Annotated in this window: 112 protein-coding genes, 1 tRNA gene and 1 rRNA gene (2 of these 114 running past the window's edge); 47 read left to right on the forward strand and 67 right to left on the reverse strand. The window is 62.7% G+C overall.

Annotation, left to right across the window (positions count from 1 at the left end; all coding sequences use genetic code 11):
* The 8 genes from ACZ42Y_RS06680 to ACZ42Y_RS06715 all read left to right on the forward strand — a co-directional run.
* Positions 1-1,521: the final stretch of a molybdopterin-dependent oxidoreductase gene (locus ACZ42Y_RS06680; protein WP_464735325.1), read on the forward strand. It extends 2,274 nt beyond the left edge of the window; only the last 1,521 of its 3,795 coding nucleotides appear in the window; its start codon lies off the left edge, out of view; the stop codon is at positions 1,519-1,521.
* Positions 1,522-1,553: 32 nt separating this feature from the next.
* On the forward strand, positions 1,554-2,357 hold the full coding sequence (locus ACZ42Y_RS06685) for a 4Fe-4S dicluster domain-containing protein (protein WP_070807822.1): 804 nt from the start codon (positions 1,554-1,556) through the stop codon (positions 2,355-2,357).
* 54 nt (positions 2,358-2,411) lie between these two features.
* The gene (locus ACZ42Y_RS06690; protein WP_464735326.1) at positions 2,412-3,149 is read left to right on the forward strand and encodes a cytochrome b/b6 domain-containing protein; all 738 of its coding nucleotides are present in this window, start codon (positions 2,412-2,414) and stop codon (positions 3,147-3,149) included.
* An 88-nt stretch (positions 3,150-3,237) separates the two neighbouring features.
* The gene (locus ACZ42Y_RS06695) at positions 3,238-4,059 is read left to right on the forward strand and encodes a formate dehydrogenase accessory sulfurtransferase FdhD (RefSeq protein ID WP_464735327.1); all 822 of its coding nucleotides are present in this window, start codon (positions 3,238-3,240) and stop codon (positions 4,057-4,059) included.
* A gap of 129 nt (positions 4,060-4,188) precedes the next feature.
* A complete protein-coding gene (locus ACZ42Y_RS06700; RefSeq protein WP_464735328.1) occupies positions 4,189-5,121 on the forward strand; it encodes a formate dehydrogenase accessory protein FdhE in 933 nt (310 codons plus the stop codon).
* Positions 5,122-5,124: 3 nt separating this feature from the next.
* Positions 5,125-5,280: a hypothetical protein gene (locus ACZ42Y_RS06705; protein WP_201783087.1), complete on the forward strand. Its 156-nt coding sequence runs from the start codon at positions 5,125-5,127 to the stop codon at positions 5,278-5,280.
* Complete coding sequence (locus tag ACZ42Y_RS06710; RefSeq protein ID WP_464735329.1) at positions 5,277-5,855, forward strand: hypothetical protein; 579 nt, start codon at positions 5,277-5,279, stop codon at positions 5,853-5,855. Before ACZ42Y_RS06705 ends, ACZ42Y_RS06710 begins: the two co-directional genes overlap by 4 nt.
* Positions 5,856-5,899: 44 nt before the next feature.
* Positions 5,900-7,294, forward strand: a complete 1,395-nt coding sequence (locus tag ACZ42Y_RS06715) for an FAD-dependent oxidoreductase (RefSeq protein WP_201783086.1) — start codon at positions 5,900-5,902, stop codon at positions 7,292-7,294.
* On the opposite strand, the gene ACZ42Y_RS06720 is transcribed toward ACZ42Y_RS06715, so the two are convergent.
* Positions 7,253-8,128: a phosphatase PAP2 family protein gene (locus tag ACZ42Y_RS06720; RefSeq protein WP_058370708.1), complete on the reverse strand. Its 876-nt coding sequence runs from the start codon at positions 8,126-8,128 to the stop codon at positions 7,253-7,255. The genes ACZ42Y_RS06715 and ACZ42Y_RS06720 overlap by 42 nt on opposite strands.
* Before the next feature lie 118 nt (positions 8,129-8,246).
* The gene (locus ACZ42Y_RS06725; RefSeq protein ID WP_058370707.1) at positions 8,247-8,897 is read right to left on the reverse strand and encodes an acyl-CoA dehydrogenase family protein; all 651 of its coding nucleotides are present in this window, start codon (positions 8,895-8,897) and stop codon (positions 8,247-8,249) included.
* A gap of 218 nt (positions 8,898-9,115) precedes the next feature.
* On the opposite strand from ACZ42Y_RS06725, the gene ACZ42Y_RS06730 reads away from it, so the two are divergent.
* Together ACZ42Y_RS06730 and ACZ42Y_RS06735 are read left to right on the forward strand one after the other, a co-directional pair.
* Positions 9,116-9,748, forward strand: a complete 633-nt coding sequence (locus ACZ42Y_RS06730) for an IS607 family transposase (RefSeq protein WP_464735330.1) — start codon at positions 9,116-9,118, stop codon at positions 9,746-9,748.
* Between the two features lie 207 nt (positions 9,749-9,955).
* Positions 9,956-10,279, forward strand: coding sequence for a hypothetical protein (locus tag ACZ42Y_RS06735; protein ID WP_464735331.1), 324 nt, complete (start codon positions 9,956-9,958; stop codon positions 10,277-10,279).
* A gap of 31 nt (positions 10,280-10,310) precedes the next feature.
* Here ACZ42Y_RS06735 and ACZ42Y_RS06740 read toward each other — a convergent pair whose 3' ends face one another.
* Positions 10,311-10,691: a hypothetical protein gene (locus ACZ42Y_RS06740; RefSeq protein ID WP_464735332.1), complete on the reverse strand. Its 381-nt coding sequence runs from the start codon at positions 10,689-10,691 to the stop codon at positions 10,311-10,313.
* 132 nt (positions 10,692-10,823) lie between these two features.
* On the opposite strand from ACZ42Y_RS06740, the gene ACZ42Y_RS06745 reads away from it, so the two are divergent.
* Positions 10,824-11,810: an ATP-binding protein gene (locus tag ACZ42Y_RS06745; protein WP_464735333.1), complete on the forward strand. Its 987-nt coding sequence runs from the start codon at positions 10,824-10,826 to the stop codon at positions 11,808-11,810.
* Here ACZ42Y_RS06745 and ACZ42Y_RS06750 read toward each other — a convergent pair.
* A complete protein-coding gene (locus ACZ42Y_RS06750; protein WP_464735334.1) occupies positions 11,807-12,325 on the reverse strand; it encodes a hypothetical protein in 519 nt (172 codons plus the stop codon). The two genes, ACZ42Y_RS06745 and ACZ42Y_RS06750, sit on opposite strands and share 4 nt — an antisense overlap.
* Positions 12,318-13,139: a hypothetical protein gene (locus ACZ42Y_RS06755; RefSeq protein ID WP_464735335.1), complete on the reverse strand. Its 822-nt coding sequence runs from the start codon at positions 13,137-13,139 to the stop codon at positions 12,318-12,320. The genes ACZ42Y_RS06750 and ACZ42Y_RS06755 overlap by 8 nt, the downstream gene beginning before the upstream one ends.
* A gap of 62 nt (positions 13,140-13,201) precedes the next feature.
* Here ACZ42Y_RS06755 and ACZ42Y_RS06760 point away from each other — a divergent pair, with 62 nt between their 5' ends.
* Entirely contained in the window at positions 13,202-14,230 is a 1,029-nt protein-coding gene (locus ACZ42Y_RS06760) for an IS200/IS605 family accessory protein TnpB-related protein (RefSeq protein WP_464735336.1), read from the forward strand.
* A 187-nt stretch (positions 14,231-14,417) separates the two neighbouring features.
* Positions 14,418-16,016, forward strand: a complete 1,599-nt coding sequence (locus ACZ42Y_RS06765; protein WP_464735337.1) for a DUF4346 domain-containing protein — start codon at positions 14,418-14,420, stop codon at positions 16,014-16,016.
* On the opposite strand, the gene ACZ42Y_RS06770 is transcribed toward ACZ42Y_RS06765, so the two are convergent.
* The 7 genes from ACZ42Y_RS06770 to ACZ42Y_RS06800 form a co-directional block, all read right to left on the reverse strand.
* Positions 16,013-16,177: a hypothetical protein gene (locus ACZ42Y_RS06770; RefSeq protein ID WP_168371265.1), complete on the reverse strand. Its 165-nt coding sequence runs from the start codon at positions 16,175-16,177 to the stop codon at positions 16,013-16,015. The genes ACZ42Y_RS06765 and ACZ42Y_RS06770 overlap by 4 nt on opposite strands.
* A gap of 241 nt (positions 16,178-16,418) precedes the next feature.
* Complete coding sequence (locus ACZ42Y_RS06775) at positions 16,419-17,165, reverse strand: glycerophosphodiester phosphodiesterase (RefSeq protein ID WP_464735338.1); 747 nt, start codon at positions 17,163-17,165, stop codon at positions 16,419-16,421.
* A gap of 60 nt (positions 17,166-17,225) precedes the next feature.
* Complete coding sequence (locus tag ACZ42Y_RS06780) at positions 17,226-18,254, reverse strand: isocitrate/isopropylmalate dehydrogenase family protein (protein WP_464735339.1); 1,029 nt, start codon at positions 18,252-18,254, stop codon at positions 17,226-17,228.
* Between the two features lie 7 nt (positions 18,255-18,261).
* The gene (locus tag ACZ42Y_RS06785; protein ID WP_464735340.1) at positions 18,262-18,774 is read right to left on the reverse strand and encodes a LeuD/DmdB family oxidoreductase small subunit; all 513 of its coding nucleotides are present in this window, start codon (positions 18,772-18,774) and stop codon (positions 18,262-18,264) included.
* Positions 18,775-18,802: 28 nt separating this feature from the next.
* Positions 18,803-20,116, reverse strand: coding sequence for a 3-isopropylmalate dehydratase large subunit (locus ACZ42Y_RS06790; RefSeq protein WP_464735341.1), 1,314 nt, complete (start codon positions 20,114-20,116; stop codon positions 18,803-18,805).
* Between the two features lie 176 nt (positions 20,117-20,292).
* The gene (locus ACZ42Y_RS06795; protein WP_464735342.1) at positions 20,293-21,579 is read right to left on the reverse strand and encodes a homocitrate synthase/isopropylmalate synthase family protein; all 1,287 of its coding nucleotides are present in this window, start codon (positions 21,577-21,579) and stop codon (positions 20,293-20,295) included.
* Between the two features lie 500 nt (positions 21,580-22,079).
* Positions 22,080-23,987, reverse strand: coding sequence for a KamA family radical SAM protein (locus tag ACZ42Y_RS06800; protein WP_464735343.1), 1,908 nt, complete (start codon positions 23,985-23,987; stop codon positions 22,080-22,082).
* A gap of 205 nt (positions 23,988-24,192) precedes the next feature.
* Between ACZ42Y_RS06800 and ACZ42Y_RS06805 the strand changes: the two genes are divergently transcribed.
* Entirely contained in the window at positions 24,193-25,224 is a 1,032-nt protein-coding gene (locus ACZ42Y_RS06805) for an ABC transporter ATP-binding protein (protein WP_464735344.1), read from the forward strand.
* 68 nt (positions 25,225-25,292) lie between these two features.
* Entirely contained in the window at positions 25,293-26,105 is an 813-nt protein-coding gene (locus ACZ42Y_RS06810; protein WP_464735345.1) for a hypothetical protein, read from the forward strand.
* On the opposite strand, the gene ACZ42Y_RS06815 is transcribed toward ACZ42Y_RS06810, so the two are convergent.
* From ACZ42Y_RS06815 to ACZ42Y_RS06885, 15 genes are all read right to left on the reverse strand, one after another.
* Complete coding sequence (locus ACZ42Y_RS06815; RefSeq protein ID WP_464735346.1) at positions 26,102-26,860, reverse strand: phosphatase PAP2 family protein; 759 nt, start codon at positions 26,858-26,860, stop codon at positions 26,102-26,104. The two genes, ACZ42Y_RS06810 and ACZ42Y_RS06815, sit on opposite strands and share 4 nt — an antisense overlap.
* Positions 26,861-26,936: 76 nt before the next feature.
* Positions 26,937-28,010: a radical SAM protein gene (locus ACZ42Y_RS06820; RefSeq protein ID WP_464735347.1), complete on the reverse strand. Its 1,074-nt coding sequence runs from the start codon at positions 28,008-28,010 to the stop codon at positions 26,937-26,939.
* 57 nt (positions 28,011-28,067) lie between these two features.
* A complete protein-coding gene (locus ACZ42Y_RS06825) occupies positions 28,068-29,150 on the reverse strand; it encodes a pyridoxal-phosphate-dependent aminotransferase family protein (RefSeq protein WP_464735348.1) in 1,083 nt (360 codons plus the stop codon).
* Entirely contained in the window at positions 29,147-30,157 is a 1,011-nt protein-coding gene (locus ACZ42Y_RS06830; protein ID WP_201783085.1) for a D-2-hydroxyacid dehydrogenase, read from the reverse strand. The genes ACZ42Y_RS06825 and ACZ42Y_RS06830 overlap by 4 nt, the downstream gene beginning before the upstream one ends.
* A 68-nt stretch (positions 30,158-30,225) precedes the next feature.
* On the reverse strand, positions 30,226-30,909 hold the full coding sequence (locus tag ACZ42Y_RS06835; protein WP_464735349.1) for a DUF5591 domain-containing protein: 684 nt from the start codon (positions 30,907-30,909) through the stop codon (positions 30,226-30,228).
* Between the two features lie 59 nt (positions 30,910-30,968).
* Positions 30,969-31,310: a DUF190 domain-containing protein gene (locus ACZ42Y_RS06840; RefSeq protein WP_058370696.1), complete on the reverse strand. Its 342-nt coding sequence runs from the start codon at positions 31,308-31,310 to the stop codon at positions 30,969-30,971.
* Positions 31,282-31,680: a fluoride efflux transporter CrcB gene (gene crcB / locus ACZ42Y_RS06845; RefSeq protein ID WP_201783084.1), complete on the reverse strand. Its 399-nt coding sequence runs from the start codon at positions 31,678-31,680 to the stop codon at positions 31,282-31,284. The genes ACZ42Y_RS06840 and crcB overlap by 29 nt, the downstream gene beginning before the upstream one ends.
* A 485-nt stretch (positions 31,681-32,165) precedes the next feature.
* Positions 32,166-32,750, reverse strand: coding sequence for a hypothetical protein (locus ACZ42Y_RS06850; protein ID WP_058370694.1), 585 nt, complete (start codon positions 32,748-32,750; stop codon positions 32,166-32,168).
* A gap of 73 nt (positions 32,751-32,823) precedes the next feature.
* Entirely contained in the window at positions 32,824-33,891 is a 1,068-nt protein-coding gene (locus ACZ42Y_RS06855; RefSeq protein WP_464735350.1) for an ABC transporter ATP-binding protein, read from the reverse strand.
* Between the two features lie 16 nt (positions 33,892-33,907).
* Positions 33,908-34,903: an ABC transporter ATP-binding protein gene (locus ACZ42Y_RS06860; RefSeq protein ID WP_464735351.1), complete on the reverse strand. Its 996-nt coding sequence runs from the start codon at positions 34,901-34,903 to the stop codon at positions 33,908-33,910.
* A gap of 16 nt (positions 34,904-34,919) precedes the next feature.
* The gene (locus ACZ42Y_RS06865; protein WP_464735352.1) at positions 34,920-36,410 is read right to left on the reverse strand and encodes an ABC transporter permease; all 1,491 of its coding nucleotides are present in this window, start codon (positions 36,408-36,410) and stop codon (positions 34,920-34,922) included.
* A 32-nt stretch (positions 36,411-36,442) separates the two neighbouring features.
* Complete coding sequence (locus tag ACZ42Y_RS06870) at positions 36,443-37,534, reverse strand: ABC transporter permease (protein ID WP_464735353.1); 1,092 nt, start codon at positions 37,532-37,534, stop codon at positions 36,443-36,445.
* A 198-nt stretch (positions 37,535-37,732) separates the two neighbouring features.
* Positions 37,733-40,423 (reverse strand): peptide transporter, encoded by a 2,691-nt coding sequence (locus tag ACZ42Y_RS06875; protein ID WP_464735354.1) that lies wholly within the window; start codon positions 40,421-40,423, stop codon positions 37,733-37,735.
* Between the two features lie 241 nt (positions 40,424-40,664).
* A complete protein-coding gene (locus ACZ42Y_RS06880) occupies positions 40,665-41,093 on the reverse strand; it encodes an OB-fold nucleic acid binding domain-containing protein (protein ID WP_464735355.1) in 429 nt (142 codons plus the stop codon).
* A gap of 203 nt (positions 41,094-41,296) precedes the next feature.
* Positions 41,297-41,734, reverse strand: a complete 438-nt coding sequence (locus tag ACZ42Y_RS06885) for a cytidine deaminase (protein ID WP_464735356.1) — start codon at positions 41,732-41,734, stop codon at positions 41,297-41,299.
* Positions 41,735-41,825: 91 nt separating this feature from the next.
* On the opposite strand from ACZ42Y_RS06885, the gene gatB reads away from it, so the two are divergent.
* Positions 41,826-43,277 (forward strand): Asp-tRNA(Asn)/Glu-tRNA(Gln) amidotransferase subunit GatB, encoded by a 1,452-nt coding sequence (gene gatB / locus ACZ42Y_RS06890; RefSeq protein WP_464735357.1) that lies wholly within the window; start codon positions 41,826-41,828, stop codon positions 43,275-43,277.
* Here gatB and ACZ42Y_RS06895 read toward each other — a convergent pair.
* The 3 genes from ACZ42Y_RS06895 to ACZ42Y_RS06905 all read right to left on the reverse strand — a co-directional run bounded on the left by ACZ42Y_RS06895 (position 43,274) and on the right by ACZ42Y_RS06905 (position 45,620).
* The gene (locus ACZ42Y_RS06895) at positions 43,274-43,717 is read right to left on the reverse strand and encodes a hypothetical protein (RefSeq protein WP_464735358.1); all 444 of its coding nucleotides are present in this window, start codon (positions 43,715-43,717) and stop codon (positions 43,274-43,276) included. The two genes, gatB and ACZ42Y_RS06895, sit on opposite strands and share 4 nt — an antisense overlap.
* Before the next feature lie 170 nt (positions 43,718-43,887).
* The gene (gene gcvT / locus ACZ42Y_RS06900) at positions 43,888-45,027 is read right to left on the reverse strand and encodes a glycine cleavage system aminomethyltransferase GcvT (protein WP_464735359.1); all 1,140 of its coding nucleotides are present in this window, start codon (positions 45,025-45,027) and stop codon (positions 43,888-43,890) included.
* Between the two features lie 224 nt (positions 45,028-45,251).
* Entirely contained in the window at positions 45,252-45,620 is a 369-nt protein-coding gene (locus ACZ42Y_RS06905) for a hypothetical protein (protein ID WP_058370686.1), read from the reverse strand.
* Between the two features lie 149 nt (positions 45,621-45,769).
* Here ACZ42Y_RS06905 and ACZ42Y_RS06910 point away from each other — a divergent pair.
* Positions 45,770-45,845 (forward strand) — tRNA-Gln (locus ACZ42Y_RS06910).
* On the opposite strand, the gene ACZ42Y_RS06915 is transcribed toward ACZ42Y_RS06910, so the two are convergent.
* The 6 genes from ACZ42Y_RS06915 to ACZ42Y_RS06940 form a co-directional block, all read right to left on the reverse strand.
* Positions 45,840-46,604 (reverse strand): uroporphyrinogen-III synthase, encoded by a 765-nt coding sequence (locus ACZ42Y_RS06915; RefSeq protein ID WP_464735360.1) that lies wholly within the window; start codon positions 46,602-46,604, stop codon positions 45,840-45,842. The two genes, ACZ42Y_RS06910 and ACZ42Y_RS06915, sit on opposite strands and share 6 nt — an antisense overlap.
* Positions 46,589-47,338, reverse strand: a complete 750-nt coding sequence (gene cobA, locus ACZ42Y_RS06920) for a uroporphyrinogen-III C-methyltransferase (RefSeq protein ID WP_058370684.1) — start codon at positions 47,336-47,338, stop codon at positions 46,589-46,591. The genes ACZ42Y_RS06915 and cobA overlap by 16 nt, the downstream gene beginning before the upstream one ends.
* A gap of 30 nt (positions 47,339-47,368) precedes the next feature.
* Complete coding sequence (hemC, locus tag ACZ42Y_RS06925; RefSeq protein WP_058370683.1) at positions 47,369-48,277, reverse strand: hydroxymethylbilane synthase; 909 nt, start codon at positions 48,275-48,277, stop codon at positions 47,369-47,371.
* The gene (gene hemL, locus ACZ42Y_RS06930) at positions 48,274-49,560 is read right to left on the reverse strand and encodes a glutamate-1-semialdehyde 2,1-aminomutase (protein ID WP_058370682.1); all 1,287 of its coding nucleotides are present in this window, start codon (positions 49,558-49,560) and stop codon (positions 48,274-48,276) included. The genes hemC and hemL overlap by 4 nt, the downstream gene beginning before the upstream one ends.
* Positions 49,561-49,865: 305 nt before the next feature.
* Positions 49,866-50,027: a hypothetical protein gene (locus tag ACZ42Y_RS06935; protein ID WP_168371263.1), complete on the reverse strand. Its 162-nt coding sequence runs from the start codon at positions 50,025-50,027 to the stop codon at positions 49,866-49,868.
* A 51-nt stretch (positions 50,028-50,078) separates the two neighbouring features.
* The gene (locus ACZ42Y_RS06940) at positions 50,079-51,581 is read right to left on the reverse strand and encodes a phosphotransferase (RefSeq protein ID WP_168371262.1); all 1,503 of its coding nucleotides are present in this window, start codon (positions 51,579-51,581) and stop codon (positions 50,079-50,081) included.
* A 116-nt stretch (positions 51,582-51,697) separates the two neighbouring features.
* Here ACZ42Y_RS06940 and ACZ42Y_RS06945 point away from each other — a divergent pair, with 116 nt between their 5' ends.
* The gene (locus ACZ42Y_RS06945) at positions 51,698-52,744 is read left to right on the forward strand and encodes an arginase family protein (protein ID WP_464735361.1); all 1,047 of its coding nucleotides are present in this window, start codon (positions 51,698-51,700) and stop codon (positions 52,742-52,744) included.
* A gap of 20 nt (positions 52,745-52,764) precedes the next feature.
* Here the strand turns inward: ACZ42Y_RS06945 and ACZ42Y_RS06950 are convergent, their stop codons facing one another.
* The 3 genes from ACZ42Y_RS06950 to ACZ42Y_RS06960 all read right to left on the reverse strand — a co-directional run bounded on the left by ACZ42Y_RS06950 (position 52,765) and on the right by ACZ42Y_RS06960 (position 56,297).
* Complete coding sequence (locus ACZ42Y_RS06950; RefSeq protein WP_058371380.1) at positions 52,765-53,160, reverse strand: CBS domain-containing protein; 396 nt, start codon at positions 53,158-53,160, stop codon at positions 52,765-52,767.
* Between the two features lie 155 nt (positions 53,161-53,315).
* Positions 53,316-55,532 (reverse strand): elongation factor EF-2, encoded by a 2,217-nt coding sequence (locus ACZ42Y_RS06955; RefSeq protein WP_058370679.1) that lies wholly within the window; start codon positions 55,530-55,532, stop codon positions 53,316-53,318.
* 69 nt (positions 55,533-55,601) lie between these two features.
* Positions 55,602-56,297: an ERCC4 domain-containing protein gene (locus tag ACZ42Y_RS06960; protein WP_058370678.1), complete on the reverse strand. Its 696-nt coding sequence runs from the start codon at positions 56,295-56,297 to the stop codon at positions 55,602-55,604.
* A 208-nt stretch (positions 56,298-56,505) separates the two neighbouring features.
* On the opposite strand from ACZ42Y_RS06960, the gene ACZ42Y_RS06965 reads away from it, so the two are divergent.
* On the forward strand, positions 56,506-57,021 hold the full coding sequence (locus tag ACZ42Y_RS06965) for a hypothetical protein (RefSeq protein ID WP_058370677.1): 516 nt from the start codon (positions 56,506-56,508) through the stop codon (positions 57,019-57,021).
* 192 nt (positions 57,022-57,213) lie between these two features.
* Here the strand turns inward: ACZ42Y_RS06965 and ACZ42Y_RS06970 are convergent, their stop codons facing one another.
* The 4 genes from ACZ42Y_RS06970 to ACZ42Y_RS06985 all read right to left on the reverse strand — a co-directional run bounded on the left by ACZ42Y_RS06970 (position 57,214) and on the right by ACZ42Y_RS06985 (position 62,415).
* Complete coding sequence (locus ACZ42Y_RS06970) at positions 57,214-58,524, reverse strand: RsmB/NOP family class I SAM-dependent RNA methyltransferase (RefSeq protein ID WP_058370676.1); 1,311 nt, start codon at positions 58,522-58,524, stop codon at positions 57,214-57,216.
* A gap of 204 nt (positions 58,525-58,728) precedes the next feature.
* Positions 58,729-59,529 (reverse strand): ribonuclease HII, encoded by an 801-nt coding sequence (rnhB, locus tag ACZ42Y_RS06975; RefSeq protein WP_168371261.1) that lies wholly within the window; start codon positions 59,527-59,529, stop codon positions 58,729-58,731.
* Positions 59,487-60,344, reverse strand: coding sequence for a hypothetical protein (locus ACZ42Y_RS06980; protein ID WP_058370675.1), 858 nt, complete (start codon positions 60,342-60,344; stop codon positions 59,487-59,489). The genes rnhB and ACZ42Y_RS06980 overlap by 43 nt, the downstream gene beginning before the upstream one ends.
* A 154-nt stretch (positions 60,345-60,498) precedes the next feature.
* The gene (locus tag ACZ42Y_RS06985; protein ID WP_464735362.1) at positions 60,499-62,415 is read right to left on the reverse strand and encodes a chloride channel protein; all 1,917 of its coding nucleotides are present in this window, start codon (positions 62,413-62,415) and stop codon (positions 60,499-60,501) included.
* Positions 62,416-62,545: 130 nt separating this feature from the next.
* Between ACZ42Y_RS06985 and ACZ42Y_RS06990 the strand changes: the two genes are divergently transcribed.
* The 4 genes from ACZ42Y_RS06990 (at position 62,546) to ACZ42Y_RS07005 (ending at position 65,891) form a co-directional block, all read left to right on the forward strand.
* A complete protein-coding gene (locus ACZ42Y_RS06990) occupies positions 62,546-63,127 on the forward strand; it encodes a hypothetical protein (RefSeq protein WP_464735363.1) in 582 nt (193 codons plus the stop codon).
* A gap of 117 nt (positions 63,128-63,244) precedes the next feature.
* Complete coding sequence (locus ACZ42Y_RS06995) at positions 63,245-63,946, forward strand: MBL fold metallo-hydrolase (protein WP_464735364.1); 702 nt, start codon at positions 63,245-63,247, stop codon at positions 63,944-63,946.
* Positions 63,924-64,670: an ABC transporter ATP-binding protein gene (locus ACZ42Y_RS07000; RefSeq protein WP_464735365.1), complete on the forward strand. Its 747-nt coding sequence runs from the start codon at positions 63,924-63,926 to the stop codon at positions 64,668-64,670. The genes ACZ42Y_RS06995 and ACZ42Y_RS07000 overlap by 23 nt, the downstream gene beginning before the upstream one ends.
* Before the next feature lie 6 nt (positions 64,671-64,676).
* Entirely contained in the window at positions 64,677-65,891 is a 1,215-nt protein-coding gene (locus ACZ42Y_RS07005; RefSeq protein ID WP_464735366.1) for an ABC transporter permease, read from the forward strand.
* Between the two features lie 132 nt (positions 65,892-66,023).
* Here the strand turns inward: ACZ42Y_RS07005 and ACZ42Y_RS07010 are convergent, their stop codons facing one another.
* Entirely contained in the window at positions 66,024-66,872 is an 849-nt protein-coding gene (locus ACZ42Y_RS07010) for an FkbM family methyltransferase (RefSeq protein ID WP_464735367.1), read from the reverse strand.
* Positions 66,873-67,166: 294 nt separating this feature from the next.
* Here ACZ42Y_RS07010 and ACZ42Y_RS07015 point away from each other — a divergent pair, with 294 nt between their 5' ends.
* Positions 67,167-68,459, forward strand: coding sequence for a hypothetical protein (locus ACZ42Y_RS07015; RefSeq protein ID WP_464735368.1), 1,293 nt, complete (start codon positions 67,167-67,169; stop codon positions 68,457-68,459).
* A gap of 55 nt (positions 68,460-68,514) precedes the next feature.
* Here the strand turns inward: ACZ42Y_RS07015 and ACZ42Y_RS07020 are convergent, their stop codons facing one another.
* Complete coding sequence (locus tag ACZ42Y_RS07020) at positions 68,515-69,006, reverse strand: type II toxin-antitoxin system VapC family toxin (RefSeq protein ID WP_464735369.1); 492 nt, start codon at positions 69,004-69,006, stop codon at positions 68,515-68,517.
* A 23-nt stretch (positions 69,007-69,029) separates the two neighbouring features.
* A complete protein-coding gene (locus ACZ42Y_RS07025; RefSeq protein WP_464735370.1) occupies positions 69,030-69,251 on the reverse strand; it encodes a CopG family ribbon-helix-helix protein in 222 nt (73 codons plus the stop codon).
* A gap of 209 nt (positions 69,252-69,460) precedes the next feature.
* Between ACZ42Y_RS07025 and ACZ42Y_RS07030 the strand changes: the two genes are divergently transcribed.
* A complete protein-coding gene (locus tag ACZ42Y_RS07030) occupies positions 69,461-69,670 on the forward strand; it encodes a hypothetical protein (protein WP_168371260.1) in 210 nt (69 codons plus the stop codon).
* Here ACZ42Y_RS07030 and ACZ42Y_RS07035 read toward each other — a convergent pair.
* The 5 genes from ACZ42Y_RS07035 to ACZ42Y_RS07055 all read right to left on the reverse strand — a co-directional run bounded on the left by ACZ42Y_RS07035 (position 69,667) and on the right by ACZ42Y_RS07055 (position 75,988).
* Positions 69,667-70,635 (reverse strand): FAD-dependent thymidylate synthase, encoded by a 969-nt coding sequence (locus ACZ42Y_RS07035; RefSeq protein WP_464735371.1) that lies wholly within the window; start codon positions 70,633-70,635, stop codon positions 69,667-69,669. The two genes, ACZ42Y_RS07030 and ACZ42Y_RS07035, sit on opposite strands and share 4 nt — an antisense overlap.
* A gap of 147 nt (positions 70,636-70,782) precedes the next feature.
* Entirely contained in the window at positions 70,783-73,773 is a 2,991-nt protein-coding gene (locus tag ACZ42Y_RS07040; RefSeq protein ID WP_464735372.1) for an adenosylcobalamin-dependent ribonucleoside-diphosphate reductase, read from the reverse strand.
* A gap of 389 nt (positions 73,774-74,162) precedes the next feature.
* Positions 74,163-74,603: a hypothetical protein gene (locus ACZ42Y_RS07045; RefSeq protein ID WP_058370664.1), complete on the reverse strand. Its 441-nt coding sequence runs from the start codon at positions 74,601-74,603 to the stop codon at positions 74,163-74,165.
* Positions 74,604-74,660: 57 nt separating this feature from the next.
* The gene (locus ACZ42Y_RS07050) at positions 74,661-75,476 is read right to left on the reverse strand and encodes a KaiC domain-containing protein (RefSeq protein WP_058370663.1); all 816 of its coding nucleotides are present in this window, start codon (positions 75,474-75,476) and stop codon (positions 74,661-74,663) included.
* Between the two features lie 122 nt (positions 75,477-75,598).
* A complete protein-coding gene (locus ACZ42Y_RS07055) occupies positions 75,599-75,988 on the reverse strand; it encodes a 6-pyruvoyl trahydropterin synthase family protein (protein ID WP_058370662.1) in 390 nt (129 codons plus the stop codon).
* A gap of 122 nt (positions 75,989-76,110) precedes the next feature.
* Between ACZ42Y_RS07055 and ACZ42Y_RS07060 the strand changes: the two genes are divergently transcribed.
* Positions 76,111-76,602: a deoxyuridine 5'-triphosphate nucleotidohydrolase gene (locus ACZ42Y_RS07060; protein WP_058370661.1), complete on the forward strand. Its 492-nt coding sequence runs from the start codon at positions 76,111-76,113 to the stop codon at positions 76,600-76,602.
* Here the strand turns inward: ACZ42Y_RS07060 and ACZ42Y_RS07065 are convergent.
* Entirely contained in the window at positions 76,582-78,714 is a 2,133-nt protein-coding gene (locus tag ACZ42Y_RS07065; RefSeq protein WP_058370660.1) for a MutS-related protein, read from the reverse strand. The genes ACZ42Y_RS07060 and ACZ42Y_RS07065 overlap by 21 nt on opposite strands.
* A 128-nt stretch (positions 78,715-78,842) precedes the next feature.
* Between ACZ42Y_RS07065 and ACZ42Y_RS07070 the strand changes: the two genes are divergently transcribed.
* The 3 genes from ACZ42Y_RS07070 to gyaR are packed head-to-tail and all read left to right on the forward strand — an operon-like array spanning position 78,843 to position 81,320.
* Positions 78,843-79,379, forward strand: a complete 537-nt coding sequence (locus ACZ42Y_RS07070) for a hypothetical protein (RefSeq protein ID WP_058370659.1) — start codon at positions 78,843-78,845, stop codon at positions 79,377-79,379.
* On the forward strand, positions 79,340-80,278 hold the full coding sequence (locus ACZ42Y_RS07075; RefSeq protein ID WP_058370658.1) for a hypothetical protein: 939 nt from the start codon (positions 79,340-79,342) through the stop codon (positions 80,276-80,278). Before ACZ42Y_RS07070 ends, ACZ42Y_RS07075 begins: the two co-directional genes overlap by 40 nt.
* A 13-nt stretch (positions 80,279-80,291) precedes the next feature.
* The gene (gene gyaR, locus ACZ42Y_RS07080; protein WP_058370657.1) at positions 80,292-81,320 is read left to right on the forward strand and encodes a glyoxylate reductase; all 1,029 of its coding nucleotides are present in this window, start codon (positions 80,292-80,294) and stop codon (positions 81,318-81,320) included.
* Between the two features lie 6 nt (positions 81,321-81,326).
* Here the strand turns inward: gyaR and ACZ42Y_RS07085 are convergent, their stop codons facing one another.
* A complete protein-coding gene (locus ACZ42Y_RS07085; RefSeq protein ID WP_464735373.1) occupies positions 81,327-82,616 on the reverse strand; it encodes a Glu/Leu/Phe/Val family dehydrogenase in 1,290 nt (429 codons plus the stop codon).
* 95 nt (positions 82,617-82,711) lie between these two features.
* On the opposite strand from ACZ42Y_RS07085, the gene ACZ42Y_RS07090 reads away from it, so the two are divergent.
* Positions 82,712-83,170, forward strand: coding sequence for a hypothetical protein (locus tag ACZ42Y_RS07090; RefSeq protein ID WP_058370656.1), 459 nt, complete (start codon positions 82,712-82,714; stop codon positions 83,168-83,170).
* A gap of 7 nt (positions 83,171-83,177) precedes the next feature.
* Here the strand turns inward: ACZ42Y_RS07090 and ACZ42Y_RS07095 are convergent, their stop codons facing one another.
* From ACZ42Y_RS07095 to ppa, 5 genes are all read right to left on the reverse strand, one after another.
* On the reverse strand, positions 83,178-84,323 hold the full coding sequence (locus ACZ42Y_RS07095) for a tRNA guanosine transglycosylase family protein (protein ID WP_464735374.1): 1,146 nt from the start codon (positions 84,321-84,323) through the stop codon (positions 83,178-83,180).
* Positions 84,324-84,626: 303 nt separating this feature from the next.
* Positions 84,627-85,022 (reverse strand): hypothetical protein, encoded by a 396-nt coding sequence (locus tag ACZ42Y_RS07100; RefSeq protein ID WP_058370655.1) that lies wholly within the window; start codon positions 85,020-85,022, stop codon positions 84,627-84,629.
* 4 nt (positions 85,023-85,026) lie between these two features.
* Positions 85,027-85,815: a radical SAM protein gene (locus ACZ42Y_RS07105; protein WP_058370654.1), complete on the reverse strand. Its 789-nt coding sequence runs from the start codon at positions 85,813-85,815 to the stop codon at positions 85,027-85,029.
* A gap of 181 nt (positions 85,816-85,996) precedes the next feature.
* The gene (locus tag ACZ42Y_RS07110; RefSeq protein ID WP_083494484.1) at positions 85,997-87,103 is read right to left on the reverse strand and encodes an ARMT1-like domain-containing protein; all 1,107 of its coding nucleotides are present in this window, start codon (positions 87,101-87,103) and stop codon (positions 85,997-85,999) included.
* Positions 87,069-87,608: an inorganic diphosphatase gene (gene ppa / locus ACZ42Y_RS07115; RefSeq protein WP_058370652.1), complete on the reverse strand. Its 540-nt coding sequence runs from the start codon at positions 87,606-87,608 to the stop codon at positions 87,069-87,071. The genes ACZ42Y_RS07110 and ppa overlap by 35 nt, the downstream gene beginning before the upstream one ends.
* Positions 87,609-87,834: 226 nt before the next feature.
* On the opposite strand from ppa, the gene folE reads away from it, so the two are divergent.
* Complete coding sequence (gene folE, locus ACZ42Y_RS07120; protein WP_083494593.1) at positions 87,835-88,398, forward strand: GTP cyclohydrolase I FolE; 564 nt, start codon at positions 87,835-87,837, stop codon at positions 88,396-88,398.
* On the opposite strand, the gene ACZ42Y_RS07125 is transcribed toward folE, so the two are convergent.
* The gene (locus ACZ42Y_RS07125; RefSeq protein WP_058370651.1) at positions 88,379-88,834 is read right to left on the reverse strand and encodes a TrmH family RNA methyltransferase; all 456 of its coding nucleotides are present in this window, start codon (positions 88,832-88,834) and stop codon (positions 88,379-88,381) included. The two genes, folE and ACZ42Y_RS07125, sit on opposite strands and share 20 nt — an antisense overlap.
* On the opposite strand from ACZ42Y_RS07125, the gene ACZ42Y_RS07130 reads away from it, so the two are divergent.
* Positions 88,808-89,665 carry a hypothetical protein gene (locus ACZ42Y_RS07130; RefSeq protein WP_168371257.1) on the forward strand — a complete coding sequence of 286 codons (858 nt, stop codon included), beginning with the start codon at positions 88,808-88,810 and terminating at the stop codon, positions 89,663-89,665. The genes ACZ42Y_RS07125 and ACZ42Y_RS07130 overlap by 27 nt on opposite strands.
* Here the strand turns inward: ACZ42Y_RS07130 and ACZ42Y_RS07135 are convergent.
* Entirely contained in the window at positions 89,662-89,994 is a 333-nt protein-coding gene (locus tag ACZ42Y_RS07135) for a hypothetical protein (protein ID WP_058370649.1), read from the reverse strand. The two genes, ACZ42Y_RS07130 and ACZ42Y_RS07135, sit on opposite strands and share 4 nt — an antisense overlap.
* 225 nt (positions 89,995-90,219) lie before the next feature.
* Here ACZ42Y_RS07135 and ACZ42Y_RS07140 point away from each other — a divergent pair, with 225 nt between their 5' ends.
* A complete protein-coding gene (locus ACZ42Y_RS07140; RefSeq protein ID WP_058370648.1) occupies positions 90,220-90,474 on the forward strand; it encodes a hypothetical protein in 255 nt (84 codons plus the stop codon).
* Positions 90,458-91,243: a DUF2192 domain-containing protein gene (locus ACZ42Y_RS07145; protein ID WP_464735375.1), complete on the forward strand. Its 786-nt coding sequence runs from the start codon at positions 90,458-90,460 to the stop codon at positions 91,241-91,243. Before ACZ42Y_RS07140 ends, ACZ42Y_RS07145 begins: the two co-directional genes overlap by 17 nt.
* A 65-nt stretch (positions 91,244-91,308) precedes the next feature.
* On the opposite strand, the gene ACZ42Y_RS07150 is transcribed toward ACZ42Y_RS07145, so the two are convergent.
* Positions 91,309-92,661 carry an acetyl ornithine aminotransferase family protein gene (locus ACZ42Y_RS07150; RefSeq protein ID WP_058370646.1) on the reverse strand — a complete coding sequence of 451 codons (1,353 nt, stop codon included), beginning with the start codon at positions 92,659-92,661 and terminating at the stop codon, positions 91,309-91,311.
* Positions 92,662-92,750: 89 nt separating this feature from the next.
* On the opposite strand from ACZ42Y_RS07150, the gene ACZ42Y_RS07155 reads away from it, so the two are divergent.
* A complete protein-coding gene (locus ACZ42Y_RS07155; protein ID WP_058370645.1) occupies positions 92,751-93,071 on the forward strand; it encodes a 50S ribosomal protein L35ae in 321 nt (106 codons plus the stop codon).
* A gap of 783 nt (positions 93,072-93,854) precedes the next feature.
* Here the strand turns inward: ACZ42Y_RS07155 and ACZ42Y_RS07160 are convergent.
* From ACZ42Y_RS07160 to ACZ42Y_RS07175, 4 genes are all read right to left on the reverse strand, one after another.
* Complete coding sequence (locus tag ACZ42Y_RS07160; protein WP_058370644.1) at positions 93,855-94,301, reverse strand: NUDIX hydrolase; 447 nt, start codon at positions 94,299-94,301, stop codon at positions 93,855-93,857.
* An 88-nt stretch (positions 94,302-94,389) separates the two neighbouring features.
* Positions 94,390-95,160 (reverse strand): hypothetical protein, encoded by a 771-nt coding sequence (locus ACZ42Y_RS07165; protein ID WP_058370643.1) that lies wholly within the window; start codon positions 95,158-95,160, stop codon positions 94,390-94,392.
* Between the two features lie 102 nt (positions 95,161-95,262).
* Positions 95,263-96,219: a mevalonate kinase gene (mvk, locus tag ACZ42Y_RS07170; RefSeq protein ID WP_070807888.1), complete on the reverse strand. Its 957-nt coding sequence runs from the start codon at positions 96,217-96,219 to the stop codon at positions 95,263-95,265.
* Between the two features lie 182 nt (positions 96,220-96,401).
* Entirely contained in the window at positions 96,402-96,590 is a 189-nt protein-coding gene (locus ACZ42Y_RS07175) for a chromatin protein Cren7 (protein WP_058370641.1), read from the reverse strand.
* 310 nt (positions 96,591-96,900) lie between these two features.
* On the opposite strand from ACZ42Y_RS07175, the gene ACZ42Y_RS07180 reads away from it, so the two are divergent.
* Entirely contained in the window at positions 96,901-99,432 is a 2,532-nt protein-coding gene (locus ACZ42Y_RS07180) for a valine--tRNA ligase (RefSeq protein WP_058370640.1), read from the forward strand.
* 293 nt (positions 99,433-99,725) lie between these two features.
* The gene (locus tag ACZ42Y_RS07185; protein ID WP_058370639.1) at positions 99,726-100,337 is read left to right on the forward strand and encodes an HD domain-containing protein; all 612 of its coding nucleotides are present in this window, start codon (positions 99,726-99,728) and stop codon (positions 100,335-100,337) included.
* A gap of 683 nt (positions 100,338-101,020) precedes the next feature.
* Here ACZ42Y_RS07185 and ACZ42Y_RS07190 read toward each other — a convergent pair.
* Positions 101,021-101,668, reverse strand: coding sequence for a hypothetical protein (locus tag ACZ42Y_RS07190; protein WP_058370638.1), 648 nt, complete (start codon positions 101,666-101,668; stop codon positions 101,021-101,023).
* Between the two features lie 507 nt (positions 101,669-102,175).
* On the opposite strand from ACZ42Y_RS07190, the gene map reads away from it, so the two are divergent.
* The 9 genes from map (at position 102,176) to dnaG (ending at position 111,636) form a co-directional block, all read left to right on the forward strand.
* Entirely contained in the window at positions 102,176-103,081 is a 906-nt protein-coding gene (map, locus tag ACZ42Y_RS07195; protein ID WP_464735794.1) for a type II methionyl aminopeptidase, read from the forward strand.
* Between the two features lie 85 nt (positions 103,082-103,166).
* The gene (locus ACZ42Y_RS07200; RefSeq protein WP_070807819.1) at positions 103,167-104,315 is read left to right on the forward strand and encodes a DUF1512 domain-containing protein; all 1,149 of its coding nucleotides are present in this window, start codon (positions 103,167-103,169) and stop codon (positions 104,313-104,315) included.
* A gap of 26 nt (positions 104,316-104,341) precedes the next feature.
* Complete coding sequence (locus ACZ42Y_RS07205; RefSeq protein ID WP_464735376.1) at positions 104,342-104,644, forward strand: hypothetical protein; 303 nt, start codon at positions 104,342-104,344, stop codon at positions 104,642-104,644.
* Positions 104,645-104,697: 53 nt separating this feature from the next.
* Positions 104,698-104,817: ribosomal RNA gene (rrf, locus tag ACZ42Y_RS07210) — 5S ribosomal RNA — on the forward strand.
* Positions 104,818-104,986: 169 nt separating this feature from the next.
* Entirely contained in the window at positions 104,987-105,676 is a 690-nt protein-coding gene (locus ACZ42Y_RS07215) for a metal-dependent hydrolase (protein WP_058370634.1), read from the forward strand.
* A gap of 82 nt (positions 105,677-105,758) precedes the next feature.
* Positions 105,759-107,255: a phenylalanine--tRNA ligase subunit alpha gene (gene pheS, locus ACZ42Y_RS07220; protein ID WP_464735377.1), complete on the forward strand. Its 1,497-nt coding sequence runs from the start codon at positions 105,759-105,761 to the stop codon at positions 107,253-107,255.
* Positions 107,236-108,921, forward strand: a complete 1,686-nt coding sequence (gene pheT / locus ACZ42Y_RS07225) for a phenylalanine--tRNA ligase subunit beta (RefSeq protein WP_058370632.1) — start codon at positions 107,236-107,238, stop codon at positions 108,919-108,921. The genes pheS and pheT overlap by 20 nt, the downstream gene beginning before the upstream one ends.
* Before the next feature lie 178 nt (positions 108,922-109,099).
* Positions 109,100-110,188, forward strand: a complete 1,089-nt coding sequence (locus ACZ42Y_RS07230; protein ID WP_058370631.1) for a tyrosine--tRNA ligase — start codon at positions 109,100-109,102, stop codon at positions 110,186-110,188.
* A gap of 161 nt (positions 110,189-110,349) precedes the next feature.
* Positions 110,350-111,636: a DNA primase DnaG gene (dnaG, locus tag ACZ42Y_RS07235; protein ID WP_464735378.1), complete on the forward strand. Its 1,287-nt coding sequence runs from the start codon at positions 110,350-110,352 to the stop codon at positions 111,634-111,636.
* A gap of 103 nt (positions 111,637-111,739) precedes the next feature.
* Here the strand turns inward: dnaG and ACZ42Y_RS07240 are convergent, their stop codons facing one another.
* Positions 111,740-112,897 carry a site-2 protease family protein gene (locus ACZ42Y_RS07240; RefSeq protein WP_058370629.1) on the reverse strand — a complete coding sequence of 386 codons (1,158 nt, stop codon included), beginning with the start codon at positions 112,895-112,897 and terminating at the stop codon, positions 111,740-111,742.
* A 138-nt stretch (positions 112,898-113,035) separates the two neighbouring features.
* Here ACZ42Y_RS07240 and ACZ42Y_RS07245 point away from each other — a divergent pair, with 138 nt between their 5' ends.
* Positions 113,036-113,271, forward strand: the 5' end (the start) of a protein-coding gene (locus tag ACZ42Y_RS07245; RefSeq protein ID WP_058370628.1) for a nucleotidyltransferase domain-containing protein. The gene runs 496 nt beyond the window's last position; the window shows 236 of its 732 coding nt (coding positions 1-236); its start codon is at positions 113,036-113,038; its stop codon lies off the right edge, out of view.

Below are 113,271 nucleotides of genomic sequence, written 5' to 3' on the forward strand. Positions count from 1 at the left end.
CTCGTCTACAAGGAGATAGACGCGGCCGTCGACCTCTACTATGGCCAGTACGACTGGGCCCACAATAGGGTGCTGGCCGCGAGGAGGGTCTCGGCACCGCGGTCGCCCGGCCAGCCCGACGGGCTGCTGGACAGCGGCACCCTCACACACCCTGGAGCCAAGGCGCCGCTGAGGCTCTACAAGGACTGGGGATGGAGCTGGCCCAGAAACGTGAGGATACTCTACAACCTCTACACGCTAGAGAAGACCTTCGGCCGCAAAGACAGGTTCACCTTCGAGGCGGGCAGGTGGGCTGTAGGCCCCGAGCTGGACGGCAAGACGGTCGAGATACTGGGCGAGGCCGGCGACATAGTAGACGCCAAGACTGGTGAGATGAGACCAGCGTTCATACCCGGCCACAACTTCCTGATAGGAAAGTTCTACAAGCGGGCCTGGACATGCCTCAACGAGCGCTGCAGCCAGAAGACCACGGCCGACATATTCACCGGCGCAGCCGACCCGGAGGCTATGATACGCTACGGCAAGACCGTGGGCAGGATAGTGTTCTGGAAGCCCGGCGGCGGCTACGAGGTAAAGACCGTGGAGGAGCTTGGAATCAAGTGCCCGATGTGCGAGAGCTTCTACTACGACCCCGAGCTGGTGCTCGACTACGGCAAGGCGAACTTCTACAAGCCCTACTTCAAGGGATCCAAGACCGTCAACGGCAAGACCATAGTATACAAGGACTGGAAGGAGTGGCGCCGGGTGCACGACAAGTTCATCAACGAGTTCAAGTCCTGCGTCGACGGCAGCCCCGACAACTACAAGAAGTGCGTGAAGGAGCTAATATCCCGGTACGGCGAGTGGTACGCCACCCTAGGGCCCGACGGCAAGGTCTGGGCGTACAGCATCGACTACCCGTTCCACTTCGAGCCCGGCGAGAGCCCGAGCCTGGAGCTGGCGACGGAGTACCCGGCGCTGGCGTGGAGGAGGATAGAGAACCTCTTCTACATAGAGCCGCCGGAGCAGATGCCAGAGCTCTACAAGGCGATTACGGCTAGCTACGAGGAGCTGAAGAAGTACGCTCCCAGCGGGTCCGAGGTGGTAGTGGTTACCGAGAATAGGCTGGAGGAGCACTGGCACACCGGCATAATGTCCAGGAACGTCCCCTATCTCGCCGAGATGGTGCCGGAGCCCTTCGCGGAGATACCGGTCGAGCTGGCTGAGAAGCTCGGGATAAAGAGCGGCGATATTGTCGAGCTGGGCAACAACCGCAACAGGATATACGTGAGAGCCCTGGTGACCAACCGTATGCCGAAGCTGAGGATAGCGGGCAGGGAGGTCTACGTGGTAAACGTGCCGTGGCACTGGGGCTGGAGCGGCGCCCACAACAGCTTCGACGTAGCCAACACTATATCGATACTGCTGCTCGACATAGTGACAACCATGCAGGAGACCAAGGCGTTCCTGGCATGGGTGAGGAAGGCGAGCCCCGAGAAATACACCTACCAGTCGAAGCCCAGCGTGCAGCCCATACTCTAACCCTTCTTCCGCCCAACGGACCGGGAGGTGAGATGCCCGTGACGGAGTATGGGATAGTAGTCAACCTGGACACCTGCATAGGCTGCAGGGCATGCCAGGTAGCATGCAAGGTGTGGAACGGGCTCAAAGCCGAGGAGACCAGCTTCAACCCCCAGGGCTACACCAACCCGCCGGACCTCACCCCGAACACCTGGATGATAATGCAGTTCCTGGAGGGCGTCGAGGACGGGGAGCCCTTCTGGCTGTTCAAGAAGCACCAGTGCCTCCACTGCAGCGAGGCGCCCTGCGCCAAGGCGTGCCCGGTCAACGCCATCGAGGTCCACCCCGAGGGCGCCGTGGTGATACGCTCCGACAGGTGCATCGGCTGCCGCTACTGCATCGAGGCCTGCCCCTACAATGTGCCGCGCTACGACCCTAAGACGAACAAGGTGTACAAGTGCACGCTCTGCATAGACCGTATACAGAACGGGCTCCAGCCCGCCTGCGTCGAGGCCTGCCCTACCGACGCGCTCGAGTTCGGGCCGTGGAGGGAGCTTGTGGAGAAGTACCGTGCAGCAGGCTACGAGGTCTACGGCGACCACGTGAACGACTACGTGGGGCACACCCACTACCTCTACGTGACCAGGAAGTATAGGAGCCTCGGCGCCAAGCAGGGCAAGAAGTGGTACGAGGTATTGGGGCTCCCCGCCGACCCGAGAGGCCGCCTGCCAGGCGTGCAGCTAGGCCGCGAGGTCGGCGTCGGGCTGGCGGCGCTGGCCGCGCTAGGCGCGGTGGCGCACGCCGTCTACTGGCGGGCCAAGAGGATGGAGAAGCGCAGCGGCTCCAAGGGCGGGTAGCCAGGCTCACCCCTTTCTCCCATGACCCACCCACGCCCTGGGAGGTGGCTCCAGGTGGCGCGCGAGATTAGGCTCTTCAGCGAGCTGGAGATATGGACGCATAAGCATGTGGTACACTTCGCGGCGGCGCTGATACTCACGGGGCTAATAATATCGGCCGCCAAGCTGCCGAGCCCGCTGGACAGCTTCTTCGGCTGGCTAGCCTACGCGCTCGGCACACCGGCCTCCTACCTGGCTAAGGCGCTCGGCTACTCCCCGTTTGAGCAGGGCTACAGCGCCTACAGCCTAGGGGTGCAGGTGGCCAGGGTAATCCACAGGCTGGCAGGAGTAGGCATGGCGGCTATAGGCTTGGTATGGCTTCTCGGCGAGCTGCCGAGGATAAGGAAGTGGCAGATCTGGCCTGAGGGCGGGCTGGGCGAGGCAGTGAGGAACCTGGCAGTCTACTACCTCGGGAGGAGGAGCGTCAGGTTCGGCAAGTATAATCTAGGCCAGAAGCTGTGGATATGGAGCGTGTTCATAGGCTTCACAATACTCTTCGCCACGGGCATGGTAATGTGGTTCCGCAGCAGCTTCAGCCCGGAGACAGTGGCGCTGGCGCACACAATACACGTGTGGACAGCATGGCTCGGCATAGCAGGGCTCATAGTGCACATATACCTCGCCATAGGGATACCGGAGCACAGGCCCATGGTGAGGGCTATGTTCCGCACCGGCACCGCCCCCGAGGACTTCGTGAAGCACCACCACCCGCTATACTACGAGAAGGCCGCCAAAGAGGCCGAGGAGGCCTAGAGGCGCCCAACCAGCCCACACCCACACTCCTTTTTCCCCGTACCAGCGGTTATGCACGCCTTAACCCTGCCATGGAGGGCAAATAGGCATGGAGGAGCGTGTAGCCAGGGCCGTGGACGCTGCCCGTGAGTGCAGCCTGGCCACCACCATGGTCTCGGGGCTGCGCGTGGCAGCCGACTACGAGTACGTGGTTGAGCTGGACGGGAGGAGGCTAGGCTCGATATACACTAGCCCAAACTACCTCGCCGACGCCGTGGCGGGGCTAGCGCTGCGCGAGGAGCTGGCGGAGCTGGGAGACCACGTAGAGCTCCTATCCGTCACGGGCACCGGGGATATGAGCTTCCTCGTGAGGGCCCGGCTCGCTAGGGCGGCTGCCGCCGGGCTGCCCGAGGACCGCAGGGTCGAGTGGAGCCTGGTGGAGGAGGCCTACCGCGACCTGGTGCATATGGTGCCGAAGCACCGGTGCCCCTACGCGCTCCACTCGGTCGCCGTCTACGGGGTGGAGCGCGGCTCGGGCTCCGCGGAGAGGCTGCTGCTCGTAAGCGATGTCAGCAGGCACAGCGCCATGTTGAAGGCGGCGGGGATGCTGTCCAGGCTCGCCGCGGCCGGGAGGCTCAGGGGGCTAGCCCTGGTGGCCGTCTCGACCGGCAGGGTGTCGGGGGACGCGGTCAAGGCTCTCGCGAGGGCGGGGGTCCGGGTCATCGTGGCCAACCACCACCCCCTGCTCAGCGGGCTCGCGGCCGCGAGGAAGCATGGCGTCACGCTCGTGCTCCGCAGGCCGGATGGCCGGGGCCTGGCAGTCTACACGGCCCCGGAGAGGATCCAGGGGGCGCCACTCGTTATGCCCCTAGGCCGCCTGGGGCTGGAGCCCTATGCGGTGGAGGCTAGCCCCCTATCGCCCCTCTGCTAGCCCCGAGGGGCTCGCATGGGGTGTCCCCGTTGTTCCCGCTTGCTTTATTCACTGCCCAGTGTCTTCTTAGCCGCTTGGTGCTCCGCCCGCTGGAGCATCCCGCGTATCACTAGCTAGAGGCTGTGCGTGATGGTAGAGTCGGAGCATGGTCTTAGGCTCCTGAAGGATAGGCTTCCCGAGATAAGGGCGTGGCTCGACCGGCTGGCCCAGGAGGAGCCGGAGAATAGCCGTACCTACCGCATCCTCGAGGCCCTCTACGAGGCCCAGGCACGGGTAGAGGAGGAGGCGCTCCGCCGCCTCCGGGAAGCGGGCCTCGTGGAGGAGGTCCAGGCCGCGGCGCGGAGGATAGCCGTGGAGCGTAAGCCTCTCGTAGCCCTGCTCGGCGGGCTCCCCCGCCCGCTGATGGACGAGGCGTTCCTCCGCGACTCCATGCTGGCTATAATGGACGCCGTGGCCGGGGCCGGGTTCAGCCTGGAGGGCGCCGCCGCCTCGCTGCGGGACCCCGTGGAGAAGGCTGTGCTCAGCCTATCCCAGCTGGTCGAGGAGCTGCTCCAGGGGAGGGAGGATAGCATACACGCCTGGGCGGGCGCGGTCTCAGCCGACCGGGACCGGGTGCGCGCCCTCGCCCTCTGGCTCCTCCAGCCCCTCCTCAGCGCCCTCCGCCTGGCCGCCGGGCCCGCGCTCGACTGGGCCAGGGAGTACTGGCAGCAGGGCGTCTGCCCGGTCTGCGGCTCCGCCACCCGCGTCGGCTACATGAGGGGTGAGGGCCGCCGCCAGTACCTGATCTGCCAGGCCTGCGGCATGGAGTGGGTGTTCCCCAGGGCCCGCTGCCCCTACTGCGGCGCCGAGAGGCCCGGAGACGTGGTGTTCTACCGCCCGCTCCCCGACAAGCCCTGGCTCCGGCTCTACCGGTGCAGGCGCTGCGGCGGCTACTGGAAGGTGGTCGACGAGGAGGACGAGAAGGCTGTCAAGGCGGGGCTGCCCCCGAGGGAGCTATACAACGTCTACAGCTTCGCCCTGGACGAGATAGCCGAGGGAGCAGCGCTGGAGGAGAGGCGGTGAGGCATGAGCGAGGAGGAGGGCGGTTTCTACGAGGAGATGCCGGAGGACTTCTATGCAGCCGAGGAGCTGGAGCTGGGGAGGCTCTCCAAGTGCAGGGGCATGGGCAAGAAGAGGAAGAGGAAGACCGAGGACCGGGTGCTGGAGGAGGAGAGGAGTTGACCCGGCTCCCGGGCCTCCGGGAGGCGGTGGAGGCGGCGCCGCGGGGCGGCAGGGAGCTGCTGACTGTGCTCGAGGAGCTGGCGGGCAGGATGGCGCTCGCCGCCCGGAGGACGGCGCCCGGGAAGGCGGTGGAGGTCTACGCCATGCTGGCCCGGGCCGGCGGCCTCCCGGTCGCGGTCCGCGGCGGGCCCCCGCCGCTCAGCCCGGCCCAGTACGCGGACTTCGCGGCCGAGACCATAGCGAGGCTGGAGTCGAGCGGGTTCTACGAGGAGGCCAGGCCTCTCCGCAGCGCCCTCGCCGCCGGTAGGCTCCCGGTCTACGACCTGGCCCGCAGCTACCTCCTCGGCGATACGGGGTTCGTAGACCACGTCGCGGAGGAGGCGGGGGCGCCGGCGTGGCTTGTCCGCGTCCTCGCCGCCACACTGGCCGCCGGCGCCGCCAGGGCGGTGAGGCTGCTGCTCGAGGAGCGGGAGGCGCTGCCGGAGGCCAGGGGCGGGGCCTGCCCGGTCTGCGGGAGGCCCCTCGTGGAGGGCCGCTGCGGCTTCTGCGGCTACGGGGAGGGGCGCTCGCTATAAGGCTGGCCGGCCCCCGGGCCCTGGAGGCTCCTGGGAAGGCCGCCGTGGCTGTCCGAGTCGCCGTGGTGGGCGGCGGAGCCGCGGGGATGGCCGCGGCTAGCAGGGCTAAGAGGATGCTGGGCGACCGGGCCGAGGTGGTGGTTTTCGAGAAGGGGAGCTGGGTCAGCTTCGCGCTCTGCGGCACCCCCTACTACATCGGCTGCAGGGTCCGCAGGCTTGACGATCTCCTCTACTACCCGCCCGAGGAGTTCACCAGGCGCCGCGGGATAAGGGTGATGCTGAGGACGCTTGTGACGGAGCTGGAGCCGGGGGAGGGGAGGCTGCGGTACCGCAGCCTCTCGACCGGGGAGGAGGGCTGGTACGAGTACGACTACCTCGTCCTAGCCACCGGTGCCCGGCCCCGCGTGCTGGGCGAGTGGCTCCGGTACCGTAACGTCTACACCCTCCATAGCCTCGGCGACGCCGACAGGGTAAGGGCGGCCGCTGTCCGGGACGATGTGAGGAGGATCGTGGTCATAGGCGGCGGCTATACGGGCGTCGAGGCAGCCGAGAACCTCGCCGGGCTCGGGAGGAGGGTTACGATCATCCACCGGCGTGGCTGGCTGCTGAACAGGATGCTGGACGAGGATATGAAGGGGCTTGTGGAGGAGAGGGCCCGGGCGGCGGGGGTCGAGCTCGTCCTCGGGAGGAGGGTGGAGGGCCTGGAGGGCTCCGGGGACCTGGCTGTATCGGCTGTGCTCGACAACGGGGAGAGGGTCGGCGGAGACCTCTTCATAGTGGCCGGCGGCATCGAGCCCGCGGCGGATATCGCTGAGAAGGCTGGCATAAGGCTGGGCGAGACGGGGGCCGTGTGGACGGACGAGAGGATGAGGACCAGCGTTGACAACGTGTACGCTGTCGGCGACGTCGCTGAGACCAGGGACCTGGTGACCGGCGGGAGGGTCTGGTGGCCCTTCGCCCCCGCCGCGAACAAAATGGGGTACGTGGCCGGCACGAACATAGCCGGTGGGGACGCCCGGTTCCCCGGCGTGGTCCGGACCAGCGCTGTGGGGGCCTTCGGGTTCTACGTGGCGGCCACCGGGCTCGGCGAGGAGGAGGCCAGACGCCACGGCTTCAACCCGGTGGCCGCGAGGCTGAAGGCCAGGACTAGGGCCCACTACATGGGCGGCGAGGAGATAGTGCTCAAGGTCGTGGCCGACGCCGATACCGGGAGGCTGCTGGGCGCCCAGGCGGTCTCCGGCGACCCCAGCGGCTTCTGGAGGGTGAATGTGGTCGCCTCCCTCCTCTACAAGGGCGCCACAGTCTGGGACCTCTTCGGCGTAGATGTAGGCTACTGGCCCGGCCTCAACCCGGTCTGGGACCCGCTGACCGTGGCCGCGAGGCTGCTCTTCCGGCAGCTAGGAGCCGCGCCCCCGAAGCCGGAGGACAAGGGCGGCTAGAGGCCGGGAGGCCGCTACAAGGCCGGCGAAGAGGGCGAAACCGGCCACCCTCGCGGCCAGGCCCAGGCCGTCGAGCACGGCAGCCACCGCCATGGCCGCGAGCGAGGCCAGTAGGGAGAGGAGGCGGAGGCGGCGGCTTCCCGAGGACAGGGCCCCGGGGGCCCACCGGGCGCGCCCCAGGAGCAAGGCCGCGGCGGCGAGCCCCGCATCTATCCCGGCCAGCCTCGCCGCGGAGGCGTAGCCCGGGCTCCTAGAGAGCGCCAGGGCTGCCATGGGGAGGGAAGCGAGACCCAGCAGGGCCGCCGCGCGGAGCCGGCCGAGCCTCCTGGCCGCGGCGTGGGCGGCGAGGGCGGAGGCGAGGCCGAGGACGAGGCCGCCGGCCACGTCTCTGGGGTAGTGGACGTGGAGCACGAGCCTGGACAGCGACACCGCTCCGGCGTAGAGGGCGCCCGCCAGCGCTGCCACCGGGCTGCCCGCATGGAGGGCTACCAGGGTCCAGAAGGCGGAGGCTGTGGTGGCGTGGCCGCTGGGGAACCCGGGGCCGTGGGCCTCTGCGAGCCAGAGGCTCATGGGCGGCCTGGGCAGGTTCAAGTAGACCTTCAGGAACACCGCGGCGCTGGCTGCGAGGGCGAGGCCGGAGACTATCTCAACCCCTAGAAGGCCGTCCACCAGCGCGTAGACCAGCACCCCGAGGAGCATGTAGGCTGCCTCGCCTCCGGCCAGGGAGACGAGGCGGCACACGCCGACAAGGCGGGCCAGGCAGGCTAGGAGCGAGGCGAGGCCGCCGGCCGTCAGCAGGAGCCAGCCGAGCCTGGCCATCCTGTCTCCGCTCAACCCCTCACCGCCCTGGGGCGGCGGGCGAGGCTCCTCGCTATAATCTCTACTGGCCATCCTGTCTCCGCTCAACCCCTCACCGCCCTGGGGCGGCGGGCGAGGCTCCTCGCTATAATCTCTAGCTGTATATTCCCTGTGCCCTCGGCCGGCTCGAGGCCGTAGAGGTGGAGGAGCAGCTCGGGGCCCCGCTCCCGCTCCTCACCGCGTGGCCGCCCATAGTCCTGGCGAGCGTGTCCGCGGCCTCGAGCCCCGCCTCGACAGCTACGTACTTGGCTGCGCTGGTTAGGGCCCAGTCCGGCTCCCCCTCCCTCTCCAGGGCCTCCGCAGCCTTCTCCACAAGCGCCCCCGCCGCCTCTAGGAGGGCGTGGCTGCGGGCAATCCGGTGGCTCACGGCCTGGAACCTGTATACGCCCCGCTCCAGCGCCCACGATAGGGCCTTCTCGAGCGCCCTCCTGCCCAGGGAGACTGCGAGCGCTGCTACGAGGACCCTGCTCTCGGCGAGCGAGCGGAGGACGGCAAGGTAGGGCTCGCGGCCGGGGCCGGCGACAAGCCTCGCCTCCACGCCCTCGAGCCGGAGCCTCGCTATCCCGCTGCACCGGTAGGCCTCGATGTCGAGGGGCTCCGCTGCGAGGCCCCTGGAGCCGGGCTCGGCAAGGGCTAGAGCGTAGCCGTCCCCGCTCCGGGCCAGGACTAGTATAGCGGAGGCGTGGAGAGCATTGGTGGCGAACACCTTCTCCCCCGTCAGCCTGGCCCTCCCCCCTTCCAGCACCTCGGCCCTGGTCTCGACCCTGGCTGGGTCGGAGCCCCCCTGGGCTCGGTTAGGGTGGGGGATAGCAGCCCCTCCGGAGCCTCCACGCCTAGCCTATGGAGGATGCGCCTAGCGACGCAGCGGCCTACGAGGCTCATACCGGTGCAGGGGCAGTATAGTTTTTGATTGTTGTTGGAAAAGTTTATATTGGTTGATGTTTAAATGTTTATTGATGCTGTATGTCTGAGCGTTTGCTTCGTCCTAGAGAGGCTTGCAGGGTTCTTGGTGTTAGTTATACTACTCTTCGGCGATGGATTAGGGAGGGTAGGATTAGGGCTGTAAGGACTATTGGCGGTAAATATCGTATACCTGAGAGTGAGGTTAGGAGGATACTATCAGGGGTTATGGAGAAAGAGGCTAGGGCAGTAATATATGCTCGTGTAAGCTCTAGTGATCAGAGAAGTGATCTTGAGAGGCAGATACAATATCTCACACAATACTGCATGGCTAAGGGCTACAGGGTTGTTGATGTATTAAGCGATATTGCCAGCGGTTTAAATACTGGGCGTAGGGGATTAACTAAACTATTCAACTATATCGTGAATAAACAAGTAGATGTTGTTGTGATAACTTATAAGGATAGATTAACGAGATTCGGATACGAATACCTAGAATATTTCTTCAAACAATATGGTGTTAGGATAGAGGTTGTTTTCGGAGAAGAACCCAGAGATGCTTATCAAGAACTGGTGGAAGACCTAGTAGCAATCGTAACAAGCTTTGCAGGCAAACTCTACGGGCTGAGAAGCCATAAGAGAAAAAGACTTGTCGAAGGCTTCAAAAAACTAATAGAAGAGGTTGAAAAGAAGTGATCAGGGTTTCTAGAACAATTATTGTGAAAAGTATAAGGATTCCTAGGAGGTTGTTTAGGGTGCTGGTTGAAGTTGAGGGTATGTATCGTAACATGGTTGAACAACTAACTATGTATGCTGTTAGAAACAATATTAAGAGCTTTACAAAGCTTAAATCGCAGAGTGAGCGTGGTGTCGGAGGCTCAAAATGAGGCCCAGACCTCTAGTGTGGAGCCGCGTTGGCTGGTTGACGCGATCGAGGAGGTTGCGAAGAGGGTTGAGGAGAGGACTGACATAGGGGGCCCGGAGCTTGTCGACGCTTTCAACACAGAGGGCGGCACTGCTATCGTGAGGGTGCAGAGGGGGCTGAACTTTGTTACGGTCAGGGTTGAGCTTGCTGTGGGGGGCTGCGCGGCGATCCCGATCCTGGATGCGTACATAAACACGTTAAGCAACTGGGTGTCCATCGACACGTATGCGCCGCGCCTCAAGGATGTGATAGCGAAGGCTATAGAGTCAATAAAGAGCGTGCTCGGGGGTGGGCGGGGCTAGGGAGCCCCCTGGGCAGGGCCGTTTTTCCCGGCTACGAGCATGCTTCACACCTACACCTATCTTGGCTTCGGGGGCATAGGATGGCGTATCTATCATCCTCTGAGACCTCTACCACTATCCTGTACACTCCGGGCGTGAACCCCATGGACTTGGCTATCATGCGTGGCAGGTAGAGGAGCCCCATCCTGTCTAGCGAGACGGTGTACTGGGCCCACTCGGGCGGCGCCCTGGATATGGCTATCTTCACGCACCCCTCCCTCGTTACGGCTATGTACCCCTTGAGGCCGTGCCCCTTGGCGTCCTTCTTGCTGAGCCCGGTTAGTAGCAGGAATAGGTCCTTGGGTATATTTATCTTCACGGAGTCCCTCGATTTCCAGAGCCTGGCGGTTCCCTCTACCCGCACGCTCCTCACCGGCCTCTACAGAGTGTACCGAGCCGGTGTATAAGAATTTGCACTAGAGAGGCATGATGGGCGTGCATAAATAGGCATAGGTGTCAACGGGTATAGGGGCCCGCGGGGAGGGCGCGCGCAGGGGTGGCCCCGGTGGGGAAGGAGGACATCTACGTTGAGATAATAGACGAGCTGAGGGCCTCCAAGCCCGCGCTCATGCCAGCCCTGAGGAAGGTGATGGAGTACGTCAGGGACAAGTGCAACCTGAAGCCCTGCGAGTTCACCGCGCTGGACGTCTCGGTGCCCCCAGCCAAGCTGAGGGGGCTAGTGGAGAAGGGGATACTCACCAGGGCCAGCAAGTACTCCTACAGGGTGAAGGACCCTGAAGCCGTCTACAAGGCCATGGAGAGGCTTGACGTGCTCCCCAGGCCCCGGAGAAGGGGGCCAGCGTTCAACGTAACCATGGACATGTTCGACGGGATAGTCGGCTACGAGACCGTGAAAAGGGCGATAGTGATGGCCCTGAGAGCCAGGGCCCCCGTGCACGTCCTCCTAGTAGGCCCCCCGGGGATAGGCAAGACCGTGTTCCTCGACGGGGTGAGGGAGTACCTTGAGAGGACCGGCGAGTGCGTGGCCCACGTGGAGGGCGGTAAGGGGCTCACAACCAGCACCGGCCTGGTTGAGGTCCTGCTGCAGATGCCCCCGGACACCCCCTGCGTGCTGACGATAGACGAGCTCGACAAGATGAACAGGCAGGACATGGCCGCGCTCTACAGGCTCATGGTGACCGGCGAGGTGGTGGTGGCCAAGCACAGGATGTACGTCAGGGAGAAGAGGCTGGTGTGGGTCCTGGCAGCCACGAACAACGAGAAGCCCATCCCAGAGCCCATACTCTCAAGGTTCCTCAGGATACGCTTCAGGCCCCTCACGGAGGAGGAGTACAAGATAGTGGTGCCCGGGATACTTGTGAAGAGGGAGGGCATAGACCCCGAGCTAGCCAAGTACATAGCGGAGAAGCTAGCCCCAATCACAAGGGACCCGAGGGACGCGATAAGAGTGGCCAGGATGGCCTGGACCAAGGAGGACGTGGACTACCTGGTCTCCCTGATGACCCGCAGCCAGGGCCCCACCCAGCCCTAGCGCCCCCCGGCCAGGTAGGCCAGGCCAGCAGCCGCCGGGGCCCCGAGGAGGGCACCTGCCAGGGCTCCCCGGCCCTTCCCGACCGCGTAGCCCACAGCGGCCCCCACCGCGGCCCCCACGAACGGCGAGGCCAGCACCAGGAGGCTGTAGGCCTCAACGATGGCGTGTTTTATGTCGCTGTAGTAGATCACTCCCCGGCCCACGTCGAAGTAGCCGGCCAGGCCCGCCAGGGTGTACTCGCCGGGCTCGGGGAGATTCAGCTGGAACTCGACGTCCAGGGTGCCGGCGCTCTTGTACCAGATGAAGACATTGCCCTTGGGGATGTTGTGGGCTGTGTCACTCCACTTCACCTCGATGGAGTCCGCCGGGCCATCCCTGTACCATATGCCGACTGCCAGGTTAGGGTGGTTCCAGGCCTGGACGGCCGTCCCGGCTAGCCTCGCCCTGAACCAGAGCCCGGCCACTGCTCTCGAAGGCACCCTGAACACGTCCAGCCTGGCGGGCACGCTAGCCACCCACCCTATGCTCGCCGCCCCCGGAGCTAATTAACGATATGCCCCCGAGCATAAGGACCCCCATGCTCCAGAGGTTCTCGATGGAGGGCACCGGGCCGGGGGCAGCGGCCCTGGCCCCCATGTCCCCGTAGGCCACCGCTATGTTCCTGTCAATCGTGAGCAGCCTGACTATGAGTGGGGCGTGCCTGTGGCCCCTGCCGGGGCCCGTGGTGAAGTAGTCTATCCAGTAGTCGTAGGCCCTCAGCCTGGCCTCGTGGGCCTCCCCCACGCTCCTCCCGAGTAGCAGCTGCCTGGTGAACTCGTACTCAGCCCTGAACACGGCCATAGAGGCATCCGTGGAGCACGGCGGGTCGCCTATGTAGAACCAGAAGGGGTCCCTGCTCCCGGCGAAAGCCACGGCCCCGTGCCTCTCCACCATGTCCCTGCCGAGCATGGAGCCCACGCGGCAGGAGTTCAGGTGCCAAATCCTCCCGCGGGCGAGGTCGAGGTTCAGGTCGCGGCTGCAGTACCGGGGCAGCCCGGGGTCCCTCTCCACGAGGAAGGGGCGGCGGGAGTACACCGTGTAGATGCAGCGAAGCCCGTGGCCCACCCCGACCACAAGGGCCGGGTCGAAGTCCAGCACGGCCGACCTGGCGTTCTCCGGGGTCGCCCGGGGGCCCCACAGGAGCCTGACAGAGACCCTCCCGCCGGCCTCCGCTAAAATCCTCCTCAGGGTGCACGAGCCCCAGTCGAGATAGTTGCCCGTCGGCGCTATGGCGACTACAATACTATGAACTGAGAAATATGTATCCACAACTGCCAAGTCACTATGCATATACAGCATGCCAGGATGCAACTACAAGAGCTAAGAGCTTCCTGAAGCTTAGAGAGAAGGGATTGGCTAGGAGAGAATACCCAACGATTAGGAAGATTAGTATATGGTTAGACGACCACCTATGGAAACCTAATGGCTACACAGCTCTCAGAATAGCTACACATAAGGGATGGGTCACGATTGATTATGAGCCTCATAAACAGTATTGGAGATATGTTAATCGCGGTTGGAGATTGGCGGGTGAAGCAAAAATAAAGCTTGATAAAAGGAATAGGAGGATTAAAATATATTTTACGTTTGTAAAGGATGTTGAAAACTATGAGCCTAGGGGTTATATATCTGTTGATGTTAATGAGAACAATGTATCAATACTAGTTGACGGTGTAGCATATATATTTGAGACAAATATTAGCAAGACTGTTCTAGGATACTATTACCGTAGAAAAAGAATTCAGGAAAAATACGACAAGAAATACGGTGTTAGGTCTAGGATTAAAAGGAAGATCATAAGGAAGCTTAGAGAAAGGAGTAAAAAGAATGATGTTAGGTGGAAGATAGCAAACCTTATCGTTCGTGTAGCTTATGAGAGAGGGTATGGTATTGTATTAGAGAAGCTCGGTAAACGAGTAGCTAATAATATGGTTAAGAGGATAGGAGATAAACAGTTAAGACACAGAATATATCAGGCATCGCTTAGAGGCGTCCAGAAAGCTATTGCTGAGAAAGCTAGAGAGCACGGCTCACCTATAACTTATCAACCACCAAAAGGAACATCAACCACATGCCCAATACACCATGCAAAAATAATATACAGGAACGGTTCTAGGATTGGTAGATGCAGTATGGGAGGAGAACTATGGCATCGTGATATAGCCTCTATATGGAACCTCTACTTGAAAACCCTGAGAGGCGATGGGGGCAGTGCTCCAAGCCTCTCAGGGTATAAGATCTTGGATGGGAGCCCCGTGCCGTTGGGCTCGACAGCCACCCATGAGTTCACAGCCCTAACCCTAGGGAAAGGGCTGTGGACGAGGTGGAACTCCCTAGATGCAGACATAAACCCATATAAAATAATGGGAATGAGCATCTAGGGAGAAACGGTCCACGCCCTCCCTCATGACCCTCCTGGCCAGCACTGCCAGGCTGCCGCAGTCGCCCGCCAGGCCCAGAACATGTTCCATCGTGGGCAAATAGGTTCACCGAAGACCGTGTGTTGTCCCGGGGGTTTTCAAGGTGCCCCCTCCCCCGAGCTGTGCACCGGCAGAGAGGGGCCTGGACGTGGCGCCTAGAATAGCGGTGGTGACGGGTAGGAGGGCCAGGAGCTACCTGGAGGATATCGTGGGGGAGCTGAGGAGGAGGACCGGCTGGAGAATAGAGGTCGTAGAGGCGCCGGCCGAGGTTGCCGCCCTGATCCCCAGGGACGTCCTCGCCGCCACGCTGAGGAGGCTGAGGGGCCGGTACGACCTGGTCATTGTGCCGGGCACGCTGGAGTACAGCCTGGAGGGGCTGGGGAGAGAGGCCGGGGCCCCGGTGGTTAAGGGGCCCAGGGAGCCGGAGGCACTCCTGCTCCTCGCGGAGCTGGGCGAGGAGGGCCTCGAGAAGCTCGCTGAGCGGGGCGAGCTGGAGCCCTCACTCCTCCTGGACAAGTGGCTCGAGGAGCTGAGGAGGCGCCACCTCTCCGCCCCGGGGCTGGAGGCCTGCGGGGTCAGGGTCCCGGTCCGGCCGCCTCCCCTAGTGGTGGCGGCCGAGCTCTACATCCAGCCCCACACGGGCGGCGAGGAGGCCGCCGAGAAGGCGTGGGAGCTGCTGGGCCGCGGAGCCGACATACTCGTGGCCGGCTTCGGCAGCGACTGGGACCGCGGAGAGGCCCTCGAGGTGCTACGCGCCATAGCCGATAGGGTTGGGCCTGTGGCGCTCGACACCCCGGATAAGGGGCTGGCGGCGGAGGCCGCGGCGAGGGGGCTGAGCTGCCTAACCCTCAGCATCGGCTGGGGCGACCCCCTCCTGGAGAAGCTGCCGCGGGGGAGCAGGGCCGTTGTTATCCCCCTCCGGGAGGGGGCCCCGCCGCGGGACCCGGCGGAGAGGGCTGAGCTGCTCGCACGCCTCGTCGAGAAGGCCCGGGGGGCGGGCCTGGAGCCTATAGCGGACCCGCTGGTGGACCCGCCAGGCATGGGCTTCGCCTCCAGCGTGGCCGCCTACCTGGAGGCCTCGAGGAGGCTGCCCGGCACCCCTCTCATGGCGGGGATAGCCAACGTCTACGAGCTTGTCGACGCGGACACCCATGGCCAGATAGCGGTACTGGCAATGCTCTACGCTGAGGCAGGCGCCTCGGTGCTGCTGGTGACCGAGGAGAGCTGGAAGTCCAGGATGGCTGTGGCAGAGGCATCCATCGCCGCCACCATGGCGGGGGTGGCGTTGCTCAAGAGGAGGTGGCCCAAGGACCTCGGGGTGGACCTCCTCTACGCTAAGGAGAAGAAGCCGCGCGGCCGGCCCCCGAGGCTGCCCAGGAGGAGGAGGAAGAGGCTGGACGCGGCGAGCATAGCCGGGTGGCAGGGCTTCCGGGTGGACAGGGCCGGCAGCCACCTCATATCGGTGGAGGACGGCGTGATCAGGGACGTCTACATAGGGAGAAAGGGCGTGCTGGAGCTGGGTGGGGTGAGCGCGGAGCAGGTCTACAAGGCGGCGGCCTTCCTACGCCTCGCGAGCGAGCCCAGCCACTACGCCTACCTGGGCTACGAGCTCTGCAAGGCCGAGCTGGCGGCGCTGATGAGGAGGAGCTACGCCCAGGACGAGCCCCTCATAGAGCCCCCCTGGACCCGGTGCAAGAGGTACAGCGCCAGGGAGAGGAGGGTGGTGAAGCCGGAAAATAGAGGCTAGGAGGACTGCTGCTCCCCCGCGGGCTTGACTACGAGGCTGCGGCCCCTCCACTCGTAGCGGCCCTCCCGGAGCGCCTCCAGTATCTCTCGAGCCACCCGGTCATTCGGGTGTTTGCGTAGGTGCCTCTCAAGCCTCCTTATCATGCGCAGCTTCCGGCTCACACCCGCCACCCCGTCCAGGCGCCATCGCCCCGGCGGGGGTATAAGGGCGAACAGTCCTGCAGTAGGCACGGGACCCAAAGGGGCGCGCGGGGCCGAGCCCCCTTCGAGCGGAGAAGGACTTCTACGAGAACTGGCTCCCCGCGGAGATGGTGAGAGATGGCGTCAGGGACGTGGAGAATCTCGTGGAGAGGCTGAGGAGGCTCCTTAGGCCAGGGAACCGGGCCCCAGGCCCCAATGAGGGCTACCCCGCCTGCCCGGCGGCCAGCCGGCTTCTCACAGCTGCCGCCATGTCTGGGTAGTCGGTGGCTATCCCGTCCACCCCGCGGCGGGCCAGCTCTAGGATCCAGCGCTCCTCGTTCACCGTCCAGGCTACGACGCGAAGGCCGAGGCGGTGGGCGAGGGCCACAGCCTTCTCCGTGGCCAGGGGGTAGCGGGGGAGGACTATCCTGCAGCCCAGCCTGCGGCAGTCGAGGATCCTGCCCGGGGGCTTGAAGTAGACTATCCCCGTGGGCAGCCCCGGCTCCAGCCTCCTGGCCTCGAGGAGGGCCTCGTCGTGGAAGCTTATCAGCGCCACCATGTCCACTGCCTTCTCCCTCCTCACCACCTCCAGCACGCGCCCCGTGTCCCCGGGCTCCTTGACCTCCAGGAAGAGGAGGATCCTGCCACGAGCCTCGGCCAGCAGCTCCTCCAGGGTCGGCGGATGCTCGCCTCCGCCCAGGTCCACCGCCTTGACCTCGTCCAGGCTGGCCTTCCTCACGTTCAGGGTCCTGTCGTCGACGCCCTTGATAACCGGGTCGTGGGAGGCCACGACGTGGCCATCAGCCGTGACCTGCATGTCGAACTCCGCTATATCAGCCCCGGCCTCCACCGCCCTGCGGAGCGCCGCCAGCGTGTTCTCGGGCGCCAGGCCCTTCGCCCCACGGTGGCCCACCACGGCGAAGGGCCGGCGGCCCAGAGCCTCTAGGATGGGGTGCACAGCGCCAAGCACCGGGGAGGAGGGGTGCGCTAGCCCAGGGGTTTAAACCCGGGGAGGCGGCCCGGGGTGCTCCTAGAGCATCTCTCCAAGCCTTCGGGCCACGTTCTCGGCCACATCCATAGTCTTGGCCGTGCCGCCTAGGTCCGGGGTGAGCACGCGGTCCTCGACCAGCGTCTTCTCCACTGCCTGGTCCAGCTTCTCGGCCGCCTCCGCCAGCCTCCGGTCGCCGTGCCTCTCGGCCAGGTGCTCCATCATGAGCCGGGCGGCGTGGATTGCCGCCACGGGGTTCGCCACCCCCTTACCGGCTATGTCGAAGCCCGCCCCATGGACCGGCTCGAAGACGGCGTAGCGCTCCCCTATCTGGCCGGAGCCGCATAGCCCCAGGCTGCCGGCGAGCCCCGCGGCGAGGTCGCTGAGTATGTCGCCGTACAGGTTGAGGGTCACTATTACCTGGAAGCGCTCCGGCGTCCGCGCCATGTTGTAGGCTGCGGCGTCGACTATCATGTCGTCCGCCTCTATCCCCGGGTACTCCCTGGCCAGCTCCCGGAAGGCCTCGAGGAAGAGGCCGTCGCTCAGCTTGAGTATGTTGGCCTTGTGGACTGCTGTGATCCTCCTGTAGCCCTTCCTAGACGCATAGTCAAGGGCGAACCTCGCTATCCTCTCGGAGCCCCTGCGCGTCACTATCTTCAGCGCCACCGCCTGGTCGCGGAACGAGCCCTCGATCCCGGTGTAGAGGCCCTCGGTGTTCTCTCTCACTATAACCATGTTGAACACTCTGGGGGAGACGCCGGGGTAGCCGCGGCAGGGCCTAAGGTTGGCGTAGAGGTCCAGGCTCTGCCTGATGAAGACGTTGATGCTCCTGTAGCCCCCAGGGCCCACGGGGGTTGCGAGGGGCCCCTTCAGCACCGCGTCGGCGGCGCGTAGCCGGTCGAGGAAGTCGTCGGGGTATGGCCGGCCTGTCCGCTTGTAGTAGGCTAGCCCCGCCTCCAGCTCCTCTAGCTCGAAGAAGCCGAGGGGCTCTATCACCCGGCGGGCGGCCGCTATGACCTCCGGGCCTATCCCGTCGCCGGGTATGACCACCACGTGGTAGCGGCGTGGCATGAGGCCTTCACCAGGGGAGCCTGCCGGTCTTCCGTATGTACTCCACTATGCCCCCGGCCTCGAGTATCTCCAGGAGCCTGGCCGGCGGGGGCTGGAACCTCTCCTCCACCCCCCTGGTGAGGTTCCTCGCCACGCCCGCCTCCAGGTCCACCTCCACCTCGTCGCCCTGCCTGGTCACGTCGGGCAGCTTCCTGACCACTATCACCGGGAGGCCTATGTTTATCGAGTTCCTGTAGAATATCCTGTGGAAGCTCTTGGCGAGCACCGCTCCTACGCCGGCTAGTTTGAGGAGCCTCGGCGCGTGCTCCCTGCTGCTGCCGTAGCCGAAGCCCCGGCCCGCCACAATCACGTCGCCGGGCCTGAGCTTCTTGTAGAAGCCCGGTATGACCTCCTCCAACACGTAGGGCAGCATGTCCTCTAGCCTATTTATCTTAGCGAACTTGTACTTCCCGCTTATTATGTGGTCCGTGCTTATATTGTCCCCGAGGACCCACGCCCTCCCACGTATGACCCGGGCCATGCCGCTCGACACCTCCATGGCAGAGGGCTTAGGGCTTGTAGCTGTAGCTAGGGTCAACAACCATGAGCCTTGCGTCCGCGGGCAGCAGCTCGCGGGGGTCGGTTATCCTCCCCGTCGCCGCCGCCGCGGCCGCCGTGGCGGGGCTGGCCAGGTATATCTTCGAGTCCTTGTGGCCCATGCGGCCTGGGAAGTTCCTGTTGCTCGTCGATACCGCCACCTCGCCCTCGCCGAGGAGGCCCAGGTGGGCGCCTATGCAGGGGCCGCAGGTGCCGAAGGCTACGAAGCAGCCCGCCTTGACCAGTATGTCTATGACCCCGTTGCGGAGGAGTCTCTCGTAGACCTTCCTGGACGCGGGTATGGCTATGCAGCGCACCCCCTCCTTCACTCTCCGGCCCTTCAGTATCCTCGCGGCCGCCACGTAGTCCTCGTAGCGGCCGTTGGTGCAGCTCCCTATGAACACCTGGTTGACCTCGACGCCCTCAACCTCCCTCACGGGCTTTACGTTGTCCACGTTCGGTGGCGCCGCCACCACGGGCTCCAGGCTAGGCAGCTCCACCTCCAGCTCGTCGTCGTAGTCGGCGCCGGGGTCGGGCTCCAGCCTAGGCACCTCTAGGCCGTGGACACCGCGGAACCACTCCACCGTGACATCGTCGGAGGGGAAGAGGCCCACCTTAGCCCCCATCTCAACGGACATGTTGCTTATAGTCATCCTCGAGTCCATCGATATACTCTTGAGCCCCTCGCCCTGGAACTCCGCGGCCTTGTATATCATGCCGTCGGAGCCCACCTTGCCTATAATGCTGAGCACGATATCCTTGCCCATTATGTAGCCGGGGGGCTCGCCTGAGAGCCGGACCCGCACCTGCTCGGGGACACGGAGCCATATCTTCCCAGTGGCCATGGCTACAGCCGCGTCCGTGCTCCCCACACCCGTGGCGAAGGCTGCGAAAGCGCCCCCGGTCACCGTGTGGCTGTCAGCGCCGACAATGAACATGCCCGGCCGCGCCAGCGCCTCGTCCGCGACCACCTGGTGGCATATCCCGGTGCCGACGTCGTAGAACCTCACGCCGCGCTCCCTGGCGAACCTCCGCATCACCTCGTGGACCATTGCGGCCGCCACGGTCGGCGGCGGCGCTGCGTGGTCTATGAAGAGCGCCACCTTGTCCGGGTCGAATATCCTGTCGAGCAGCTGCGTCTTCTTCATGACCTCCAGGGCCAGTGTGAAGGTGCCGTCATGGGCGTAGACAAGGTCCACCGGGACTACTGCTATCTCTCCCCTCTCGGGCACCCTGCCGAGCTTGCCCTTGAACAGCTTCTCGGTGAGGGTTAGTCCGCTGCCCAACCCGCAACACCTCTCCTCAGACCATCACCCTATGCTTCCGGGAGGCCCACACCCTCCATGACATTGGGCCGCGCGCAGAGGCATGCACGGGATGGTGCCCGCGGCGGCCTGCGGACACACCCACCCTTATAACTCCGCGCACACGGTCAACCCTGCATGGAACAAGTGTGGAGGGGCTAGTCCCGGCCCCCTAGCTCCGGGAAGTAGCGTGCGGCAATCCTCTCCATTTCCTCGTCGCTGAGCGGCGTGTGGCGGCCGCTCTCATCGAACACCCTCACAACCTCCCTATAGACCGCCTCCACCCTGGGATCGTTCTTGCTCAGCCGCTCGGCGGCCTCCCTGGGGAGCCTGCTGCGGAGCCACATGAGGACCGCCGCGCGGCCCCCGTAGGCGGTGACCGCCACCTCGGCCTTCCTCCCCACTATGGCGGGGTCGAAGGGGAGGTAGACCTCCGGGTTCTTCAGCAGCCCGTCTATATGCACCCCCGCCTTGGTGCGGAAGGCGTTCCTCCCGACCAGCGGCTGGTACTCGGGTACCTGATAGCCCATCGCCTCCAGCGTCTCCACCACCCTGGGGAGCGCCTTGAGGTTCACCCTGTCGAGGCGGCCGGTGAGCCCGGCGTAGTGGAGCAGCATCACCTCGAGCGGGCAGTTCCCAGCCCTCTCCCCTATACCTAGCAGTGTGCAGTTGCTCAGCCCCGCCCCGTAGATCCAGGCAGCCAGGTGGTTCGCCACAACAAGGCCCAGATCGTTGTGGCCATGAAACTCTATCTGGTCGGCCCGTAGCCCGGCCTCCCGGAGCGCCGACACCAGGGCGGGCACGCCGCGTGGAGGCGGGACCTCCGGGAAGGGGAGCCCCAGGCCCAGGGTGTCGGCCACCTTCACTCGGAAGTCCAGGCCGTAGCGCTCGCTGAGCCTCATAAGCCTCTCCACGAAGGGCAGTACGTTCTTCTCGAGGCTGGCCCTTGTAGCGTCCTCCAGTGTGCAGCGCACCACTATGCCCCGCTTCATAGCCTCCTCGACGACCGAGAGATACTTCTCGAACGCCCTCTCCCTTGTAACGCCGAACTTGTAGTAGATGTGGTAGTCGCTTATACTAGTAAGTAGCGTCGTCTCCTCAAGACCTGCCTCCACGACCAGCTTCAGGTCGTTCATAGTGGCCCTTATCCAGCCTATGGGCCTCGGGTACTCGGCGCCATACTCTATTATCTTCCTGGCCAGCTCCCGGTCCCTAGGCGTGTAGAGGAACAGCTCGGTGGACACTATCGAGCCGCGGCCGCCGAGCTCGACGAGCAGCTCATATATCCTCAGCCCCTCCTCGACGGTTATCGGCCTCCAGCCCTGCTGCCCATCCCTCAGCGTGGTATCGGTGACGGCTATCCGGTCCGGCTCAAACCAGCGGGGAGCCCCGCCATCGAACAGTATTCGAGGAGGCTCCCCCCGGGGGAACGCGTCCCGGTACAACTCCAGCCCTGCTACCTCCGTAAACCCGCACCACCCCCGATGGCGTGGCGGCGGGGCTCCAGGACGGCGGCAGGCCCCGCTCCTGCAACCCGGGGACAGAGGGCCTCAGCCGATCCACCGGCTAATAATATGCCGATAATGGGCGCCGGACTCCTGGCCGGCGGGGCTACTTCACGGCTACTGTTTCCGCACCTCTGCTCGTGTAACCCGCACCCCTCCCAGCCTAGAACGGATCCCGAAGCGCCTAGTGCATAATGGATCCGGTATCCGGGCCAGAGAGCAGGGGGAAAGGCCAGGTTCCGCAGTTACCATGCGTTGTCGCCGAACGTTCTGAAGCCGCCCCGCCGGGATCCCTCCTAACTACTGTGTTGCTTCCAGGCCATGGGAGCTGGAGAAGCGTTCGCCAGTAAGGGGGGCCTGGGAGAAGGGCGGGAAGGGGAATGCGCGCGGAAAAGTCGGGACAATGGCGCCTTGCAGGGGCCGAGCCCTGCGCTAGATGCCTAGTAGTAGTACCATATGCTTTTGTAGTCCTCGGGGTCCTCGCCGAACACCTCCCGGAGCTTGTCTAGATACATCTTTATCGATACCATGTCGGTGTATATGTAGGGGTCCACCAGCTGGATGTTCTTCTCCCAGGGGTGCCAGAGGTAGACGCGGCGGCCGTCAGGCCTTATCATTATCAACTCGTGGTCCTGGCCGGCGCGGAGATGGTTCTTGCCGAGCCTCGGCACGTTGAACACCGGTTCCTCGGTCCGGAAGGTTCCTGGGAGGAGGCGGGCCTCCTCCTTCCTCTCCTGGAGTATCCTGGCCACCGGCACGAGGTAGTCCTTGGTCTCCCACTTGCCCTTGGGGTAGAAGGTGTAGTAGGGGTCTATCCCGGCCTTCTTGAGGGCTATTCTCAGCGCCACCGTCTCGAAGCGGCGGCTCACCCAGAAGGTGTAGACCTGCTGGTTGTACACCATTATCCCGTTGCGGCGGAGCTTGTAGACGGCCTCAGCCATCTCGGGCGTGACCTCGTAGGCGGACTCCACGTGGGTCGAGATGCTTATCACCCTCTTGCCGGGCTCGACGTAGCTGCCAAGCATCTCGGCCAGCTCCTCGGTTATCCTGAAGGGCACTGTTACGAGTATCCTCGTGCCTATCCTTATCAGCTCCACGTGGTCCAGCTCGGAGAGCCTCTTCACTATATGCTCTATAGTGGCGTCATCGAGTATCATAGGGTCGCCGCCGGTTACCAGTACATCCCTTATCTCCGGGTGCTCCGCGAACCAGTCTATCGCCTTATCTATCAGCTTCCTGGCGGGTATCCCCTGGGGGTCTAGGGCGGTCACTATCTCCCAGTTGCGCTGGCAGTAGACGCATATCTGCGGGCAGGTGTTAGCCGCCTTGAGTATAGCCACCATCGGGTAGCGGCGAGTTATCAAGGGGTGGGGGCTGGTGTCGTGCTCCCCCATGAAGTCGAAGTAGTACTCCCTGTCATCCCTATGCTCTATCATCGTCTTCACGTAGTGGAGCGGTGGGAGGACCTGCCTCCTCACCTGGTGGTCGTGGCTCCACGGGCTGTCGAGGTCGAAGAGGTGGAGGTAGTAGGGGGTTATGCCGAAGGGTACACGGTGCTCCAGGGCCTTGGTGAGCGCCTCCAGGTCCTCGCCCTCGAGGCCAAGGAGCTCTCGCAGCACCTTTATCCCGCGGCGGCCCTTGAGCACGTTGCGGAAGTGCCAGCGGTAGTCTCTCCAATCGTCGGGCGAGCCTCCCAGCACCTGGAGTATCCTCTCGACATTCCTCCGCCTCCGCTTCACCACCTCCGGGTCGAGGCCGCTGGGGTAGCGTTTGAGGTACTCCCTAACCCTCCTGGCGAGTTCGTCGAGGTAGTTGCTCCTGGCTATGCCGGCCCTGCGGCCCTTTATCCTGGTGAAGTCTACCTGTTCCAGGCCCTCCGCGTACTTGGCGGGGTAGATGTCCGGCCTCCCGTTTATAGCCTTGAATAGGTGCTTGAACTCGTATACGAAGCCCTCGTCAACCTCCCTGGCGGCCGCTCTCCCCTCCCGGGCGAGCCTCCAGAGACAGTAGAGGGCGCTGTAGCCGGTCAGCTTCTCGTTCCTAGGCGATATTATGTTCTTGAATACGCGTATAGCGTCCCTCGCCACGGCCTCCACTAGGGGGTGGAGCTTATCCTCGCCGCTGTAGAGGCGCCACTCGAGCTGGTTTAGGTAGAGGAATAGGCTCCTCCTGGCCTCCTCGAGGCTGCTCGAGGAGGCCAATATCTCCTTTATACTGGGGTCCTCCCTCCAGAGGAACCCCTCCAGGTCTATGCTGGTGGCCGGCTTCACTATCTGGAGGGGCACGTCCGTGCTGTGTATACGGGAGTAATCGTAGTGCCCGTAGTGGCTCTGCAATATAGAGGCCAAGTTGCTCCACCCTGCAATGTTACCTGGAGGGCACCACTACCATTAATAATTTCTTCTTCTTTAATTCTAATTTAATTTCTCCTAAGGTGGATCTTCTGAGTGGAACGACGTGGACAAGCACAGCCCGCGACGAGCCGGCTCCATGGACGCGAGGGCCCCGGCGCCCTGCGCCCCGGGCCGGCGGCTATGCCGCTCCACCGGCCTTTTGAGCCTATTCGGCTGGAGAGTGCTGCTAGAGCCCGGGGCCCTGAGAGCTGTGGCACACGGCATACGGGTTGAGGGCCTCAGCGTCAGCCTTGGGGGTAGGAGGGTTCTCCACCGGGTGAGCTTCGGCCTCGAGGAAGCGGGCTACCTGGTGGTACTCGGTCCCAGCGGCTCGGGGAAGACAACGCTGCTCCGCACCATAGCAGGGCTGCTGGAGCCCGATGAGGGCCGCGTGCTGGTCGGGGGCAGGGATGTGACGAGGAAGCCCCCATGGGAGAGGGGGGTCGCTCTGGTCCAGCAGGTGCCGGGGCTGCTCCCCCACCTAACGGTCGAGGAGAACATCATCCTAGCGGCCGAGACGAGGGCGGGGCTCAGCCGGAGCGAGGCCCGGGAGGAGGCCCGGCGGCTGGCGGCGATGCTGGGGATAGAGGATGTTCTCGACCGTAGGCCGGGCGGGCTCAGCGGGGGCCAGCTCCAGAGGGCCGCGATAGCGGTGGCGCTGGCTACCAGGGCAGGGGTGCTGCTGCTCGACGAGCCGCTCAGCCACCTGGACCGGCCGCTGGCTGAGCAGCTCCGCGGCGAGTTGGCGGCTATACATAGGGCAACCGGCGCCACTGTGGTGCACGTCACACATGACCAGGACGAGGCCCTGGCGCTTGCAACCCACCTCGCGGTACTCATCGAGGGGAGGATCGAGGCTTTCGGGAGATCGGTGGAGGTGTACTACCGGCCTCCCTCGGCGCGTGTGGCGAGGTTCCTAGGCCACAACGTGGTCGAGGCAGGGAGGCTCGACCCCGGCATGCAGGGCGTCTACTCCGTGCCGCCGGAGGCGGTGGCCCCGGATCCGGACGGTGCCTACAGGGGGAGGGTCCGGAGCCTCGCCAGGGAGAGGGGCAGGGTCACCGTGCTGCTGGAGACGGAGGCGGGGCTGCTGAGGGCCTACCTCCACCCCAGGGATGCAGAGCACCTGGAGCCGGGGGTGGAGTTGCGCTTCAGCATAGACTGGGGCCTCGCCCACCCGCTCAGCGCCTAACAAGCGGGGGCATTATTTACACCGGGGCGCCGCTGCAGGATAAGGCGACTGCAGAGGGGCTGTGTGCCATGAATGCTGCCAGGCTCAGGCTGCTGCTACTTCTCGCAGCCCTCCTCGTATCGCTCGCAGCCCTGTACCACTACACGGTGAGCGCCAGCCGGGCCGCCGTGAGGGTCTACACAGGGTATGCGAACGGCTACTGCATGGCCTCGCTGCACGGCGTGTACTGCAGCGTCTACATAGACCTTGACAGGGCGCTGCTGCTGAGAACGGTGATCCTCAGGCTAGGGGAGACGGGCACCAACATAACGCTGCCCTGGGGAGGCATCTACATCAAGAAGGACGCCTCCATAATGATTACCCTGGGCGGCAGGGGCAGGGGCCTGCTCCAGGTGTCCCCCAGCAGAGGGCCCATCATAGAACTCGAGTTCAACGCTACCGGCCTCCTGGAGGCCCTAGAGTCCCTGCACCCGGTGCTGGTGAGGGCTTACAAGCTCCGCATACCCCCCGGCTCCCTCTCGCTCCTGGATCTCGGGGGGCTGGAGCCTAGCAGTAGGGAGAGCTACTACCTGGCGGTGGACAGCCTGGAAAAGGCCCCCCACGGGCTGCTTCACCTCAAGCTCTTCCGCGGCCAGGACACGCTGTCCTGGGAGCACCTCTCCAGGGGAGGCGGCTTCCTGGCACCCCTCGGTGGGCTGCTCGTGGGAGGGGCGCCCCCCTACACCCGTGCAGTGATCCAGTACCTCTCCGAGGATAGGGAGCCGGCGGAGCTAGTGGCGAAGCTCTATGCCACCACGCCTCTCGTGCTAGGCCTCGTGGATCCTGAGGGGGGTAAAGCTGAGGCCGTAGTCCCCGTGGCGGTGGCGGGAGAGCCGTCCTAGCCGGGGGCTCCTTCTGCGTGCCTATCCGCCTGCAGGAGCCAGCCCAGGTGCCCCGACGCTAGCCCCAGGAGGATGCCCGCTACCGCGTCGAGCAGGTAGTGGTTGGCCGTGTAGAACGTGGCTAGCGCCATGACCAGCACCCAGGCCGCACCGGGGAGGCGGCGGCCGGTGAGCCTCCAGAGGTAGTAGGCGAACAGGGTTGCCACACAGACGTGCATGCTAGGCATGGCCGCGAAGGGGTTCGGGTCTACGGGCGTCCCCATCCCGAGTATAGCCTCCTGCAGCTTAAGCAGAGAATTGGGCGGCCTATTGACGCCCGGCAGCGCCACCCAGGGCGGGGCCGTGGGGTAGAGGGCGAACACCAGCGTCGCCACCGAGCTGGCGGCCAGGAAGGAGAGGAGGAGCCCGCGGAAGAGGCGGGGACGGCGGAAGAGCATGTAGAAGGAAAAGACCAGGAAGTAGAGGGGATGGAGCGCGTAGACAAGGTTAGCAGCCACGTCAAGTGCCAGGCTCCGATGGGCTGCGAAGAAGGCTGCGAGGGTTTCGCCGAAGAGCCTCCTCTCGGCATCTATGCTCGCCGTCGGGATGAAGGCCGCCGCCCCGTGCAGCCGCAGCGCTATGTCGCGGGCCGACACGTAGCCGATGTAGACCACTATGAAGGGTATTACGCCCGTGAGCACGCGCGACAGCAGCACCCTCCCCCTTCCGCCGCCCCCGGCCTGGAGGACACCAGCCCTGCCACCATAGCCGGCCAAGACTATCCCCGGCAGCCGCCCGCGCGCCCCTGGCTACCCAGGAGGCCCGCTCCCCGGGATAAAGGAAGCTGGAGGGCTAGCGGCGGGCGAGCGCCGCTAGGCCGGGGCCCGATAGGTCGAGGTAGCGCTGCGCCCGGCGCCAGCCTGGCCCTAGGATGCGGCGTAGCGTCGCCGCGTCCAGCACGCCCTTCTCCCTGGCGTCGAGCAGCCTCCTCGCCCTGGCGGGGCCGATGCCGGGTACCCGGAGCAGCTCCCGCAGCGGGGCGGTCCAGGGGTCCACGGGGAACCACTCGGGGTGCGCCTCGGCCAGCCTCTCCTTGAGCGGCCTGGTGGAGGGCGGCAGGTTGCCATCATCGTCGAGCAGGGGCTCGATGTCCCGCAGGGTGAAGCCGTAGCGGCTGATGAGGGTCCAGGCCTCGTAGAGCTGCCTGCTCCTCCAGGCGGGGGTCGCCCTCCTCACCCTGGCGAGTGGGGTCCCGGGCACCGGGGTGTAGGGGCTGAAGTGCATAACCCCGACACCCTCCCTGGAAAGGTTCTCCGCAAGCTGCAGTATTTCCCAGTCGCTCTCCCCCGACGCCCCGACAACGAGCTGGGTATCAACCCTACGCGGGTCCCCGGCTGCATGGGCCGCGTAGAGGAGGCGGCTGAGGAGGTCGAGGCTCCAGCTTCCCTTGCTCGGCGCTATCTCCGCCAGCCTGCTGGGCCCCGGCGCCTCCAAGTTGAGCCCCACACGGTCCGCCACCCGGAGCGCCTCCCGGACCAGCCACAGCGGAGTACCGGGCATGAGGCGGAGGTGGAGGTAGCCCCTGTAGCCCCTCCTCCTCAGCTCCCAGGCGACCGAGACGAGGTCCTCGCTAACTCTCTCCGGGTCGGCGTAGAGCCCGCTGCTGAGGAAGAGCCCGCGGACCCAGCCCCTGCGGTACGCCTCCAGGAAGACGCGGACCAGCTTACCGGGGCTCCACGCCTCCCTGGCCACGGGGACGCCGTGGGCGAAGGGGCAGTAGCGGCAGTCCATCCTGCAGCCGCTGCTCAGCAGCGTCTTGAACACCGGGCCGCCGCTGCTCCGGTAGACGGGGATCTCCACCCGCTCGTAGCGCTCAGCACCCTCGACCAGTATGCTGGGCCTGCTCCACTTCCACCACCAGGCCACGGCCCCGGCCCCCGGGGCCTGCTAGAGGGCTGTACTACCATAACTGGTGGCCGCCGGCTAGGAGGAGGGCTGAGCCAGGGCCTCGGAGAGGGCCTCGAAAAGCTTCTCGAACGCGCCGTGGGGGAGCCAGCCCATAGTGGCTATTCTAACCACCCTGTCGCGGAGCTGGCCCATGCCGCGGGCCACGCGTATCCCGCGGCGGGCCAGCTCCGAGGCCAGCGTGCCGCTCGGCACCGGGGTGTAGAACGCCGCCACCGTGTTGGCCCGGTAGCCCGGCTCCACCACGGGCTCCAGGCCGTAGCCTGGAAGCTTGCTGTAGAGGATCTCAGCCCTCTCCCGGTGGGCCTCTATCCAGGCGTCGACGCCCCTCTCCACTATGAGCGTCAAGGCCTCCCGGAGCCCGTAGAGGAGGTTGACTGCGGGCGTGTAGGGGGTCTCCCTCCTCTCGCTGTGGAAGCTATACACCTTCCAGAGGTCCAGGTAGTTAGGCGGCCTCACGCGGAGCCTCCTCATCTTCTCCAGGGCGTTGCCGGATACGGCTATGAATGAGACGCCGGGGGGCCCCGCCACAGCCTTCTGGGCCGCCGAGGCCACCGCGTCGACGATGCCGAGGGCCGGCACCCTCTCCCCGGCGAGGGCTGAGACGGCGTCGACGAGCACTAGGGCGCCGCGGTCCTTGGCAGCCTTGGCTACGCGCTCCGCGTCCCGGTAGCTGAGCCCGAGGCTGGTCTCGGTATACACCATTGCCACTGCGGCGTACCCGGCCTCATCCAGCTTCTCGATCACCTTCTCGGCCGGCACGTGGACGCCCGGCCTCTCGGCCTCCACAGTCTCGACCAGAGCCCCCCTGCGGCGCAGGGTGTCGACCAGCCTCTCGCCGAACTCCCCGTGGCTGACCACGAGAACCCTCTCGCCGGGCTCCACCAGGCTCCATGCCATAGACTCTACCGCTAGTGTGCCGCTGCCCGTGAGCACTAGAGGCTCGCCGCCCCCGTACACCCCGGCGAGCAGCTCCCGGACCTCGTCGAGCAGGCGGCGGAACTCCTCGGACCGGTGGCTGATCACCTGCCCCGCCATGGCGCGGAGGACGCGCTCGTGCATCATAACTGGGCCCGGCGTGAAGAGCAGCTCCCCGGTCACCTACTGCACCCCCTGGCCTCGGCCAGCGCTTCTAGGAGCCTCCTCACAGTCTCTATCGCGACGCGGCGCTGGGCCTCGACGGTTGAAGCGCCTATATGGGTTGTGAGTATGACCCTCGGGTGCTGGGCCAGCCTCTTCTCCGCCTCCGTCGCCGGGGGCTCGTGCTCCAGTACATCAAGCGCCGCCGTGGCCACTACCCCCTCGTTGAGGGCCCATAGCAGGGCCTCGCTATCCACCACGGCCCCCCTGCTGGTGTTTACCAGTATGGAGCCCCGCTTCATCGCCTTGAACTCCTCCCAGCTCATGAGGTGGTAGGTGTCGGGGGTCAGCGGCACGTGGAGGGTAACCACGTCCGCCTCGGCTAGGGCGCTGTGCAGGTCCTCGGCGACTCGGGCGCCCAGTTTCTCCGCGTGGCCCCTTATATCGACTACATCGTACGCTATTATGTCCATGCCTATGGCCCTCGCTATCTCGGCCACCCTCCTGCCTATCCTCCCGAACCCTACTACGGCCAGTGTCTTGCCGTAGAGCTCGACACCGACAACCTTCTTCCAGACTCCTCTGCTGGCCAGCTCCATTGACTCGCGGAGGCGGCGGGCAGCAGCTATCATGAGGGCTATGGTGAGCTCGGCGACGCTCTGGGTGGCTGCGCCTGGCGCGTTTACTACACGCACCTTCCGCTCCCTGGCAGCCTCTAGGTCCACGTTGTCGAGACCCACGCCGGCCCTAGCGACCACGAGCAGGTTCCCGGCACGCTCGAGTACCTCCCGGTCCACCCGGGTCCGGCTTCTCACGACGAGGGCCTCGTACCTGGGCACGAGGGCGAGCAGCTCCCCGCGGCTTATCCCGGGCCTGTAGTCCACCTGGGCCCCTACCGCCCGGAGTGCCTCCAGGAGGAGGTCGTCTACCGGGTCGGTTACCAGGACGCGGGCGCCCTGGAGGCAGGGGCGGAGCTTCTCGATGTAGGCTAGCTCAAGGCCGAATCCAACTGCACCACCTCCCCTCACGGGCCTTCCGGAGCTTCCTCCAGCCCGCCGGGAAGAAAACACAGCTCGCCCACGGGCTAATTTAAGGCTTAGCCCTGCCCGTGGAGGCTCAGTGTTTTCCTCAGTGTTTTCTCGAGGCTGCGGGTTGAGAAGATGGTGTAGCCTGTGTGGTACTCTCTGGGCCACTTGGCGGCTTTCTCCCGTGCCTCCCTCCAGAGTGTGAGGTGCTTCCTGGGAAGGAATACTACTGCCTCCCTGAGCCCCCTCTCCACCAGCCTCTCCACGGCCTCTGCGAGCAGGCTTGTCACCATGCTCCTCAGCTCCTGGCTCCCGAGCACCAGGTCTGGGGGTGCCTCGTAGCAGCAGGCTGGGTAATCCCCGGCCCTCTCGTAGGGCACCAGGATGAGGAGGTCTGAGAAGTAGAGCCAGGTGACGCCCCTGGGGGCCCCGCCGCCCCATAGGCCGAGGCGGCGGAGGAGCCCCCTCACCTTCCTGGAGGTGGGGCTCCTGGTGTAGGGCTTCACGTTGCTGCAGGGCGTGACCAGGGCCACCGGGCTGGGGGGCCGGTACTCCTCCCGAAGCCAGCGCCACCACTCCTGCACCGCTGGGTGAGTGTAGGCGCGCTCCCCCACCAGGCCGGGGTCCAGGCCGGAGTGGTGCCGGGGCACGAGCCGGCCAGCCTCATCCTTCCTGATGCTGAACCTGGGCCTCGAGGCCACAGTGCCCGGGATCGGGGAGGCCGGAGTGGTGCCCGGGAGGGCCTCGGCGGACATCGGGGCGCACCGGCGCGGTAATACCATTTACTGTCCTTTTAGAGCCTACAGGGCCATTCTCAGCCCTCCTCTCTATGGCTGCCATAGAACACTACCTCGACAGGCTCGATCGTAACGAGGCCCTCCCTAACAACCTTCTTCACCTCCTCCAGCACCCTTCTCACCCGCTCCTCCTCATCGACAACCTCCACCACCAGGGGAAGATCCTCAGAGAGCCTCAGCACATGGGGCGAGTGGATCACGCTATGCCTCCCATACCCGGCCAGCGCGCGGAACACTGTAGCGCCCCTCATCCCGCGGCTTCGGAAGAGCTCTAGGAGGTACATGTAGAGGGGCTTGCCCCTATAGCGATCGGACTCGCCTATATAGATCCTAAGGCGTAGCCAGCGTGCCACGCCCATACACCATGTTCGCTAGCACAGCCCCTAGGTATATACCTGCGAGCCCCAGGCCGAGGCTCAGCGCTACATAGGCCAGCGCCTGGAGCCCCTCATGCTCCCTTACCAGGGAGAAGCTCTCATACATGAACGTCGAGAAGGTTGTGAAAGCGCCCGCGAACCCCGTGGCTATTAGGAGGCGCTGGTCCCTAGTGAACACACCGTAGAGCAGCGATGCCTCGAGCACGAAGCCCAGGAGGATGGAGCCGAGCACGTTTACCGCCAGCGTGCCCACCGGGAACTCGTGGCCCGCCTGGATGGCCTTGGAGAAGAGCCACCTCGCCACAGCCCCTAGGGCTCCCCCCAGAGCCACCAGCAGGGTCTCCCGCAGCACCGCCCGGCTACCCCTGGGCCCAGCAGCCCGGGGGCCTGGAGGCATTTCACGTTGTTTACAGGATTATAGATAATGTGGGTCACCGCCGTCCTGGGAGGCTGGACCTAGCGGGGCTCGACTATAGTCGAACCGGCCCAGGATGGGGATTGGACCACCATTTATGAGAGGGGGAAGCCGAGCCCACTAGTATAAGGGTGCGAGGGAGACATGATGCTGCAGGCCGTGCTGGCGCTGAGCCTCGCCATAGTCCTCGGCGGGCTCGCGTATAGCCTGCACGCTGAGAGGAAGGAGCGTGGAGGCAGGAGGGCGGCGGACGGCTGAGCCACGCCGAGCCGAGGCCCGCTCACAGAGACCGCCGCGCGGCGGCCTCGCGGGCGGGCCAGCGAGTGCCGCCAGGAAATAGTAAAGAACAGGGTTAGGAATGAGGGGCCGCGTCTAAAAGCCTTTCACTGGATAAGGGTTTCTCCCCGGGGGGCGGGACACTGCTAGTAGGTGCCTAGGCTGAATATGGTCTCCTCGCTGCCTCCCCGTGCCTGGGCCTCGCCCAGGGAGAGGAAGCCCACGCTCGCCAGCACCGCGCCAGCCGCGGCCAGCAGCTTGGCGAGGGCGGCTGCGCCCCCAATCCTTGATATGAGGCCCTGGGCCGCCTGGTTGGCCCAGACCACGCCGCCCCAGTCGACCACACCCCCGCTGGCGGCCCTGGTCGCCGCGTCCACGCTGCTGGCGCCGGAGACTGCTAGGAGCAGCGACATGGCTAGGAGCGCCGCCGCGGCCTTGAGGGGGGTGCTGCCGGCCCTTATCCCCAGGGTCCAGAGGGCTACGACGCTCAGGGCGCTGTAGAGGAGTAGCACCGTGCCGCCGGCCTCCGCCAGGCCGTGGCCGCTGCCGTAGTAGTCCGCCAGCACCGCCGCTACCCCCAGGAGGCCCGCCATGCCTATACCGGTGTAGAGTGGCCGCCTCGACTCGGTCCCGTAGGAGAGCCAGCCCGCGGCTGTCAGCACAGCCGAGCCTGGGCCGGCGAAGGGGGCTGATAGGTAGCCTAGTGCCAGCAGGAGCCTGGAGTACGACACAGCTCTCCCCGGTCCCGGGATAAGGGGTTGGAGGCCACTAGCGGGCCTCGGGAAAGTAACACCGGGCCGGGGGTTAGGCGTAGAGCCAGCAGGCCACCCTGCGGCCGCCGCCCATGTCTATGAGAGGGGGCTCCTCCTTCTCGCAGCGCGGCCGGACCTCGGGGTGCCTGTCGTAGGCTACGCAGCGGGGGCGGAACCGGCAGCCCGCCGGTATGTTCACGGCGCTGGGCACCTCGCCCTTTATCGGGATGGTGCGGAGCTTCTTCCTGTTTGCCGGGTCCGGCTCGGGTATCGCTGCCACCAACGCCCGGGTGTATGGGTGGAGGGGCTCCTCGATCACCTTGTCCGTCGGGCCTATCTCCACTATCCTGCCCAGGTACATTACTGCTATCCTGTCGCAGATATACCTGGCCACTGCCAGGTCGTGCGTTATGAAGAGTATCGCCGTGTTGTACCGGTTGCGGAGCTTGAGGAGCAGCTCCAGTATCTCAGCCCTTATAGACACGTCCAGCATGGAGACGGGCTCGTCCGCAACCACCAGCCTGGGCTCCAGTATGAAGGCCCTGGCTATGGCAACCCTCTGGCGCTGCCCGCCGCTGAGCTGGTGGGGATAGCGGTCCAGGAAGTCGTCGGCGGGCACGAGCTTGACCGCCTCAAGCATCTCCCTAACCTTCTTGAGCCGCGTCTCCTCGTCGCCTATACGGTGTATTATCAGGGGCTCCTCGAGCGTGTAGCGTATCGTATACCTCGGGTTGAGGCTGCTGTACGGGTCCTGCTGGACCATCTGTATCTCGCGCCTTACAGCCCGCCGTAGCCTGCCCCTGAGCCTCGTTATATCCACGTAGCCGTTCTCGAGGCTGACACCGTTCTCCTCCATTATCTTCGCCAGCCTGGGGGAGGGCTTGAAGAGTATGCGGCCCCGGGTGGCCTTCACGAGGCCCAGGAGGGCCCGGCCGGTGGTCGTCTTGCCGCAGCCGCTCTCGCCCACCAGGCAGAGGACCTCGCGCTCCGCGAGGCTGAGGGATACGCCGTCGACCGCCCTCACGTAGCGCCTGGGCCTACGCCTCAGTATGTCGGCGAGGCCGCGGCGCAGGGGGAACCAGACGTGGAGGTCCTCTACCTGGACAACCTCCTCCGGCACGGCCTCGTCGCCCCCTCTACTGCCCTGCCTCTCTAAGCTTCTCCGCCGCCGTCCCGGCGAGCCAGCAGGCCACGTAGTGGCCGGGCCCGCCCGGCTCGTAGGGCATGAGCGGGGGCTCTTCCCTGCGGCACCGCTCCTCCGCCAGGGGGCATCGGGGGGCGAAGCGGCAGCCCGGCGGCGGGCGGCGGAGGTCCGGCGGCTGGCCGGGGATGTAGCGGAGCCGCTTGGGGCCGTGGAGCCTGGGGAAGGAGTCTAGCAGCAGGTAGGTGTAGGGGTGGCGTGGCCGGTAGAACACATCCTCCGCGCTCCCATACTCCACGGCCTTGCCCGCGTACATTATCATTACCTTGTCTGCAAGCTCGGCTATCACGCCGAGGTCGTGGCTTATTATTATTATGCTTATGCCCTTCTCCCTCTGCAGCTTCTTCATGAGGTTGAGTATCTGGGCCTGCACAACCACGTCGAGCGCTGTTGTAGGCTCGTCGGCTATCACTATGTCGGGCTCCAGGGCTAGGGCCATCGCTATGACGACGCGCTGCTTCTGGCCCCCGCTCAGCTCGTGGGGGTAGCGGTAGAATATGGAGCGGTCCAGCCCGACGCTCTCGAGGAGCTCGTGGGCCCTCTGCCTGGCCTCCTCCTCACTGTAGCCTCCGTGGAGAGTTAGCACTTCCACTATCTGGCGGCCCACCGTGTAGACGGGCGTGAGCACGTTCATAGCGCCCTGGAATATCATGCTTATACGCTTCCAGCGTATCTTCCTACGCAGCTCCGCCTCGCTCATCCTGGTGAGCTCCTGGCCCTCGAGCTTCACGCTACCCCCGACGATGCGGCCTGGGGGAGGGACGAGCCCCAGGAGCCCCCAGGCGAGCGTGCTCTTACCGCAGCCGCTCTCGCCGGCTATCCCCAGCACCTCGCCCTTCTCGAGGTCGAATGAGACGCCGTCAACTGCCTTCACTACACCGCGGAGCGTGTAGTAGTAGACCTTCAGGTCCCGTACCTCGAGAAGCGCCATCCCCCTGGCCACCACGCTACCTCCTAAGCCTGGGGTTCAGTATCCGGTCGAGCGCACTGCCTATGAATATGAACGAGAGCCCCATGAGGGCTATTGCAAGGCCCGGCGGCACCACCCACCACCAGTAGCCGTTCAGCGCCGCGTTAGCGGCCTCAGCCTCGTGGAGTATGCGGCCCCACGTTATCTTGGACGGGTCGCCGACGCCGAGGAAGCTCAGCGAAGCCTCAGTTATTATCGCGCCGGGCACCCCGAGCGCTATAGAGGCGAAGACGTAGGGCAGTATCTGCGGCATAACGTAGAGGAAGAGTATGCGCTTCGTGCTGGCACCCAGCGCTCTCGCCGCCTCCACGTAGGGCTCCGCCCGGATCTGCAGGGACATAGACCTGGTGATTATCGACACGCCGGGCCAGCCGAACGCGACAAGCATGAAGATTATCAGCCATATGCTGGGTCTGAAGAGCGCCGCGAGCAGGATCAGCAGGGGCAGGGCCGGGAGCGAGTAGACGATGTAGGCTATCCCCATCATCACGGTGTCTACAGCGCCTCCGAAGTACCCCGCGATGGTGCCGTAGATGGCGCCCAGTATGATCGCGAGGCCGCTCGCCAGCAGGCCGACTATAAGGGCCCAGCGGGTGCCGTAGAGAAGGCCCTGCCAGAGGTCATGGCCCTGGTTGTCGGTGCCCATGAGGCCGTAGCAGGAGCCTATGACGGCGAGCTTCTCCGGCCTAAACACTATGGTGGCGTTGTAGCCCTGGAGCTTCACCACCCACCAGTAGCGGCCCTTAAGCGCAGTAGTGGAGTTGCCCTGCAGCGCGGCGGCCATGTCCTTCGCGTAGAGGGCGTCGAACAGCGACAATACTATCGAGGGGACATCCACGAAGCTGACCTGCAGCCCCATCCGCTGCAGCTCGGGCAGCACATGCCTGAGTACTAGGAGCTGGTTCTGGGTCAGCGTCCTGAAGCTCAGTACGGTGGTTAGGTTAGCGTGGCGGCTGGGAAGCCCGCTGAACACGCTGCTTACCGGCTCCCGGGAGCCCGGGGGCACGAGATAGAAGCGCTTACCATCGGGCCTCACTATCCCGAGCTCGGTCACATAGATAGGCTGGCTCGACGAATTATAGAAGACATGCGCCTTCAGAAGCACGTCGCTGGGCGGCTTAGTGCCCGTCACATCCACCGGGACCTCTATAGTCACGTTTACATACGGCATGCCCAGCTGCTTGTCAAACCCCCTGGAGGCTAGAACCTTGACCGGCTCACCACCAGTAATTATGGTACGCGTGTACTCCTCGCCCGTGAGCACCGAGGCCCAGCAGGGCGGGACAGCCTTCGGGTAGAAGCGGAAGTACTCGTAGTTATCCCAGTTCTTGATAACCTCCTCGTCGCCTATCAGCGGGAAAGCTACAGCCACAAATACGAAGAGCAATAGGAGGGCTAGCCCGAGCATCCCCAGTTTATCGCGCTTATACTCGTCCCACACGCCCTTTACGCGCTCAGCCAGCCCCATGCCGGGCCACCCCTAGCCTCGGAGCACCGCCGCTAAACCGTCTCACGGGTGCGGACACGCGGGTCGAGAAGCATGTATATGAAGTCGAGAGTATACACGAGAGCCACGAACAGTATCACGACAAGCGCTGTAGTGGCTATCAGCACGTTTACCTCGCTATTGAGCAGGGCAACCCAGTAGAGTAGCCCCATGCCGGGCCAGCCGAACACGGTCTCGGTTATAATGGCGCCGCCGAACGAGCCCACCAGGGACAGGGCGACATTAGCCACTATCGGAGGGCTGCTGGTCCTCAGCACATGGCCGTAGATGACGCGTCTCTCGGGCAGCCCCCTGGCGCGGGCCGCTATGACGAAGTCCTGCTGCATAGTCTCGAGCACTATGGTGCGCACAACATAGGCCCAGCCGCCTACACTCACGCTAACAATGGTTATCAGCGGTAGGGCCATGTAGTAGAGCCACGTCTTCAGCTCCAGGAAGAGCCTGGTGTAGAGGGGCAGGTTCTCGGGTATAGCCTGGAGAGCTGCGTAGACCTCCTTAGCCTGCGTCGGGAACCAGCCCAGGTAGAAGGAGAATATGAGGAGGAAGAGTATGCCTACCCACCAGGTGGGAAGACTCCAGGACACCATGCCGAGGATCGAGACGGTCCTATCGAGGACGCCGCCCGGCTTGCGGGCCATGTAGAGGCCCAGGAGAATACCTATTATCGACGTTATGATTGTAGCTGTTGTGAAGAGTATAACCGTGTTCTTGAGAGCTATCTTGACCTGCTCGCCTATATCCGTGGTGCCGAAGTAACGGTTCCTCGACGTGCCGAAATCGAATGTGAACACTGCCAGCAACTGCCTCTTAACATCATTGATCACGTCATGGTAGAAGGAGCCGGTTACACCGTACTGCCGCATCAGGGACTCCTTGAGCTTCTTGAGAGCCTCCTGCAGCTCTCGGGGATCCTTGTATTTCTGCTGGAGCTGCCGCGCCATAAACACGTACTGCTCCTCTACAGCGGCCTGCTTCTCCTTAACGCTGTAGACAGCGTATATGGTGGAGATGAAGACGAGCGCGACAATTAGAGTGATTGATGCATTAAGCAGTCTAGCCGCTATAAAGCGGCCGATTCCGGCCATGCTGCTGCCCAGCCCCGGGGAGGGCGTCCTGGTCTTAGCTTATAAGTTTGGGCACCAGGTGAGCCCAGAGCAGGCACGGTATCAACTATGGGCTAAAACATCGTCTAAAGCATAGCATAGGGAAAAGAGGCTAAAACAGGTATTTAGGGTAAGCAGATAACTTATTGTAAACTTAAAAACTGGTATCGTGGCGGAGGGCTACTTGCGTCTTAACGCTAGGTTGGCGCCAGCAACTATCAGTATTATTATGATTACTATTGCCGCAGCTGTGCCGGCTGATATGCCGCCAGGCTTCGTGGCTGCCGCTGTGCTGGTGGCAGCAGCACTGGTGGTCTGGGTGGGCGGTGCTGTGGTCTGGGTCGTAGTTGTAGCGGGTTTGGTAGTCTGAGTAGTTGTGGTCATGGTGGTTGTTGTAGCGGTCGGAGTCGTAGTCGTCGTAGTCGTGGCTGTCGTAGCTGTGGCTGTGGTGCCCTGGGTCGTGGTCTTCAGCGGTGCAGGGTTGTAGAACACGTTGTTGTGGGTTACCTCTAGCAGCTGCTTGGGTATGTAGCCTCTGGGCAGCGGGTAGTCCTTGAACGCCTTTAGCACCAGCTCATTGGCCGAGGGGTTGTAGCTCACCACCATGTAGGGGCCGTTGGACACCACGGCGTGGCCGTAGGTGTCTATGAACTTTGCTAGGTACTCTACCCTCTCGTCGAGGTTGAAGGGCAGGTTCAGCCCGTTGAGGTAGGCCACCTTGCTGCCCTTCAGCTCTAGGGCCATCTGCTTTATCACCTTGCCGTCCTTCAGCATGTCTATGGCGCGCTCGTGAGTAGCCTCTCTCGTGGTCCAGCCGTAGTTGGTGCCGCCGGGATCCTCTACCACGGCCTTCTCCATGGCTAGCAGTAGGTGCAGTGGCACCGTGGGCCATATGTCGACCTGGCTTGCTATCAGCGCCGGGTCCACGTCGACGTAGGGGGTGTAGATGGCTACAGCTGTGTCGTTGATTATCTTTATGCCGAATATGTTGGCTAGAGCTGGGGTGACAGCGCTATCGATCTCGGGGTCGTAGTAGGGGTCGGGCTTGCCGGTCACCTTGGTGTCGTTAAACGCCCACTCGTAGTCGAAGGCCAGGCTGCCGAGGATGTCGGCTAGCGTCATCTTGCTGCCGTCGTGCCACTTGCCGAGCTTGTAGTTGAACACCACCACCGCCTTGGCCTTGCCGCCGCTCTCGATGAGGTCGCTGACGCCGGGTATGTAGGTCTTATTCTCGGCTATAGCCTCGCCGATGGTTATCCACTTGTTGGCCACGGGATCATACACCATGGCGTCCTCGGGCACGGTTATGTTGCCGATCTTCACGTCCCAGGTTGCGCGCAGCGGCGTGGGCATGCCGGTTACCGGGTGGTTGTACATGGAGAAGTCATGTATCAGGTTCCATATGACGTTGCTGTAGATGTCGTTGAAGCCTAGCACAGGGTTCCAGGCGCTCATGAAGAGGGCGCCCTGGCTCGAATACTCTAGTATGGTTAGCTTGCCGTCCACGGTACGTATTGTCCTCAGGGCCCAGGGCGTCCAGAGCCCGGATATGGCGCCGTATATGCTGTAGGTCACGCGGTTCTTGTTAACCGCGAAGTACTGGAGGCTCTGGGCTATGAATACGCGTATGGACTGCTCGAGGCCCCACTTGACCATGGCGCGTATATCGTTTATCAGCTGCTGCTTCTGGTCCGGCGTATAGGCTCCGAAGAACAGCTTCTTACCGAGTTCATAGGCCCACGGGTTGTAGAAGTACCACCAGCTGGTCACGCGGTGGTTGGGGCCGTAGCCTAGAAGCGGCGCGTAGAAGAAGGCCGCGCTGCCGCGGCCGTGCCAGTAGGCAGGCTCCTCGCCGGTTGACACCCAGCCCTCGGTGTACATGCTCCACATCACGTTGCCCAGGGTCTTGCTCGTGTCTATCGGATTCTGGCCGTACACCACGGGGGTTACTACGCTCCTCTCCCTCTCTATCCTGTTCACCTTGATGCCGAAGTAGTCCTCTATCCACTTGGCTATCTGGCGGCCTATCTGCAGCCTCTCATCCTCGATACGTATCAGGAAGTTCACTGTCACGGGCTCCTCGTAGCCGTCGGGGTACTTGAAGTAGAGCACCTTCTTCCCGTTAACGGTCTTGTAGTATAGCTTGTAGCCGTACTGCTGGTACGTCTTGTTGAGCTCGTCTATAGCCTGGTTGAAGAGCTTGACAGCCTTCTGCACGTCGGCGGCCGCTGATATGCCCATGCTCTCGGGTATGTCCTGCACGAACCCGTAGTCGCCGTGGGTGGGCAGCAGGGCGGTGAGCATGGGGACGGCGCTGCCCTGGTAGATGCTCTGCACTATGAAGTTCCTGTCTATCAGGTACTCTAGGGCTAGCCTTATCTTCCAGTAGCCCCAGGGGTTGAACTTTATGTTGTGGTCGTCGGGCGCCACCTTGTTTATGTCTACCCAGTTGCTGCCGGTCACCTTGTCTGCGTTGAGGTAGACGAGGCCGGGTATCCTCTGCCCGGTGATGTTCCTATCCTTGAGCTGTACCACTCCAGGCTTCTTGGAGTCGTAGACGTTGGAGGCGGGGTTCAGCGCTATGTCCACGAACACTGAGCCGGAGGGTATCAGCGCGAGGTTATTCATGAGGTCCTTGGGCACGTTCTTGTAGTTGCTTAGAGGCTGGCTCCAGAGGAATACGTCGGCATCGCCCTTAGCCACCTCGATGATGCCGGCCGTCTGGTCGGTGACGCTCTTGAACACTATCTCGACCGGCGGCTGGCCCACAGGCTGGTTGGCCTGCTGAGCCGCCGCGGGGGTCAGCGAGGCGATGGTTGGCAGCAGGAAGAGGGATACGACGAAGAACGCGACAATACTCCTATGCTTCACGGCCCGCTTCACCCTTGGAGCTAACCATGTCGTTGGTGGTATAAGGCTCCCCGACTTTATAAAGATACTTGCTCGGCGGCGCTGCTAGCTATCGACGAGACTGCTTCCAGCCCGTCGGGAGGGCTCCATCGCAGGCATAGCGGGTGCTACCGGGAGCCCTGGAGGGCCTGGAGGAGCTGGGAAGGAGGGGCTGCAAAAACGAGGATCATGGATCGAGCCGCTGTGCAGGGGCTTTGGAGGCTTAGAAGCGGGGCCTGTAGCCGCGGCCGCGGTAGCCGCCCTGGCGGCGCGGAGGCCTCCAGTCCTCCGGCGCCCTGGGGGTCTCCTCGGGTATCTCGTCCTCAGCTGGGAGGCTCTCGCTGTCCACGCGTCTTATACTGCCGCGGCCCCCGGCGTTTAGGACGACCTGGCCCCGGTAGGCTGTGGTCCAGGCCCCGGAGATCTCGACCGTGTCGCCGGGCTTGAGGCTGCCGGCTGCATGGCCCCAGAGGGTGAGCCTGGTGCGGCCGGTCTCGTCCCCGACGACAGCCTCACTTATGGTCCGGGGCCCCCTCCGGGTGTTCACCGTGCGGGGCGCCTCGGCCTCGAGGACGCGGACGCGGACGCTCACGTTGTTCATTCCAGGCTTGAGCTCGGATATTTTTACAATATTATTACGCTCCTCCGACATGGATACGATCTCCTCTACGCTACGGGCGCGCCTAGCGCGCTTAACGAGTGGAACGGAGCATCTCCCCTGCTTTTAAATGTAGCGGCCCCGCCGGGGGCAGGCTATATGCCATGGCTCCGGGGGCTGCGGGCCACGGGGGCTGTGGGGAGGCCGGCCTGTCCCGAGGCCCCCTGGGGCCGAGAGGGGCCGCTGCGGAGGAGGGACTAGGGAGCGGCGTCCAAGCCCCTCCGCGGCAGCTGCCTGGCTGTGAACGCGTGGGGGAGCAGCTCGCCTAGCCTCCACTCCCTCCTCTCCCCGGTGGCCGCGGAGATGGATACCACCAGTGTGCCCGGGTCCCCGAACTCGGCGAGCACCTGGCGGCAGGCGCCGCAGGGCGGGAGGGGCTCCCTGGTGTCGGCCACAATGACCATCCTCTTCACCCTCCTGCGGCCGGCAGTCACCATGGCTGCCACCGCTACCCTCTCGGCGCAGACTGTGAGCCCGTAGCTGGCGTTCTCCACGTTAACCCCGGTGTAGACTGTGCCGTCCTCTGCCTCCACCGCGGCCGCCACGTGGACACCGCTGTAGGGCGCGTAGCTGTTAGGCAGCACCCTCATCGCCGCCTCGATAAGCTTCTCCGCGGGGTCCCTGGCCTGGCCCACCCGGCCCCACCCCTCGAGCAAACCCCTGGACCCAGGGAGGGTTCAAAGACCAGCGCTGCCCCCCAGGCCACGCGAGTAGGGGCGCCGGGGTATGGGGAGCGAGGCCAGAGCTACTATAGGGCTTGAGGTGCACGTACAGCTGACCAGCCTGAAGACTAAGCTGTTCTGTAGCTGTAGCGCCGACTACCGGGGGGCGCCGCCTAACACGCACGTCTGCCCCGTCTGCCTCGGGCTCCCAGGCGCGCTGCCGGTGGTGAACAGGAAGGCTGTAGAGAAGGCTATTCAGGTTTGCCTAGCGGTTAACGGCAGCGTTGCACGGATGCTTAGGTTCGACAGGAAGCACTACTTCTACCCGGACCTGCCGAAGAACTACCAGATAACCCAGTACCTGGAGCCCATCTGCACCGGGGGCTACGTCGAGATAGATACGCCTAAGGGGTCTAAGAGGGTGAGGCTGAGGAGGATAAACATCGAGGAGGACCCGGGCAGGATAGTCTACCCCGGCGGCGGCCCCCTCACCAGCCCCTACGTGCTCGTCGACTATAACCGGAGCGGCGTCGCGCTCCTCGAGATAGTCACGGAGCCCGACCTTGAGACGCCTGAGGAGGCGGCAGCGTTCCTGGAGAAGCTGAGGAGCATACTCGAGCACCTGGGCGCCTGCGACTGCGGCCTGGAGGGTGCGATGAGGGTGGACGCAAACGTGAGCGTGGAGGGCGGCGAGAGGGTTGAGGTGAAGAACATAGGCAGCTTCCACGAGGTGAAGAGGGCCCTGGCCTACGAGATAACGAGGCAGAGGGATGTGCTGCTGAAGGGGGGGAGGGTGAGGAGGGAGACGCGGCACTGGGACCCGGTGAGGAAGGTGACCCTCCCGGCGAGGGTCAAGGAGACGGAGGAGGACTACCGCTACATGCCAGACCCGAACCTGCCGCCGGTGGCAATACCCGGGGAGCTGGTGGAGAAGCTCCGCGCCACGCTCCCGGAGCTCCCGGACGCGAGGGCCCGGAGGCTGGAGAAGCAGTACGGGCTCCGCCCGCAGGTGGCGAGGGTCCTGGTCTCCAGGAAGGTGCTTGCCGACTTCTTCGAGGACGCTGCCAGGCTGTACAGCGGAAGCTACGACAGGATGGCAAACTACCTGGTGAACGACCTGCTAAACTGGCTTAAGGACGACGACCTGGCGGGGCTGTACCGCAGGGTGAAGCCGGAGCACCTGGCGAAGGTGATGAGGCTCCTCGACAGAGGGGTGATAAGCATAAGGCAGGCGAAGGAGATGGCCGAGCACATAGCCAAGAGGGGGGCTGACCCCGAGAAGCTCGTGGACGAGTTGGGCTTCCGGAGGATAGCTGACCCGGAGAAGCTCCGGCCGGTGGTGGAGGAGGTGCTCCGTGAGAACCCTAAGGCAGTGGAGGACGCGCTGCGGAACCCTAAGGCAGTCAACTTCCTTGTAGGCATGGTTATGAGGAAGACCCGGGGCCGTGCCGACCCGGCCGTGGCCAGGCGCCTGGTGCTCGAGAGGCTTGGGAGGCTGCGGAGGGGCGGGGGCTAGAGCCCCAGCCGGACCGTCTCCACGTCTATGCTCCGGGCGTAGCGCTCGGCATCGTAGCTGAACTGGTAGGCCGCTGCCACGGGGACCACCTCGGCGGCGCCGAGCCTTTCGGCAAGCTCCCCCGCCTCGTCCACCAGCACGTCCACATCCTCCACATCGATGTAGGGCTTGGCGTAGAGGTAGAAGACCAGGCCCTCGAACTCGACCAGCACCCGGGCTCTGGGGATCTCGCCCATCCTATAGTCCTCCCGGATGCGGAGCAGTCGGGCCCCCTCAAGCCCGCCGCCGAGCACGAATGCCTCGGCCACAGTCCTCACGTCGGCCATGAAGCGTATTATGCCTAGCCCGTCCCGGGCCTCCTCCCCGGCGGCTTCCGGGAAGCTGTGGGCCAGGCTCTCTAGTGCCGCGGGCTCCTCTAGTACGAGGCTCACGCGTCCCACCCGAACAGAGTATTGGGGAGAATCCCTGGGGGTTCAGCCTCAGGGGGCCGTGTAGAGCCGGGTGCTACCCCGGCGCCGCCGCGACGGCTCCAAGCCCTCCTGGGGCCGGGTATCCCCGTGATACCGGGGTATAGCTCCCGGGGAGACGCCAGTCTCCTGAGGGAAGGAGGCTAGGCCGGGGGCCTGGAGCTGGGCTGCACCACCGGGAAGTCGACTATCTTGGCCTTGTATCTTCTACCCCTCCTCTCGACCTCCACTGTCATCCCCATGAGGGCGTGGCTCGGCTCTATGTACGCCTGGGCCAGGCTTCTCCGCAGCATCGGGCTGTAGGCGCCGCTCGTCACGTAGCCCACCTCTACATCCTCCACGTACACCTTGTCCCCCTGGCGCGGCACTACGCGGGCCTTCTTGCCCAGCTTTAGCCCCACCCTCACCCTCGAGGCGCCGCGGCGGAGGGCCTCGCGGAGCGCCGGGCAGCCGACGCACTCCTCCTTGGGCCCGGGCTGGAATACCCACCAGTAGCGGGCCTCCACGGGCGTCGTATCCTCGTCTATCTCGTGGCCGTAGAGGACGAAGCCCATCTCCATCCTCAGGCTGTCTCTAGCGCCGAGGCCGCACAGCCGCCCCTCGAGCTTGGGGAGCAACTCGGCCGCCTTGCGGAGTATCTTCTCGCCCTCCCCCGCCTCGGCTATTACCTCGAAGCCGTCCTCCCCGGTCCAGCCGCTCCTCGACACTATGAGCGCCCTGGCGCCCGCGGCCTCCAGCTCCACGTTGCGGCGGAACCGGAGGATGCGGAGGTCGAGCACCTCGCTTGGGGCACCGAGCATCCTCATTAGCTCGGCGGCCTTGGGTCCCTGTATGGCGAATAGCACCCAGTCCATGGTATGGTCCTCCACCCTGGCCTGCGCGTTGAGCCTGCCTATCCACCCCTCAAGCCAGGCATAGATCTTCTCTATGTTGGCCGCGTTCGGCACAACAAGCCAGCCTTCAGAGCCAAGGTTGTACGTCATAACGTCGTCCCTGAAGCCTGCCCGCTCGTTGAGGAACGCCGTGGGCCCAACCATCATGCCCTCCTCTGAGGATATGTCGCGGGGCACCAGTCTGTCGAGCACCCGTATAGCATCGGGCCCGGCGAGAAACAGCCTACCCATATGGCTGAGGTCGAAGAAGCCGACGCTAGTACGTACAGCCACATGCTCCTCGATCACGCTGGTATAGTTTATCGGTGCCTCCCAGCCGGCGAACTCGCCGAACTGAGCCCCTAGGCTCTTATGCACATCGTAGAGGGGGATGCGGCGTAGCCCGGCCAAGGCCTAGCTGCACCAGGCTCCCCCGGGGCGCCGGCTCATGATAAACCCGCTCCCCCGGGGCTGTGGTGAGGCTCGGGGAGGGGGCCACCCCCCATCTCCACGGCCCCGCGGCGGGGCCATGGCCCTTCGGGCTAGGGGGATCCCCCAGGCGCCCTCACAGCCCGGGGCTCCCCCTAGAGGAGGGGCTAGGGGGTAATGTAGGGTGGGGGTACCGGCCGCCGATGCTAGGCCTTGGCAGCGAGGGCCCTGCCGAGGTAGAGGACCCGGCCGCGGCGCGTGTCAAGGTAGTAGCGCAGCACGAGCTTACCCGGGGCCTGGGCGTGCCTCGGCCTAGCCGAGTCGGCCTCAACCTCAACTATCTCGTCGGCGACGCTTGGTATCGCCTCCTCCTCTAGGCCCATGCAGTCGAGCCCGGCGAGGACGGGGCAGAGGCGGCGGCTCCACCAGCCAATCGGGGCTGCGACCCAGCCGAGGCCGTGAGCGTATGCGACGGCGCGGGCTAGCTCCCCCACGAGGCCAAGGGCGCGGCTCGGGGAGGCAACCTGCTCGGGGCTGGGTAGTATGAGGCCCAGGCCGCCACGGTGGTGTATCAAGGTTCTCCGGCCCTCACGGGGTCGTTCTACTATCCCAGCTTTTGGCCTGTATTAAGCGTTAGGCCCACCCCCGTCCCACGTGGAGGCGGTAGCCAGAAAAGGCCAGACCCGGCCCGCTGCCAATGAGATCTTGGGGTCGCGGGGAGGGCAGCCGGGTCGTCTAGCGGCCAAGGATGCGGGGCTTTGGCCCCCGTGACCGGGGTTCGAATCCCCGCCCGGCTACCAGTCAACCCGGCTGCGGGCCCCCCTCCTACTCCACAGCTCCTCTATGATCCTCGCCACACCCTCCATGGTGTACTCTTCGGGGTAGGGCGGCGCCGGGAATCCGAGCTCTATAAGCCTCCTGGCTGTGGTGGGGCCTATCGCGATCGGGGTGAAGCCTGGGCTCCGGGGCCTCGGGTAGTGGCGGGCAAACACCTCGGCCACGCTCGGGCTGGTGAAAACCACGTAGTCGAACCGATCGGCCACGCTTGCCGCCGCGCCGGCCAGGGGGTCCAACGCAACCGGCCTGTAGAGGGGCACCTCGACGACGCGGACACCGCTCCTCTTCAGCAGCTCCGCCAGCTCTGGCACCGCCCTCTCCGAGCGGGGGAGAAGGACGCAGCCTGGCCTCCGCCCCGCCAGCTCCCGGGCCAGTGCCGCCCCTCGGTACTCCCTCGGCACGTGGTCTACGCGAAGCCCCAAGGCTTCGAGGGCCCTCTTCGTCCTGGGGCCCACGGCTGCTACGCGGATACTGCCCTCCCTCTGGAGCCTCTGCAGCTCCCCGGCTAGGCTCTCGAGGAGGAAGGGGGCCCTTGGGCTTGTGAATGCTACCCAGTCGCAGCTGCCGAGCAGGCTCCGTATCTTCTCCGCCGCGCCCGGCAGGGGCTCTAGATCCACGACGGGTATGTGGGCTACAATGGCTACCTCGGCTAGGCGCCCCGGCTCAGAGCCAGGCGGGCGAAGGAGAAGGACGTAGGGCTTTCTCCTCAGCTCAGCTTCCAAAGCCGCTCCCTCAGCTTCACCGTGGGGCCGAAAACTATGACCGCGGGGGGCTGGATCCCGGCCCTCCTGGCTTTCTCGGCTATGTCGCGGAGCCTCCCGGTGACGACGCGCTGCCTGGGAGTGCTTGCATTCTCTACAACTGCCACCGGGAGGTCCGGGTCTATGCCGCCCTCCAGCATCTCCTCCACTATCTTCTCCAGCGTGCCGACACCCATCAGTACCACTAGCGTGTCGACGCTCTTCATTATATCGGCGTACCGCACCATTCTCCTAGGCTTGCCGGGGGCCTCCTTCCCGGTGGCCACTGCGAAGCTTGAGGCGAGCCCCCTGCTTGTTACCGGTATCCCAGCATAGGCTGCGCCTGCTATGGCGCTGGTGACGCCTGGCACCACCTCGCACTCGACCCCGTGGCTGCGGAGGTAGATGCACTCCTCCTCGCCGCGGCCGAAAACGTAGGGGTCGCCGCCGTGCAGCCTCACAACAGTCTTGCCCTCGCAGGCCTTCTTGAGGAGCAGCCTGTTTATCTCCTCCTGGGTCATGGCGTGGGCTCCGGGCTTCTTGCCGGCGTAGACCAGCTCCGCCCCGGGCTTGGTGTGGTCAAGCAGCTCCCTCGGCACCAGCCGGTCGTACACTACAACATCCGCCTGCTCTATGAGGCGTAGGCCCTTGACGGTTATGAGCTCCGGGTCTCCCGGCCCCGCTCCCACTATGTAGACGCTGCCGCAGCCCGGCACGGCCCGCCAGCCCCCGGTGGCTGTAAGGGCCTACAGTGCTATGCCGGCCGCCGCGGCCCGGGCGCGGAGTTCCAGCGCCGCGTCCACGCCCAGCTGGGCCGGCCTCTCCGGGTCGCCCTTCAGCTCCACGTCGACCCTCTTACTCCCGTCCGGAGACGCTGCCGCAGCGTGGATGCGCAGGCTGCCGCCCTCGACCCAGGCGTAAGCTCCGATGGGGGTATGGCAGCCCCCGCCGGCGTAGGCTAGGAATGCCCTCTCAGCCCTCGCCTGGATCATCGTCTCTCTGTGGCTCGAGTCCTCCAGGAGCGGGAGCAGGTCGCCGCGGCTGTAAAGCGTGTAGACCCCCACTATGCCCTGGCCGGGCGCCGGGGGCAGCACGTCGGGAGGTATACGCCAGTACTCGACCTCCATCCCGAGCCTCTGAAGCCCCGCCTCCGCCAGGACTATAGCGTCGTAGAGACCCTCCCGGAGCTTCCTAAGCCTCGTGTCTACATTCCCCCTCAGGGGCTTGTAGACTAGGTCGCTGCGGAGCCTCCGGAGCATCGCCACTCTGCGGGCGCTGGAAGAGCCTACCACCGCACCGGACGGGAGGTCCCAGAGTGTCTTCGCCCCCTCCCGGGTGACTAGCACGTCGAAGGGCGAGGCCCTCGGAGGAGTCATAGCCAGTACTAGGCCGGGGCTGACCTCGCTGGGCACGTCCTTGAGGCTGTGCACCGCTACATCGGCCCGGCCCTCCAGCACTGCCAGGTTGACCTCCCTCTCGAAGAGCCCCTTGCCGCCTATCTCGGTGAAAGGCTTATCCTGGTGCACATCGCCCCTGGTCCTCACTATCACGAGTTCAAAGTCTACTTGAGGGTGCTTCTTCCTAATCTCCTCCAGCGCTAGCCTGGTCTGGGCTAGGCTTAGCTTGCTCCCCCGGGTGGCGACGCGTATCTTCATTGCTCCCCGAGCCTCTTGAACGCCTCCTCCAGCGCCTCTATGGTCTCGTCCACTACCTCGCGTGTGTGAGCGGCGCTGGTGAACACTGCCTCCATCTGGCTAGGCGCTATGAAGACGCCGCGGCGGAGCAGCTCCTCGTGGAGCCTGGCGTACAGCTCCCTGTTGCTCCTGGCCGCGTCCTCCGGGGAGGATACATCCCCGTCCACAAAGAATACCTGGAACATGTTCTCCACGTGGTTCACGGTAGCCTTTACGCTGTAGCGGCTTATGAGGTCCTCTAGGGCCTTCACCAGCCTGGAGGCGGCCTCGCGCGCGACGCGGTAGGGCTCGCCTGTCTCTAACACCTCTATCGTGGCAAGCCCCGCGGCCATGGTAACCGGGTGGGCGTTGAAGGTGCCAGCGTTGAAGACCCTGCCGCTGGGGGTCAGCTTCTCCATTATCTCCCTGGGCCCAGCCACAACCCCTATCGGGAAGCCTCCCCCAACTATCTTGCCCAGGGTGGTGAGGTCTCCCCGGACGCCATAGTACTCTTGGGCGCCTCCGAGGCCTAAGCGGAACCCGGTTATCACCTCATCCATTATCAGGAGCGCACCGTACCTATCGGCCAGCTCGCGTAGCCCCTTGAGGAACCCGGGCTTGGGCGGGATCACGCCAGCGTTGCCCGCGACCGGCTCCACTATTATAGCTGCCACTTGGTCCCCATACTGCCTCATTATCCTCTCAACGCTCTCCAGGTCGTTGTACCTGGCCACTAGGGTGAGCCGGGCCACCTCCTCGGGGACCCCTAGGCTCGTGGGCACCCCGTACTCCGCTGCCGCGCTCCCAGCCCCCACAAGCACCGAGTCATGGGCGCCGTGGTAGCATCCGTTAAACTTCACTATGTACTTGCGCCCGGTGTAGCCCCTGGCAAGCCTTATGGCGGTCATAGTAGCCTCTGTCCCTGTGTTGACAAAGCGCACCATGCCACCGGGGTGGTAGTAGCGGAGTATCTTCTTCGCAAGGGCAACCTCAAGCTCCGTAGGAGTGCCGTAGAGCCAGCCCTTCTCCAGCTGCTCCCGGACCGCCTCCAGGACGCGGGGATGCCGGTGGCCGAGGAACAGGGGGCCGTAGGCCAGCACGTAGTCGATAAGCCTCTCCCCGTCAACAGTGTAGATGTAGGGTCCCTCGGCGCGGCTCACGTAGAAGGGGTAGGGCTTCACGGCGGCCCGGACGGGGCTGTTCACGCCGCCCGGGAAGAGGCCCAGCGCCTCCTCGTAGAGGCTTCTGCTCCGCTCGCCCGGCAAGGACTATGCACACCCTCCGACCAGCCGGGATACACGCGCTAAAGCATGTATAATTTAGACGTTGACCCGGAGACGCCCAGGCTCCTCGGACGGCTCTGGGATAATTCGTGGAGGCCGTCGCGCCCCCGGGAGGCAGCTTCACAGCCCCTAGGCCCGGGCCATGGCAGCCTCCCGGGCACCCCGGGGAGCCTCTAGGGGCCTAGGGGCTCCAGCCCCGTGACCCACAGCTCATCCAGCCAGCCCGGCCAGGGGCAGAATATGCAGGGGCTGGAGCCCCTTCTAAAACCTGGGCGAGGCTGGCGGGGCTACTTCTCCTTCTTCTTCTTGGCGCCGCCTCCTCCACCCTTGCCCTTGGGCTCTATGAACTCCTTGAAGTACCAGCCGTGAACCCTTTTTATGTGCTCCAGCAGCGCCTTCCTTCTGTACATGCCCTTGCCACAGACTGGGCACGCCCTAGCGCCCGCCATGACTATGCCTCCCCTGCATCCGAGGGCCTGTCTGCAGGGCGCCTCTGGGGGTTAAGGCTGGTTCCCCTGGGCTGCGGCGAGGAGGGCTCTACGCGTCCTCTCCAGCAGGTTGGGCGGGGCAGCGGCCAGGAAGGGTGCCATGTACTTGTACTTTGCGGCTTCTAGGAGGACCTCTCTGCCGCCGCCTGCCTCGAGGTAGCCGGAGGCTATCATGGCGGCTCTCTCGGGGCCGCTCCGCGGCGCGTATATGAGGGAGTAGTATGACGCCATGGCTATGTCCCAGGCTGCTTCCCCGATGCCCCTCAGCCCCCGGGCCTGCTCCAGGTCCACTAGGTACAGGTTCTCGCCGTCGTAGACGAAGTTGCCTGGATTAGCGTCCCAGAGGGCCACCCCGCTACGGTGTAGCCTTGCCAGGAGCCTTCCGGCCTCCCGGTAGGGCTCTGGTGCAGGGTCCCTCTGGAGCAGGGCTATGAGGTCGCTGCCCTCTATGTAGCTGTAGGCTGCTAGTCTGCGCCTCGGGTCAACTAGGAGGGGGTGGGGCACGTGGAAGCCCTTCTCGGCCAGCAGCCTGTTGTAGTAGTACTCGGCGTCGAGCCGGGCGAGGGGCCTGAGCCTAGGCTTCGGGAGCGGGAGGGAGGCGACAGATGCCACGATCCACTTGACCGCGCTCAAGTCTATATAGCGCTTGACCACTGCTGGCTTGAAGTCTCCTGTTCCTAGCACTAACACGCTTCTAACAATGCTCTTCCGGCGGAGCTTTAGGCTGTCTAGGAGCCTCTTCACCCCGGTTATCGCGTATAGCTGGTCCTCGAAGCTAACCAGCTTCGTAGCGAGCCTCGCCGAGTCCAGCCTGGCCAGGAGGAGGGGGTCGCTCGTGAGCGGGTGGGGCTTCTGGCCTATGCTCTCCATGAGGAGGCTCTGGGGCAGGGCCCTGAGGAGGGGGAGAAAGGCTTGCTGGGCGAAGCTTCCCAGCACCCCTATAGCCCTAGCAGCCTCGCCTAGCCTGTTGATGAGGGGGTGACTCTTCCCCTTCGAGGCTATGAGCTTTGCCGGGATCCAGCGGCTATGGGTGTCCACGCCGGCCAGGACGGTCTCCCGGAGGAGGCGGCGGAGCCAGGAGTAGTAGCTGCTACGCTGAAGCGCGGCCGAGTAGGCTATCCGGAGCCAGGGGTAGATGCGCTGAAGCCTAGACATGCGGGCTACAGCGGGGTATATGTCGGCCACGTAGAGCCTCTCGAAGCTCCTGGCCAGGAGCCTCCGGAGCCTCCCAGCCTCCTCGCCGAAGACCCGGCCGAGGTACTTTGAGACTAGGAGCCGGTAGGCCTCCACATCGCCCTCGATGCCGGCTGGCTCTAGGAGGAGCAGGGAGGCCAGCAGCTCGCCGAGGAGGGACTCCTCTACATCCGCCTCAACCACGTCCAGGCCTATGGAGGCCTCCACCCAGCCCGCGCCGCCCATGACGCAGCTCCGGCCCCGGCTGACCCCCAGGGTAAGGCGGAGGCCAGGCAGCTCGTAGATGATCCTCGTCAACTGCTCGCAGCCGCTCTCTTGCAATCCCCGACCCCTCGATAGGCCCCCCGGGGCCACCGAGGCTCCATGGCGCCACGAGCCCTCTTATGCAGCTTCCTCCCAGGAGGAGCCGGGCATAGCCCTGGAGGGCTGCGCCCGGGATGAGCGGCTTCTGCATCTACTACGACCCCGTGTTCAAGCTCCACGAGCCCCCCTACGGCTACCACATGGAGGCGCCGGAGAGGCTGGACCAGGCGGTGGAGGGGCTTGTAGAGTCCGGCATCTGGAGCCTGGCGGAGCATAGGACGCCGCCCCGCCGCAGGGGCCTATATGTGTTCAGGGAGGTTCACAGCCCAGACTACATAACGGCTGTGCTAGAGCTCGCCATGCGGGGCGGCGGCTACCTGGACCCCGACACCTACGTGTCCCCGGGCACGCCCCTCGCCGCCGAGGCCTATGCAGCCGCTGTACTTGACGCGGCGGAGAGCCTGCTGAGGGGCGAGTGCAGGGTGGCCCTGGTGCTCGGCAGGCCCCCGGGCCATCATGCGGGGTTCTTCGGGCGGGCTATGGGGGCTCCCACCCTGGGCTTCTGCATATTCAATGTATCAGCGCTAGCGGCTCTCACGCTCCACCGGCTCGGCTACCAGCCCCTAGTAGTGGATATAGACCTCCACCATGGCAACGGTACCCAGGACATACTCTACGACAAGCCCGTGTACCATATAGACTTGCATCAGGACCCCTCCACTATATACCCGGGCAGCGGCTGGCCCTGGCAGACCGGAGAAGGCGAGGGAAGGGGAACCAAGCTAAACCTGCCCCTGCCGCCGGGAACCGGGGACGACGCGTACCTTGAGGCCCTGGACGCGCTGCTGGCGCTCTACCTGGAGCGCGCCACGGCGCCCGATATAGTAGTGGTTGACGCCGGGCTGGACGCCTACTGGGACGACGAGCTGGGCTCGCTCCGGCTCACCACCGCCGGCTACCACGCCCTGGGCAGAAGGCTCGCCGGGCTGGGGGCCCCGGTGCTCCTCGTCCTCGAGGGAGGCTACTCCGCCGGGCTGCGCCGCGGCCTCCCCGCGCTCCTAGCGGGGCTAGCCGGCTGGGCCAACCCATTCCCCGGGAAGCCTACCACCACGGACCGGGCGGCGAGGAAGCAGGTAAAAGACTACCTGGGGGAGCTGGTGGAGAAGCTGGCAGCCGGCTAGAAGCCTCTCTTCAGGCTCCGCTACTCTCTCAACAGCTCGTGGAGCATCCCGAGCCCAGCAAGCGTGAGTATGGTGTCCATTATATCCCGCGCCGATATTATCCCGATAGGCTTACCCTCGTCATCGACGACCGGCAGGTGGCGGACGTTAGCGTCACGCATCTTCTTTATGACATCAACTATGTCCTCGTCGGGCTTAACGGCTATAGGGTCCTCTGTCATTATCTCCCAGGCCTGCTTAGTGTTAGGGTCCCAGCCCTCCGAGCAGGCAAATACTATGTCTCTCTCGGTGACTATGCCTCGGAGCTTGCCCTCCTCGTCGACGACCAGAACGCTGCCGATACGATTCTTCCTCATAAGCTGGGCCACGTCCCTAATGCTGGTGTTGAGGCCTACTGTAACCGGCTGCTCGGTCATAATGTCCTGCGCGCGTAGGGGGACTCTCCTACGGCGGAAGAGGAGGACCACGCTACATCTCCATAACCTATGTAGAACGGATTGGGAATATAAAAGGCATGCACCAGCGCGGCGGGTCTGTGCCGCTGCAGGGGCCTAGGCGGAGGCCTGCCGGCCTAGTAGGGGGTTATGAAGTCCTCGGGCTTCGGCGGCTCCGGAGGCAGGCCTTTCCTCTCGCGTATCTTCCTAACGACATCCATCAGCATGTTGTCGGGTAGTGGCGCCCAGCGGCTGAACTCGGTGCCCCAGAAGGCCCTGCCCTGGGTGGCGCTCCTAAGCTCTGCCGCTAGGTCGAAGCTCTCTGCCACGGGTATCTCCGCCAGGACCCTCATCATTACGCCGTACTCCTTCATGTCCAGTATCTTGCCGCGCTTCCTCGATATGACCGCTATCACGTTGCTCACATACTCCTGCGGCACGCGTATGTCGAGCTTCTGCAGGGGCTCCAGCAGCGTCGGCTTAGCGGTCAGCATGCCCGCGTAGATGGCGTTGCGCACTGCCGGGTAGATCTGCGCGGGGCCGCGGTGAGCAGGGTCCTCGTGGATCACGGCGTCGTGGAGCACTACCTTGACGCCCCTGACCGGCTCCTTGGCCAGCGGGCCCTCCTTCATTGCCAGGCGGAAGCCCTGGATTATGGTGTCCTTCACCTCGCGGAGGTGCTGTATACCGGTGGTCCTGTCGACGAACACGTTGATGTTCTCGTCGATAGCCCATATCCTCTTGGCCTCGTCGTAGTCCCAGCCGGCCTTCTCCTTGAGTATCTTGGCTCTCTCATAGACGTCCTGGTCCTCGGTTACCTCGCCGTTGTGTATAAGCTTTATGGTCTCCTCGTTGAGAGGCTCAACACTTATGTAGAGCTTGTTGTGCTTGTTGGGGCTCTTGCCCTCGAACACCTGGCTCTTAGCCCTCACGGTCTCGCGGTACACGACTATCGGCGGGCTGGTCTTCACCTCTATGCCGAAGGTCTCCTTGAGCCACCAGGTGGCTATCTCTATGTGGAGCGGGCCCATACCGCTGAGGAGGTACTCGCCGGTCTCCTGGTTGATCTTAACCTGTATAGTCGGGTCCTCTATGCTCAGCTTGTAGAGGGCGTCTATGAGCTTCGGCAGGTCCTTGGGGTTCTTGGGCTCGATGGCAACCGTCACCACGGGCTCGGAGACGTAGTGGAGCTTCTCGAACGGCGGCACCTTGTCCTTGAGGCTTGTCGCTACAGCCGTCTCGCCGGCCCTGGCGTCCTCGAGGCCGAGCGCTGCAGCTATGTTGCCGGCAGGTATCTCATCCACAACCTCGCGGTCGGGGCCCATGTAGATGCTTACCTGCAGCACCTTGGCGTTCTTCCTAGCGTTCACAAGCCATACCTCATCGCCCTGGTGGAGGGTGCCGCTGAATATGCGGCCGGTAGCCACGAGGCGGCGTATCTTCGGGTCGACCCTCATGAACGAGATGGCGTACACTAGGGGCCCGTTGGGGTCAGCCTCTAGCATAGCCTTGCCAACTTCACTGTTTATGTCGCCCTTCCAGATCTTGGGGATACGGTACCTCTGGGCCTCCCTAGGGTTGGGTATGAACTTCACGACAGCGTCCAGGAGTGCTTCGTGGAGGGGGGCCACCTTGGTGGCGAACTCCTCCACTGCCTCCTTGCCACGCTTGTAGGCCTCTATGATGTCGCTGAACTTTATGCCGCGCTTCTGGGCGAGAGGTATGCTTATGCCCCACTTGTCCCTCGCGCTGCCGAATATCACCATGCCGCTGGCAGGGTCTAGCTGCCACTTCTTCTTGAACTCCGGGTCAGCGTAGAGGCTGATCAGGTGGTTTACCTCCTTTATTATCTCTACGAAGCGCTGCTGTATCTGCTGGGGGGTGTACTTAAGCTCCTTGATCAGCCTGTCGACCTTGTTTATGAAGAGTATGGGGCGTACACGCTCCTCAAGGCTCTGGCGCAGCACGGTCTCCGTCTGGGGCATCACGCCCTCGACAGCGTCTACAACCACCACGGAGCCGTCCATCATGCGGAGGCTCCTTGTCACGTGGCCGGAGAAGTCCACGTGGCCCGGCGTGTCTACCAGGTTTATCACGTAGGGCTTGCCCTGGTACTCGTGGTAGAGGCTTATGTTGGCGGACTTCACGGTTATACCGCGCTGCTGCTCCACCTTCAGGTAGTCGAGCGCAAGGGCCTCGCCGGCGATACGCTGCGAGATTATACCCGCGGCTGCGAGCAGCGAGTCGCTAGTAGTAGTCTTGCCATGGTCCACGTGGGCCACGATACCTATATTTCTGATCTGCTCAATGTTTCTCATTATCCTCAGTATCTCGTCTACATGCTTTACTCGCATAGCCTACCCTACCCGGGGCTGGGGACCCGGCGGTCTCCGGGTTATAAGTACACTCTGAGGCCTCTTCCCTCAGGGGCTCCGGCCCTCACCCCCTTCCTTGCCCCTCCCCGGGGGCTTGTAGGGGGCATGTATCACCCTGTAGACGCGCTGGGCCCTCTCATAGCCCAGGATCCTCTCGAGCTCGACCACAGAGGCCCTGCATATTGCCTCTATGCTGCCGAGCCTCTCGAGCAGCTTCTCCGCCAGCCTTGGGCCCACACCGGGGAGGCTCTGGACCACGTAGAGCTGCTGCATCCACAGCTTCTCCAGCCTAGGCTTCCTGTGCACCACTACGCTCCGCTTGCTCCCGTACTGCTCGCGGCAGGCTATACTGTATATCATCCTAGCCGTCTCACGCTGGTTGGCGCTCCAGAGGACTCGTACCCCGTGCTCTATGGATAGCGAGGCTAGCGCCATCCTGGCCTGCATGCCCCTGGTGGTGTACTCCTCGATCTTCCCGGGGTCGCCCTCAACTATGAGGACGGGTATCTCGTAGTGCTCGCTCAGCCTCCTAGCCTGGTCGAATAGCCTGCCGTCGAAGAGGCTTTCGGCCAGGTCACGCACCGTCTTCCTCTCTATGGCCACGCGGTCCGACACTATATAGTCCCCGACCCCGGCCATAGTGTAGACCACGGCCGCGCCTAGCTCGGCTAGGGCCTCTGGGACCCCGCTGCCCCGCTCCCTCTCATCCACGTACACCCTCGGCCTCCTGCACTCGGCCGACAATCCCCCGGCTCGCCGGCTTGCAGGGCCCTGGGTGTGGAGTGCACTAGAGGCTGACGCCGGCCCCCGGGTGATGAGAGTCCGGCGCTCCGAACTCCTCCTCGTCCAGGGGGTGCAGGGCGCTCCCCCTCTGGGCCACTGTTTTAGCCCCGTACGCCCCTGCTATTCCAGCGGGGACTCCGAAGCCTGCGGAAGGATGGGGTGAGATTCGTTGGCGAAGACCAGCGGTAGGAAGAAGGAGCCCGTGGGCGGCACCAAGAAGGAGCTCGTTATAGTATCCAGGCCGGCTGTGACAAGGGAGCAGATTGAGAGGGACGAGAGGAAGAGGAAGCTACTCCTAGTGCTCAAGGCTATGGAGGATCAGGGGGGTATATATGAGAGGAGCCTGGCGCACCTCGTATACTGGCTCCAGAACGAGAAGGGGATAAACCTGGGCTATAACTTCTTCATGGTAGGCGACGTGCCTACCTCCAAGGAGTTGCACGAGGACATCATAGCTCTGCTCTACGTGGGCTTCGCGGAGACCGATCCCAGGACGAAGAAGCTGAGGCTAACCAATGACGGCAAGGAGTTTCTGGAGAAGAAGGGTGTAGACCCCGAGTTCTACGAGAAGCTCCGGGCGGCCGTGGAGGAGCTAAAGCCCAAGATAGCGGCGCTTGACGCGCAGATAGAGCTGACCACTGTGCTCTCCAGGCCCAGGGCACCTAGGAGGCGTAGGCTCTTCTAACCACCCCAGGGCTTTTCTACGGGGCAGCCCAGGGACCTCAGCTAAGCACACACCATATAGCCCGCGGCCCCCCCCCCCCCGGGCCCCTACCCGTGGCAGCGGGGGTCAGGGCCCCGGCAACGCCGCCGTGGCGGCGGGCCCATGGGGTGAGCCGGGTGACGGATTGCACGCCGCCACAGCATTCCTCTCCATTTACCCGCCTCCTCCGCGGCGCCTCAGCCTCGCTATGAAGAAGCCCTGCGTGCCGTGGAGGTGGGGTAGGAGCCTGCGCACCTGACTCCGGAAAGCGTAGGGACTGTAGCCCGGGGCTCCGGGGATCGGCGGCTCCTCCAGCTCGATACCCGCCTCGAGGGCTGCTATGTGCTCCTCGCCCTCGAATGGGAGTACACTACAGACAGCATACACCACGTATTCTGGGCCGAGGCTTAGCGCCCTCTGCAGCATCTCCCTTTGTATCCGGGGGAACCTCTGGACCCATGAGAGATCCTCGAGATGCATCTTTATCGCCGGGTCCTTGCCGACGGCTCCGCTGCTAGTGCACGGCGCGTCGAGGATTATCTTGCCCGGGGGGAGCCTCAGCGCCATGAAGCGCGAGTCTGCGTGAAGCAGCTCAACCCTGGACATGTCTACCCCGTAGAGGTGGAGAAGCCTTCTCGTTCTCTTCAGCCTCTCCCAGGAAACGTCTACCGCTATTATCCTGGCGCGGTTGCCGGTTAGCTGCATTATGAGGGAGTCCTTGACCCCAGGGGCGGCTGCCATGTCCAGTATCACGTCCCCCGGCTCCGGCTCGAGGGCTTCAACCACGAGGGCAGACGCCTTGTCCTGGAAGACTATCTCGCCCCTCCACATCTCCTCCAGGTGGTGGAGGGGCTCGCTGAAGTCCACCACTTCGAGCATGTAGGGGAGGTCGGGGTCCCTGCGTACAATCACGCCCTTATCCAGGAGCCGCTGAGCCACGATATCCACGTCGGTCTTGAGCGTGTTCACCCTTATCCACCACTTCTCCGTGTTGAGCGCGGCTAGGAGCCTCTCGGTCTCACTCCTGCCCAGCAGCTCAAGGAATATCTCTACGAACCAGCGTGGGTAGGAGTACTTGACTGAGAGGCGGAGGGCCTCATCCTCCACGCGCTCTAGAAGCTCCTCGACGCTCTCCACCTGCCGGGGTAGGCTCTTGGACAGCTTCCGCCGGAGCCTCTCAACGCTCTCCACGTAGCCAGCTAGATGCTCGGACTCTAAGCCCCGGAGGAGGAGCCAGAGCCTGGCCATTCTCCTCGCGCTGCCCCGGCTGCCGTAGATCTTCTGCTCCGCGTACCGGAGGAGGTAGTAGTCCGACACTATGTCGTGGGAAACCCTGTAGAGCACGCGTGGAGGCACATAGCGGGCCGCCTTCCGGAGCTCTCTTATGGCCTCCTGGTACGCCTTATCATGGCTCACATGCCTCGTCATAACCGTATGCAGCACCTTGGCGCTAAAGTCTATAATCGCCCTGGCCACCTTGTCCATAATGCATCACGCCGCCTGCCAGACCCTGCCAGCACATCCAGGACGCCGGCCCTGGAGGAGCCCGCGGAGGAGAGAAGGACCCCTAATCTGGCCTGCCACCCCCTCCGAGGGGCCGCGCACCACGCGGGCCGTGATGATAGGTGGGCTTACCAGAGCCCCTCGGAGGGGGTGAAGAGTGTGGCCGTAACTGAGCCTCCCCGGCCCCTAGTTTCTGGCACTACTGCCCTCGAGATAGTCTAGGAGGGACCGCCTCCTGCCTTGAGCGGTGCTAGTCTGGCTCTTGGCCCTATACCAGCCCGGCGCTACCCGGCGGAGCGTGGACCAGGAGCGCCTCACGAACCATGGCGGCTGGCTGGGGCTCCGACGGTAGGCCTCCCTTATCCACTCAAGGGTCTCCGGGTCAGTGGGGTAGCCGGAGCCCCTCACCCCGTAGAGGCGGCGGAGCCTCTCAATCTCCTCGTCGCGGGCCACCTTGGCTACTATGCTGGCCGCCGACACCGCTGGGTACTTTGCGTCGGCGCGGGGCTCTGCAACTATCGGGGCTCCCAGCCCCGTGAGCCTTCTTATCTCGCTAACCATCTTGTCCACCGGGCCGACGGCGTCAAGGTAGACCGCGTCAACCCTGCCCAGCACGCTCCGGACCCGGCCGAGTATGTAGGCTATGGTCTCCAGCTCCAGCCTGTTGAGGTTAACCATGTCTATGAGGGCTGGCGGGAGCTTGACCACGACCACGTACTTGGCTAGCCTCAGTATCTCGGGGAGCAGGCGGCGCCGCTGCACCGGCGAGAGCTCCTTGCTGTCCCTAACGCCTAGCTCCGCTAGCCTCTCCAGAGAAGCCTCGTCCACCACAACCCCTGCAACCACCATGGGGCCTATGACTGGGCCCCGGCCGGCCTCGTCCACCCCGGCTATGAGCCTGCCCCTGGGGCTTCTCCTCCCCAGTGCTGTACCACCTCCCAGCGCTAGCCGCAGGGATAGCCGTAGCGGCTGCCGTACGCGATGCATGCAGCCTCCTCCGGGTCCACGAGGAGGACCCGGGAGAGCGAGTAGCCGCGGGCAGCCAGCACTCGCCTTATCACCTCCTCCGCCTCCCTAGCCTCGGGCCAGCATTCCTCGTCGCGCAGCAGGAGGCGGCAGCCGAGAAGCACGCGGGAGCCCTGCCGCCCGCCCACTATCGCCACAGTCTTCACCGCGCCGGTCTTCATATAGTCCAGCCTCCTCCCCGCCTCTGCGAGGAGCCCGCAGATGCTGGACGGCTGCAGCCTCCTACCCCGAGCCACGTGCTCGTATAGATGAAGGATGCAGCCGCCGAGGAGCCCCAGCTGTGCTGCAAGGTCCAGAGAGTGCTCCAGCGCCGAGGACGCGTAGGCGTCGCCGCCGGTGAAGGCATCCTCTAGATGCCTCTCAGCCTCCCTTGCCAGATCGACGCCCGCCTCGGCGAGGGCTGCGAGGTGGACGAGAGAGCGGAGGTGGAGGGAGCTCAGCAGCCTAGACGCGACACGGGAGAGACTGCTGAGCCCTAGCTCACCCTCAACAATCATGTACGCCGCCTCTAGAAGGGCCTCACCACCATAGCCTTCTACGAGCACCCTCCCCCGGGAGGCGTGGCGGCGTAGCCAAGCTACTACCCCGAGGAGGGAGAAGAGTGTCGGGGAGTCGCTGGGGGAGAGGGGATAGGCCTCCACCCTCTCGACTCCGAGCATCTTGTACGCCTCTATGCGGGGTAGCGCGTCCAGGAGGGGCGCTACCACTAGCACGGTGTCGTAGCGGGCGGCCCTGCTGGAGGCCTTGCCGCTCATAGGCTGGAAGTCGATAGCCACGGCCGAGCATCACCAGGCGGTCTAGACCACCTAGACGGCGGGAGGGGTGGAGGCTCAGCCTAGTATGCGGTCTGCATCCGGGATGCACTGATCTACGCTCCCGGATTCCACATCACTGCCTCCCAGGTGAATACCCGGGGGACCTCTCCGGGGTTTATCCGGCTTGCAGCCCATGGCCAGCCTGGCTGGTGAGTACACCCCTCTCCTGCCTCAGCCTCCCTATGATCATCGGGAACAAGGTTCTAACGAGATCCTCTAGGGTGACGACCCCCACGTACCGGAGCATATTATCCACTACTATGACATAGTCGGTACCATAGAGGACCATCTGCTCCAGGGCCCTCGTCACACAGTCGCCCAGCCTCACCAGAGGGGCCTGCGAGAGCGAGACCTCCGCAACCGGCTCATTGGAGCGGAGAGCGTAGCGCAGGTCTAGGCCGGCGTAGCCGGGATCCAGGACGCCAACCACACGCCCATTATCATCCACCACCGGTATTATGTGCTGACGGCTGCTGATCATCTTGTGGATTGCCTCGCCCAGCTTCTCATTCCAGTTGGCAGTGATGGGGCTCTTGTTAACTAATTTGTCTACCGGGATGCACACACCATACTCCCGTATGAGCTGGAGCAGTGACTCAGCAGTGAATATGCGCGGGGATATGGGGTGCGGCAGCTGGGACTCCACTATAGTTATGCCGCGCGTAGCCAGCGAGGCTGTCAGGGAGGTTATCAATGCGGGCACTATGAGTGCCGGGCTGCCCCCTATCTCGGCCACCAGGAAGGAGAGGCCGACCGGAACCTTGGAGGCCGCGCCGAAGAGGGCGGCCATGCCTAGGTAGGCGTAGAGCGCGGGCCTGACAGTGGTATGGCCCTCCATGATGAGGCCGAATAGCTCCCCAACCATGGCGCCGGCGTAGAGGCCTGGGGCTAGGAGGCCGCCGCTGCCGCCGCTGCCGACGGTAAGTGACGTGGCCAATATCTTTAGCACCGCCAGCAGGAATAGGGCCATGAGCAGGCCTACGTGGAGGCTCCCGAGAATCCTTGCCACGCTGGCTTCTCCTATCGACTGGAACGCCCTGAGCATCTCTGTGAGGAGCTCCTCCCCCGTGCCCAGTATGTGTGGCACCAGAAGGCCTATCGTGCCGACAAAGAGGGCGCCTATGACGGGCTTAACATACACTGGAATCTTCCTCTTCTCCACTAGTGTGTTCATACTCTCCCTGATCCGGCGGAAGGTGAATACGTAGAGGTAGGCGAAGGGTGCGACGAACAGCCCGAGGAGTATGTATGAGGCCACAGCGCTGATGCTGTAGAGGTTGAGAATGTTGCTGACTGCTATGGAGGGTAGCCTGTACTCGGGCCCCAGTATGTGCAGCGAGAGTGCATACGCTATAACCGATGCGAAGAGCGACGGGATGAGCGCAGCAACCTCCATGTCCTGCTCGTAGAGCACCTCCACAGCGAATATCGCAGCACCCACCGGGCTCTTGAATATAAATGAGAGGGCTGCAGCCACGCCTGCTATGACAGCTATCTTCCTCTCCTCAACGCTGAGCCTTAGGAGCATTGAGGCAAAGGAGCCTGCGGCGCCGCCTATCTGGACCGCCGGGCCCTCGGGGCCCCCGCTCCCCCCGGTACCGAGGAGCAGGGCGGAGGCCACCGCCTTGACTAGGGCAACCCTGGGCCTAACTATACCTGCCCCGTGGTGGTAGGCTTCAACTATGGCGTCGGTGCCTCCGCCCTCGGCCTCTGGCGCCCAGCGGTAGACTATGACCGCTGCTAGGGCGGCGCCAGCTACAACGGTTAAGGGTATTATATACTTGTTCCTGCTCTTGAGGGCTATTATGGCGTAGTCGGAGACTCCGTGGAGGCCCAGCGCGAAATTGAGCCCATGTAGGTGCGACATAATGAAGGTCACTATGTGCAGCATTACATAGAATAGGCCAATGGCTAGCGACGATATTATAGCTGTAGCCGTGCTTATGACGAGCCAGCGCTCGACATAGGTAAGCCGCTCATTTATAGCGTTAATTATGTTATTAAGCTTGCTTAGAGCCCGTTCACGCGGCATAGCAGCCTCCCTGCACCCTCACACATAGACCCTTGGCCCCGGACTCCTGGGTGCACCGCTGGGTTGAATAAGAGGGGCACCTCCAGGACGCAATGCCACAAGGGAGTATCCGGCACGGGGGTGCCGAGGCGTGTCGGCCGCCCCTACGCTGGACCTGGCCCGGCTCGTGGAATCGGGCATAGAGGAGGCCCGCAAGGCCCTGAGTGCCGGGCGGTTCCAGTTAAAGGTCTACGCCCTTCCAAGGCCCCGGATCAGGATCCGCACCCCCAGCAAGAAGATCCTCGAGATCGACGAGGGCAAGCTGGCAAGGCTAGAGTACGCGCTATTCCGCTCAGTGCTTGCAGCCAAGTCGCGCGGCACCAAGCCCAGCTTCCGCGAGTTCGCCGACCTGGTGGGGGACTACAAGGCGTCTGCCGCCTACCTGGCCGCCCTCTGGCACAGCGGCCTCCTGGAGTTCGAGGACCCCCCGAAGGCCGTGGAGATATACATAGCTGCCTCCTCGCTTAGCCAGAAGGGCTACGAGAGAAGGATAGCCAGGGCCCTCGACGCCAAGTTCACCCTAAAGGTAGAGGAGCTGGCCAAGCTGCCATCCGACCAGATAGAGTGCATAGAGAGGGACGGCAGAATATACTGCCGCTACATCCTTACCAACACCGCCAGAAGCCAGGCTAAGGCGCAGGTCAGAGCGCTCAGCGACGTGCTCTCAAGCTAGCCGCCGGCGAGGGATCCTCTTTATAGCCCTACCAGGGGCACGCGCCCTCTTCTCAGCGGAGAGGCCCCCACTAGGGGCCGTCGAGGGAGCAGCAAGGGGGCAGGCAGGTAGGGCAAAATGCCGCTCAGGCTGAGATGGTGGCTGCACGCCTGCTTCGAGATAGAGGCTGGCGGCAAGAGGCTGGTAATAGACCCCCACGACGGGGGCAGCCTTGGCGTCGGCTTCGAGGCACCCATGGTTGTTGCCGACTACGTCCTGGTGACGCACGAGCACTACGACCACAATGCAGTGGAGAAGGTCTCGGGCAAGCACACGGTGGTTGTGAGGGAGGGGACCGGGGACTTCGAGCTGGGCCCTTTCCGGGTCCGGGGTGTGAGGCTGCCCCACGACGAGTTTGAGGGCAGGCTGAGGGGCTTCGTGGTAGCCTACCGGGTTGAGGCCGAGGGGCTGAGCCTGGTGCATCTAAGCGATCTTGGCCGCGCACTGCGCGAGGAGGAGGCTGAGGCCATAGGCAGGGTTGACGTAGCCCTCATACCCGCCGGCGATGTATACACGCTGCATCCCAGGCAGGCGCTTGAGGCCGCCGAGGCCCTGGGGGCACGGGTAGTGGTGCCTATGCACTACTGGCTGCCGGGCATGCAGCTCCCCTTGGAGCCTCTTGACGAGCTGCTACGCTACGCTAAGAAGTGGCGTGTAGTACGCCTAGACTCCAACACGCTGGAGCTGAGCCGCGAGGAGCTGCCAAGCGAGAAGACCATAGTGGCGCTCGCGCCTCCGAGGAAAGGGGCTGCCACGCTTGAAGCCAGCCAGGCGATGTAGGGGCGAGGTTCTGGCCGCGGAGGGGCTCGTCAAGCGGTTCCGGCGGGGCCCGGTTATAGGGCCCATCTCCCTGAGGGTTCCCGCGGGCAGTGTGTTCGCGCTAGTCGGGCCAAACGGGGCAGGGAAGACCACAACGCTGAGGATGATACTCGGCATCTACAAGCCTGACGAGGGCAGGGTTAGGATCTGCGGCGCGGATCCCTACCGGGCCCGGGGCGCCTATGGGCTCGCCGCCTACGTCCCCGAGGAGACCGCCGTATATCCCCGGCTCACCGGGTACGAGCATCTCTGGTTCTACGCCGCCCTCTACACCGGGTCGCCAAGGGAGGCGGAGGAGATTGTTGAGAGGGCCTCCAGGCTCTCGGAGCTCGGGGAGCACCTCAACAGGCCCGTGGAGAGCTACAGCAAGGGCATGAAGAGGAGGCTTGTGCTGGCGCTGGCACTCGCCCTTGAAACGCCCCTGCTGGTCCTAGACGAGCCCACCTCCGGGCTAGACGTGTACGCCGCCGTGAGGATAAGGCAGCTGATACGCCGGGCGACGAGCGAGGGCCGGGCTGTGCTCGTTACCAGCCACAACATGCTCGAGGTTGAGAGGCTCGCCGACCGTGTAGCCTTCATGGCCCGCGGCATGGTAGTGGATGAGGGCGAGCCCCGGGAGCTGGTGGAGAGGTACGGCGCCAGGGACCTGGAGGAGGCCTTCGTAAAGGCCACGCTGGGGCGGTGAGGTGGAGTGGCACGGCTCGTCCACAGCTACCGGCTCGCCGTGCTAGCTAGGAAGGAGGCCCTAGAGCTGCTACGTGACAGGAGGAGCCTAGCGCTAATGGCGATATCGGCCTTCCTCTTCCCCCTCCTGGGGCTCCTGGTTACCGGGCTGAAGACGCAACAGGCAGCCCTCGTAGCCATAGTCGTGTGCGACCGGGGCGCCCCGGCTGAGAGCCTGGCCAGGAGCCTCTACGACGTGTTCGCCGGCAGCCCCGGGTTCAGGGCTGCTATTGTCAACAGCTCCAACTGCAGGCCACCGCGGGGAGCAGTAGCGGCCATAGCGCTGCCCCCGGGATTTAGCGCGAACGCCACGGCAATAGACAAGCCTGTCGTCATAATGGTGTACCAGGTTGTGGGCAACCCCGCTGCCAGTGACGCGCTGAGCCTAGCCTACAGCGTGGTCTCCAAGTTCTCCGAGAGGCTCGCGCTGCAGCGGGTAGAGAAGCTGGCCAGCCTAGCTGGCCGGCGGATTGACGTCGCCCACGTACTCCACCCGGTTGAGGTAGTGTCGGAGACGGTCACCGCTACCGGGCAGAGGGCCCCGCCGCAGCTGGAGGAGAGGGCCAGCGTCGCCAGGTTCCTAGCGTTCTCAGTGTTCTTCCTGCTCAACCCTGCTGCTATGGCCGTATCAGACTCCATAACCAGGGAGAGGGCCCGGGGGACGGGGGAAGTGCTCGCTGTGACCCCTATCACTGGCGTCGAGCTAGTGCTGGGCAAGACTCTGGGGTCCATCACGGCCGCCCTCCTTGCAGGCGGGCTCGACGCGCTGGCAGCAGTGGCTTATGCCGAGGCCGTCTCGGCCACGGTAGGGCCCGATATGATACTGTTCCACGCTCTCCAGGTCGTGCTGGCCATTATTGTGACGGCCTCGTTTACAGTGCTCCTAACCCTGCTGGTGCCGGGCCAGAGGGCGGCAATCCTCGCGACGAGCCTCGTGACAAGCACGGCGCTCATGGTGTTCTTCTCGGTGCTCTTCGTGGATCTAAACACGCTCCCGGAGTGGATAAGAATACTGCTCTATACTATACCCTACACCCATACCGCCGAGGCAATTGAAGACTATGCCCTAGGCTACACGGGGGCAGCACTGGCCCACACGCTTGTCATATCGGTGCTCGCCGCGGTCTCTGTGGCCGCCGCCGCAAAGCTCTACAAGCCGGAGAGGCTTGTGAAGAGGGAGTAGGGGAGAAGCCCCGGAGGGATGATGTAGCTCTGCTCTTGTAACTGCTTGAACCCCCGGCGACCGGCCGGGAGCCCTGGAACCCCCGGCCGGAGTGAGCAGGGAGGCCGTGCTGACCCCCAGGTGCCAGGCACGCTAGGGCTGCACCGCCACCACTACCGCCTGCCTCCATTGCTCGCCCAGGGCCATAGTGTACGTGTTATACCCGCTGAGGCGGAGCAGGGCTTCGACCCGGGAGGGCTCTACAAGCGGCGGGTGCGTCTCGACCACTAGCTGCTTAACCCTGTCGGGGCCCAGGAGCCCCTCCCTGGCAGCGTGCTCCAGGACTTCGAGCTCTGCCCCTTCTATATCGAGTTTCAGGAGGTCGACCCGCCCGAGCCCGTGGCTGGCCAGCAGCCTCGGGAGCCCCACGGCGGGCACTTGGAGCCTCCCCGTCCTATCGGCGCCCATGTACTCAAGGTAGCCGGGCATGGTGCTCGTGTTCACCCAGGGCTCCGCCAAGTAGAGGCTGCGGGTGCAGCTACTGCAGCCGGCAAGAGCTCTCGGGTCTACCCGGGCCACGTTCTCGAGGCCGTTAGCCTCGAGGTTTGCATAGAGTATTCGCCTCGCGTAGGGGTTTGGCTCGACCGCTACAACTAGGCCGCGGCGCCTCATGAGCAGCGCGGCCCTGACCGCGAAGAAGCCTAGATAGCTGCCTGCATCGATTACCACGTCGCCCGGCCTAACCTCTAGCAGCTCGCCTACCCGGTAGTCGTTGAGGCAGTAGACGTGCACCAGGTTGGCCCAGGCCTCCGGGAGCTGGCTGCACGGGATGAGGAAGAGTGCCTCCCCCAGCCTGACCTCAACAATGCCCCTGCAGCTGGAGAGAGCAGCGTCGAGCAGGTGCGCCGCCTCCCGCCCCTCTATACAGCCCCGCGACGCTTCGAGGAGCCACTCCAGGTATTCCTCGTCACGGGGCTCTAAGCCCCACTCGCCGGCAGCCAACCAGCAGCGTCCCCCCGGGTATAGCTCCTCCCGTAGGGAGGTCGGTGATGGGACTACTCTTCACCGCCCCTAGGGCCGGGGCTCGTGGAGCCCCCAGGCCTCATCCCCGGGGCGTGCTGCCTGCAGGAGCAGCTCTTATGAGCAGCTGGGCATCCCCCTAATAATGCCTCGCGCCGGACGCCCAGGCCAGGGGTGATGAGCTGGGCCCTTACGGTTGCCCTCCGAGGCCCGAAGGCAGCCAGTGCGGAGGGTTTCGCGCCCTGACCCCACGGGCCTCTACACGGTGTAGACGCTATGAAGGCCAGGGTGGTAGGCTGCAGGGGAGTGTCGGGGAGGGTGGAGGCTACGCCATCCCTCTGGGACTCAATGGTCAAGATTGTAGCGGCCGCGGCCGGCGGCGGGGGCGAGGTTGACAACCTTAGGATGGAGAGCCGCTGCATTCGGGACATGGCGAAGGCCCTAGGGGGGCTAGGCTACCGTGTAGAGTGGGTCTCCTCCACGCGGCTCCACATACGCGATGAGGGGGGCGAGCCGGGCTCTAGAGTAGTAGTGGATACCTCCTGCGGGCTGCTGGTGCCGGGGCTCCTGGCCCCTCTCGCCGCCGTCCGCCTGCCGCCCGGCGGGCAGTTCGTGGTACGCGGGGCTTCCAGGCGGCCGCCAGCCTACAGTCTCCGGCCTATAATAGAGGCCGTGACCGCTGTAGGCGGCCGCGCATGGCCCGGCGGGGGCCCGGCGAGGCTCATTGTGGTCGAGCCTGCCGCCTACACTGGGGCCGGGCGGGTAGCTAGGCTCCAGAGCCCCCCAGGCTACGTGGCCGCCGGGGTGCTGGCGGCCCTGGCCGCCGCGGGGGGAGGAAGGCTGCTGGTCTACGGCTCGGGAGTTAAGGCGGCTAAGAGGCTGGAGAGCATGAAGCACGCTCTCCGCGAGGCAGGCTTCCGGGTGGAGGAGGGTAGGTGGGTAGAGGTGGCACCCGGGGAGGCCGGCGGCCCGCGTCTCCTCCGCGCCGAGCCGGGGCTGCACGAGACAGCGCTGCTGCTGGCCCTAGCCTCACCCTGCATGGAGGGTGGATTGGAAGTCTCCGGCCTACCGGGGGGCGAGGGCCTCTCCGGCCTCGAGTACCTCCTGAAGGCCTCCGGGTTCGAGGCCGGGGTAGAGTGTGGCCGGGACTGCAGCTTGCATGTAGACTCCTTCGCCCCCTCCTCGGCTGTAGTGAGCCTGAGCGAGGACCCAGGCTACGTCTTCTTCGCAGCCGCCTACACGGCGGCATGGGCTAGGCTAACAGTCACCGGGCTGCGCTCCGCTGTCCTCGAGGGGCTGCTGGACGAGGGCTTCGAAGCCTTCCTGCACCAGCTTGGCGTGGAGGTGTACATCGAGGATGGTGATAGGCTCGTAGCGGCCGAGCAAGAGCCCGGAGAGCCCGGGCTGGCCAGGATAGAGTGCGGGGAGCCGGCCCACTGCGTGGCCGCTCTCGCGAGGTTCATGAAGGTGGGCAGAGGGGTTGTAAAGGGCGTCGAGAGGATAGAGGATGCTGCCCCAGGAGTGCTGGGCTCCCTCCAGTCGCTGGGAGCTGGTATTGACGTCTACTGAGCGGAAGTATACCCCTGGAGCGCCCGAGGGGTGCGAGAGGAGGCTAGAAAGGGGGTTAGCTGGACGGCATGTACGTGTAGCCTTTCACCCTCCGGAGCCGCTTGCTGAAGGTCGCTATCTTCTGGATGCGCAGCCTCTCCGCCACCGCTAGGGTTATGGCCTCGCTGAGGCCCAGCTCGTGCCTCCGTGCCAGCTCCACAGCCCTGGCTATGTCTTCCACGTTCACGCTGTAGACTGTAAGCCTCCCCATCCGGGCCAGCCGGGCTATATAGGATGCAAGCTTCTCCACCGCCTCAAGGGCCCTGGCCCTAACCTCGCTGCTGGACTCAAGCTTCTCGATGCTCTCCGGCAGCCCCGCTCCCGTGACTGCTGCCGCCGCGGCTACAGCGGTCTTGGAGAGAGCCTCGACCACAGCCGTGCTGGGTATCACGATGTCATCGCTGCCCTCCTCGGCCCGGCTGAAAATATTGACGGCGAAGTCTGCACCGCTCTCACCGAGGACCAGCCTAGAGAGCACGGTTGAGTCAACAAGTATAGGGCTCGCCAAGCCCCTATCACCCCCTGGGCAGGCTAGCCTGGCAGGATGTACTTGTCCAGCTGCTCCGGGTCAACCCCGGCCCGCACTATGCCGCGGAGCCCGCGGACGCTAGGCGCCCTCGAGTAGCGGATAAAGAGCTTCATGGCCTCCCTTATCGCCTCGCTCCTGGACAACCCGTGCTCCTGCGCCACGCGGTCGAACTCGCGGAGCAGCTCCTGGGGCACCCGGACATAGATGGCGGAGGAGCTGCTCATCACGACCACCTATAAGGCTTCTACACTATTCTTGCGCGGGTATAGAGGAGAGAGCAAACCCGATATATACCTTTACATAGATTATGCTGTAACATATCCTAGCCCGGGTTAAAAGAGCCCCTGAAGAGGGATGGAGCCTCGAGCCACGAGGTAGGGTTATAATAGGAGAGCGCCCCGGGCCCCGGGAGGCCGGTGGAAGCCCAATGCCGGTGAGCCGCAAGTACACTGCATACAGGAAGGCGCTAGAGCAGCTCAAGCTACGCCAGCTAGACGTGTTCAGGTACAAGGACCACGATGAGATAAGGGTACTAACCCCAGACAATAAAGTTGTGCTGATAAAACTGCCAAGGCACAGGGATGAAATGACCGTAGAGGAGTTCATGGAGTATGTGAGGAAATCCCTTGAAGAGAGCGGCTAGCCCCCTAAACCCCGCGGGCCTGCGGAGGCCCTGGAGGACTCCGCCGCGTATCTTAGGCAGCTTCTTATCCCGGGCTTCGGCACCATCTCGGGGCAGCGCGGGATTGTGAAGTCGCAGTCGCCGTTCAGGTATTGCTCTAGGCTGCAGGGCTCGGGCCTCACCCTGTTCTCCTCCAGGATGCATCTGGGGCCCGCGTAGCGGAATATCTCCGGGTGCACCTTCATGAGCTCTCTCCACACGCCCCATGCCAGCATGCGTATCTCCCACTGCGCGTGGCTGCACATCCTGAGCGGGAGGAAGGACTCCAGCAGCTCCCTGGCGTTCATGGTGAAGACTATCCTCGTCCTGACCGCCTGGGGGATGACCATGCGGGCGTCCTCCCTCGGCACCCTGCCGGCGAGCAGCCCGTAGTACTCCGCAGTGGCCCCGAGGTAGGCCCTCGCGACCCGAGCCATGGTCTCGGGGCTCCAGGAGGGGTTGAACACGTAGCCCCTGCTCGCGGCCACAATCAGCGCCCAGCCGCTTCCGTCGGGGCCTTCGAGCCTCCCTGCTGCTTCTCGTAGAACAGTCTCATAGACTCTGTAGTCGTTGGCGCTGGTTGGGCGCTCGGGGCAGCTGCCAACTCCCATGATACTACACACTTTCAGAGCCATGGATCTGAGGAAGCCCTCGGTGTACCGCATGCTCTGCTGCGTGTAGCTCGCCAGCCGGTGGCGGACGAGCTGGTGGCTGCAGACCCTGCTACACTCCGCCTCGAACGTGTAGACGGCGTGCTCCAGCGGGCTCCCGTGGCCCCGGCGCACCAGCTCCCGGATCCACTTCTCCACCTCGCCAGGCCCCATCTCCATGGCCCGCTCCACGGGCTTCTTGCTAACCGTTATCCGGGCCGCCGCGGCCACCAGGAGCGGCCCGTCCCGGGTATAGCGCAGGAGCCGAACCCTGACAGGAGGCTCCAAGGCCTGCATAGCGTTAGCCTGGGCTTCTAGCATACATGCCCCTTGAACTATGTCTTGTGGAACGGGCGGGAGCAAGTATATAAAACTAGAGATCAAGTGTCATGGGGCCCCAGGCTTTAACAGAGAGCCTCCCAGGGCTTCCCTGGAGCCGCGGGGCTATATCTCGCATGTCTTGCATGTGCTGTTCTCGGTGAGCTCTACCACTACCTCGCCTGTCTCCGTCTTCCTCTCCTTTACCTCGAAGAGCTCTCTGGCTCTGGTGTCGCGTTCTAGCTCCTCTTTCTTCATCCTCCTCCGGAGGTGGGTCATCCTCATTGTTTTCCGGTGGCCGTTCCCCCCGCGGCGTCTGATGGGCTTTGCTTCCAGCGTGTACTGTTCTCCCCCGAAGTAGATGACCTGCCTGCCCTTGCTCTCGTCGCGGTAGACTGTTACGCCCTTTAGGCCTCCTAGCCAGGCTAGGAGGTAGGCTGTGTACACCGCGTCCTTGGGCACGTCCCTGGGGAGGTTGATTGTCTTGCTTATAGCCTGGTCTACGTAGAGCTGGGCTGCCATCTGGTGGGCTAGGTGGTACCAGACGTCGAAGTCCATGCTCATGGTGAAGAGCTTGGCCAGTCTCTCCACCTCGGCGAGGAAGCCGTTCATTATGCCCATGTTCATGAGCCTCTCCCTTACCTCGCCCAGGGCCCAGCGCAGGCTGCCCTTATGCCTCGCCACCGCCTCGTAGACGGCCGCCACCGCCTCCCTCGGGGCGTTGTAGCGGCGGGCCGCCTCCAGCAGGGCGTCGCGGAAGGGGCGGACTACCTCCAGGAACTCACCGACGGCCACCACACGCTTGTAGACCAGGGCGAAGTAGGGCTCTATCCCGCTGCTGGTGCCCGCTATTATGCTTATAGTCCCCGTGGGCGCCACCGTCGTTGTCACCGTGTTCCTCGGGGCCCTCGCCCCCAGGCTCCTCCCGTACTGCCTGAGCACCTCCCACGCCCTGCCGGGGGCCCAGAGGGCTAGGGCCAGCAGGTGCCTCGGGCTCCTCGCCGCCTCCACCGGGCTCATCGACAGGGCCTCCTCCAGGTGCCTCCGCTCCACCCCGAACACCCTGGCCGCCACCCTCTCCAGCGTCTCGGCGGGCACCAGCTTCACCGAGCCGTCGCCGCCCACCCTCTCCCTGGCCAGGCCCACCAGCCTCTCCCTGACCTCCTCGGGCAGGGCGGCCTGGTGGTAGCGGAGCACCAGCCAGCCGTCCTCTATCCTGGCCACCTCGGCGGCCTTGACGAGGGCGGGGGTGTGGAGCTCCGCCAGCTCATCGGGCTCGGCGCGCTCCAGGCACTCCATCCTCCTCCAGTCCCAGCGGCGGCACTCGAAGGCGGGGGCGTGGCCGAGCCTGGCGCCCAGCTCCCAGCTCCTCTTCCAGCTGAACGCCTCCAGCGCGGCCATGACGGCCAAGGTGAAGGCTACCGCCTCGTCGCTGTCATAGGCCATGCCCAGCCGGGCGAGCGCGTCCGCGAGCCCCATGACGCCCAGGCCTATCTTCCTGGTGAACTTGTTGGCCCTATCCTGCCTGGGGTCGGGGTGCCTGTTGAGGTCTATAACCGCGTCCATAGCGTCGACAGCCGCCTCCACGTCGCGGGCGAACTCCTCCAGGTTGAAGCGGCCGGCCTCCACGTACTTGTCGAGACTCATGCTGCCCAGGTTGCAGCTCTCGAAGGGGTAGAGGGGCTGCTCCCCGCAGGGGTTGGTGGCGTTGACCGCTCCTAGCCAGGGAGTCGGGTTCCACTTGTTATGGTTGTCCGCAAGGAAGAGGCCGGGATCTCCACCCGCCCAGGCGTTCTCCACTATCTTCTCCCAGAGCCTCCGGGCGGGGTGGCGCCAGGCGTGGGGGTTCTTCTCGTCCACGCTGGCCTCCACGCCCCTCAGCCTGGCCTCCTCCCGGAGGGCCTCCAGGGCCCTCCCGCGGGCCTCCTCCAGCGTGTCCTCGAAGACGTTGAGATAGGGGTTGTCGAGGAGCCAGGGGTGCTTTGCCAGCAGCTTCCCCAGCCTCCCCATGCCCGTGGCCCTGCTCACGGTGTAGTGCAGCCTGTACACCCCGTCGCCCCGGTCGCTGTAGCGGGGGTTGACCATCCACCACTCCCCGTCCCGCAGCACGGCCTCCATGAAGGCGTCGTTGACGCCCACGCTTATGTTGAAGTTGGTTATGTTCGCGTCCTGGAGGGGGGGCTCCTTGGCCTGGATGAAGCCCGCGTCCTCCACCGTGCTCCAGCCGCCCCTGGTGAGCCTATCCAGGGCCTCCTTGACCGCCGGGTCTACCTCGTACTCCCCGTCCCCCTCGATGGTGTCTACTATCTCCTTCAGCTGGCGGAGCAGCTCCTGGAGCTGCGGGGGGAGCTTGTTCCAGAGGGCCGCCCAGGGGTCGAACCAGGGGTTGTAGACGTCGGGGTGCCAGGCGTGCATTATGCCCATGTTGGCCCCACGGCGCTTCCCGCCCTGCTTAACCATCTCGGTCACGACGTCGAATATCTGGATGAAGCTCATGGGCCCCGAGGCCTGGCCGCTGGTGCCCCTCACCACGTCCCAGCGGGGCCTCAGCTCGCTGAAGGAGAAGCCCTGGCCCCCGCCCCACTTGAAGGTCATCGCCTGCACGGTGGCTGCGTCCATTATCGCCCCCATATCGTCGTACACGGGGGTCACGTAGCAGGCGCTCAGCGTCCCCCGGGCGCCGTCGGCGTACATGTTGAAGAGGGTGGGGGAGTTGAACACGAAGCGGCGGCGGATCAGCAGCTCGTAGAGCCGCCTGGGCTCAACCCTCTCCCGGAACCCCAGGGCCACCCTGGCCATAACCATGCTGGGGGTCTCCATGTAGACCCCGTGCTCGCTCCTCGTCATGTACCTGGCCATCAGCACTCGCACAGCGTTATAGGTGAAGCCCATATCGTCCCCGCAGGGCTCCCCGCCAGCCCCCGCAGCCCTCTCCACGCACTCCGGCAGCGGAGCCAGCAGGCCGCCGTTAGGAGCCCTCTCCCTGTACCCCCTAACCACCTGCGCGTAGACCTCGCGGAGGAGCAGCCGCTTAGCCTCCTCCTCCGCCTCGGGCCGGTACAGAGACTCGCGGATAAGCTCCAACTGCCTTTCATCACTACCGCTGGTGCCTGCCACCACTGAGACACCCCTTTACTGGAGTTGCCGGGGAACCCTTACCCAGATTCCCTCTAAGAAGCCCGTGTAATACTCATTGAATTATGCTTCAGAGGGATGCCTTAGGCATTATAACGCTTTAGATAAGGGGCATGCGGGATCGCATTGATCCTTAGGGTGTCACGCGGCAATACCAGTACTCCTCTCAGCCTGTCAGGGCTACAAGGGCTGCAGTGTGAGCTCCACACTCCATATAATTGAATATTATTGAATACGTTAATTCCTGGCTATAGCCGCGCGACCTTTGCATAATAACCAAGCCATCAATCACTTTCACTTTCTCCAGGATGCCTCATACGGCTGCGGGTATCCATGCACCACGGCCGCAGGACAACTACGCCCGAAGAGCATTATACTATATGTACTGAAATTTTGTCATAAGGCTCCTCCTCGTAGTATAGCTTGCGTTTAGCCTGTAGATGCACCATCAAATCTCTCGTAGTGACCACGAAATAATCGTAGAGGAAGCTGGCGGGTGTTATAACTGTGAGGTACTTCTCGAAGTCGAGGTCTGTATAGATCACTTCAAAGTAGCCTACATACGTCCTACCCACGATATCCACGCGGGGGGCCTCCAGAGGCTTCAGCGGCTCAGCGAAGCCTATGTAGAGTGTCTTCCTATTCTTGTCCTCGACCTCCTTCCTGTAGCTGTACCTCGCCTCCAATAGTATGCTCCTTGGCTCGAAAAGCATTCTGGCGTTGGCGGCCCGCAGCTCGAGGGCATCGCTCATAACCCGTAGCTCTAGCGCGCCCGGCCCCCAGCGGACGTAGAAGTTCTCGTACTTCGCCATCCCTGCATCCTCCTTGAGGCAGCCCCGGGGCCTCGCAGCCCTGCCGGGGATGCTCTTCTATGCTTCGCTCTCGCTATCGGGGACTTCAAGCAGCTTCTGGAGTTCTGCTGCTAGCATCCTTGCGGCCACTGATGGGGGTAACGTGGTGTCCTCCTTCCTATATACGGTGGGCGCCTTGACTCTCATACCGGAGCCGTTCCTTATCTCTATCTCGTGCATCTGCAGGCTGTGCTCCGTCTGCCTCATCTTCTCTATTATCACGTACCGCCTCAGCTCCCCCCTTACTATGGACTTCCTGAACCTTATGATGCCGTCCGCTACATGCTCTATGCCGAAGCCGAAGCCCAGGCTTGTGGTGACTGCGTACTGGCTTATGAGGAGTGCTGTGAAGTCCCATCGGTAGAGGACGCGCTTTACATAGTAGCTGTATTTTCTCGCCATTGCTGGCTTGTCGAGCCAGAAGGCCGACATAGAGTCTACTACGAGGCGTGCCCTGCCGTAGCCTAGGTACTTTTTGGCCTCTATCACCTTGTTCACAAGGGTTTCCACGTCCAGCTCCTGGAGGCTCCAGGGGTCGTCCCTTCTACCCATGAGGGCGTCTATTACCACTAGCCTGCCGTCTCTAATCGCCTTTTCAAAGTCGAAGCCGAACATTGCAGCCTGCTTTATTATGCTCTCCCTTGACTCCTCCGTGGTCACGTATATGTTCTTGTCTCCCTGCCTTATCCCCTCGGCTATGAAGTGTATCGAGAATATCGTCTTGCCCGTGCCCGGCTCTCCTACAACGGCTACGAAGAAGCCCCGGGGTATGCCTCCCTGCACAAGCTTATCGAAGCCCGGTACCCCTGTCGGCAGGCGCTCAATCTCCACCATTACTGGTGTGGCACCCCGCACCAGCCAGTCCTGCCAGAGGAGGGGCGGCGAGAGCGTTCCATTCCGGCCCCGCTCTGCCTATAATCCCTGATCCGGCTGGTAGCGGCTAATCTGGCTACTGGCTACTCTGGAATCCCGGGGACTCCTGCGCGGTAGTAGGAGCAGTACCCGGTCGCCGTGCAGGCCTCCAGGTAGACGAGGTGTAGGCTGCGGCCGGTGCTCGCCAGCTTCTCCTCAAGGCAGCCACGGATCCTCGAGACCAGTATCTCGGCTGTTGCGTCTCTCACGCCGAGAGCCTCGTTCAAGTATCTATGGTCCAGGCTGCTGGCGCACTCCTCAAGCATGCTGAGGAGCCTGTAATGGTCTATCACAGTATTGTCCTCGGCTAGGCTGTCCTCGACGCAGGCCTTTACCCGGTAGTCGTGGCCGTGGAGCGAGGCCGCTGCACCCCCAAGGCTCTCGACGCGGAGCGCTACCGATATCCACGTGGAGACGCAGACGCCCAGAGGCATCGTCCACCCCTTCCAGGCTAGCTGGGCCCCTCCCTGGCGCGGGGGAGGGTGCATGGGGGAGGCTTCCGGACGAGCCTTCTTAGCTGCTAGCTGGGCCCTGGGGCGGCCGGGGCTGGGCGGCTTTGGCGCTTCCAGGGGCTCTCGCAGCTGCCAGTCTCCTCGCGGGAGCGGCTCCCGGGCAGGTGCAGCCCGCCGGCGTGGATCTACGAGTCGGCGAGATCCATGCATTCGAGGAGGAGGGCTTCCTGGGGACCGGGGGTAGGAGGCTGCCAGCCTCCAGGCCGCTTGAGCCCCACGGGGGAGGCTGGACCCTCGGGCCCGGCTTCTACAAGGTTGTATTCATGGACCCGGTGAGCATACCAGAGGACACTCTGGGGCTCTGCTTCCCGAGGAGCAGCCTGCTCCGCATGGGGGCGCTGCTCTCCTGCGCCGTCTGGGACCCCGGCTACCGTGGTAGGGGCGAGTCACTGTTGGTGGTGGGGAATCCCCGCGGAATCCGCCTGGAGGCCGGGGCAAGGGTGGCTCAGCTTGTGCTGATCCGGATCTACCCGCAGCAGGGGGCTAGGTATGAGGGCTTCTACCAGGGAGAGCGGCTAGCTGGTGAGAAGTTCTAGCACCTTCTCGAAGAACGCCCTCTCGCCGCTATTCTTGGAGCGGCGGAGAAGCTTGGTTACTATGAGCTCGGGGGTGGAGCGGGCTAGGTAATTGTACCGGGGGCTCCTGTCGACTATCAGGTTGTAGTTTTCATCAAGCCCCCTAGCCTCTATACCGTCTATCCTGACGCGGCTCCGGAGATCCCCCGGTATAGCCTCCATCACCTCGCCGGCCAGATGGCTTACTATTACTGCCACCGACTCGCTTGTCTCAGCTATTGACGACGCTATTGCAGCTACTATCCTCGCCGCCGCGTGGGCCTCGGTCACAGCCTCCAGCTCGTCTACGAGCAGGAGGACCCGGCGCCTCCTGGCTTCCTCGACTATAGAGGCTATCTTCCTCAGCGTCTCCTCCAGGCCGCCCGCATCCAGCATGCCGGTAGGCTTGGATATATAGTAGACGCGGTCGAAGCCGCCTATCCACGCCTTGGAGGCCGGCACCGGGAGCCCTGCGTGAGCCGCAAGCACTATCTCGCCTATCGTCTTCAGAAGTGTGGTCTTCCCGCCGCTGTTGGCACCGGTCAAGAGTATAACCCTCTCACAGCTCGTGCCCTCGGGACGGTAGGGGATGCAGCCAACCATGTAGTCGACGCGCTGCACCTCGGCGCCCGCAGCCAGCAGCCCTGCTTCCGCGGCCCCGGTGAATCCAACTCCCGTGAAGCTTCTGTCCAGCATGGGTATTGACCCATGGTTCTCCTCGATGAACTCGGTGGCTGCCAGGGCGAAGTCGCTCCAGGCAAGCGTCTCCGCTACCGCCGGCAGCAGGTCGAGGAGCTTCCCGAGCCTGCGGGCATGCCTCCTGGCGAACATGTAGAGTATTAGCTGTCTCTTGCGCTCCAGGAGGCTTCTAAGCCTCTCCACGGGCTCTCTCCTAACCTCTATCGGGAACTGGGGCTTCGGCTCAACAAGGCCCTCCAAGAGGCCGCGCTCCTCTGGCTCAAGGCCGAGGGCCTGGGCGAGCCTCTCCTCGGCCGCGGCGCTCACTTCCTCGAATATCTCGAGTAGCTCCTCGGGCACGCGTATCTGGCCCTCCTCCAGCGAGCTTATGAGCCGTAGTAGCTCGGCCGCGCTCAGCCTCAGCTCGCGCTCCTCGAGGCGGCGGCGGGCCTCCTCGTTAACCCAGACCTCGATGTCGGATACTATGGAGTCCAGCTTCTTCAACGCGGAGGAGAGGCGCTGGTAGTCCGGGTCCACCTCGCCCCGTTCAAGCAGGCTGATTGCCTCAAGCGCCTCCCTCGAAAGGCTGGCCGCCGTCTCAACCCCGCGCGGATCCAGCCCTGCAGCCCTCGCCGCCTCCGAGAGGAGAGCAGGCGCCGTGTCGTGTAGCTGGACTAAGGCCTCGAGTATGCCGCGGTTAGCCCTCAGTATTTCTATAACGGCCTCGGGCACCACCGTGTACGGGTCGAGGCTGTCTATCTCCACAACGTCCTCCCGGCCGGCCGTGTCCACCATGTATGCGAGGACTAGGCCATGGCCTGGAGCCTCCTCGGCCAAGCCCGCCTCAACAACCACTACGCCCTCCGCGAGGCCGCTGAGGGCGCGGCGGGCCTCCTCACCCCTGCCAGGGGGCACCAGGATGACGCGGTCTAGCCTCACCAGGGGCTTCCTAGGCCAAGAGGCTCCTGCAAGGGCTCCTCTCAGCCTCCCCCGCACGTCCCGTGAAACGCGGGAGGCCGCCTCGACAAGCCTCCTGGTCCTCGTTATGCTCTTTTCCACCTCCGGCCAGGCCCTGGCGGGGACAGGAGCTAGCGACACGGCTATGTCCCTGCCGGGCTCGGAGGCCATGTAGCGAGTGAAGAGCCTGAGAGCCGTGTCGTAAAGCCTGGCCGCGTCCAGCGTGCCCAGCATTTCCCCGGGCTTGTAGCCGCCCAGGAGCCCTCTGGCCTGCTGGACTAGGCGTAGGGCTCTACGCGGCGAGGAGAGGGCCTCCGCCACCCTGGCTACCTCGCCGCGTAGCAGCGCCTGGATAGCCGCCTCCTCGGAGCCGAAGTAGACTACCAGCTTCTCATAGGCCTTCTCGCCCACGCCAGGTATGTCGCGGAGCCCTAGCCTGCGCCCCCGCTGCGCTGCCACCGGGCCTCCCCGCCCTCCCCTTATCCCAGGCTCCCGTACCACTATGGGGCCCGGCGCGCTAGGCTCTAATGACGCTACTTAGACACCGTTTTATAGCCGGGCGCTTCTTGGAGCGGCCGGGTGGAATCATGGCAATCGTTGAGCGGCTTGAAGAGGCTGCCAGGAGTCTGGAGGCCCTTGCCAGCCAGATAAGGAGGGGTATAGGCCCGGCGGAGAGCCTTATCGAGAATAGGGCTAACACGGCCATAAGCGCCATAGCTGATACCGTAGATCATATAGCCGAGGCCTTGAGGAGGCTTAGGTGCATAGCCGAGGCCCGAGGAGCGAAGGACCGTGTCGTGCCACTCTGCGTCACCTGGAGGGCGCTCGAAGAGGACGGCGGCCTAGTTCTTGTACGCGTAAAGCCCGAGACCGTTATCTCGCTGCGCGGCGGCAGGCTAGTGTTCCACCGCGGCAACACCCGCCTGGAGGCAGAGGGCCGCAGGGTAAGGCTCTGCAAGCTCAGCTACTGCAAGGAGTTCGACCCGGCAGATAGGAGGCAGATAGTGGAGGAGCTGCCTCAGATATTCTACCTCCTCCGCGGCATATCCAACAATGTCAGGAAGACACTGGAGAGCATCATCGTGTGTGCCAGGAGGGAGGCGCCAAACTGCACGAGGATCTAGGCCCGGTCGAGGGCTGGATAGCCTACACGAGCCACACTATAGGGTTTGTGAAGGGGTGTTTCCAGCCCCTCCCCCTGCTGTTCTACACGCCCCGGATAGTGGACGGACGGAAGACCTGGATCCTCCCAAGGACAGTGCCGCCCGACGAGGGCTTGGCTGCCGGGAGGGAGCCGTGCCTCGGAGGCCGGGAGACCCTTCTCCTACGCCCCGGGAGGGCTAGGCTCGAGTCTCCAGTAGCCGCTGCAAAGAGGCTGCGCTCCTGCAGTACGAGGCTCTGCAGGGCCGCGCTACAGCTGCTCGACGAGCTGAGGGCCTACACCGAGCTGGCGGGTGTCACGGGAGGGCTAGCCTACAACCCCGCCGGGGCAGGCGACATAGACATCGTGGTCTACGGTACCGGTATTGAGGAGGTCTACAAGCTGCTACAGGATCTAAGGATTGAGGGGGTGACGAGGCCCTACCACGGGAGAGGCCATGGCTGGAGCAGGGCTGACATGGAGCTGAACAGGGCCATAGCCGGGGACCGTGTCCTCATAGGATACATGGGCGGGTTCGAGTACAATGTTAAGCTCGTGCCCTGCAGGAGGCCCGCACGCTGCACACCCATAAGGATACTAGCCGAGGGGGCCCTCGTAAGGGGTGTACTGCGCCCCGTCTCTCCCTACACAGTGCCGGCCCTCTATAAGCTGGAGCTCGAGAAGCCCCTCCGCCTAGGCCTGGGGAGCTATAACTGGATCTACCTGCTCACCCACCGGCTCCGCTACACAGAGATGCCGAGAGGCTTGAGGGTAGAGGTGCTAGGCGACATCGAGCATTTTGAGGGCTCTGTTAGGCTGGTGCCGGACCACGGCGGCTACGTAAAACCCTTGAACCACCGGCCTGGGCCCGTAAGGCCCTAGGAGGGCGGCCTTTATGAAGCCCCGCATATTCGTTACCAGGAGGCTCCCGGGGCCCTGCTTTAAGAGGCTCCTAGAGGAGTTCGAAGCGGAGGTCTGGCCCGAGTGGAGGCACCCGCCCTACGACATACTCCTCCAGAAGGCGGTGGAGTTTGAGGGCATAGTATCGCTGTTGACAGATAATATTGACTGCAGGCTGCTCACCGAGGGGGCTAGGGCGGGGCTCCGGATAGTGGCCCAGTACGCCGTCGGCTACGACAACATAGATGTCGACTGCGCCACCCGCAACGGGGTCTACGTCACAAACACGCCTAACGTGCTCACAGAGGCAACTGCAGAGCTCACGTGGGCTCTCATACTAGCCACGGCGAGGAGGATAGTGGAGGCGGACCACTATGTTAGGAGCGGGGAGTGGTATAGGAGTGGCACGGGCTGGCATCCAGAGCTGCTCCTCGGCATGGAGCTTGAGGGCAGGACTCTAGGCATCATAGGCTTCGGCCGGATAGGCCGCGCGGTAGCCCGGATCGGCGCGAAGGGCTTCGGGATGAAGGTGCTCTACTACAGCAGGCACCGTGCCCCCGAGGAGGTTGAGCGGGAGCTAAACGCTACCTACGTCCCGCTGGAGACCCTGCTACGCGAGTCCGACGTTGTAAGCATACACGTCCCGCTAACCCCCGAGACCAGGCATATGATAGGTGAGCGGGAGCTGCGGCTAATGAAGCCTACAGCCATACTCGTCAACACGGCGCGGGGGGCTGTGGTAGACACTGAAGCGCTGGTGAAGGCCCTTCGGGAGGGCTGGATAGCCGGTGCCGGGCTAGACGTGTTCGAGGAGGAGCCCCTGCCACCGGACCACCCGCTCACAAGGCTCCCCAACGTGGTCCTGGCGCCCCACATAGGGAGCGCCACCAGGAAGGCCAGAGAGGCCATGACCTGCGCCGTGCTCGATAACCTGCTGGCGTTCAAGCGGGGCGAGGTTCCGCCGAACCTGGTGAACCCAGAGGTTGTGGAGAAGAGGAAGCCGGGCTTCAGCACCCAGGGCTAAAAGGGACTATATGAGGCCGCGGAGCCTCATAGCCTCCACGACCCTCTTCACCGCTAACGCGTAGGCTGCATCCCTCATGCTGTGCTTGCCGGGCTCGAGCGCTCGGTGCCAGAAATCCCAGACCTCTACCGTGTTACGGGTCATCTTCTCCTCGAGGCGGCGGCGGGCCTCCTCCTCGCTCACCCAGCCGCCCATACGGTTGTTAACCCACTCTATGTGGCTGGCTATGACGCCGCCCGCGTTGGCTAGTATGTCGGGGACTATGACCACGCCCTTTCTGGATAGGTACTGGTCCGCCTCCGCCGTGACGGGGCCGTTAGCACCCTCCACGATGAGCTTGGCCTTTATCCTGGACATGTTCTCCTCTGTTATAACGTCCTCTATCGCTGCCGGTACTAGTATGTCGACATCCAGCTCCAGCAGCTCCTCGTTGCTTATCCTCCTCTCAGCCTTCTCGTAGTTGATGACTGATCCTGTCTTGTTCTTCACCTGCTTAACCTCGTCCGGGTCGAGCCCCTTGGAGCTGTATATGCCTCCATGGCTGTCGCTCACAGCAACCACTATAGCGCCCATCTCGTGGAGGAACTTGGCAGCATAGTAGCCCACATTGCCGTAGCCCTGCACAGCCACAGTCCTCCCCTCGAGGCCTCCCCACATCCTCTTAGCAGTCTCCCTAGCCGCTACAGCTACCCCGAAACCGGTGGAGTAGACCCTGGTCTCCAGGCCTCCCAGCTGCTTAGGCTTCCCGGTTATCACTGCGAAGGCGTTCTCGCCGGTGAGCCTATAGTACTCGTCCATCATCCAGGCCATTATCTGCGGGTTGGTGTAGACATCTGGCGCCGGTATGTCGGTGTCGGGGCCTATGTACTTGTACAGCGCGCGTATGTACCCGCGGGAGAGCTGCTCTAGCTCCCGGGTGGAGAGGGTATGTGGGTCAACCCTTACACCACCCTTGCCGCCTCCATAGGGGAGGCCTGCGAGTGCATTCTTCCACGTCATCATCATGCTTAGTGCCTCGACCTCCTCCATAGTTACGCCGGGGTGAAAGCGTATACCGCCCTTATAGGGGCCGAGGGCGCTGTTATGCTGGCTCCTCCAGCCAATAAACACTCTCACACTGCCATCATCCATGCGCACCGGGATCTTGACCTCTATAACGCGCTCGGGCAGGCGGAGCATATCGTAGATGCTCTCATCGTAGCCTAGCAGCTCTATAGCGTGGTGAAGAATCTTCTCCGCCTCCTGGAGGAGGCGCTTCGAGTTGGCAGAGGACCGCCTAGATTCTGAGGAGGACATAGAGGCATACCTCCACGTGTTTATTATAATGCTGGTGGGATTTAACGCTATGCGTTTATGGTGCTTAGGTTGTGCCACCGGAGGGCAGGGCCCCTATGAGGAGGAGGGCAGAGTCAAGCGGGCACATTGCCGTCGAGGGCTCCATAGTTATGATAGACTTGGACCGGTTCGGCGAGGTTGTAGAGGAGAGAGGTTGGAGCGAGTACCAGCCTAACCCTGCTACAGGGCTACTTACGAGCCTTGTGGAGTCGTTTTTGAGGAAGTGGCATGGCGTGATAGTGTATGGTCTAGACGAGACTAGGGGCACCGAGGAGGCGGTTATAGAGATACCGCTGGTGGAGCCGGTAGAGCTGAGAAGAGATCTCGAGCGCATCCAGAGGGAGTTGAACAGTATAGGCGTGGGCGTCACAATAGTCGCTGTAAAGGGTTATGTCCTCGGCAAGCCGGCTAGGAGCAGGAGGGAGGCCTACACAGCCACTCCTTTCCGCCGCTATGCGGCGTCCCTGCTCCGCGAGGCCAAAAGACGCGGGGGAAACCGGCTAATCATAGCATAGGCGCTGGCTAGACCCTCTCGATGGAGGTTGCCATATCCGCGCTGCCGGGGGTGGAGCTGGGTAGCCGCTCTACCGTGGCTATCTCTCTCACCTCCTCGCCAGCTTCCATCTCGACTGTGCCAGGCTGATAGCTGAGCAGGGTTGCGAGCTTCGCCTCAAGCTCCTCCGGCGGAAGCCTGAATAGAGCCCTGGCCGACTCGTAGAGCTTTACAAATGGCTTGCTGGCCCCGTTGTAGGTGCCGCCGTTGCTGGCTACCTGTAGGAGCACCCAGGCGTTGAACAAGGCGCGGGCCTCGAAGCTTGAGACCAGGCTCTCATGGCTCACGTTGAGCAGCTTGGATGCCTTGTCGACGAAGCTTCTGTACACCGCTACCTCGTTCTCGTCCCGGAGCACTGCTGGGCCGAAGCGGACCCTCTGGCCGCTTATATGGCGCTCGCCAAGGCCCGGCACGATTATCTTTCCGAAGGCCGCCTTATGCCTCCACGTCTGAGTATCCCCGCTGTCGACTCCAACCACCCGAAGGAGGGGTATCACGGCAGCCGAGGCTAGGCCGAGGGCGTGGAGCCTCCCCCTCCACAGCTTGCGTAGGAGGATTAGGAAGAGCACGGCCTTGAGCCTTGAGTATCTACCGGACCGCTGCATGAAGTACGGGATGAGCCCGCCGGCCGCGGCTACCGGGCTATGGGGCTCGTAGCAGCGCAGCTGGAGCCTTAGCGACTCGCCTACAGATATGTGGAATACCGGGATAAGCCTTCCTTCTTCGACCAGGCTTCTAAACATACCCTTGAGCGACATGAAGCTGGATATCGTCTTGGCTATTTTCCTGGCGCGCATGCTCGGGTCGTCCATGGGGCCCGGGGGGTAGTCGAGGCTAATGTAATAGTCGGCGTCGACCTCTCGGTAGATCTTAGCTATCTTGTAGGTGCCTGGATCCATGCTTCTCTTGAGGAACTGGTAGCCGCCACTGTCTATCCAGAGCTCGGTATCATCGTCTATGCCTAGAAGCTTGCGTAGGCCCCTCCCGCGCACACGGCTGAGACCAACTCTCATTATGTCATAAGCGTTGACCATCACCCCCGGGACGTTGAGGATAAACCATGGCTGCGGCACGGCGTTGATCGGCGTCCCGAGGATCAGCTTGAAACCGCCCATGGTGATACGCCAGTATTACTGCAATACCAGAGGCCTCATGGACTAAAGCCGTTATCCGGAGGAAAGACCATGGGTATAATAAACGCGAGTTAAACTTTATGGCTATAAGCCCTCCCTCCGAGCCCTGGGTTTAGGGGGATGAAGAAGCTCGAAAGGGCAGATGCCATGCCGGCAGAAAAGGCGGTGAAGAGCCGCGCAGCACGGACCCGCCTCCAGGGGTGCAACGTTTAGGGAAGCCTCAGGGTGATGAGGTTACGCACTCTATGAGCCCGCGCAACCATGGCGGCGATGAAAGCGCCCACCTCACTGACACACTAGTCCACATTCATACCCGGCGCCGCCGCAGGATACACGGACATCGAAAACCCCCTCACCGCCGGCCCTCAGCTCTATCTCCGGCCTCTCACAGCCTGGAGGGATGACCAGCAGCACTGTGCCGAGATCCCGGTACCGGCGCTCCTCCACAACCAGGCCCTGGAGGCCCATACCCGTGTAGGCGGCGTAGAGGTCTCCCGCCAGGAGCCTCAGAGCCCGCAGAGCCGCTGGCTTAGGGCCGCAGGCTAGGAGGCCTATGTACTTGCAGGAGAGTCTAGCCAGAGTCTCCACCGGCGAGTCGTAGGCGTCGAGAGCAGCAGACCCGCCCTCATCGAGAGAGGCGAAGCCCCCGAAGATGTTGACCCTGGCCAGCCTCACAGCCAAAAGCCTACCCCGGCTCGTAGGAGAACCTGGGCTTCAGCCCCAAAAGGCGTAGGCGGCGCCTGGCGGGCTGGTAGAGCACGAGGGGCTCCACCTCAACACCCTCCAGGGCCTCCGGCCCCGCCTCCTCGGCGAGCCTCTCCAGCAGCCTCGCCCAGCACTCCTCGCTCCCGAAGGCAGCGAATAGCGCTACATGAAAGGATACTCCATAGTCTGCGAGGTACCGTATAGCACGGATGGGGTACTCGAAGAACTCGGGCCGGGCCCCCGTTATGAGGGCGAAGAGGTCGGGGCTGCACGCCTTGATCGAGACCCTTACATGCAGCCGGCGGAGCCCGGCCAGAGCCTTCACATAGCCTGGGCGGGCGCCGAGGAGCACCCCGTTGGTCTCGAGTATGAAGGTGAAGCGCCCATCCTGCTCAATAAGCTCTAGGAGCTTTCGGAGGTGCTGGAACCCTATAGTAGGCTCGCCGCCGGACAGCCTTACGTATCTATACCTCCTCGAGGAGGCTATCTCCGTGAGCCTCCGATACGACTCCTCGGGTGACACGAAGAAGCCTAGCCTTAGATCATCCCGGGGCCTCCCAGTCCAGCAGAAGGCGCAGCGGAGGTTGCACCCGACTACATCTCCTACAGCGCTTCCACCATAGAAACGGCTCCCCCTAAACCGGTAGTACTTCCGGAGCTCGCCCTTCACCACCCTCTTCTCTATCTCATCAGCCAGCTTTACGGGGTCAAAGCCCCTCAACCTGGGCCGGGCGGCCCTGGAGCCCTCGCCCTTGGAGGCTGAGGCCATCCGGGCACCTGGACACTTGCCGGAGAGGGGCATACTATATACCTGGAGATGCTTAGGGGCTAGCAGTGGGTGAGTGAAAGAACCCCGGCTGAGCCTCCGTCCGGCCCAGCCTCGCCACGGAGGGATGACGAGGTCCTATCCTTACTGACACTGTGCAAGGACTATCCTCTCCTGCCGGGCCTTAGCCCTGCCGAGGCTTCTCCTGAAGCACTATGTTGAAGCTCCTTGGAGGCAGGTTGAAGGCTCTAGCAATAACCGGGCATGGAACGGCAAAGAGAAAGAGCATGGGCGCCTCAACCGGGTTGTTATGGAAGTATGTTGCCTGAAGCTCTCCCTTGACGACAACCAGCGAGGCGTTATTCAACTGCTCGTATAAATGCTCATTACTATCAATTGTCACCGTGACATCATCGCTCCCCAGGTCTATTACCTCCGATAGTGTATCTGCTATCCCTATAGACTCAAGGTCCTCGGTAACCACGTAGTCCTCGTACCTATCGCTACGTGTAATGCCGGCAACGCTAAGCCCCAAATCGTTCACGAGAATCCTCAACAGTATCGCATCATAGGGCAGCTCGAAGACCGAGCCGAAGAGGTAGTAGATGGTCCCACCGTTCCGCTGTAGGTCGTGGAGTAGCCTTACCACTCGCCTTGTATCATCGCGCCCTACTTGCAGGGAGGTGCCAAGAGCTGTCAAGTCCACTGTAGAGGGGGGCTCCTCTAGAATCTTATCTGGGGTGTTGAAAGCCCTGTAGCCGGTTGCAAGGCTTGCCGCCCGGAGGGCGAGGGATAGCCTCTCATCTATAGGCTTGCCCGCAATCAAGTCTTCTATACTCTTTGCTCTAGCCACGGCTTTACTGAGGTTCTGCTCTATAAGCTGCTCGTAGGGTGTACTCTGCTTCACTAGTGCTTTGAGCCTCCTAAACGATACGGTAGCAAGCTCCACTACCTCGGTGTCAGGTGTAATATAGAGGTTTACCGCGTCAAGCAGCTGCCGGTATATGGCGAGCTTCTCGGAGTTATCTATGGGGAGGGCTTCTAGCTCAGCAGCTCTCCTCATTGATATGCATGCCGTACAGTAGGGCGTTATATGCAAGAATGACACCTGCGCATCAGGACTGTTCCCGCCCATGCTACCCCGTGCCTTGCCGAGACTGCGGCCCCGGAGCCTATTAGACCCGAGAGGGGTGGCCAAAAACACTGGCCCCACAGCAGCACGGGGTCTTCTTAGAGGGCTATTCTTCGACCTGGGCTCAGCCCTTCTTGGAGCGGTAGCGCTCGATAGCATCCTTTATCCTGCGCTTGGCCTCCTCGGGGCCTAGCCACTCGCGCACCTTTACCCACTTGCCCGGCTCAAGCTCCTTGTAGTGCTCGAAGAAGTGCTTTATCCTATCCCTCAAGACCTCTGGCAGATCATCTATGCTCTTTACATTCTTAAAGCTCGGGTCGAGCTTGTCCTTAGGCACAGCTACTATCTTGCTGTCGGGGCCCTCCTCATCCTCCATAACAAGTACTCCTATAGGCCGAGCCTCTATAACTGTGCCGGGGAGAACCGGCTGAGCAGTTATAACGAGTACATCGACGGGGTCGCCGTCCTCCTCAAGAGTGCCTGGCACGAACCCATAATTGAAGGGATACACCATTGAGGTGTAGAGGAATCTATCAACCTTTATGACGCCTGCCTCCTCGTCATACTCGTACTTTACGTTGCTGCCCATGGGAATCTCTATGAAGACGTTTACTACCTCAGGGGCGTCCTTCCCGGGTCCTAGCCTCCCATGTATGCTGGACATTCGCTTCACCGTGTGCCTACAGCTGGAGCCTTCTCAAGGGTATTAAATCATTATACTCTGAGCCGGGCAGGCGCGTGGAGTACTTAGGCCAATAGGACTATTAGGCAGGGTATGGTGCTTGGCCGCCTGCTATATGCCAGCATGGTGGCTGGACTAGCCACTTAAAGCTGCTTGAGTGTTGTCCGCCGCGCGCTTGGAGATGCGGGAGCGAGGGCGTTGAGCCGTGATAGATAAGGCTAAGATCGAGAAGGCTGTGAGAATGATCCTCGAGGCTATCGGGGAGGACCCAGAGCGTGAGGGGCTCCGGGATACGCCCCGCCGCGTAGCGGATATGTTCGAGGAGCTTCTGGAGGGATACCACAACAACGAGGAGTACGCATGGTTCACGGAGACTAGCGACTTAGTCGTGGTCTCTGGGATACGCTTCTACAGCCTATGCGAGCACCATATGCTGCCCTTCTTCGGCGTTGCCCATGTCGCCTATCTGCCCAGGGGCAGGGTGGTAGGGCTCTCCAAGATAGCGAGGATTGTGAACAAGTATGCGCGGAGGCTGCAGATCCAGGAGAGGATGACCCAGCAGATAGCCGCCGAGGTGGAGAAGGCGACAGGGTCGCCTGATGTAATGGTGGTCACCGAGGCTGTGCACCTCTGCATGGCCATGCGTGGAGTTAGGAATCCGGCCCCGACTGTGGTAGCAGCGCTCCGCGGCGCCTTTGCCAAGGAGCCTGCGCTGAAGCAGGAGGTGTACGAGATAATAGCGCCCCACCGCTTCAAGGGCTTCCCGCTCTAAGCCGTCTATACACCTCATAGAGGGCCATAGCCAGGGAGGCAGCCACATTATAGCTCATGCCTTGCACAGCCGTGGGTATCTTAGCTACGGTAACGGGTCTTTTGAGGGCCTCCAGCAGGCTAGGGGGTATCCCATAGTCCTCGGCGCCTATTACAAGCACTATGCTATCCCCCTCCATCTTCACCTCGTGGAGGTACTTGTTCCCATACGTCTCCAGCACGATATAGTTTGCATCACCGATCCTATCCACGGCCTCAGCCAGGCTACCAACCATTACTAGGCGGCTGCGCAGCCTCCCCTGGAGCATCTCAAGCTTATAGTCCACGCCCGGCCGGGGCACAACGTAGAGTCTGGCGCGGAGCGAAGCGGCCAAAGCTGCCACGTCATGTAAGTTCTGGGGGTTCTTAGGATGGTAGAAGATGACGCTGAGGTTCATATCGTGGTCACCACCCCTCCATCCATATTCGACGCGGCCGTGCTAGCCCGCACCCTGTACGCGGCCCTAGGGACCCGCGGCTGGAAGCTCACCGTTATAGGTATGGGCCGCCGCTTGCCGCTGCGGCTTGTAACCGAATCCAGACTCCCAATAAGCGTTGCCAAGAGCAATATATCGATGGAGCTTGCCTCTGAGCCGCAGGAGCCCATCTATATAGTTGATGCCAGGGGCGAGCCTGCCTGGAGCATGGAGCCTCCTAGAACGTTGATAGTAGACTATGGGGGTGCCTTCGCCTCCGCCTTCCGAGGGGCCCGAAGGGTGCGCGGCCTGGGGCTGCCGAGTCTCACGTACGAGGCCGTCACGCTGGTGTATGAGTTCTTCATAAGGAGGAGGAGCTGGAGGCCCGACTACTCTAGGGCCTTCTCGAGGGATTTGAGGAGCGGCCTCTACCTAGCGCGGAAGCTGCTGGAGGCTCTCCAGGTGTTCGACAACTACGCCGTGTTGGAGCCCAGTGTTGTAGCCTACACGCTACGCAGGGTATACATCAACAAAGGTATAGCGCTGGATCCCGAGGAGGCCACAATGAATATAGACGTTGTTGAGGGCAGGGTTAGGCAGCGTATAGTGCTCCGCGCCTACTCTACCAGGGGTCTCCGGGAGGCCGGCCGGGTAGAGGTCTTGTTCGACGGGGAGAATGTAGAGATACGCGACCATGGCGGCCTCGCCTACCGTATAGTAGTGGATGTGTATAGACGTGTGGCCTGCAGCGCCCCGGGGCTCTGCGCGGGCGGGAGCGAGGAGCCGCCCGGAGAGGCCTTCCCACAGCTCTAGCCACGTTCCAGCGATATGATCAAGCCGGCCTCCCTAATGCTCTCAAGGGTCTCCCGCAGGCTTCCGCCAACGAGGCTACTGGCCACCCGGCAGGCCGTGATATAGGGGGTCTCGACGCCTAGGTCGCTGAGTATGGCTTTCACTACCCGCAGCAGGCCTGCTTCAAGGCCTATGCAGAGAGGCGTAGGCTGGGCCGGGGCTATGGCCACCACCGGCCTGCCGTCAAGGACAAAGGCTATTATGTAGCACGGGCCCGTGGCGCACCTAGCCCTATAGATAGCGGCGGCTTCTGGGAGGCTCACGTCGCGGCTACCCCTGCGCCAGAGCATAGGGGCCGTGGCCGAGGCACCCCCGGGCTGGCGCGAGCCCCCGTGGAGGGACCCGGTCAGCCTATTAGCCTCACCCGGGGGTAGATGTAGACGTGCCGCCTGGAGCCAGCGGGGCTAGCCGCTCCTCACTAAAGGCGGCCGGTGAGCGGCTCACGCAGAGCTGAGGCCGCGTGATGATGCTCGGGCATAGGCGAGGCCGGTAACCAGGCCTTCGAGGGGGTTGAAGTGTCTGCGCGCTGGCTTACCGCCGATACACTCGTGAAGCTCGTTAAGAGGATTAGGGAGCGCTGGCGGGACGCAGAGGTGCTCCGGATAGTGCAGAAGAGGGGCAAGCAGATACTCTACGTGAGGGTTGGCGGCGGAGTGGTTAAGCTAATAGTACACCGTGATGGGAGGGTAAGGGCTTTCGGGAAGCCCGAGGGCCTGGCCATAGCCCTTAGGACAATAGCTGAAAGGGTGCTAGGTGTTGGAGAGCATTGAGCCCCGGAGAGCCAGAGAGACGCACAAGCAGAGGATAGACGCGGCTATGGAGGTTCTCTCCAGGCTCCTACAGGAGGGCACATCCGACCGCAGAAAGGCCGTCAAGCTCCTCGAGGAGGTCTACAAGGAGAGGGCGGTGCAGCCAATCCGCGGCAAGGCATGGCCGGAGGATATCTGGGACAAGGAGATGGCCACCCTCTACGTTATAGCGAAGTATGCGCTGGCCCTCAACGAGGAGAACCCGGAGTTGTTCCACAAGCTATTCAGCTACGAGGAGACCCTCGAGGAGGCATCAGAGCTGATAAGGGAGAAGCCGCCGGAGGAGGCGAGGAAGCTAGCACTCTTCATGCTCGGTGGGAGCATAAACGATAACACTGTAGCCAGGATGCTAAGGATCGTGGCCACAACAATAATAATGGGTTTCGCGAGCGAGAACACTATCATAGAGCTGCTGCATAAGCTTGTAAAAGTGTTCCCGGAGCACGAGCGCACCGTGAGAAAATACGCCCGCTACTTCATAGCCCTCCGGGTGGCGCAGGCCATAGCTGCCAGGCTTATACGCTCCCGCATAGAGAAGGAGGCTTTCAAACAGGCCCTGGCCGCGAGAATCGGACTGGACAAGATCATGCCTGACGACGAGTACATAGCGTTCATAGCCTCCACAGTGTTCGAAGTACCGAGGAGAAGGCTTGCCAGGATACTGAGCATGGAGGAGAAGGAGGGGAAGGCTAGAGGGAAGGCTAGACGGAGGTCAGCCGCGGGTTCATAGCCCATCACCCCGGCGACGGGGCTAGGCCCCTTGTAAGCCTCATCACGCCTCCCAGGGCCCGGTCCCTAGTCACGCTCTCGCTCCAGCCTCTTTACCTCCTCGATTATAGCCTCTACAGCGTTCATCAAGGCCTCCTCATCTATTGTGAGCGGCGGGGATATACGTATAGTCGACACGCCGGCCCCTATCACCAGGTAGCCGCGCTTGAACAGCCTCATCAGTACCTCTGCAAGCTCCCGGGAAGCCGGCTCCTTAGTCTCGCGGCTCTTAACCAGCTCCACGCCTATCATAAGGCCTTTGCCGCGGACATCACCTATCATACTGGTCTCGTCCATGGCCTCCTTGAGCCTCTTAAGCGTCTTCTCCCCCAGTCTCGCTGCGCGGTCGCAGAGCCTCTCCCTCTCCATATAGTCTATGGCTGCTATGGCTGCGGCCGAGGAGACAGGGTTCCCTCCGAAGGTTGTAGCATGGCCGCCGGGCCTTATAGTCATTGCCTTATCGCTCCCCACCACCGCTCCGAGCGGGAGGCCGCCCGCGATCGCCTTGGCGAGCGCCACTATATCGGGCTTCACTCCCCAGTGTTCCACCGCGAATCTCCTACCGGTCCTGCAGAACCCTGTCTGCACTTCGTCCGCGACCAGTAGAATGCCGTGGCGCCGGGCGAGCTTCTCGAGGCCTGGAAGGAAATTGTCGGGAGGCACTATGTATCCACCCTCGCCCTGTATAGGCTCGAACACGAATGCAGCTACCTCACTGGGATCCACCAGCTTACCCAGCACCCACTCCTCTACGAAGCCTAGAGCCATCTCTCCGCACTCTCCGGGCTCCTCCGCCGCGAAAGGGCAGCGGTAGGGATAGGGGTAGGGCACATGGACCACGCTGGGGAGGAGGGGTGAGAAGCCGAGACGCTGGACCGGCTTGCTGGCCGTGAGCGAGAGGGCGCCCATGGTTCTGCCGTGGAATGCCCCGAGGAAGGCTACTATGTACTGCCTCCCGGTCGAGTACCTGGAGGCCTTCAAAGCGGCCTCAATGCTCTCCGCGCCGCTATTGGTGAAGAACACCTTGGCGGGCTTCTCCACTGGCGCTATCCCTACCAGCTTCTCCGCGAGCCGTACTGCCACCTCATAGTAGAAGTCTGTGAGGCTGTAGTGGGTGAAGCGCCTCAACTGAGAGGCGGCGGCCTCGACTACTGCAGGGTTGGTAGAGCCTACATTGAGCACAGCTATGCCAGCATTAAGATCTATATAGGCGTTACCGTCAACATCATACACTACGTAGTCCTCGGCACGGTCAACAACAAGCGGGTACCACCTGGCAAAGCTCTGCATAAGATACATCCTATCCTTCTCAATAACTTCTCGAGCCCTGGGCCCGGGGGGCTCCACCACTATACGGGGTTCCTTGAGCTTGCCGGTCAAAGCGCCCCTATACCCCCAGCCGCTTTGGCACTGCTATCAGCTTTAAAGACCCAGGGCCGGCTTCACCGGTGCTGCCCGGGGCAACAAGGTTGAGCGGAGAGGCCGCGAAGGTCTATACAGGGTTAGTCATAGGCTATAGGCTTGGCTCAAACACCCAGTACGAGAACCAGGTGCTGATAAGGGTTGACGGGGTAAACGACTCCAGGAAAGCCGCGCAGCTCATCGGCTGGCGCGTCCTCTACCGCGACAACAAGGGTAACGAGTACCGTGGAAAGATAGTACGTGTCCACGGGAACAAGGGCGTAGTTATAGCCGTGTTTAAGCCAAACCTGCCGGGCCAGGCGAGAGGGGGCAACGTCTACATCTACCCGCGGGGCGTCGAGCTAGTGTTCGAGGAGCAGAAGAAGTAGAGAGGGAAGAGAAAGAGGATACTGCACAGGGTTTAGAAGATCTAGGAGCACTCCAACGACAGGATCCCGCTGCCCGTATGTCCGGCGCACTATGCTCTCCACCCTATATAGCCTGGACGAGCCGCTCAAAACCACTGATAATCTCTTTCAAACGATCTATGGCTCTTCTTGTTAGGATCCTTCGTTGTAACGTGGACCCGGTAGAGGTCGAAGAGTCCACCGGTAACTACTGTAAGGTTGCATAGAGCAGTATAGTATATTCTTCTTAGGGACAACAACGAACTTGTCAATGTCTAATTGGACGCTAACCTCCTCTCTCCCTCAGGGGCTCTACGATGCCGCTTAGGATACGTTATTCAAGCAAATTATGGTGCATGAAATCTCTGTTGGGGAAATAGTATATGTGGAACATTGCTAAGGCCCAGCTCCTGGCTTAGGTCATGTGCCGCGGCAAAGAAGAGCTTAGATCTTGCAGAATGATCGTTGATTTTCTGCTAACCCGCCTATGTACGACATATGTATTTTAAGTCGTTATGTAGTCCGTCTTCTCCGCGCCCCCATCGCACTTCCTAAAGGGAATTGACCATTTCCATCGACAAGCTTGTGGCCACCAGCAGCCCAATACATATGGTGAGTAACTCTAAATAAATACCTCGTGTTTTCCAGGTCTAGGCCATAGGCGTGTAGATACTGGGCGCAGTGTCCGCCGCGCCATGGCTGGCCCGCATACTCTGTGCCCATTGTGATAACAGGGGTGGTGGCCGGGGCGTGGAGAGGGCTCGGCTATACCTGGCCCACATCCACGTTTATGATGTACCTGGGCTGGAGCTCCCTGGCCCCGTCTAGCTTGCGGAGGTAGCTGGCTAGCGCGGAGGGCTTGAAGTTCTTGGCGTTGAGTTCTTCTGGTTTTATCCAGCGTAGTTTTAGGTGGTCCTCCCTAGGCTTTACATTAGGGCCTATGGGGCTCTTGCAGAGGAAGTAGAAGCCCAGCTCGTGCACTATCCCGCTGCGGCGGCGGTAGAAAGACTCTACTATGAATGCGAGGCGCGCGTCACCTATCTTCGGTATACCGAGCTCCTCCATGAGCTCCCGCTGAAGACCTTGAAGCACCGTCTCCTCTGGCCGTACACGCCCGCCTGGTAGACGGTAGAAATCGCCTTTCTTGCTCAGCTGGACCAGGAGGAGGCCGTCTTGCAGGATTATGCAGCGGGCTGTGACCCTGAACAGCATCAGCGGGCCCCGGCCTTAAGAACGATTAAGGCTGCTTGAATATTAGTTTACGTGGAGCGGGCGCCTTGGCCCCTATGTAGAACCGGCCCTAGGCCGTGGGCACGGCTATGGGGGCTTCAACTCTGTCTCCCAGCTCGCGGTTGAGGGCTGAGATCGTGTAAGCGGTCTCCGCGTCCTCAGCCACCACTATCAAATGGCTACCATGTATATCCAATCCCACGGCTATGGCACCCTGCTTCAGCAGCCTTTCGCGGAGGCGCTGGAGCCTCCGTGAGCCGGTCAGCTTTGCCAGCCTCTCGCTGATAGAGTCTATCATGTCTACTGGGTTATCCAGGGTGTCGTAGGCGGCCTTCTCTAGTGCTCCTATATTCGTGTAGACTGCCTCGGCCAGCCTCCTCTCCAGCGGCTTCTCCAGTCTCACCACGACTGCCCAGAGCCCGGATAGGTCGTATAACGGCATCACTGCAGTGCCTAGCACCGCCGTGCTGCCCTCCAGGGATGATATCAGGGTCTCCGTCCCCGCGGCTGGGCTGCGGAGCCTCTCCACCGGCAGCTTCCCCTCCCCCGCGTAGGCATCCATTACTACGCGGCTGAGCAGGCCCCCGAGCAGGGGGCTGGAGTAGTATAGGCCGCGGCCCCACACCCTGGCCTCGACGTCCTCAACCACCCCTACCATCCCCATGCCGCATGCCTGCGCTACCACGGGCACCTCTACCGCCACCGCTACTCCGAGGCTCGCCACCCGTGGAAGCAGGGTAAGCGACGCATAGGCCTCAAGCTCTATGCAGCGGGACGCCCCCGTGGCGGTCAGTATTATACCGGTGTAGATGACGAGCCTGTCATCCAGTGTCCCTAGCACGTCTGCCCCCCAGTGCGAGGCGCTTTAGCATTGACTGTAAGCTAGAAACGGGCGGGCTAGTAACACTGTAGTAGCACTACAATACTTCCGCCGGGCCCTGGGCTAGCCATGCTCCACGCTGACCCCTCGAGCGCCGAGGGCGGCCTCGTAGACTCGTAGGCCTAGCTCCCTCAGCTTCTCCGAAACCCTTGGAGCCTTCTCCCTCTCCACAAGAGCTATGGCTGATCCGCCCATGCCTGCTCCCGTGAGCTTAGCGCCTAGAGCGCCGCTAGCCCTGGCGGCCTGCACAGCCTTCTCCAGCTCAACATGCGAGACCCCCATGGCGTTCAGGAGCCCGTGCGCCACATCCATGAGGAGGCCTAGGCCCGCCGCGTCTCCACGGCGAAGCGCGCGCAGAGCCTCATCAATAATCCCCTCAGCCACCTCGAGCAGCTCTCGGCCCAGCCCCCCAAGCCTATGAAGCCTCTCCGTGAATAATCTAACAGCTCTCGCCGTGGAGCGCTTCACCCCGGTGTCTATGACTACTACAACCACGTCGCCAAGTCCGCCGAAATCCAGCGGCATAGGCGTCTCGCCACGCCTATAGAGAAGGAACCCGCCGTACGAGGATACCGTGTTGTCGACCCCGCTAGGGTTCCCATGGACCAGCTTCTCGCTCTCAAAAGCCGCGCGTGAGACAAGCTCCGGTGCCACCTCGAGGCCGGCTACGCACGCGTAAGCCGCTGAGGCAGAGACCGCTACCGCTGCACTGCTCCCCAGCCCCGCGCCCACCGGTATCTCAGAGTCTATGATGAGCCTGGCGGGCCACAGCCTGCCGCTAGACCTGGCGCTCGATATGTACTCGAACGCCTTCCTAAGGCTACAGAAGACCTGGCAGCCGTGCAAGACGTCTTCACGGACCCCGAGATTGACGGACTCCACCACCACACCATCATCAGCAGGCTCGGCGTACGCGCGGGAATAGAGCCCTACCGCAGCGGCAAGCGCCCTACCCCCATGGACGACCCAGTGCTCGCCAAAGAGTATGACCTTCGCGGGAGCCCTGGCGCGGCACCTCAAGAGCCAGACCCTGCCCCCCTCCAGCGCCCGGGGAGCAGGGAGTACCCAATTAGGGTACAGAAACTCTAATACCCAGGCCTCGCGGGGCCCGCAGCTGGGGCCCACCCAGGAGGGGAGCCGGGAAGGCACCCCAGCAGTGAAAAAAGCGCGGGAGTGGCCCCACCCCCAGCGCTGCCTTGGTGCTAGCTGCATATCGGGTAGTCGTCTGGGACCTTGGCGCGGAAGTACTTGCCTGTCTCGGGGCTCTTGAATAGGCCTATCTTTACTCCCTTCCTCCCCCTGGGGGCTAGCTGCCACACCTTGATCGGCACCAGCTCCGCCTCCTTGCCGGTCGTGGGGTCACGAACCCTCACAGCCTTCTCACACGCCAAGCACAAACACCCCCACTAACTCCCCTTACTCCGGTAGTAGAGTGCTCTTCCACTCTTTTATAGGCTTTACTTTGGGGGCCGCTAGAGGAGTTTCCTACCCCTCCGGCACGCACTAGGAATACATTTGTATTACCGGGGAGCCTGGGCACAGCGCTCCGGAATAGAGCCAGCCCAGTATTATCACCAGCCCAGTGCTAGGCGGGACCGGCAGGCCCGGTAACGCACGCAGAGAGGCCAGCGGGAGTTTATTACTAAAGCCTCCAGCAGCGGCGAGCCCTCTTTTACCCAGGACGCCTTGAGGTGCGGCAGCGTGGGTGCCAAGCCTTCGTCTGGGCAGAGCTTCCTACCTAGGATAAAGGAGAAGCGATGGAGCAAGGAGCTGGAGAAGGAGCTCCTAGAGAAGTGGAGCGAGGAGCGTCTCTACGAATTCGACCCGGACCGTGAGGGACCCGTGCTGGTAATCGACACCCCACCGCCCTATCCTAGCGGCAAGTGGCATGTGGGCGGGGCGGCGCACTACGCTCAGATAGACATGATTGCACGCTACTTCCGTATGAAGGGCTGGAACGTGTTCGTGCCCTGGTATGCCGACCGTAATGGACTACCGGTAGAGGTTACAATCGAGAAGAAGTATAACATTCTAGCACACGAGATGGCCAAGACCAAGGAGGGTCGTAAGAAGTTCCTAGAGCTCTGCAGCCAAGAGCTTGACAGGGTTGAGGAAGAGCTCGTGAGGATATGGAGAGGGCTGGGCTGCAGCTTCACCTACATAAGGAACGGCACCGACAGCCCTGAGTACCGCAGAATCACCCAAGCCACCTTCATAGAGCTCTGGAGGAGGGGGCTCATCTACGAGGACGAGAGGCCGGTCAACTGGTGTCCCCGATGCCGCACCTCGCTCAGCGAGGCTGAGATAGAGCACCGCGAGGAGGACTCCTACCTCTACTACGTAAAGTGGAGGGTAAAGGAGACCGGGGAGGAGATACTGATAGCCACGACGAGGCCCGAGCTGATAGGCGCAGCGCGGGCGGTGGTATACAACCCCGAGGATGAGCGCTACAAGAGGCTAAAGGGGCTCCACGCAATTGTACCTATCTACGAGTACGAGGTGCCTATACTCGAGCACCCAGCCGCCAAGCCCGACTTCGGCACCGGGCTTGTGATGGTGAGCAGCTATGGCGACTGGACAGACGTCCAGATGATAAAGGACCTCGGGCTGGAGCCCAAGGTGATAATAAACCAGGACGGCACAATGAACGAGAAGGCAGGGTTCCTCAAAGGCCTGCCCGTACGCGAAGCCAGGCGCCGCATGGTGGAGGAGCTGGAGAAGAGGGGCCTCATAGCGAAGAAGGAGCTGATACGCCACAGCGTCCCCGTATGCTGGCGCTGCAAAACCCCCGTCGAGATAGTACATGTGCGCGAGTACTTCCTAAAGCAGCTCGAGTTCCAGGACAAGCTGCGCGAGATAGTCAAGAAGATGCACTTTAAGCCGGAGAAGCACCGGCAGAAGCTACTGGACTGGATAGACAGCCTGAAGATGGATTGGCCCATATCCCGCACAAGGTACTATGGCACCGAGATCCCCATCTGGACCTGCCGTCGGTGTGGAGCAAAGCTCGTCCCAGAGCCTGGCCGCTACTACCGCCCCTGGCTAGAGGAGCCGCCGTGGGAGCGCTGCCCACGCTGCGGGGCCCCACGAAGCGAGCTAGAAGGCGAGACCAGGGTGTTCGATACATGGTTCGACTCGAGCATAAGCGTGCTCTATGCTTCCGGCTACATGAGGAACCTCAAGCTGTTCGAGCGGGTCTTCTCCCGGGACGAGGAGCTACCATACACCCTGAGGCCTCAGGGAGTCGACATAATAAGGACATGGCTCTACTTCAGCGTGCTCCGCGTCTACCAGCTGCTCGGCAAGCCGGCGTTCCGCTGGGTACGCGTAACCGGCATGGGGCTCGACCCTAAGGGCAGGGCTATGCACAAGAGCCTGGGGAACGTGATAGACCCGGAGCCCTATATAGAGGCCTACGGTGCCGAGCCGTTCAGGTTCTGGGCCGCAGCGGCCGCCAGGCTGGGAGACGACTACCGGTTCAGCGAGCAGACGCTTAAGACCGGTAAGCTCTTCCTCACAAAGCTATGGAACATCGCCAGGTTCGTATCCAGCTTCCCGAGGCCCACGGACGGCTACAGGCTGAGGCCTATCGACCTAGTGTTCCTCGGGGCCCTCAACAACCTGATAAGGAGAGTAGACCACTACTACGGCGAGGAGCTGGACGTGCACCAGCCGGTTAACGAGCTCTATAACTTCACCTGGAACATATTCGCGGCCCACTATCTGGAGCTAGTGAAGACGAGGGCTTACAATAGGGAGGGCGAGTTCAGCGAGGAGGAACAGAGGGGGGCCTGGTTCACACTCCACACTATACTGGACGCCTTGCTGAGAATGCTAGCACCTATACTCCCCTTCATAACCGACGCGCTCTACCGCAGGCTCTACGGAGACTCGGTTCACCGGCAGAAGTTCCCCGAGCCCAACCCCGAATGGGACACAGCATACGCGAAGATGCTCGACAAAGTGCTCCAGCTGAATAGCGCGCTATGGACCTGGAAGCGCAGCCACGGCTACAAGCTGTCCCAGAAGGTCGAGGGCTACAAGCTATACCTGAGCAAGGAGATGGAGCCCTTCGCCAAGGACCTGGAGTACATGCACCGTATCGAGACCGTTGTAGGCGAGCCGCCCGAGACGGCGGAGAAGCTGACAGAGGGAGCCTACATAGCCGGGCTCCGAGGAGGCACTGGCGCCCAGAGAGGGGGGATGACTGGAGCCGAGCAGCTGAACCGGTGATGTATCGGATTTCGCCTGACCCTCCTTTCAAGATGCTACTTTAACCCCTTAGGAGAGCCTGGGGAGCCTGGAGCCGCGACGCCCGGGGGAAGAGGCCGCCGGCGGGCGGTGCAGTGACCCCGGGTCTCCCGGCCTTCAATATACCCTTGGGCTTTTAGCGCCGCCCCCAGCAGGCCGAGGAGAGGGGCCTAGAGCCCCTGGGTCAGGAAGGCTTCTCGTGCATCCCACCGGGAGCTGGATTATAGCATTCTTTCTGCATCGAACCCCCGGGATCCAAGGGAGGGATCCATGCGATGTCCCTGAGCCGCGAGGGGCTCCGCAGGCTCGACCGCATGCTGGCAGCCCTTAAGGCAACACCACGTACCGGCTGGATGCTCAGGGGCGTGCACGCTGCCATAGCCGAGAGCATTGCAGAACACATGTCCGAGGCGACAGTGCTAGCGCTAGTCCTAGCCGACTACATGAGCCAGCACGGGGTGAAGGTGGATCCCTTCTACGCGGCAGCTATATCGGCCGTACATGACCTCTCAGAGTCCGTTGTGGGCGATATAGTGAAGCTGACCGTCGACGCCATAGGAAAGGAGAGGAAGGAGAAGCTTGAGCTGAAAGTAGCCAGCGAGCTGCTCGGCAACGATAGTGTAGTATACAAGCTGATGATGGAGTATGTGGAGCAGAAGAGCTTAGAGGCACACGTAGCCAAGCTAGCTGAAACCCTATCAACGCTCCTGCAGAGCCTGAGATATATGAGCCAGGGCTTCACCGATGTCGCGGAGATAGCATGCTCATCCGCCAAGAGCATAGAGAAGCTCATACATGAATATGGTGAGATGGCTGTGCTAGAACCTCTAATACGAGACGTGGTAAAATCCGGAAAAGAGGCATGTAGCATCGCGGAGACCATGTAGCCCGTGGGCACGGCTGCCGCATAGCCACCCAATAATGTACATTTATAAAATAAATTGTTTTAAATGTTATTATAGAAAAAGGTCAAGTATTATCGTGCCTAACATGGGTCGCTCTCAAAGCTCTAGCTGCAAGAAGAATCTTGTAATTACTACTAGCCATGGAGGTTCTCATGCCGTGTTGCTGGGATCAGGCGAAGTTGGGCTGCACGTACAGCCTTCCCGGAGCTGTCCTGAAGCGATGTGGTAATATGCATGAGCAGTGTATTTCAATAGGTTGTCCATCTGTTTTATATGTTATGTAATACGCTGCCTAATTTACGTTGTGTAACCTCGTGGTTAGTTGATATAAGTGGTGTGGCACGTGGCGTCAGGCGATGTAGCCCTCTCCGGGTTGGGGTAGGGGGGCACCCGAGGCAGCATGAACCTCGCAACCCGGTATGGGCTGGCTGCTATAGAACACGTTGACCCTAGCTAGATACTTCGCATCTAGCTATGCTTAAGGATACACATTGCATATTGTTGTGTGGGTTATAGTGTATGAGAATAACTATACTGCTATGACGCGTGCTGGGGTCTAATTCTACTCTCTGCTAGCCCCTTCAAATAAACCGGGGATCATGCAGGTTACAGGACTATGAGGAGTGCCGGTCTGGGAGAAGCGGGGCTGAAAGCCTGGGGCTGGGTCAGCCTAAGGGTTGCGAGGGAGCTATAGCATTTATGAAGCCTCCCCGTGTGCTCAGCTCGATAGCTCGAGCGGCCGAGACTGGCTCGACGTGAGCCCCGAGCCGCTGAGCTAGGATGGAGAGGGCGTATAGGAGAAGCGGGACGGGACCCCAGACTCGTTTCCCGCGGAGACTCGCTAGGAGCTTGTAGTAGCGGGTTGCGAGGAACTTTGCTAGCTTCTGCCTAGCCTCCCTGCCGCTCTGGGCGAAAAATGTCTTGAGGCCTATGGCTAGCCTCCTAGCCCCTCTAGTGAGCCCCCTTGGGGATATGTAGATGTAGGCCACGTCCGCTGCGTTGAAGTACCTTCCCCGCAGCCTCGCCACGAAGCCGGCAAGCCTCTTCATTCTCTTGGCGAGCTGCTGGGGCGAGGTGGGCCTGGACTCCTGTGTCGACGAGTACACCGCCACCACGAGGGGGCTCGAGCCGGGCAGCTCAAGGATAAGTGCGTGAAGCCTCTTATCACCGGAGCTGTGCAGCGATACCGGCCTGGCCGGGCTTCTACCTGCAGCCTCTAGCACTCTCACCAGAGCACGGGCTCCCCCTAGGAGTGGTAGTAGCACCTCGTTGGCCTCGGCCAGCGCCCTGGCCCTCCTCTCCCTCGCCTTCATCCTGATCTCCTCAGCGCTCTCTCCTCAGGCTGTCTTCCCCGGAGAGCCCATGTATAGCAGCATCTGTATGGAGCGCCTACTGAAGCGGTGCCGGCGTGCTAGGCTGTACAGGAAGCCTGGGAGGCCCTCAAGCCCCGGCTCTGGCCGTGGTAGCACGTAGGAGGCCTCCCCTCAATCCTGTGCAGTTTAGCCTGTCAGGCTTAGGGGGAAGGCCCGGCCTGGTAGCATCATTATCCAGAGGAATGCCTGACAGGGTTAAGTTCGGGCTGGGATACCGGGCGCCGGAGAGGGCTGCCGGGGGCTCCGCTGGGGCCCTCTCCCAGCCTGGCTGTGAAGAATGGACCACGGAACGAGCCCTCCCGGGGCAGGGGCCCCTGGGGGCGGTGAGTGTAGTACCCCGCATCTCTGAGCCGCAGCCCCTTCTGCGTCGGCCGTGTGCCGCTATGCGGGACATTTGCTAAATTAGGGCATAGAGCGTAGGATGCCGGTCCGGGTGCATTGGAAGTGATGGAGGAGGCCTTGAAGAAGTATATTGAAGCCGGGCGTATAGCCAAGATTGTTAGGGACGAGGGCGCTAAGCTGATAGAGGCTGGCCGCAGACTGATAGACGTCTGCGAGCATGTTGAGAGGAGGACCCGCGAGCTCGGCGCAGCCCCAGCGTTCCCCTGCAACATATCTGTGAACGAGGTAGCCGCCCACTATTCTCCGCTGGTGGGGGACGAGTCAACCATACCGGAGAACGCTGTCGTCAAGCTGGATGTGGGAGTCCACGTGGACGGCTACATAGCTGATACTGCAGTGACCGTTGCGCTTGACGACAGGTGGAACCCCCTCCTGGAGGCGGTGCAGGAGGCTCTCTCAAAGGCCCTCGATGCAGTAAAGCCCGGGGTACGCTTCGCGGAGATAGGCCGGGTCATAGAGAATACTATCAGGAGTAGGGGGTTCAAACCCATAGTTAACCTGGGGGGCCATAGTCTTGCGCGCTACACTATACACGCGGGCGAGAGCATACCCAACGCCTATGACCCTATGACGCGCGGCCGCTTCTCTGCCGGAAAGGCGTACGCCATAGAGCCTTTCGGCACCAACGGCTCCGGCCTCGTGTACGAGGGAGACATAGTGGCTATCTACGCCCTCGTGCGTACTGGGCTCCGGCGTAGACTCGATAATGTAAGTAAGAAGGTACTTGCAGCTATACGCGATAGATTCAAAACCCTGCCGTTTAGCGAGAGATGGCTAGCCGACGTCGAACCCGACATCGAGAAGCTGCGTAGGAGTCTCAGGAAGCTGTCTCGTATGGGCTTTCTCGTTAGATACCCCATACTGATAGAGAAGGCTAAGGGTATTGTGGCACAGTTCGAGCACACCATAGTGATAACCGATGACGGGGAGGTAATAGTTACGACCAGTTGACCCCGCTTTACACTATATAGGGGCTAGGAGCTGTGTGAGGGAAACAGCGTCTCCCGCGTGTAGGTATATATGAGGGAGTATTGGCATGCCCGGGGCTGCCGCAGCAGCCTTGACCGGCTCTTCATCGGACATAGCCACCTGGATAATAGCAATAAGCATACTTATCTCAACGGTGCTCTCGATAATGGCGTTCTTCGGGGCCGCTCAGGGCCTGCAGCTGAGGATATGGAGGAGCCAGATAGAGTCGAGGCTAAGGATACTCGCCGGCTACCGGGACAAGGCTCGTGAAGAGGCGCGTAAGAAGCTTGAGAAGCTGGGGTCCAAGGATCCCGATGCGGTGCTGAACACTGTTATGGACTACTTTGTTATAGAGCCTGTATCCATAGAGCCCACGGATATAACCAAGAGGCTTGAGAGAATACTGCGCACGGAGGAGGAGCGGATAGAGGAGGTCATCTCCCGCAGCCTGCCACGAGAGGTTGACGATGCCGAGAAGAAGAATGTTGCAACCCTGCTAGTGATAGCTAATGCGCTAAACATGCTCTACAAGTACCTACGCCATATACTACTCCTGGGCGTGAAGACTAGAAATGCGATGCTCGTAGCGCAGCTGTGGATGCTGCTCCCCCTCTACATGAGGATAGCTAAGGCTTACTATGATGCAGTAGGTGTTGTGAGTAAGGGTGTGCCTATAGGCGATGCAGCCGGCCCGCTTGCGGCCTATAAGCTGATGAGAATGCTTGAGGTGGAATCGGAGCCGCGCGAGGTGACCAAGGACACTGTTTACAGCGTGCATAGGTATGAGGACCGGAGGGTAGTGATCGTGAAGGCCCGCGGCCCGGGGAGCACCGTGGGGAGGCCAGGGGAGGCTGTAGAGAAGATTGTGAGCGAGGAGCTTCAGGGCAACGTTGCCGCCATAATAACTGTGGATGCCGCTCTAAAGCTCGAGGGGGAGGAGACGGGCTCCATAGCTGAGGGCACTGGGGTTGCGATGGGCGATCCGGGGCCCGAGAAGATACGTATAGAGCGTATAGCTGTAGCCCATGGGGCCCCGCTCTACGCCATAGCTATAAAGATGGGTCTCGAGGAGGCTATAACGGCTATAAAGAAGGAGGTTGTGGATGGTGTCGAGAAGGCTGTAGAGCGGGTAAAGCAGCTGATACTCGAGGCTACGCGGCCCGGCGACACAGTGATAGTTGTAGGTGTTGGCAACACACTGGGTGTGGCCCAGTAGCTCTTACCCCCGGGGGTGGACCTCCATTGGCCGCCTGGGTGAATGAGCCTCTAGCCCTAGGCTATGTAGCGCTGCTGCTCACCGCGGCGGCTGTCGTAGCCTACATGTCCATAGCTACTGTGAGGAGGCGCCGTGAGGCCGGCAGGCGCATAGTTACCGTTCTCCGCTGCCTATCCTGCGACGGTGTTGTGAAGAGAGGGTTCCGTGAAGGAGACTACGTTGGTAAGATTGTGGACGAGGAGTGCCCTGCATGCGGTGGTAAGATGGTCATAGAGGCGATTTATGAGGAGAAGGCCGAGCCTATCTCGAATAAGATCCTGTGGGGATAGCTGGGCTGCGTAAGACTTAAATAGCTCAGGAGGAGCCCCACTGTTGCATGGCCCGACCCGGCCATAGCGGCCGGGCAACACCCGGACTCATGTCGAACCCGGAAGTTAAGCCGGCCGCGTTGGGGGATGCTGTGGGGTCCGCGAGGCCCCGCAGCGCCCCCAAGCCGGGATCGGGCCGCCTCGTGTGGTTGATCCCCCTCATTCTCGCTCATCCTGTGGCCGCGCAGCCCCTAGCGGCTCCTCAAGGGTTGAAGGGCTCCTGGGAAGCGCTTATACCTAGGGATCCGGTTTCCTGGCTTTCCTGGTGGTGCATGCACTCCGCCTATTGATGGGGTGGCTGTTATGGGGTATGTGCGCTGGCTTGGTCACTCGGCTTTCGAGCTCGAGATAGATGGTTACCGCCTACTTATCGATCCCTGGCTGACCAATCCTATGTCGCCAGTGGGCGTCAAGGAGTACAAGGGTAAGATTGACTTGATAATAGTTACCCACGACCATGCAGACCATCTGGGTGACGCGCTGGAGCTGCTTAAGCTAAACCCCGATGCAAAGTTCGCCGCGGTCTACGAGCTCGCTAACTACGTGGCCGAGCAGCTGGGCGATAGGAGTGGAAGGATAATTGGCGCTAATATAGGCGGGCCCCTGAAGCTGCCCGGCATCAGCCTAAAGGTTATGTTCTTCCCCGCGACGCACAGCTGCGGGCGTGGGACACCTACGAGCGTTGTAGTGTCGGGCAGGGAGGCCACGGTGTTCCACGCTGGTGATACAGGGCTGTTTGCCGAGATGCAGTTCATAGGCGAGCTCTACCGGCCGGATATAGCTCTGCTGCCAATCGGCGGGCACTTCACCATGGATGTGTATCAGGCCGCTAAGGCTGTCGAGCTGCTTAGGCCGCGTGTAGCCATACCTATGCACTATAACACGTTTCCTGTTATAGAGGCGGATCCACAGGAGTTCGCAAAGTATGTCGCGGAGAGGGGGCTGGAAACCAAGGTGGTGGTGCTGAAGCCCGGCGAGTACTACCGGTTCTAGAGCGCTTGGAGGGCCTAGGGCCAGGCCCTGCTTCCAGTTTTTAACCCCTAGTTGGCCCTGGGCTTGGCGTCCCGGGCCCCTTGTGTTGGGAGCGAGGATACCCGTTTCAGAGTCTGAGTACCGGCTTCTAGAGCGGCTTGTAGGCAGGGTTGAGCCGGGGAAGCCCTACACCACGGAGGCTCTGGCGAGGCTTACCGGCCTCGACCGCAGCCAGGTGGAGGCTCTGGCAAGGCTCCTGGCGGAGAAGGGGCTCCTGCAGCTGGAGGAGCGTGTCTCTGAGCGCTATAGGCTAACCGAGGAGGCTGAGAGGTACCTCCGCGAGGGCTTCCCGGAGGAGAGGCTGGCCCGCCTCCTAGCAGAGCACGGGGGGAGAATGCCTGTAGAGGAGGCCAGGAGGCTGCTGGGCGGTGAGTTCGGCATAGCTATGGCTAACGCCTCCCGGAAGGGTTGGGTACGCGTCGAGTCTGGTGAGATAGTCCTCGCCGCCGAGCCGCCTCTGGTTGCTGAGGAGCGTCGTCTCCTGGAGAGGCTTAGCCGGGGTGAGCGCGTCTCCGGCGATGACCTCAGGATGCTCCGCCGCCGCAGGCTGGTCGAGCCGGTGAAGGAGAAGGCGACGTTTATCACCCTGGAGGAGCCGCCGGAGAAGCTGCTCGGCAGGGTAGAGGTGGAGGTGGGTGCGCTAACACGCCGGATGCTCGAGACGGGCGAGTGGCGTAGGGTTAGGCTGCGCCGCTACAACGTCGCCGCCGAGCCGCCGCGCCTCTACCCGGGCCGCCTCCACTTCTTCCGCCAGCTCATAGAGCATATACGCGATGTCATGAAGGAGCTCGGCTTCGTGGAGGTCGAGGAGCCGCCGGTGGAGCTGGAGTTCTGGAACTATGACGTGCTCTTCCAGCCACAGTACCACCCGGCCCGCTCCCCGACGGACACGTTCTACCTGCGCCAGCCCAGGGAGGGAGAGCCGCCCCGAGAGCTCGCTGAGATGGTTAGGAGGGCCCACGAGGAGGGCCTCGCGGGGAGCCGTGGCTGGGGCTACCGCTGGGACCCATCCCGCGCGGCGAGGCTGATACTCCGGAGCCACACCACGGCCGTCTCGGCCCGCGTGCTCGCCCAGAGGCCCCGGCCCCCCTTCCGCTTCTTCTCGATAGGCAGGGTCTACCGGGTGGAGACGGTGGACCCGCACCACCTGCCCGAGTTCCACCAGGTGGACGGGATAGCTAGCGAGGATGGGGTAAGCCTCCGCTGGCTAATGGGCATGCTGGGGGAGCTGCTGGAGAGGCTAGGGCTCAGGGAGTACAGGTTCCGGCCAGCCTACTTCCCCTTCACCGAGCCCTCTCTGGAGGGCTACGTGCGCGTCGGCAGCCAATGGCTGGAGGTACTTGGAGCCGGCCTCTTCCGCCCCGAGATGCTCGCTGCCCTGGGTATTGACTACCCGGTAGCTGCCTGGGGTATGGGGATAGAGAGGCTGGCCATGGCCCTCTACGGGCTCAGCGACATAAGACAGCTCTATAGCAGCGACGCGCGCTTCCTCTCAACAATACCCTCAAGGTGGCGTCTCTATGCCGGTGCTCCGGTTTAAACCTGGCAGGGTGGAGGAGGTTTTCGGCGTAAGCCTCGAGAAGGCACTAGAGGTTATGGAGAAGCTCAAGATAGGGGTTGAGGTCGACGAGCAGGGCTACGTTGAGGCAGAGATAGAGGTAGATAGGCCTGACATGTACAGCCTAGAAGGCATAGCTAGGCAGGCCAAGGGGCTCCTCGGTGTAGAGACCGGGCTCCCACGGTACACGGTGGTGGAGAGCGGCTACCGCATAGAAGCCGGGGAGGTCTCCTCCAGGCCCTACATAGCCGGGGCCGTCATATGGGACGTCAACGTGGACGAGGACTTCCTGGAGGAGCTTATACAGTTCCAGGAGAAGCTGCATGTAAGCCACGGTGGCCGCCGCAGAAGGGTTGCCATCGGCATACATGACCTGGATAAGCTGCCGTCCAGGAGCCTTCGCTACGAGCTGGCAGGCGTCGGCGAGGTGAGGTTTCGGCCACTTCACCGCGACAAGGTGATGACGCTCAAGGAGGTCCTCTCAGAGACCAGCCAGGGGAGAGAGTACGGCTCAATATCGCTGGTGGACGGTAGGCACCCGGTCCTCTACTCCGGCGGCGAGGTGATAAGCGCACCCCCGGTGATAAACGCTGACTTGACGAAAGTGGAGCCTGGAACAAGGCACCTGTTCATAGATGTTACTGGCACTGAGCTGAAGCCGGTGCTGGACGTGTTATCCATATTGGCTGCGAACCTCGCCGAGAGGAGTAGGAGCCGGAGAATAGGCCTAGTGGAGGTACACGCCCCCTGGGGCAGGCTCAGCGAGCCACGGCTAGAGCCCTCCCGTATGGAGCTCGAGGTCCGCTACGCCTCGAGGATTATAGGCGTGGAGATGGGTGCGGAGGAGGCCGCCGAGGCGCTTAGAAGGATGAGGTTCGGCGCCACGGTGCTCGACGAGAGCCGCGTCATGGCTAGTGTGCCCCGCTACAGGGTGGACATACTCCACCCCGTGGACCTGGTGGAGGAGATAGCGCTCGCCATAGGCCTCGACCGGCTCGCCCCCGTGAAGCCGAGGCTCATGCTCCGGGGCCAGCTGCTCCCCGTAAGGGCCTGGGAGAGGGAGGCACGGCTCATACTGGTGGGCCACGGCTTTGTGGAGATGTACTCCTACAGCCTCACGAGCTGCAGGGACCAGGTAGAGCTAGCGGCCGTGGACCAGTCGAGGCTGGTGGTCATCGAGAACCCTGTAGGAGAGGGGAGCGGCTGCTACCGGGCCTCCCTCCTCCCCCAGCTGCTACGCGCCGCGGCCGCCAACCAGCACGCTGTGCCCCTCCGCGTGTTCGAGGCCGGCGAGGTGCTCCTGGCTGGCGGCGGGGACCCGGAGAGGAGGGTGGAGCACCGGCGTCGGCTAGCCCTGCTCTACATGGCTGAGAAGGCCGGCTACGAGGATATCCAGGCGGTCGTCTACAGCCTCCTAAGGCTCCTGGGCGATGAGATAGCTGAGGTGAGGCCTACGAGCCACCCCCTACTCATAGAGGGCCGGGCGGCGGAGCTGCGTAGCCGTGACGGTGTATACGGGGTCATGGGGGAGGTTAGGCCGGAGGTGCTGGAGAAGCTCGGCATAGTATACCCCGTAGCTGTCGCGGAGCTAGACTACACGGGGCTAGCCGAGCCAGGCGGGCCGGGCGCCGCTGTCCCCCGCCCCTAACACCCGGGCTCATAGCCCCCGCGTGGGGGCCTCGCTCGGGCTCTTCTAGACGGGGGTGACGGGGCGGCGCGGCACCCCGGCCCCTCCAGGGCCTGAGGGACACCCTGCCCAGGGTTTATTGAACAGTCGTCCGGGGCAGGCCCCCGGGGTCTGAGAAGGTAGAGAGGGGAGGCAAGCCGTGACGCCGGAGGAGAGGCTGAGGCTCATAACGCGGAACACCGTGGAGGTCGTCACGCTCGAGGAGCTGAAGGCCAGGCTTGAGGCCGGGGAGAAGCTGAAGGGCTACATAGGTTTTGAGCCCAGCGGCCTCTTCCACATAGGCTGGCTCGTCTGGGCCAACAAGGTAAGGGATATGATTGATGCAGGGGTTGAGTTCTATCTGCTCGCTGCCACCTGGCATGCGTGGATAAACGACAAGCTTGGCGGCGACATGGATCTGATACGCAAGGCCGCCCGCCATGTTATAGATGTGCTGGAGGCTATAGGGGTGCCCCGCTCCCGTGTAAAGGTTGTTGACGCCGAGGATCTCGTGTCGGACAAGGACTACTGGGCGATACTCCTCCGCGTGGCTAAGCACAACACCCTGGCGAGGATTAAGAGGGCGCTCACCATAATGGGGCGTAGGGCCGAGGAGGCTGAGCTGGACTTCTCCAAGCTTATCTACCCGGCTATGCAGGTGACGGACATATTCTACCTGGACGTCGATATAGCCCTCGGGGGCACCGACCAGCGCAAGGCCCACATGCTCGCCAGAGATACAGCGGAGAAGCTCGGCAGGAAGAAGCCTATAGCTATCCACACGCCGCTGCTCACAGGGCTACAGGGCATAGGGAGGATGAATCCCAGCGAGGTGAGCGAGGAGGAGCACGCGGTAAACTTCAAGATGAGCAAGTCAAAGCCCGACACCGCCATATTCGTCTACGACCCGCCAGAGGAGATCGAGAAGAAGCTGCGCCGCGCCTATTGCCCTGCCCGGGAGGTCCGCTACAACCCGGTGCTGGAGATAAACAGATACCTCCTCTTCTCAAGGCCGGGCTTCAAGCTTGTAATAGAGAGGCCCGAGAAGTACGGTGGCACAATAGTTGTTGAGAGCTATGAGGATCTCGAGAAGATTTACCGGGAGGGTAAGCTGCACCCGCTGGACCTCAAGAAGGCTACTGCTAAGGCGCTAGCGGAGATGCTCGAGCCCGTGAGGAGATACTTTGAACAGAACCCGGAGGCCCGGAGGATACTGGAAGAACTAAAAAAGGCTGCCATCACACGATAATGTTTAACGGAGACTGGTGGTTAATGCCTCACAGCCATTGCGGCCAGAAGGCCTCCATGTGAGGCCCGTGTAAGGCTCTCGCCCCAAATGAATGGGTGCTCCACCCCGAGGTGGCGGAGGGAGGAGCGCAGGATACACGAAGCAGCGCCAGGGTGTTGGAGTTGAAGTACCTTATAAAGGCGAAGGTGGAAGTAGAGGGCCTAGTAAACAGGCACGACATAATAGGCGCTATATTCGGACAGACAGAGAATCTTTTCGGAGAGGAGTTCGATCTCCGCGAGCTGCAAGAGAGGGGCCGTATAGGCCGCGTTCAGGTGGAGGTGCGGCACCAGGGCACTAAGACCTACGGCGAGATAACGGTACCCTCCAATCTCGACAGGGTAGAGACAGCGCTCGTAGCAGCGATGCTCGAGCTTGTAGAGAAGGTAGGCCCCTACAAGGCCAGGGTACATGTCTACGACATCATTGACGTTAGGGCGGAGAAGATAAAGAAGATCGTGGAGAGGGCTAAGGAGATACTCCGCATATGGTCCCTCGAGAAGACGCCGGACCTCCGAGAGGTCCTCAGGGAGATAAGCGAGTCGGTTAAGCGCGGCGAAGTCATATCCTATGGGCCCGAGAAGCTCCCGGCGGGTCCCGATGTGGACAAGAGCGACGAGATAATCATAGTAGAGGGTAGAGCCGATGTAATCAACCTGCTCCGCTACGGCTACCGGAACGTGATAGCTCTCGAGGGCGCCAGGGGTAAGATACCAGACACCATAATAAAGCTCGCCAAGACGAAGAAAGCCATAGCCTTCGTGGACGGCGACCATGGAGGCGACTTGATACTCTGGGAGCTCCTCCGCACGGCAGACATAGACTATGTTGCCAGGGCCCCGCCCGGCAAGGAGGTGGAGGAACTAACGGGCAAGGAGATAGTCCGTGCTCTCCGCAACCTTGTGCCGGCGCGCGAGTACCTGGCCATCCTGGAGCGTAAGCTTAAGGGTAAACCCGAGAAGCCGGTTGAGGCTAAGCCCGAGGAGAGGGAGGCCAAGCAGCCCGAGGCGGTTGCCGAGAAGCCTGCACCTCCTCAGCCTCAGCAGCCCTCGGCACCCGCCGCAGCCCCCAAGGCGGAGCCGGTAGTCCAGGTGGAGGTCGAGCGTGTAGAGCTGCCCGCTAACGTGGTGGAGGAGATAAAGAAGCTTAGCGGCACCCTTGAGGCAATCCTATATGACAGGGAGTGGAGGCCCCTGGAGAAGGTGCCGGTGAGAGACATATACAATGTGCTGGAGAAGATAGAGCCGGGCAAGGTCTACGCGATAGTCTATGACGGCATTGTAACCCAGCGCATGCTTGATCTCGCGTCAGAGAAGCAGGTGAAGCTGCTCATAGCCAACCGTCTAGGCTCGATAGAGCGCAGGCCTCCAGGGGTTAGCGTGCTAACCTTCAGCGACGTAGCCTCCTAAGGGATTCTCGCCCCTTGGCGCTCCAGGCACTACCACCCTCACTCTTCTTTTAGGAGCTTGTCTGCGCACCCGCGTTACGGGCTCCGTGGAGGCTTCTTCGGCCTCAAAGCTGTATGTTTGGCAGCAGCATCATCAGTGTTATACCCGACACTATTGATGCTACTAGCCTCCCCCGCTTCTCGCCAAGCCTTTCAACGGCTATGTCCCTCACTATCTGGGCGCCATCAGTTATGAAGAGGGGCGCGGCGTTAATCGCGGCTAGCCCTATGTTCACTAGGGCGGCGAGGATGCTAACGGTCCAGAGGGTGTAGGCAGTGCCGGCGCTCATGCCTAGGCCTAGTAGGGTCCTGGGTATCTCGCTCAGGTAGACGCCCACATGCTCGTAGCGCTCCCTGTCCCGCACATTGGGTGGTGCAGCGGGCTTCACAACAAGTATTCTCGCGCCGCTCGGCTTCACAAACTCGACCTCAAGCGTCACATTGGCCAGCGTGCCGCCGTTGCTCGCTCTCAGCCTACTCACGTACTCTATAAAGCTGCTCACTTTATCGAACTTTGTGCCATTCACTATTATTGCTTGGAACACGTCGCCGCTCTTTATGCCAGCCTTCTCGGCGAAGGAGCCGGGGCTAACCTGGAGTATAACTATGTATGTTCCGCCGTGCTGCAGGCCCGCGTTAACCCCGGCTATAAGGGCGAAGATTAATACGTTGGCTAGGATACCGGCCGCGTAGACCCTAAGCCTGCTTCGGAGAGGCGCCCTTGTAAGTTCCTCCTCGTCGGGCTCCACGAAGGCTGCGGGTAGGATGCCGAGCGCTATGAGGAAGCCGGCCGACTTTACCCTTATACCCTCGTACCTGGCCGCGAGGGCGTGTGAGAGCTCGTGAAGTATTATAGCCACGGAGAGCCCTGGAAGCAGGTAGAGGAAGGTCTTCAGGCCTATAGTTACTCCAGGTATTAGCGGCACAACCGGCGCGGCGCCCTGGGGGCGCCCGGCGAACATTCCGGCTATCCTGGATACCATAACCCGGTAGAACTCTATTGTGAGTGCGAACACTGCCAGCACGCCGGCGTCAAAGAGCAGCCCCAGCCACCTATACCTTCGGAGCCTTTCGAACGGGCTGAAGCCCGAGGGTATACGGAGCATGATCATCAACGGGGTGACTGTGAGTCTAGAGCCTTCCCCCAGTACTCTGGATAGGACTAGGGTGGCTGCCAGCCATGCTGCTAGGTAGTAGAGCAGCAGCTCCCCGGCGGCAGTCATGCCAGCGGCCCTGGCCTGGGTGGGGCGCGCCTTGGAGTTATAAGTAGCTAGGAAGCCATGGCGTCTAACGGGGCTGCGTGGAGCTGCTGCATTGCGCAGTGCCCGCGGCAGTCGTGGAGATGCACGAGGGGTAGCAGTATGCCCCGCGAGAAGGTTGAGAGACGGGGCGAGTACAGGGCCGTAGTCTATACCGAGGAGCACTGGAGGCTCCTTGAGAGCCTCCGCCGCGAGGCTAAGAGCGTGATGGAGGCCCTCGTTAGCCTTGGGCTGGCGCCCCTGGTGCACGGGAGTATCGCACGAGGCGACGTTCATAGGGATAGTGATATCGACGTCTTCATACCCTCGGTGGTGCCCTCCTACATGGTGGAGCTGGG

It is taken from the genome of Pyrodictium brockii (genome assembly GCF_055379715.1).

What these genes read in the sequence shown, in the direction of transcription:
- ACZ42Y_RS06685 (WP_070807822.1), top strand. Translation starts at nt 1,554, where the DNA reads ATGCCCGTGACGGAGTATGGGATAGTAGTCAACCTGGACACCTGCATA.
- ACZ42Y_RS06695 (WP_464735327.1), top strand. Translation starts at nt 3,238, where the DNA reads ATGGAGGAGCGTGTAGCCAGGGCCGTGGACGCTGCCCGTGAGTGCAGC.
- ACZ42Y_RS06700 (WP_464735328.1), top strand. Translation starts at nt 4,189, where the DNA reads ATGGTAGAGTCGGAGCATGGTCTTAGGCTCCTGAAGGATAGGCTTCCC.
- ACZ42Y_RS06705 (WP_201783087.1), top strand. Translation starts at nt 5,125, where the DNA reads ATGAGCGAGGAGGAGGGCGGTTTCTACGAGGAGATGCCGGAGGACTTC.
- ACZ42Y_RS06730 (WP_464735330.1), top strand. Translation starts at nt 9,116, where the DNA reads ATGTCTGAGCGTTTGCTTCGTCCTAGAGAGGCTTGCAGGGTTCTTGGT.
- ACZ42Y_RS06755 (WP_464735335.1), bottom strand. Translation starts at nt 13,139, where the DNA reads ATGCATAGTGACTTGGCAGTTGTGGATACATATTTCTCAGTTCATAGT.
- ACZ42Y_RS06780 (WP_464735339.1), bottom strand. Translation starts at nt 18,254, where the DNA reads ATGCCACGCCGCTACCACGTGGTGGTCATACCCGGCGACGGGATAGGC.
- ACZ42Y_RS06785 (WP_464735340.1), bottom strand. Translation starts at nt 18,774, where the DNA reads ATGGCCCGGGTCATACGTGGGAGGGCGTGGGTCCTCGGGGACAATATA.
- ACZ42Y_RS06810 (WP_464735345.1), top strand. Translation starts at nt 25,293, where the DNA reads ATGAATGCTGCCAGGCTCAGGCTGCTGCTACTTCTCGCAGCCCTCCTC.
- ACZ42Y_RS06835 (WP_464735349.1), bottom strand. Translation starts at nt 30,909, where the DNA reads ATGTCCGCCGAGGCCCTCCCGGGCACCACTCCGGCCTCCCCGATCCCG.
- ACZ42Y_RS06840 (WP_058370696.1), bottom strand. Translation starts at nt 31,310, where the DNA reads ATGGGCGTGGCACGCTGGCTACGCCTTAGGATCTATATAGGCGAGTCC.
- ACZ42Y_RS06860 (WP_464735351.1), bottom strand. Translation starts at nt 34,903, where the DNA reads ATGGCGCTTCTCGAGGTACGGGACCTGAAGGTCTACTACTACACGCTC.
- ACZ42Y_RS06865 (WP_464735352.1), bottom strand. Translation starts at nt 36,410, where the DNA reads ATGGGGCTGGCTGAGCGCGTAAAGGGCGTGTGGGACGAGTATAAGCGC.
- ACZ42Y_RS06870 (WP_464735353.1), bottom strand. Translation starts at nt 37,534, where the DNA reads ATGGCCGGAATCGGCCGCTTTATAGCGGCTAGACTGCTTAATGCATCA.
- ACZ42Y_RS06880 (WP_464735355.1), bottom strand. Translation starts at nt 41,093, where the DNA reads ATGTCGGAGGAGCGTAATAATATTGTAAAAATATCCGAGCTCAAGCCT.
- gatB (WP_464735357.1), top strand. Translation starts at nt 41,826, where the DNA reads ATGGGGAGCGAGGCCAGAGCTACTATAGGGCTTGAGGTGCACGTACAG.
- hemC (WP_058370683.1), bottom strand. Translation starts at nt 48,277, where the DNA reads ATGAAGATACGCGTCGCCACCCGGGGGAGCAAGCTAAGCCTAGCCCAG.
- ACZ42Y_RS06935 (WP_168371263.1), bottom strand. Translation starts at nt 50,027, where the DNA reads ATGGCGGGCGCTAGGGCGTGCCCAGTCTGTGGCAAGGGCATGTACAGA.
- ACZ42Y_RS06945 (WP_464735361.1), top strand. Translation starts at nt 51,698, where the DNA reads ATGAGCGGCTTCTGCATCTACTACGACCCCGTGTTCAAGCTCCACGAG.
- ACZ42Y_RS06950 (WP_058371380.1), bottom strand. Translation starts at nt 53,160, where the DNA reads ATGACCGAGCAGCCGGTTACAGTAGGCCTCAACACCAGCATTAGGGAC.
- ACZ42Y_RS06955 (WP_058370679.1), bottom strand. Translation starts at nt 55,532, where the DNA reads ATGCGAGTAAAGCATGTAGACGAGATACTGAGGATAATGAGAAACATT.
- ACZ42Y_RS06970 (WP_058370676.1), bottom strand. Translation starts at nt 58,524, where the DNA reads ATGGACAAGGTGGCCAGGGCGATTATAGACTTTAGCGCCAAGGTGCTG.
- rnhB (WP_168371261.1), bottom strand. Translation starts at nt 59,529, where the DNA reads ATGCATCGCGTACGGCAGCCGCTACGGCTATCCCTGCGGCTAGCGCTG.
- ACZ42Y_RS06985 (WP_464735362.1), bottom strand. Translation starts at nt 62,415, where the DNA reads ATGCCGCGTGAACGGGCTCTAAGCAAGCTTAATAACATAATTAACGCT.
- ACZ42Y_RS06995 (WP_464735364.1), top strand. Translation starts at nt 63,245, where the DNA reads ATGCCGCTCAGGCTGAGATGGTGGCTGCACGCCTGCTTCGAGATAGAG.
- ACZ42Y_RS07015 (WP_464735368.1), top strand. Translation starts at nt 67,167, where the DNA reads ATGAAGGCCAGGGTGGTAGGCTGCAGGGGAGTGTCGGGGAGGGTGGAG.
- ACZ42Y_RS07025 (WP_464735370.1), bottom strand. Translation starts at nt 69,251, where the DNA reads ATGAGCAGCTCCTCCGCCATCTATGTCCGGGTGCCCCAGGAGCTGCTC.
- ACZ42Y_RS07035 (WP_464735371.1), bottom strand. Translation starts at nt 70,635, where the DNA reads ATGCAGGCCTTGGAGCCTCCTGTCAGGGTTCGGCTCCTGCGCTATACC.
- ACZ42Y_RS07045 (WP_058370664.1), bottom strand. Translation starts at nt 74,603, where the DNA reads ATGGCGAAGTACGAGAACTTCTACGTCCGCTGGGGGCCGGGCGCGCTA.
- ACZ42Y_RS07050 (WP_058370663.1), bottom strand. Translation starts at nt 75,476, where the DNA reads ATGGTGGAGATTGAGCGCCTGCCGACAGGGGTACCGGGCTTCGATAAG.
- ACZ42Y_RS07055 (WP_058370662.1), bottom strand. Translation starts at nt 75,988, where the DNA reads ATGCCTCTGGGCGTCTGCGTCTCCACGTGGATATCGGTAGCGCTCCGC.
- ACZ42Y_RS07070 (WP_058370659.1), top strand. Translation starts at nt 78,843, where the DNA reads ATGGCAATCGTTGAGCGGCTTGAAGAGGCTGCCAGGAGTCTGGAGGCC.
- gyaR (WP_058370657.1), top strand. Translation starts at nt 80,292, where the DNA reads ATGAAGCCCCGCATATTCGTTACCAGGAGGCTCCCGGGGCCCTGCTTT.
- ACZ42Y_RS07085 (WP_464735373.1), bottom strand. Translation starts at nt 82,616, where the DNA reads ATGTCCTCCTCAGAATCTAGGCGGTCCTCTGCCAACTCGAAGCGCCTC.
- ACZ42Y_RS07090 (WP_058370656.1), top strand. Translation starts at nt 82,712, where the DNA reads ATGAGGAGGAGGGCAGAGTCAAGCGGGCACATTGCCGTCGAGGGCTCC.
- ACZ42Y_RS07095 (WP_464735374.1), bottom strand. Translation starts at nt 84,323, where the DNA reads ATGGGCGGTTTCAAGCTGATCCTCGGGACGCCGATCAACGCCGTGCCG.
- ACZ42Y_RS07105 (WP_058370654.1), bottom strand. Translation starts at nt 85,815, where the DNA reads ATGGCCTCAGCCTCCAAGGGCGAGGGCTCCAGGGCCGCCCGGCCCAGG.
- ACZ42Y_RS07110 (WP_083494484.1), bottom strand. Translation starts at nt 87,103, where the DNA reads ATGCTATCGAGCGCTACCGCTCCAAGAAGGGCTGAGCCCAGGTCGAAG.
- ppa (WP_058370652.1), bottom strand. Translation starts at nt 87,608, where the DNA reads ATGTCCAGCATACATGGGAGGCTAGGACCCGGGAAGGACGCCCCTGAG.
- ACZ42Y_RS07130 (WP_168371257.1), top strand. Translation starts at nt 88,808, where the DNA reads ATGGTAGAAGATGACGCTGAGGTTCATATCGTGGTCACCACCCCTCCA.
- ACZ42Y_RS07125 (WP_058370651.1), bottom strand. Translation starts at nt 88,834, where the DNA reads ATGAACCTCAGCGTCATCTTCTACCATCCTAAGAACCCCCAGAACTTA.
- ACZ42Y_RS07135 (WP_058370649.1), bottom strand. Translation starts at nt 89,994, where the DNA reads ATGCTCTGGCGCAGGGGTAGCCGCGACGTGAGCCTCCCAGAAGCCGCC.
- ACZ42Y_RS07160 (WP_058370644.1), bottom strand. Translation starts at nt 94,301, where the DNA reads ATGCTGTTCAGGGTCACAGCCCGCTGCATAATCCTGCAAGACGGCCTC.
- ACZ42Y_RS07185 (WP_058370639.1), top strand. Translation starts at nt 99,726, where the DNA reads ATGTCCCTGAGCCGCGAGGGGCTCCGCAGGCTCGACCGCATGCTGGCA.
- ACZ42Y_RS07190 (WP_058370638.1), bottom strand. Translation starts at nt 101,668, where the DNA reads ATGAAGGCGAGGGAGAGGAGGGCCAGGGCGCTGGCCGAGGCCAACGAG.
- map (WP_464735794.1), top strand. Translation starts at nt 102,176, where the DNA reads ATGGAGGAGGCCTTGAAGAAGTATATTGAAGCCGGGCGTATAGCCAAG.
- ACZ42Y_RS07200 (WP_070807819.1), top strand. Translation starts at nt 103,167, where the DNA reads ATGCCCGGGGCTGCCGCAGCAGCCTTGACCGGCTCTTCATCGGACATA.
- ACZ42Y_RS07215 (WP_058370634.1), top strand. Translation starts at nt 104,987, where the DNA reads ATGGGGTATGTGCGCTGGCTTGGTCACTCGGCTTTCGAGCTCGAGATA.
- pheT (WP_058370632.1), top strand. Translation starts at nt 107,236, where the DNA reads ATGCCGGTGCTCCGGTTTAAACCTGGCAGGGTGGAGGAGGTTTTCGGC.
- ACZ42Y_RS07240 (WP_058370629.1), bottom strand. Translation starts at nt 112,897, where the DNA reads ATGACTGCCGCCGGGGAGCTGCTGCTCTACTACCTAGCAGCATGGCTG.